Source organism: Kitasatospora sp. NBC_01300 (genome assembly GCF_041435235.1).
Classification (GTDB): Bacteria; Actinomycetota; Actinomycetes; order Streptomycetales; family Streptomycetaceae; genus Kitasatospora.
Genome location: NZ_CP108408.1, coordinates 2,210,158 through 2,323,148, shown reverse-complemented (window position 1 = coordinate 2,323,148; position 112,991 = coordinate 2,210,158). Strand labels below are relative to the sequence as shown.

104 protein-coding genes and 2 tRNA genes (1 of these 106 running past the window's edge) are annotated in these 112,991 nt (G+C 72.7%); 61 read left to right on the top strand and 45 right to left on the bottom strand.

The annotated features are described in order from the left end of the window. Positions 1-26: 26 nt before the first annotated feature. Both OG556_RS10360 and OG556_RS10355 read right to left on the bottom strand, forming a co-directional pair. Positions 27-779, bottom strand: coding sequence for a serine protease (locus OG556_RS10360; RefSeq protein ID WP_371516860.1), 753 nt, complete (start codon positions 777-779; stop codon positions 27-29). Between the two features lie 107 nt (positions 780-886). Further along, entirely contained in the window at positions 887-1,765 is an 879-nt protein-coding gene (locus OG556_RS10355) for a serine protease (RefSeq protein WP_371516859.1), read from the bottom strand. Positions 1,766-1,954: 189 nt separating this feature from the next. On the opposite strand from OG556_RS10355, the gene OG556_RS10350 reads away from it, so the two are divergent. After that, positions 1,955-2,028 (top strand) — tRNA-Ile (locus OG556_RS10350). Positions 2,029-2,821: 793 nt separating this feature from the next. Next, positions 2,822-3,577 carry a BTAD domain-containing putative transcriptional regulator gene (locus OG556_RS10345; RefSeq protein ID WP_371516858.1) on the top strand — a complete coding sequence of 252 codons (756 nt, stop codon included), beginning with the start codon at positions 2,822-2,824 and terminating at the stop codon, positions 3,575-3,577. A 17-nt stretch (positions 3,578-3,594) separates the two neighbouring features. Here OG556_RS10345 and OG556_RS10340 read toward each other — a convergent pair whose 3' ends face one another. After that, positions 3,595-5,481: a phosphatidylglycerol lysyltransferase domain-containing protein gene (locus OG556_RS10340; protein WP_371516857.1), complete on the bottom strand. Its 1,887-nt coding sequence runs from the start codon at positions 5,479-5,481 to the stop codon at positions 3,595-3,597. 319 nt (positions 5,482-5,800) lie between these two features. Between OG556_RS10340 and OG556_RS10335 the strand changes: the two genes are divergently transcribed. The 4 genes from OG556_RS10335 to OG556_RS10320 all read left to right on the top strand — a co-directional run bounded on the left by OG556_RS10335 (position 5,801) and on the right by OG556_RS10320 (position 12,721). After that, complete coding sequence (locus OG556_RS10335) at positions 5,801-9,694, top strand: amino acid adenylation domain-containing protein (protein ID WP_371516856.1); 3,894 nt, start codon at positions 5,801-5,803, stop codon at positions 9,692-9,694. 73 nt (positions 9,695-9,767) lie between these two features. Further along, complete coding sequence (locus tag OG556_RS10330; RefSeq protein WP_371516855.1) at positions 9,768-10,745, top strand: TauD/TfdA dioxygenase family protein; 978 nt, start codon at positions 9,768-9,770, stop codon at positions 10,743-10,745. A gap of 60 nt (positions 10,746-10,805) precedes the next feature. Beyond that, entirely contained in the window at positions 10,806-11,618 is an 813-nt protein-coding gene (locus OG556_RS10325; RefSeq protein ID WP_371516854.1) for a phytanoyl-CoA dioxygenase family protein, read from the top strand. Then, positions 11,618-12,721: a zinc-binding dehydrogenase gene (locus OG556_RS10320; RefSeq protein WP_371516853.1), complete on the top strand. Its 1,104-nt coding sequence runs from the start codon at positions 11,618-11,620 to the stop codon at positions 12,719-12,721. Before OG556_RS10325 ends, OG556_RS10320 begins: the two co-directional genes overlap by 1 nt. A gap of 80 nt (positions 12,722-12,801) precedes the next feature. Here OG556_RS10320 and OG556_RS10315 read toward each other — a convergent pair whose 3' ends face one another. Both OG556_RS10315 and OG556_RS10310 read right to left on the bottom strand, forming a co-directional pair. Continuing rightward, positions 12,802-14,307: an MFS transporter gene (locus OG556_RS10315; RefSeq protein WP_371516852.1), complete on the bottom strand. Its 1,506-nt coding sequence runs from the start codon at positions 14,305-14,307 to the stop codon at positions 12,802-12,804. A gap of 43 nt (positions 14,308-14,350) precedes the next feature. Beyond that, complete coding sequence (locus OG556_RS10310; RefSeq protein ID WP_371516851.1) at positions 14,351-14,977, bottom strand: TetR/AcrR family transcriptional regulator; 627 nt, start codon at positions 14,975-14,977, stop codon at positions 14,351-14,353. 178 nt (positions 14,978-15,155) lie between these two features. On the opposite strand from OG556_RS10310, the gene OG556_RS10305 reads away from it, so the two are divergent. The 8 genes from OG556_RS10305 (at position 15,156) to OG556_RS10270 (ending at position 21,870) form a co-directional block, all read left to right on the top strand. Then, positions 15,156-16,109: an SPFH domain-containing protein gene (locus OG556_RS10305; protein ID WP_363620342.1), complete on the top strand. Its 954-nt coding sequence runs from the start codon at positions 15,156-15,158 to the stop codon at positions 16,107-16,109. 9 nt (positions 16,110-16,118) lie between these two features. Further along, on the top strand, positions 16,119-16,346 hold the full coding sequence (locus tag OG556_RS10300; protein ID WP_063347470.1) for a hypothetical protein: 228 nt from the start codon (positions 16,119-16,121) through the stop codon (positions 16,344-16,346). Positions 16,347-16,383: 37 nt separating this feature from the next. Next, positions 16,384-17,028 carry a GPP34 family phosphoprotein gene (locus tag OG556_RS10295; protein WP_371516850.1) on the top strand — a complete coding sequence of 215 codons (645 nt, stop codon included), beginning with the start codon at positions 16,384-16,386 and terminating at the stop codon, positions 17,026-17,028. Between the two features lie 262 nt (positions 17,029-17,290). Further along, a complete protein-coding gene (locus OG556_RS10290; protein ID WP_371516849.1) occupies positions 17,291-18,193 on the top strand; it encodes an ABC transporter ATP-binding protein in 903 nt (300 codons plus the stop codon). A 50-nt stretch (positions 18,194-18,243) separates the two neighbouring features. After that, a complete protein-coding gene (locus OG556_RS10285) occupies positions 18,244-19,017 on the top strand; it encodes an ABC transporter permease (protein WP_371516848.1) in 774 nt (257 codons plus the stop codon). Beyond that, positions 19,014-20,297, top strand: a complete 1,284-nt coding sequence (locus tag OG556_RS10280) for a sensor histidine kinase (protein WP_371522647.1) — start codon at positions 19,014-19,016, stop codon at positions 20,295-20,297. Before OG556_RS10285 ends, OG556_RS10280 begins: the two co-directional genes overlap by 4 nt. A 4-nt stretch (positions 20,298-20,301) precedes the next feature. Beyond that, positions 20,302-20,952 carry a response regulator gene (locus tag OG556_RS10275; RefSeq protein ID WP_371516847.1) on the top strand — a complete coding sequence of 217 codons (651 nt, stop codon included), beginning with the start codon at positions 20,302-20,304 and terminating at the stop codon, positions 20,950-20,952. A 9-nt stretch (positions 20,953-20,961) separates the two neighbouring features. Further along, positions 20,962-21,870 carry a 1-aminocyclopropane-1-carboxylate deaminase/D-cysteine desulfhydrase gene (locus OG556_RS10270; RefSeq protein ID WP_371516846.1) on the top strand — a complete coding sequence of 303 codons (909 nt, stop codon included), beginning with the start codon at positions 20,962-20,964 and terminating at the stop codon, positions 21,868-21,870. A gap of 50 nt (positions 21,871-21,920) precedes the next feature. Here the strand turns inward: OG556_RS10270 and OG556_RS10265 are convergent, their stop codons facing one another. Both OG556_RS10265 and OG556_RS10260 read right to left on the bottom strand, forming a co-directional pair. Then, entirely contained in the window at positions 21,921-23,462 is a 1,542-nt protein-coding gene (locus OG556_RS10265) for an LCP family protein (protein ID WP_371516845.1), read from the bottom strand. 120 nt (positions 23,463-23,582) lie between these two features. Further along, positions 23,583-24,047 (bottom strand): MarR family winged helix-turn-helix transcriptional regulator, encoded by a 465-nt coding sequence (locus OG556_RS10260; RefSeq protein ID WP_371516844.1) that lies wholly within the window; start codon positions 24,045-24,047, stop codon positions 23,583-23,585. Between the two features lie 105 nt (positions 24,048-24,152). On the opposite strand from OG556_RS10260, the gene OG556_RS10255 reads away from it, so the two are divergent. Both OG556_RS10255 and OG556_RS10250 read left to right on the top strand, forming a co-directional pair. Then, positions 24,153-25,178, top strand: a complete 1,026-nt coding sequence (locus OG556_RS10255) for an NADP-dependent oxidoreductase (protein WP_371516843.1) — start codon at positions 24,153-24,155, stop codon at positions 25,176-25,178. Positions 25,179-25,531: 353 nt separating this feature from the next. After that, positions 25,532-26,026, top strand: a complete 495-nt coding sequence (locus OG556_RS10250; protein WP_063347462.1) for a DUF3145 domain-containing protein — start codon at positions 25,532-25,534, stop codon at positions 26,024-26,026. Positions 26,027-26,132: 106 nt separating this feature from the next. Here the strand turns inward: OG556_RS10250 and fabF are convergent, their stop codons facing one another. From fabF to OG556_RS10225, 5 genes are all read right to left on the bottom strand, one after another. Further along, on the bottom strand, positions 26,133-27,398 hold the full coding sequence (gene fabF, locus OG556_RS10245; protein WP_371516842.1) for a beta-ketoacyl-ACP synthase II: 1,266 nt from the start codon (positions 27,396-27,398) through the stop codon (positions 26,133-26,135). A 180-nt stretch (positions 27,399-27,578) separates the two neighbouring features. Then, positions 27,579-27,827, bottom strand: a complete 249-nt coding sequence (locus OG556_RS10240; RefSeq protein ID WP_063347460.1) for an acyl carrier protein — start codon at positions 27,825-27,827, stop codon at positions 27,579-27,581. 82 nt (positions 27,828-27,909) lie between these two features. Next, positions 27,910-28,941, bottom strand: coding sequence for a beta-ketoacyl-ACP synthase III (locus OG556_RS10235; protein ID WP_350878134.1), 1,032 nt, complete (start codon positions 28,939-28,941; stop codon positions 27,910-27,912). After that, positions 28,938-29,888: an ACP S-malonyltransferase gene (locus OG556_RS10230; protein WP_371516841.1), complete on the bottom strand. Its 951-nt coding sequence runs from the start codon at positions 29,886-29,888 to the stop codon at positions 28,938-28,940. The genes OG556_RS10235 and OG556_RS10230 overlap by 4 nt, the downstream gene beginning before the upstream one ends. A gap of 90 nt (positions 29,889-29,978) precedes the next feature. Beyond that, positions 29,979-31,175: a PucR family transcriptional regulator gene (locus OG556_RS10225; protein WP_371522645.1), complete on the bottom strand. Its 1,197-nt coding sequence runs from the start codon at positions 31,173-31,175 to the stop codon at positions 29,979-29,981. Positions 31,176-31,382: 207 nt separating this feature from the next. On the opposite strand from OG556_RS10225, the gene OG556_RS10220 reads away from it, so the two are divergent. Beyond that, a complete protein-coding gene (locus OG556_RS10220) occupies positions 31,383-32,159 on the top strand; it encodes a pirin family protein (RefSeq protein WP_371516840.1) in 777 nt (258 codons plus the stop codon). 27 nt (positions 32,160-32,186) lie between these two features. Here the strand turns inward: OG556_RS10220 and OG556_RS10215 are convergent, their stop codons facing one another. Further along, complete coding sequence (locus OG556_RS10215) at positions 32,187-33,020, bottom strand: serine hydrolase domain-containing protein (protein ID WP_371516839.1); 834 nt, start codon at positions 33,018-33,020, stop codon at positions 32,187-32,189. A 122-nt stretch (positions 33,021-33,142) separates the two neighbouring features. Between OG556_RS10215 and OG556_RS10210 the strand changes: the two genes are divergently transcribed. Both OG556_RS10210 and OG556_RS10205 read left to right on the top strand, forming a co-directional pair. Beyond that, the gene (locus tag OG556_RS10210; protein ID WP_371516838.1) at positions 33,143-33,619 is read left to right on the top strand and encodes a MerR family transcriptional regulator; all 477 of its coding nucleotides are present in this window, start codon (positions 33,143-33,145) and stop codon (positions 33,617-33,619) included. A 71-nt stretch (positions 33,620-33,690) separates the two neighbouring features. Next, complete coding sequence (locus OG556_RS10205) at positions 33,691-34,704, top strand: aldo/keto reductase (RefSeq protein WP_371516837.1); 1,014 nt, start codon at positions 33,691-33,693, stop codon at positions 34,702-34,704. Positions 34,705-34,755: 51 nt separating this feature from the next. On the opposite strand, the gene OG556_RS10200 is transcribed toward OG556_RS10205, so the two are convergent. Continuing rightward, positions 34,756-35,334, bottom strand: coding sequence for a TIGR03086 family metal-binding protein (locus OG556_RS10200; RefSeq protein WP_371516836.1), 579 nt, complete (start codon positions 35,332-35,334; stop codon positions 34,756-34,758). A gap of 101 nt (positions 35,335-35,435) precedes the next feature. Between OG556_RS10200 and OG556_RS10195 the strand changes: the two genes are divergently transcribed. Together OG556_RS10195 and OG556_RS10190 are read left to right on the top strand one after the other, a co-directional pair. Next, positions 35,436-36,419 (top strand): helix-turn-helix transcriptional regulator, encoded by a 984-nt coding sequence (locus OG556_RS10195; protein ID WP_371516835.1) that lies wholly within the window; start codon positions 35,436-35,438, stop codon positions 36,417-36,419. 148 nt (positions 36,420-36,567) lie between these two features. Next, the gene (locus tag OG556_RS10190; RefSeq protein ID WP_371516834.1) at positions 36,568-38,034 is read left to right on the top strand and encodes an NF041680 family putative transposase; all 1,467 of its coding nucleotides are present in this window, start codon (positions 36,568-36,570) and stop codon (positions 38,032-38,034) included. A 173-nt stretch (positions 38,035-38,207) separates the two neighbouring features. On the opposite strand, the gene OG556_RS10185 is transcribed toward OG556_RS10190, so the two are convergent. The 7 genes from OG556_RS10185 to OG556_RS10155 form a co-directional block, all read right to left on the bottom strand. After that, positions 38,208-39,422 carry an alpha/beta hydrolase gene (locus OG556_RS10185; protein ID WP_371516833.1) on the bottom strand — a complete coding sequence of 405 codons (1,215 nt, stop codon included), beginning with the start codon at positions 39,420-39,422 and terminating at the stop codon, positions 38,208-38,210. Positions 39,423-39,576: 154 nt separating this feature from the next. Then, positions 39,577-39,930 carry an MmcQ/YjbR family DNA-binding protein gene (locus OG556_RS10180; protein WP_371516832.1) on the bottom strand — a complete coding sequence of 118 codons (354 nt, stop codon included), beginning with the start codon at positions 39,928-39,930 and terminating at the stop codon, positions 39,577-39,579. Positions 39,931-40,086: 156 nt separating this feature from the next. Continuing rightward, the gene (locus OG556_RS10175; RefSeq protein ID WP_371516831.1) at positions 40,087-41,316 is read right to left on the bottom strand and encodes an acyltransferase; all 1,230 of its coding nucleotides are present in this window, start codon (positions 41,314-41,316) and stop codon (positions 40,087-40,089) included. Between the two features lie 32 nt (positions 41,317-41,348). Beyond that, a complete protein-coding gene (locus tag OG556_RS10170; RefSeq protein ID WP_371516830.1) occupies positions 41,349-42,476 on the bottom strand; it encodes an alpha/beta hydrolase in 1,128 nt (375 codons plus the stop codon). Between the two features lie 173 nt (positions 42,477-42,649). Continuing rightward, a complete protein-coding gene (locus OG556_RS10165) occupies positions 42,650-43,324 on the bottom strand; it encodes a response regulator transcription factor (protein ID WP_063347446.1) in 675 nt (224 codons plus the stop codon). Beyond that, positions 43,321-44,625 carry a sensor histidine kinase gene (locus tag OG556_RS10160; protein ID WP_371516829.1) on the bottom strand — a complete coding sequence of 435 codons (1,305 nt, stop codon included), beginning with the start codon at positions 44,623-44,625 and terminating at the stop codon, positions 43,321-43,323. Before OG556_RS10160 ends, OG556_RS10165 begins: the two co-directional genes overlap by 4 nt. 139 nt (positions 44,626-44,764) lie before the next feature. Then, positions 44,765-45,454, bottom strand: a complete 690-nt coding sequence (locus OG556_RS10155) for a TetR family transcriptional regulator (RefSeq protein WP_371516828.1) — start codon at positions 45,452-45,454, stop codon at positions 44,765-44,767. Positions 45,455-45,669: 215 nt separating this feature from the next. On the opposite strand from OG556_RS10155, the gene OG556_RS10150 reads away from it, so the two are divergent. Further along, positions 45,670-47,274 (top strand): MFS transporter, encoded by a 1,605-nt coding sequence (locus tag OG556_RS10150; RefSeq protein WP_371516827.1) that lies wholly within the window; start codon positions 45,670-45,672, stop codon positions 47,272-47,274. 188 nt (positions 47,275-47,462) lie between these two features. On the opposite strand, the gene aceE is transcribed toward OG556_RS10150, so the two are convergent. Next, on the bottom strand, positions 47,463-50,213 hold the full coding sequence (gene aceE, locus OG556_RS10145) for a pyruvate dehydrogenase (acetyl-transferring), homodimeric type (RefSeq protein WP_371516826.1): 2,751 nt from the start codon (positions 50,211-50,213) through the stop codon (positions 47,463-47,465). Between the two features lie 517 nt (positions 50,214-50,730). On the opposite strand from aceE, the gene OG556_RS10140 reads away from it, so the two are divergent. From OG556_RS10140 to OG556_RS10120, 5 genes are all read left to right on the top strand, one after another. Next, positions 50,731-51,171, top strand: a complete 441-nt coding sequence (locus OG556_RS10140; protein WP_363580692.1) for a DUF3052 domain-containing protein — start codon at positions 50,731-50,733, stop codon at positions 51,169-51,171. Between the two features lie 313 nt (positions 51,172-51,484). Then, complete coding sequence (locus OG556_RS10135) at positions 51,485-51,943, top strand: peroxiredoxin (protein WP_371516825.1); 459 nt, start codon at positions 51,485-51,487, stop codon at positions 51,941-51,943. A 209-nt stretch (positions 51,944-52,152) separates the two neighbouring features. Further along, on the top strand, positions 52,153-52,728 hold the full coding sequence (locus OG556_RS10130; RefSeq protein WP_363620377.1) for a TerD family protein: 576 nt from the start codon (positions 52,153-52,155) through the stop codon (positions 52,726-52,728). A 261-nt stretch (positions 52,729-52,989) separates the two neighbouring features. Then, on the top strand, positions 52,990-53,568 hold the full coding sequence (locus tag OG556_RS10125; protein ID WP_350878116.1) for a TerD family protein: 579 nt from the start codon (positions 52,990-52,992) through the stop codon (positions 53,566-53,568). A 157-nt stretch (positions 53,569-53,725) separates the two neighbouring features. Beyond that, positions 53,726-54,829 carry a DUF475 domain-containing protein gene (locus OG556_RS10120; RefSeq protein WP_371516824.1) on the top strand — a complete coding sequence of 368 codons (1,104 nt, stop codon included), beginning with the start codon at positions 53,726-53,728 and terminating at the stop codon, positions 54,827-54,829. Positions 54,830-54,899: 70 nt separating this feature from the next. On the opposite strand, the gene OG556_RS10115 is transcribed toward OG556_RS10120, so the two are convergent. Next, the gene (locus tag OG556_RS10115; RefSeq protein ID WP_371516823.1) at positions 54,900-56,060 is read right to left on the bottom strand and encodes a DUF2637 domain-containing protein; all 1,161 of its coding nucleotides are present in this window, start codon (positions 56,058-56,060) and stop codon (positions 54,900-54,902) included. 373 nt (positions 56,061-56,433) lie between these two features. Here OG556_RS10115 and OG556_RS10110 point away from each other — a divergent pair, with 373 nt between their 5' ends. Then, positions 56,434-57,180: a Tellurium resistance gene (locus OG556_RS10110; RefSeq protein ID WP_371516822.1), complete on the top strand. Its 747-nt coding sequence runs from the start codon at positions 56,434-56,436 to the stop codon at positions 57,178-57,180. A 51-nt stretch (positions 57,181-57,231) separates the two neighbouring features. Here the strand turns inward: OG556_RS10110 and OG556_RS10105 are convergent, their stop codons facing one another. Further along, positions 57,232-58,419, bottom strand: a complete 1,188-nt coding sequence (locus OG556_RS10105; protein WP_371516821.1) for a TerD family protein — start codon at positions 58,417-58,419, stop codon at positions 57,232-57,234. 373 nt (positions 58,420-58,792) lie between these two features. Between OG556_RS10105 and OG556_RS10100 the strand changes: the two genes are divergently transcribed. The 3 genes from OG556_RS10100 (at position 58,793) to OG556_RS10090 (ending at position 63,505) form a co-directional block, all read left to right on the top strand. After that, positions 58,793-59,989, top strand: coding sequence for an HpcH/HpaI aldolase/citrate lyase family protein (locus OG556_RS10100; protein ID WP_371516820.1), 1,197 nt, complete (start codon positions 58,793-58,795; stop codon positions 59,987-59,989). Between the two features lie 124 nt (positions 59,990-60,113). Beyond that, on the top strand, positions 60,114-62,612 hold the full coding sequence (locus OG556_RS10095) for a phosphoribosyltransferase (RefSeq protein ID WP_371516819.1): 2,499 nt from the start codon (positions 60,114-60,116) through the stop codon (positions 62,610-62,612). Further along, positions 62,612-63,505 (top strand): HAD family hydrolase, encoded by an 894-nt coding sequence (locus OG556_RS10090; protein ID WP_371516818.1) that lies wholly within the window; start codon positions 62,612-62,614, stop codon positions 63,503-63,505. Before OG556_RS10095 ends, OG556_RS10090 begins: the two co-directional genes overlap by 1 nt. A gap of 16 nt (positions 63,506-63,521) precedes the next feature. On the opposite strand, the gene OG556_RS10085 is transcribed toward OG556_RS10090, so the two are convergent. After that, positions 63,522-63,752 (bottom strand): zinc ribbon domain-containing protein, encoded by a 231-nt coding sequence (locus OG556_RS10085; protein ID WP_063347431.1) that lies wholly within the window; start codon positions 63,750-63,752, stop codon positions 63,522-63,524. Positions 63,753-63,832: 80 nt separating this feature from the next. Further along, a complete protein-coding gene (locus OG556_RS10080; RefSeq protein ID WP_371516817.1) occupies positions 63,833-65,200 on the bottom strand; it encodes a hypothetical protein in 1,368 nt (455 codons plus the stop codon). A gap of 162 nt (positions 65,201-65,362) precedes the next feature. Between OG556_RS10080 and OG556_RS10075 the strand changes: the two genes are divergently transcribed. The 5 genes from OG556_RS10075 (at position 65,363) to OG556_RS10055 (ending at position 71,594) form a co-directional block, all read left to right on the top strand. Continuing rightward, positions 65,363-65,434 (top strand) — tRNA-Val (locus tag OG556_RS10075). Positions 65,435-65,775: 341 nt separating this feature from the next. Then, positions 65,776-67,161: a Dyp-type peroxidase gene (locus tag OG556_RS10070; RefSeq protein WP_371516816.1), complete on the top strand. Its 1,386-nt coding sequence runs from the start codon at positions 65,776-65,778 to the stop codon at positions 67,159-67,161. Then, positions 67,158-68,306 carry a catalase family protein gene (locus OG556_RS10065; protein ID WP_371516815.1) on the top strand — a complete coding sequence of 383 codons (1,149 nt, stop codon included), beginning with the start codon at positions 67,158-67,160 and terminating at the stop codon, positions 68,304-68,306. Before OG556_RS10070 ends, OG556_RS10065 begins: the two co-directional genes overlap by 4 nt. A gap of 23 nt (positions 68,307-68,329) precedes the next feature. Further along, entirely contained in the window at positions 68,330-68,887 is a 558-nt protein-coding gene (locus tag OG556_RS10060) for a hypothetical protein (protein ID WP_371516814.1), read from the top strand. A gap of 121 nt (positions 68,888-69,008) precedes the next feature. Next, positions 69,009-71,594 carry an ATP-dependent Clp protease ATP-binding subunit gene (locus OG556_RS10055; RefSeq protein WP_371522643.1) on the top strand — a complete coding sequence of 862 codons (2,586 nt, stop codon included), beginning with the start codon at positions 69,009-69,011 and terminating at the stop codon, positions 71,592-71,594. 54 nt (positions 71,595-71,648) lie between these two features. Here OG556_RS10055 and OG556_RS10050 read toward each other — a convergent pair whose 3' ends face one another. Continuing rightward, entirely contained in the window at positions 71,649-72,524 is an 876-nt protein-coding gene (locus OG556_RS10050) for a metallophosphoesterase (protein ID WP_371516813.1), read from the bottom strand. 225 nt (positions 72,525-72,749) lie between these two features. On the opposite strand from OG556_RS10050, the gene OG556_RS10045 reads away from it, so the two are divergent. The 6 genes from OG556_RS10045 (at position 72,750) to OG556_RS10020 (ending at position 79,394) form a co-directional block, all read left to right on the top strand. Next, a complete protein-coding gene (locus OG556_RS10045) occupies positions 72,750-73,661 on the top strand; it encodes a serine protease (RefSeq protein WP_371516812.1) in 912 nt (303 codons plus the stop codon). A 254-nt stretch (positions 73,662-73,915) separates the two neighbouring features. Continuing rightward, positions 73,916-75,406, top strand: coding sequence for a S28 family serine protease (locus OG556_RS10040; protein WP_371516811.1), 1,491 nt, complete (start codon positions 73,916-73,918; stop codon positions 75,404-75,406). 163 nt (positions 75,407-75,569) lie between these two features. Then, positions 75,570-76,235, top strand: a complete 666-nt coding sequence (locus OG556_RS10035) for a TetR/AcrR family transcriptional regulator (RefSeq protein ID WP_371516810.1) — start codon at positions 75,570-75,572, stop codon at positions 76,233-76,235. Further along, positions 76,219-77,853 (top strand): acyl-CoA dehydrogenase family protein, encoded by a 1,635-nt coding sequence (locus OG556_RS10030; RefSeq protein WP_371516809.1) that lies wholly within the window; start codon positions 76,219-76,221, stop codon positions 77,851-77,853. Before OG556_RS10035 ends, OG556_RS10030 begins: the two co-directional genes overlap by 17 nt. After that, entirely contained in the window at positions 77,850-78,728 is an 879-nt protein-coding gene (locus tag OG556_RS10025) for an amidohydrolase family protein (RefSeq protein ID WP_371516808.1), read from the top strand. The genes OG556_RS10030 and OG556_RS10025 overlap by 4 nt, the downstream gene beginning before the upstream one ends. Before the next feature lie 177 nt (positions 78,729-78,905). Further along, entirely contained in the window at positions 78,906-79,394 is a 489-nt protein-coding gene (locus OG556_RS10020) for a hypothetical protein (protein WP_371516807.1), read from the top strand. Between the two features lie 7 nt (positions 79,395-79,401). On the opposite strand, the gene OG556_RS10015 is transcribed toward OG556_RS10020, so the two are convergent. The 3 genes from OG556_RS10015 to OG556_RS10005 all read right to left on the bottom strand — a co-directional run bounded on the left by OG556_RS10015 (position 79,402) and on the right by OG556_RS10005 (position 81,773). Then, positions 79,402-80,238, bottom strand: coding sequence for a helix-turn-helix domain-containing protein (locus OG556_RS10015; RefSeq protein ID WP_371516806.1), 837 nt, complete (start codon positions 80,236-80,238; stop codon positions 79,402-79,404). A 154-nt stretch (positions 80,239-80,392) separates the two neighbouring features. Further along, positions 80,393-80,875, bottom strand: a complete 483-nt coding sequence (locus tag OG556_RS10010; protein ID WP_371516805.1) for a DUF2269 family protein — start codon at positions 80,873-80,875, stop codon at positions 80,393-80,395. 190 nt (positions 80,876-81,065) lie between these two features. Continuing rightward, positions 81,066-81,773 carry a 4'-phosphopantetheinyl transferase superfamily protein gene (locus OG556_RS10005; RefSeq protein WP_371516804.1) on the bottom strand — a complete coding sequence of 236 codons (708 nt, stop codon included), beginning with the start codon at positions 81,771-81,773 and terminating at the stop codon, positions 81,066-81,068. A 284-nt stretch (positions 81,774-82,057) separates the two neighbouring features. Between OG556_RS10005 and OG556_RS10000 the strand changes: the two genes are divergently transcribed. Further along, positions 82,058-83,506: a choice-of-anchor A family protein gene (locus OG556_RS10000; protein ID WP_371516803.1), complete on the top strand. Its 1,449-nt coding sequence runs from the start codon at positions 82,058-82,060 to the stop codon at positions 83,504-83,506. 161 nt (positions 83,507-83,667) lie between these two features. Here the strand turns inward: OG556_RS10000 and OG556_RS09995 are convergent, their stop codons facing one another. From OG556_RS09995 to OG556_RS09985, 3 genes are all read right to left on the bottom strand, one after another. Further along, positions 83,668-84,165: a hypothetical protein gene (locus OG556_RS09995; protein WP_371516802.1), complete on the bottom strand. Its 498-nt coding sequence runs from the start codon at positions 84,163-84,165 to the stop codon at positions 83,668-83,670. A 126-nt stretch (positions 84,166-84,291) separates the two neighbouring features. After that, positions 84,292-85,518: a kynureninase gene (gene kynU, locus OG556_RS09990; protein WP_371516801.1), complete on the bottom strand. Its 1,227-nt coding sequence runs from the start codon at positions 85,516-85,518 to the stop codon at positions 84,292-84,294. A gap of 14 nt (positions 85,519-85,532) precedes the next feature. Beyond that, the gene (locus OG556_RS09985; protein WP_371516800.1) at positions 85,533-86,363 is read right to left on the bottom strand and encodes a tryptophan 2,3-dioxygenase; all 831 of its coding nucleotides are present in this window, start codon (positions 86,361-86,363) and stop codon (positions 85,533-85,535) included. Between the two features lie 215 nt (positions 86,364-86,578). Between OG556_RS09985 and OG556_RS09980 the strand changes: the two genes are divergently transcribed. Further along, positions 86,579-87,022 carry an Lrp/AsnC family transcriptional regulator gene (locus tag OG556_RS09980; protein ID WP_063347413.1) on the top strand — a complete coding sequence of 148 codons (444 nt, stop codon included), beginning with the start codon at positions 86,579-86,581 and terminating at the stop codon, positions 87,020-87,022. Positions 87,023-87,089: 67 nt separating this feature from the next. Then, the gene (locus OG556_RS09975; RefSeq protein ID WP_371516799.1) at positions 87,090-87,635 is read left to right on the top strand and encodes an NADPH-dependent FMN reductase; all 546 of its coding nucleotides are present in this window, start codon (positions 87,090-87,092) and stop codon (positions 87,633-87,635) included. 61 nt (positions 87,636-87,696) lie between these two features. On the opposite strand, the gene OG556_RS09970 is transcribed toward OG556_RS09975, so the two are convergent. Further along, a complete protein-coding gene (locus tag OG556_RS09970) occupies positions 87,697-88,329 on the bottom strand; it encodes a MarC family protein (protein WP_371516798.1) in 633 nt (210 codons plus the stop codon). Positions 88,330-88,529: 200 nt separating this feature from the next. On the opposite strand from OG556_RS09970, the gene OG556_RS09965 reads away from it, so the two are divergent. From OG556_RS09965 to OG556_RS09955, 3 genes are all read left to right on the top strand, one after another. After that, entirely contained in the window at positions 88,530-89,090 is a 561-nt protein-coding gene (locus OG556_RS09965; RefSeq protein ID WP_363580756.1) for a DoxX family membrane protein, read from the top strand. 152 nt (positions 89,091-89,242) lie between these two features. Then, the gene (locus OG556_RS09960) at positions 89,243-89,869 is read left to right on the top strand and encodes a hypothetical protein (RefSeq protein ID WP_371516797.1); all 627 of its coding nucleotides are present in this window, start codon (positions 89,243-89,245) and stop codon (positions 89,867-89,869) included. A gap of 364 nt (positions 89,870-90,233) precedes the next feature. Beyond that, positions 90,234-92,063 (top strand): glycosyl hydrolase family 18 protein, encoded by a 1,830-nt coding sequence (locus OG556_RS09955; RefSeq protein WP_363580760.1) that lies wholly within the window; start codon positions 90,234-90,236, stop codon positions 92,061-92,063. Between the two features lie 146 nt (positions 92,064-92,209). Here OG556_RS09955 and OG556_RS09950 read toward each other — a convergent pair whose 3' ends face one another. Next, on the bottom strand, positions 92,210-92,770 hold the full coding sequence (locus tag OG556_RS09950) for a MarR family winged helix-turn-helix transcriptional regulator (RefSeq protein ID WP_371516796.1): 561 nt from the start codon (positions 92,768-92,770) through the stop codon (positions 92,210-92,212). Positions 92,771-92,917: 147 nt separating this feature from the next. Between OG556_RS09950 and OG556_RS09945 the strand changes: the two genes are divergently transcribed. From OG556_RS09945 to OG556_RS09930, 4 genes are all read left to right on the top strand, one after another. Then, entirely contained in the window at positions 92,918-94,222 is a 1,305-nt protein-coding gene (locus OG556_RS09945) for an MFS transporter (RefSeq protein WP_371516795.1), read from the top strand. 232 nt (positions 94,223-94,454) lie between these two features. After that, positions 94,455-96,077 carry a dolichyl-phosphate-mannose--protein mannosyltransferase gene (locus OG556_RS09940; protein ID WP_371516794.1) on the top strand — a complete coding sequence of 541 codons (1,623 nt, stop codon included), beginning with the start codon at positions 94,455-94,457 and terminating at the stop codon, positions 96,075-96,077. A 50-nt stretch (positions 96,078-96,127) separates the two neighbouring features. Next, a complete protein-coding gene (locus tag OG556_RS09935; protein ID WP_371522641.1) occupies positions 96,128-96,844 on the top strand; it encodes an ABC transporter permease in 717 nt (238 codons plus the stop codon). Between the two features lie 274 nt (positions 96,845-97,118). After that, positions 97,119-97,709 (top strand): TMEM165/GDT1 family protein, encoded by a 591-nt coding sequence (locus tag OG556_RS09930; RefSeq protein ID WP_350878273.1) that lies wholly within the window; start codon positions 97,119-97,121, stop codon positions 97,707-97,709. Between the two features lie 10 nt (positions 97,710-97,719). On the opposite strand, the gene OG556_RS09925 is transcribed toward OG556_RS09930, so the two are convergent. Beyond that, entirely contained in the window at positions 97,720-98,841 is a 1,122-nt protein-coding gene (locus tag OG556_RS09925) for a peptidoglycan-binding domain-containing protein (protein ID WP_371516793.1), read from the bottom strand. 380 nt (positions 98,842-99,221) lie between these two features. On the opposite strand from OG556_RS09925, the gene OG556_RS09920 reads away from it, so the two are divergent. Continuing rightward, on the top strand, positions 99,222-101,294 hold the full coding sequence (locus OG556_RS09920; RefSeq protein ID WP_371516792.1) for an MFS transporter: 2,073 nt from the start codon (positions 99,222-99,224) through the stop codon (positions 101,292-101,294). Here the strand turns inward: OG556_RS09920 and OG556_RS09915 are convergent. Continuing rightward, positions 101,291-102,373, bottom strand: a complete 1,083-nt coding sequence (locus OG556_RS09915; RefSeq protein WP_371516791.1) for a S41 family peptidase — start codon at positions 102,371-102,373, stop codon at positions 101,291-101,293. The genes OG556_RS09920 and OG556_RS09915 overlap by 4 nt on opposite strands. A gap of 42 nt (positions 102,374-102,415) precedes the next feature. Continuing rightward, positions 102,416-102,976, bottom strand: a complete 561-nt coding sequence (locus OG556_RS09910) for a MarR family winged helix-turn-helix transcriptional regulator (RefSeq protein WP_371516790.1) — start codon at positions 102,974-102,976, stop codon at positions 102,416-102,418. Positions 102,977-103,039: 63 nt separating this feature from the next. Between OG556_RS09910 and OG556_RS09905 the strand changes: the two genes are divergently transcribed. Continuing rightward, positions 103,040-103,450 carry a cupin domain-containing protein gene (locus tag OG556_RS09905; protein ID WP_371516789.1) on the top strand — a complete coding sequence of 137 codons (411 nt, stop codon included), beginning with the start codon at positions 103,040-103,042 and terminating at the stop codon, positions 103,448-103,450. A gap of 76 nt (positions 103,451-103,526) precedes the next feature. Here the strand turns inward: OG556_RS09905 and OG556_RS09900 are convergent, their stop codons facing one another. Continuing rightward, the gene (locus OG556_RS09900; protein ID WP_371516788.1) at positions 103,527-103,703 is read right to left on the bottom strand and encodes a hypothetical protein; all 177 of its coding nucleotides are present in this window, start codon (positions 103,701-103,703) and stop codon (positions 103,527-103,529) included. A 659-nt stretch (positions 103,704-104,362) separates the two neighbouring features. Between OG556_RS09900 and OG556_RS09895 the strand changes: the two genes are divergently transcribed. After that, positions 104,363-104,656 (top strand): hypothetical protein, encoded by a 294-nt coding sequence (locus OG556_RS09895; protein ID WP_371516787.1) that lies wholly within the window; start codon positions 104,363-104,365, stop codon positions 104,654-104,656. Positions 104,657-104,790: 134 nt separating this feature from the next. Here OG556_RS09895 and OG556_RS09890 read toward each other — a convergent pair whose 3' ends face one another. Beyond that, positions 104,791-105,333: a helix-turn-helix domain-containing protein gene (locus OG556_RS09890; protein ID WP_371516786.1), complete on the bottom strand. Its 543-nt coding sequence runs from the start codon at positions 105,331-105,333 to the stop codon at positions 104,791-104,793. A gap of 292 nt (positions 105,334-105,625) precedes the next feature. On the opposite strand from OG556_RS09890, the gene OG556_RS09885 reads away from it, so the two are divergent. After that, the gene (locus OG556_RS09885) at positions 105,626-105,955 is read left to right on the top strand and encodes an antibiotic biosynthesis monooxygenase (RefSeq protein WP_363372301.1); all 330 of its coding nucleotides are present in this window, start codon (positions 105,626-105,628) and stop codon (positions 105,953-105,955) included. Between the two features lie 68 nt (positions 105,956-106,023). On the opposite strand, the gene OG556_RS09880 is transcribed toward OG556_RS09885, so the two are convergent. Both OG556_RS09880 and OG556_RS09875 read right to left on the bottom strand, forming a co-directional pair. Next, positions 106,024-106,737: a creatininase family protein gene (locus tag OG556_RS09880; protein ID WP_371516785.1), complete on the bottom strand. Its 714-nt coding sequence runs from the start codon at positions 106,735-106,737 to the stop codon at positions 106,024-106,026. 17 nt (positions 106,738-106,754) lie between these two features. Next, positions 106,755-107,717, bottom strand: a complete 963-nt coding sequence (locus OG556_RS09875) for a hypothetical protein (protein WP_371516784.1) — start codon at positions 107,715-107,717, stop codon at positions 106,755-106,757. Between the two features lie 63 nt (positions 107,718-107,780). Here OG556_RS09875 and OG556_RS09870 point away from each other — a divergent pair, with 63 nt between their 5' ends. The 3 genes from OG556_RS09870 to OG556_RS09860 all read left to right on the top strand — a co-directional run bounded on the left by OG556_RS09870 (position 107,781) and on the right by OG556_RS09860 (position 109,155). Continuing rightward, the gene (locus tag OG556_RS09870) at positions 107,781-108,002 is read left to right on the top strand and encodes a hypothetical protein (RefSeq protein ID WP_371516783.1); all 222 of its coding nucleotides are present in this window, start codon (positions 107,781-107,783) and stop codon (positions 108,000-108,002) included. 195 nt (positions 108,003-108,197) lie between these two features. After that, positions 108,198-108,671, top strand: coding sequence for an ATP-binding protein (locus tag OG556_RS09865; protein ID WP_371516782.1), 474 nt, complete (start codon positions 108,198-108,200; stop codon positions 108,669-108,671). A gap of 151 nt (positions 108,672-108,822) precedes the next feature. Continuing rightward, the gene (locus tag OG556_RS09860) at positions 108,823-109,155 is read left to right on the top strand and encodes a hypothetical protein (protein WP_371516781.1); all 333 of its coding nucleotides are present in this window, start codon (positions 108,823-108,825) and stop codon (positions 109,153-109,155) included. Between the two features lie 159 nt (positions 109,156-109,314). On the opposite strand, the gene OG556_RS09855 is transcribed toward OG556_RS09860, so the two are convergent. Further along, positions 109,315-109,962 (bottom strand): M15 family metallopeptidase, encoded by a 648-nt coding sequence (locus OG556_RS09855; RefSeq protein ID WP_371516780.1) that lies wholly within the window; start codon positions 109,960-109,962, stop codon positions 109,315-109,317. A 98-nt stretch (positions 109,963-110,060) separates the two neighbouring features. Beyond that, positions 110,061-111,236 carry a macrolide family glycosyltransferase gene (locus tag OG556_RS09850; protein WP_371516779.1) on the bottom strand — a complete coding sequence of 392 codons (1,176 nt, stop codon included), beginning with the start codon at positions 111,234-111,236 and terminating at the stop codon, positions 110,061-110,063. Positions 111,237-111,797: 561 nt separating this feature from the next. On the opposite strand from OG556_RS09850, the gene OG556_RS09845 reads away from it, so the two are divergent. Next, a complete protein-coding gene (locus OG556_RS09845) occupies positions 111,798-111,953 on the top strand; it encodes a hypothetical protein (protein WP_371516778.1) in 156 nt (51 codons plus the stop codon). 28 nt (positions 111,954-111,981) lie between these two features. Here OG556_RS09845 and OG556_RS09840 read toward each other — a convergent pair whose 3' ends face one another. Beyond that, a complete protein-coding gene (locus tag OG556_RS09840; RefSeq protein WP_371516777.1) occupies positions 111,982-112,452 on the bottom strand; it encodes an NUDIX domain-containing protein in 471 nt (156 codons plus the stop codon). Positions 112,453-112,561: 109 nt separating this feature from the next. On the opposite strand from OG556_RS09840, the gene OG556_RS09835 reads away from it, so the two are divergent. Then, positions 112,562-112,991: the 5' portion of a helix-turn-helix domain-containing protein gene (locus OG556_RS09835; protein WP_371516776.1), read on the top strand. The gene runs 785 nt beyond the window's last position; 430 of the gene's 1,215 nt are visible here — the first part of the coding sequence; the start codon lies at positions 112,562-112,564; the stop codon falls past the right edge of the window.

Genomic DNA, 112,991 nt, shown 5'->3' with positions numbered 1-112,991 from the left:
CGGGTTCGGGCGATTGCCTCGCGGGTTCAGGCGGTCGCTTCCCGGTAGAGCGCGGAGACCCGCTGGTCGAAGGTGACGCTGTAGGAGGTGCCGGCCGTCTCGCCGCCCTCCTGGTAGCCGCCGATCACGCCGACGACCGCGCCGCTGTCCGTCACCCACGGGCTGCCGCTGGTGCCGTCGGTGTAGCCGTCGCAGTCGAAGCGCTCCTGGGTCGGGCTCTGCGAGCGGGTCCTGGCCGCGCAGGTGATCGGCTCGTCGCGCTCGTTCGGGTAGCCGGTCACCGAGACGGCGAGCCCGAAGCCCTGGCCGGTGGCGATCGGGTTGCCGCCGACGGCGTCCTCGACCTGCTTGCCGCCGACCGTGCCGACGGTGACGAAGGCCACGTCGTACTCGGGGTCGTCGTCGTCCGCCCAGCGCGGGTCGACGGTGATCGACTTCACCGGCCAACTGCCGTACGGGATGAAGCCGTTGCGGTAGCCGGGGGTGAACACCAGGCCGTCCAGCAGGCCGATCCGGCGGTTCTGCACGCAGTGCGCGGCGGTGACCAGCAGGTTGTGCCTGGGGCTGCGGACGACGCTCGCCGTGCAGGCCCGGGGGCCCTGCGCGGTGCGGACCGAGAGGGTGCCGATCCGGTCGCGGGTGTTGCTCTGCTGCGCGACCTCGGCGGCGGGCGCCTGGTCCTGCTCGCCCCCGTCGCACGCGGTTCCGGCGGCGAGCAGCAGGGCCGCCAGCGCGACCGTCCGTGCGGCGCGCGGGGGCCGTGCCGGGCGGGGGGCCATCGGGGCTCCGTCTCGTTCCTCGGGGCGGGCACCGGGTCCGTGCGTTCCGCCGTTCGAGAGGAAGATCTATCAGGCCGTGCCCGGCGGCGCCACTGCCGCCCCTCCGGTCAGCCGGTGGCCCGGTCGTAGAGCGCCTGGACGCGGTCGCCGAAGTAGCTGCTGTACGAGGTGTCCGGGCTGTCGCCGCCCTGCTGGTAGCCGCCGATCACGCCGACCACGGTGCCGGTCCTGGTGCTCGGGTCGAAGTCGGTCACCCAGGGGCTGCCGCTGGTGCCGCCGGTGTAGTCGGGGCAGTCGATCCGCAGCTGGGTGGAGCTCTGCTCGGTGGTGTTGTTGGCGCAGGTGATCGGGACGTCGCTGGTGCCGGGGTAGCCGGTGATCCGCACGGGCAACTGGTAGCCGAGGCCGATGCCCAGCTTGTTGGCGCCGAGCACCTGCTGCACCTGCTGCCCGTTCTGGGCCTGGACGACCGCGAAGGCGACGTCCACGTCCGGGTCGGCGTGGTCCTTCCAGCCGTCGTCGACGGTGACGGCGATCAGCGGCCAGACGCCGCTTGGGGTGTCGCCGTTGCGGTAGCCGGGGACGAAGACGAGGTCGCTGCGCTGGCCGAGTTGGGGGTCCCAGACGCAGTGCGCGGCGGTGACGATGAGGTTGAGCCCGGCGCTGTCGACGACGCTGGCGGTGCAGAAGTGGTCGCCGTCCGCGTTGCGGGTGAAGACGGCGCCGACCAGGCCGTTGAGCACGGTGGCCCTGGCGGTGCGGGTGACCCCGGTGTGCCTGGCGACGGCGCCCCTGAGCCGCTGCCGGCTCCAGCCGTGGCCGCCGCCGGAGGCCGGGGCGGATCCGGAGGGGCGGGCGGAGCGGGTGGCCGGAGCCGAGCTGACCGTCGGAGCGCCCCCGCCGGGCCCGGCCGAGGTGGTGCAGCCCGCCGCGGCCAGCAGTACCGCGAGCGCCCCGGCCGCGGCTCCCGTCCCACGTGTCGTCATCCGTCCAGGCTGCCCGTGCGGCCGTCCGGGCGCCACCCGAACTGCGCAATCAGGACAGGCGCACGCCTGTGCGCACCCGTGCGCGCCCCCGGCGCGCACCACGGGTGATCGACCGGCTATGCTGCGCGGGACGTCCTTTCGGGGCCGTCTGCTGCTGCCGTGGTCGACGACCGGCGCACGCGGCGAACCGGGGCGGTAGCTCAGCCGGTTAGAGCAGGGGACTCATAATCCCTTGGTCGTGGGTTCGAGTCCCACCCGCCCCACCTCGAACAGCCGTCAGGGCATGAGTAAAAACGATGCCCTGACCTGGCAAAACGTGCAGGACTTCGATCGGAACTGTAGAGCATGAGGCGCCCCGCCGGTCTGGCGCCGCGCCGAGATTCACCCGCCAGTGGACATGACGAGGGGTTCGCCCCCGGGCTGTCGGCAGCGTCCCGGCCGAGTGGTGCCGTCCGCCCACCGAGCGCAGCCAGGTCGCGCCGTTGCCCTCCTGCGGAGGGGGCCGTGATGGGCGGGCGGGTCAGGAACGTCTTGAGTTTCCGTCAGGGAAGTCGACCGGTTCCAGGCCCGGGTGTGGACTCCCAAGTGAACCTCGAATCCGTGGAATTCCTTTATCAATGAGCGCCATCCGGAAATCTGGCAGTATGTCTGGTTCTTCGACTATTGCTCGAAATTCGCCCGTCAGCCATGGATTCAAGCGGAATCTTTGCGTCCGAACCGGCGGTCCGGAGTTCCTCCCGCCGGGGCCGGGGTTGCCCATCCGGCGCGTGATAGGGTCCTGAATTCATGACCCGGCGCATACCAGGCCGGGTCGGCTTGGGGGAATCCAGGTGGCCCGGTGTCCTCGGGTCGCCATCGGAAATTCGGGCGCGCCGGCGGGGGACGCATGCGTGAAGGTGTGCAGTCGTCCACCTGTGCCGGGGGCTGTCGGCGCGACTTCTGCTTTCTTCACACACCATGCCCGGACTCACCGGACCATCGGTTCTGAGGATTCCGGGTCTTCTGACCGGGGGGATGAGAAGAATCGTGTACTTTCGCGTTCTCGGAGCACTTGCAGTGGAGACGGACGGCGGGACGCCGCGCACTCCGCAGGCGTTGAAGCTCCGGGCCTTGCTGGCGCTGTTGTGCCTGAACGACGGCCGCCCACTGTCCGCGTCGCAGCTCATCGACTCCCTCTGGTCGGGGGCGCCGCCGCGCACCGCGTCCACCGCCCTGCAGGTGTACGTCTCCCGGCTCCGCAAGCATCTGGCGGGTGCGGGCTTCGATGTGTCCGGGCTGCTGACCAGGCCGCCCGGCTACATGATGGAACTCGCCCCGTTCACCCTGGACCTGCACAGCTTCGAATCGCTGTGCCTGCGCGCCGGGGAGCTGCGGGCGGTGGGCCGGCTGGAGGAGGCCTCGGAGCTGCTCTCCCGGGCACTCGGGCTGTGGACCGGCCCGGCGCTGGCGGACCTGTCCACGGTTCCGGCATTGCAGAGCCTGGGCCACCAGCTGGACGAGAAGCGGTCGGCAGCGCTGGAGGAGCGGGCCGAGACGGAACTGCTCCTGGGACGGCACAAGCCGCTGGTCGGCGAGCTCTACGGGTTGATCGACGAACAGCCGATGCGGGAGACCTTCCACGGTCTTCTCATGCTCGCGCTGTACCGCAGCGGCCGGCCGGCCGAAGCCCTCATGATCTACAACCGCATCCGGCGCTTCCTCATCGACGAGATCGGCATCGAACCGGGGCCCAGGCTGCGGCAGTTGCAGCAGTCGGTCCTGGCCCGGGACGCCGGCCTCGAAGAGCACACGCTCGCCCATCTCGCCTGCTGAACGGGCTGACCGCATCCCTACGGCTCGTCCGGCCCCGCGACGCGCTCCGCTCGCGGGGCCGGACGAGCCGTACCGGCTCCCGCCCCCGCGAGCCCCTGCCGCAGCGGCTTGCGGCCCCACCGGGGCCGGCCGAGGGTGATGAAGGCCTCCGCCTGCATCGCCGCGAGCCCGATCCGCGGCAGATCGCGGGTGTGCGGGAAGACCAGGAAGCGCGGCACCCACTCCGGCTGGAACTTGGCGTTGAACTTGTACAGCGACTCGATCTGGAACCAGCGCGAGAGCAGGACGAGCAGCCCTCGCCAGGCCCGCAGCACCGGTCCCGCGCCGAGCCGTTCTCCCCGGGCCAGGGCTGAGCGGAACATCGCGAAGTTGAGCGAGACCCGGCGTATCCCGAGGGCGGGCGCCGCCTGGAGAACGGCGACGATCAGCAGCTCGTTGAGGCCGGGGTCGGCGGCGCGGTCCCGGCGCATCAGTTCCAGCGAGATTCCCTCGGGGCCCCAGGGGGCGAAGTGCAGCACGGCGGCGAGGTCGTCGGCATCCGGCTTCCCGCCCGCCTCGTCCGATCCGACGTCCGGGGAGTGGTGTGCGGTGACCACCACGCAGCCGGTGTCCTCCGCGTCACCGAAGCGGCCGAGGGCGGTGGAGAAGCCCCGCTCGATGTCGGTGCCGCGCCAGCGGGCCGCCGCGGCCGCGATCCGCGCCCGCTCCGCGTCGTCGAGGTCGCGGACCCGGCGGACCTTGCAGGAGTAGCCGTTGCGCTCGACGCGTTTGACCATCTGGCGCACATTGCGCATGACCCGCCCGCTCAGCGAGAAGTCGGCCGTGTGCACGACCGCTTCGTCACCCAGCTCCAGGGCGTCCAGTCCCGCTTCGCGCGTCCACACCTCGCCGCCGGTTTCGCCGCACCCGATCACGGCGGGCACCCAGGCGTGCCGCCTGGCCTCGTCCATGAACGCCTTGATCGCTCCGGGCCAGGCCTCGACGTCGCCGATGGGGTCGCCGGAGGCGAGCATCACACCGGACTCGACGCGGTAGGCGATGGCGGCCTTGCCGGTCGGCGAGAACAGCACGCTCTTGTCACGCCGCAGCGCGAAGTACCCCAGCGAGTCGCGTTCCCCGTGCCGTTCGAGCAGCTCACGCACCCGGGCCTCGTCGTCCGCGGAGAGCTCCGCCAGCGGTTTCTCGGGCCGCAGGAACAGGTAGGAGGTGGTCAGCAGGGTGATCAGACCGAGCGCGCCGAGTGAGTAGCCGACCAGGTCCGCGACCCGATCCGAGGTGTAGCGCACCGGCCCCTCGACTCCGACGAGCCCGTACGCGGTGTGCCGCAGCCGCTCCTCCGGCGAGGGCGAGCCGGCCTCGTAGTCCGGGTGCACATTGGTGATCAGCAGCCCCAGCACGAGGGAGACGCCGCCCACCGCGACGAAGCTCAGCAGCGCCCGCCAACGGGTGCGCGGGTCGGACAGCGCGTAGAACTCCCGCCGGTACAGCAGCACCACCAGGAGCAGCGCGAACGACATCACACCGGTGGCGGTGGTGTGCCACCGCAGGAGGTGCAGCAGCCCGCCCACCGGGAGCAGCACGACCACCGCCCGCCAGGCCCGCCGCTTGCGGCGGCGCAGCGCGTGCGCCAGCAGCACGAGCAGCACGCCGACCATCAGCGAGCCGACCGCGGTCACCGTGGTGGTGCCACCGGGCAGTTGACCGGCCAGCAGGCGCACCCGACTGTGGCGGAAGCCGGGGAAGACGGCGGCCGCGAGGTCGATCAGCCCGATCAGCAGGCAGGCGTACGCGGCGAGGGCGGGGACGCGCGGCCGGGGCGCCGGGGTGGTCAGGCCGCGAAGGATGTGCGCTGCCGGGCGACGACTCGTTGCCGGATCCGGGCGGGGAGGCGCTGGATTGTTCATAGAGCGCGAATCTAAAGCCGGATCAGGGGATTTCAGTCATCCTGGAGAATGATATCCGACGGGATTAAGGGGCGCTTTAGCGGGGTGAAATGCAAGTGGCGTGCATGTGGAGGTTTAGCGCCCGCGTCTAGCATTCTTCTCGTAGTGGAGTCAGGCGGGGCCGGGTTGTCCGGTCGGGACCGCGATGTGCTTTTCTTCCCGTTGCTTCCCGAATTTCCCGTGTGTCCTCCGCATTCTGTCCTTTTATTCGGTGGGAACCCGCCGGCCGGTGCGCACCATGAGGAGTGTGAGAGAAGTGTCAGGGTCAGGATCCGGCGACATGCGCCTTCCCGTGTCAACGGCCCAGCGTGAGATGTGGCTGGCCGAACAGGTCGATCCGACCGCTCCGCAGCAGCGCGTCGGTGAATACCTGGAACTCCACGGGGCCATCGACCGACGGGTCTTCGAAACGGCGATGCGGCAGGCCGTCGCGGAGGCCGTCCCGATGCACGCCGTGTTCGTCGAGGAGGACGGTGAGCCCCGGCAGTGCGTGACCCCCTTCTCCGACTGGGAGTTCCCGGTCCTCGACGTCTGCGGCGAACCGGACCCCGCGGCCGCCGCGCTGGCCTGGATGCGGGCCGACCTGTCCCGCCGGATGGACCTTTCCCGAGGGCCGCTCTTCTCCTACGCGCTGTTCGGCCTGGGGCCGGATCGCAGCTTCTGGTACCTCAGCGCCCACCACGCGGTCGCGGACGGGCACACGGGCGCGCTGATCGCCCAGCGGGTGTCCGAGCTCTACGCCGCCATGACCGCGGGACTCCCCCTGCCGGCCGGCCGGTACGGGGCCATCCGGAAGATGCTCGCGGACGACGCGGACTACCAGGCCTCCGACCGGGGCGCGGCGGACCGGGCGTACTGGACGACCCGGTTCGCGGACGGACCGGAAGTCGCCACCCTCGCCTCCCAACCGCCGGGCGGGCCCGCCGCCCAGGGACAGGCCAGTCACACCGGCAGCCTCTCCGTAGCCGAGACCGAGCAGCTCAAGGCCGCCGCCCGCTCGGCCCGCACCCACTGGTCCGTGCTGGTGATCGCCGCCGCGGCCGCCCAGGTCCACCGGCTCACCGGCGCACAGGACGTCATCCTGAGCCTGCCGATGGCCGCCCGCACCGACGCCGCGGCGCGTACCACGCCGGGGATGTACTCCAACGCCCTGCCCCTGCGCGTCACGGTCCGCCCGGACCTCACGCTGCACGAGCTCGTCCGTGAAGTCGCGGTTGGATTCCGGGAGATGATCCGGCATCAGCGTCACCGCGGTGAGCGCCTGGGGCGCGACCTCGGCCTGCCGGACACGGGGCGCTACCGGACCGGTCCCATGGTCAACATCATGGCCTTCGACTACGACCTGCAGTTCGCCGGTCGGCCCGCCACCGCCCACCACCTGACCCAGGGGATCGTCGAGGACCTGTCGTTCACGGCCTTCGACCGCGCGGACGGCCTGGGGCTGCGCATCGATCTGGTCGCCAACTCGGCCCGCTACGAGGCCGACGAGCTGGCCGCGCACCACGCGCGCTTCCTGCGCCTCCTGCGCGCCTTCAGCACGGACCGGGACATGCGGGTCGGCTCCGTCGACCTGCTCACCGAGGGCGAGCGGACCCGGTTGCTCACCGAACTCGGCGGCCCCGAGCGCGAGTACCCGGAAGCCGGCCTCCCGGAGCTGTTCGCCCGGCAGGCCGAGGACACCCCGCACCTGCCGGCCGTGGTCTCGGCGGAGACCACGCTGACCTACCGGGAGCTGGATACCGCCTCGAACCGGCTCGCCCGGCTCCTCATCTCGCGGGGCGTCGGGCCCGAGCGGATCGTCGCCGTCGCGTTGCCCCGCTCGGCCCTGCTCGCCGTTGCCGTCCTCGCCGTCCTCAAAGCGGGCGGCTGCTACCTCCCCGTCGATCCCGAATATCCCGCCGAGAGGCTGTCGTTCATGCTGAGCGACACCGTGCCCGCCGTCGTGCTGACGACTGTGGACACGGCCCAGCGGCTGCCGCACACGGACGCCCCCCGGCTGGTCCTCGACGAGTCCGGCACCCTGGGCGAGCTGGACCGGTTGGCCGGCACGGGGATCGACGACGAGCAGCGGCCGGGCCGGCTCGACCCGGCGCATCCCGCGTACGTCATCTACACCTCGGGCACCACCGGCCGGCCCAAGGGCGTGGTGATGCCGGGGCGGGCGATGGTCAACCTCCTGTCGTGGCACGACGAGGCCTTCCCCTCGGCCGCCGGGGCCAGGATCGCCCAGTTCACCGCGCTCAGTTTCGACGTGTCCGTGCAGGAGATCCTGTCCGCGGTGCTGTTCGGCAAGACCCTGGTGGTGCCGGCCGAGGAGGTCCGGCGCGACCCCAAGCTGCTCGCCGCCTGGCTTGATGCGGAGCGCGTGAACGAGCTCTTCGCCCCCAACCTCGTCCTGGAGGCCCTGTGCGAGGCGGCCCTCGACCAGGGGTGGACCATCCCGTCGCTGCGGGTCCTGGCGCAGGGCGGTGAGGCGCTCACCCCGAGCCGCCAGGTACGCGCGTTCGTGCGGGGCAGCGTCGGGCGCCGGCTGCACAATCACTACGGCCCGAGCGAGACCCACCTGGTGACGGCCCACACCCTGGCGGCGGACGTCGACGCGTGGCCGCCCGCCGCCCCGATCGGCCGGCCGATCCCCAACATCAGGGCGTACGTCCTGGACGCCGGCCTGCGCCTGGCCCCGGAGGGGGTGCGCGGAGAGCTGTACCTCGCCGGGGCCGGGGTCGCCCGGGGCTACCTGAACCGCCCCGGACTCACCGCCGTGCGGTTCGTCGCCGACCCGTACGGGCCGCCGGGCAGCCGGATGTACCGGACCGGGGACGTGGTCCGCTGGCTGCCCGACGGGCAGTTGGAGTACCACGGCCGGTCCGACGACCAGATCAAGATCCGTGGATTCCGGATCGAGCCCGGCGAGATCAGGGCGGCCCTCGCCGCCTGCCCCGGTATCGTCCACGCCGAGGTGGTGGCCCGCGAGGTCAGGCCCGGGGACCGGCGGCTCGTCGGATACGTCGTGCCGCAGACGCGGGGGTGCGACACGGCCGCGGTGCGCGAGTTCGTCCGGGCGAGGCTGCCGGCCCACCTGGTGCCCTCGGCCGTCGTCGAGCTGGCGGAGCTTCCGCTCACGCCGAACGGAAAGCTGGACCGCCGGGCGCTGCCCGAGCCCCGGCTCACCGGCGGCGCACCGGCCCGCGAACCGGCCACCGAGCAGGAGCGGGTCCTGTGCGGCCTCTTCGCCCAGGTACTGGAGGTGCCCGCGGTCGGTGTCGACGAGAACTTCTTCGACCTCGGCGGGCACTCCCTCCTCGCCGCCCGCCTCGTCGCGCGGATCAGGGCCGCGCTCGGCACGCCGCTGGAAGTGCACGCCCTGTTCGAGTCCCCGAGCCCGGCCGGGCTCGCACGGCGGATCGCGGACCCGTCGTCCGGCGCCGCGCCGCAGTCCCTGTTGCCGTTGCGCGCGGAGGGCTCCCGGCCCCCGCTGTTCTGCGTCCACCCGGCTGCCGGAATGGGCTGGCCGTACGCGGGGCTCCTGCCGCACCTAGGCCCCGACCAGCCCGTGTACGCGCTCCAGGCGCGGCGCGGCCCCGGGGAGGCGCCGGGCTTCCCGGCCACCGTCGAGGACATGGCCGCCGACTACGTGGCACAGATCCGTGCGGTGCGCCCCGGGGGCCCCTATCGGATCCTCGGCTGGTCCTTCGGCGGGCTGGTGGCCCACGCCATGGCCACCCTCCTGGAGCGCGAGGGCGAGGTGGTCGACCTGCTCGTGATGGTGGACTCCTATCCCGTGGACGACCGGCTCCGGGCCGACCTGCCAGGGTTCAGCGAGGACGAGTTCGACCGCACCCTGCTCCAGTCGGTCGGCGACGACGATTCCCTCCTCGGGGACGACCGGGCCCGGGCCGCGCTCCGCGACGTCTACCGCAACGACCTCGACCTGATGGCCGGGTTCAGGCCCGGCAGGTTCCACGGCGGACTGCTGTTCTTCCGGGCCGCGGAGTCCGACCCCGGCGACCCGTACGAACCGGGCCGCAGCACCGCGGCGGCCTGGGCGGGCCACATCGGCGGCGCGGTCGAATCCCACGACGTGCCGGCCACCCACCACCGCATGATGCGGCCGTCGGCCCTGGCGGAGATCGGGCCGCTCCTCGCCGCGCGGCTGCGGTCCGCGGACGCGTAACGGCCCCGCCCCGAGGCGACGGCCCCACCAACCCCGGCGCACCCGCGCCCCGAGGACCAGGAGGTCCACCGGAATGACAACCACCCCGACCCACCCCGAGCACACGGGCGTCGACGCCGAGCTGGCGGAGGTGCGGTCACTGGCCCGCCGTGGCATCGAGGGCCGGACGGACCATCACGGCCCCCGGCTCCTGCGCAGGCTCGCGGAGGGCCGGCATGGCGGCCCGTACGAGCACTTCGAGGTGCGTCCGTCGGGACCGCTGATCGGCGCCGAGATCCACGGCATCGACCTGCGCACCCCGCTGAGCGACGAGGTGTTCGGCGAGCTGGACCGGGCCCTGCTCGAATGGAAGGTGCTGTTCTTCCGCGACCAGGACCTCACCGCCGAGCAGCAGCGGGCCTTCGCGTGCCGGTGGGGCGCGATCGAGGGGCACCCGTTCCTGCCGGCGGGTACCGGCGAGGACGTCGTGCGGCTGGAGAAGGGCAAGCAGAACCCCGGCTTCGAGAACGTCTGGCACTACGACTTCCCGTGGATCGAGCGCCCCCCGCTCGGCGCCGTCCTGCGCATGGTGGAACTGCCCGAAGGGGGCGGCGGCGACACCCTGTTCACGGATGCGGCCGCCGCGTACGACAACCTCCCGGACGAGGTGAAGGCGCGCATCGACGGGCTGAAGACGGTCAACGACTTCACCCCGTCGGCCAACTACCGTGAGCTGATGACGGACGAGCAGCGGGCGCACTTCCAGGGGGTCTACCCGCCGGTGGAGCACCCGCTGGTGCGCACCCACCCGAAGACCGGGCGCAAGACGCTGTTCCTGACGTCGATCTTCACCACCCACATCGCGGGCCTGCCGGCGGACGAGAGCGAGGAGCTGCTGGCCTACCTCTTCCGCCAGCTGGAGTACCCCGAATACCAGGTGCGCTTCCGCTGGGAGGCGAAGTCGATCGCCTTCTGGGACAACCGGGCCGTGCAGCACTACGCCACCTCGGACTACCACCCGAACCGCCGGGTCGTGGACCGGACCGCGATCGCCGGCGACCGGCCGTTCTGACCTGAGCACCCGGTCCGGCACGCCCCGCACCCGCCACTCACGTCATACGGAGGAACACCCATGCATCTCAGCGAAGAACAGATCGCCCGATACCACGAGGACGGGTTCCTCCTCGTGGAGTCCGTGCTGGACGACCGGGAGGTGGAACGGCTCCGGGCCGCGTTCCAGCGCGACTGCCGCGTTCACGGTCCGCAGGTGATCAGGGAGGAGTCCCGGGACGAGGTGCGCGCGGTGTACGCCTCGCACCACCGGCAGCCCGAGTACGCCGGGCTGATCCGGGACCCCCGGATGCTCGCGCCGGTGCGGCAACTGCTCACGGACGACGTGTACGTGTACCAGCTCAAGATCAACGCCAAGCCGGCGTTCGGCGGCGAGAAGTGGTCCTGGCACCAGGACTACGTCGCCTGGCGCCTCGCCGATCGGCTGCCCGCCCCGCTCCAGGTCAACGTCGGCGTCTTCCTCGACGCCGTCGACGAGTTCAACGGCCCCATGATCTTCGTGTCCGGATCGCACCGCCACGGCCCGGTGCGCGGCAGCCGCTCGGCCGAGGCCAAGTCCGCCCAGCACCTGGACCCGGAGGACATCGCGCTGACTCCCGACCAGCTCTCCACCCTGGTCGCCGAGCGCGGCATGGTCAGCCCCAAGGGCCCGGCCGGCTCCCTCGTCTTCTTCTCGCCCGAGATCGTGCACGGCTCCGCACCCAACATGTCACCCTTCCCACGCCGACTGCTCATCGCCACCTACAACGACACCGCCAACCTGCCGAGCTGGACCGGTGAGCCGCGGCCCGACTACGTCGTGTGCCGCGACACCGAGCCCCTGCGCATCCTCGACGCCCCCTTCCTCGACGCCCTCGAAGGGGTGTCGGCGTGATGCGCGGGAAGGCCGTCGTCCTGGAGGAGTTCGGCCGGCCGCTCGCGCTGCGGGAGTACGAGGTCCCGCCCGCCCCGGTCGGGGGGATGCTCGTCGCCTGCCGCCACGGCGGGATCTGCGGCACCGACCTCCACCTCCAGCAGGGCCACCTGCCGATCCCCACCCCGCTGGTCCTCGGCCACGAAGGCCTCGGCACCGTCCACGAGCTCGGTCCGGACGCCCCCGGGCACGACGCCACGGGAACCGCACTGAAAACCGGCGACACCGTGATGTGGGCGTCCTCGATCGCCTGCGGCTCCTGCGTCCCGTGCCGGCTGCACCGTGAGCCGACCCTGTGCGAGAACCGCCGTACCTACGGGGTCAACCGCTCCACCACCGACGGCCCCGAGCTCTCGGGCGCCTGGGCCGAGTTCATCGTGCTGCAGGCCGGTACGACCGTCGTGAAGCTGGACGACGGCATCGACCCGCTCGCCGCCATGTCCCTGGCCTGCGCGGGGCCGACCGTGGTGCACGCCCTCCTCGAACGCAGGCCGGTGCGCCTCGGCGAGACGGTCGTGGTCCAGGGCAGCGGTCCGGTGGGCCTCGCGGCCGCCGCGTTCGCCCGGCTCGCCGGGGCTGCCAAGGTCATCCTCGTGGGCGGCCCCGACAGCCGACTGGCCCTCGCGGCCGCCGCCGGCATCGGTGACGTGCACCTCGACATCACCGCGCCCGGCGACGCCGAGGCCGTCCTGGACCGGGTCCGCGCGGAGACCGGAGGAGCCGGGGCCGACCTCGTGATCGAGTGCGCGGGCGTGCCCGGGGCGGTCGCGCAGGGCCTCACCCTCGCCCGCCGGGGCGGCTCCTACCTGGTCATCGGCCAGTACACGGACGCGGGCGACACCCTGTTCAACCCGCACCAGATCGTCTACCGGCAGCTCGATGTCGTCGGATCCTGGGCGTTCACCGGCGCGCACCTCGTCGAGTACGTACGCCTGCTGCCCGCCCTCACGGCCCGCTTCGACCTGGCCAGCCTGGTGTCGTCCTACCCGCTGCACGACCACGGGACCGCGCTCGCGGCCGTGGCGGACGGTTCGGTGATGAAGGCGGTCCTCACGAACCCGTAGGTGTGTGCGAGGTGGTACGCGTGCGGAGCCGCCGGACCCCGTCCGGCGGCTCCGCACGCATGTCGGCGGCCGGACACGATCTAGTGGGGGGTCGCCGTCGGGACGGCGTCGGCCTTCTCGGCCTCGGTGTCACCGGACCCGGTACTGCCGTTCTGCTGCCTGGCGTTGATGAGGAGGAAGGCGACGGTCGCGGCCACGGCGAGGATGCCGACGGCCCACCAGATCGCGGTGGCGTAGCCGTGCACGGCCGCCGCGTTGGCCAGCTTGGCCGGGTCGGCGCCGGAACGGGCCTTCTCGGCGAGCCAGTTGGTGGTGGCACCGGCCGCGATGGTGTTCAGCAGGGCGGTGCCGATGGAGCCGCCGACCTGCTGGGAGGTGCTGACCATGGCGGAGGCCACGCCGGCGTCCTGCGGCTGCACGCTGCGGGTGGCCAGGCTCATGGCGGGCATGAACGCCGTGCCCATTCCGAGGCCGAGGAGCACCTGTGCGGGCAGGATCAGGCCGACGTACGAACTGTCGACCTTGATCTGGGTGAGCAGCGCGATGCCGAGGGCCGAGGTCAGGAAGCCCGGACCCATCAGGAGCCGGGGCGGCAGCCGGGTCATCAGCCGGGTGCCGATCTGCGTCGACCCGGTCACCATGCCGACGATCATGGGCAGGAAGGCGAATCCGGTGCGGACCGGCGTGTAGCCCTTCACGACCTGCAGGTAGTAGGTCAGGAACAGGAAGAGCCCGAACATGCCGATGACGGCCAGCCCCAGGGAGAGGTAGATGCCGCCCCGGTTGCGTTCGGTCACCACCCGCAGCGGCAGCAGGGGGGCCGGGGCCTTGCTCTCGACCAGGACGAACACGCCGAGCAGGACCACCGAGGTGATGAAGAGCGCGACGGTGACGGGGGCGGTCCAGCCGTCGGACTCGGCACGGGTGAACCCGTACACCAGCGACAGCAGGCCGGCGGTGGCGAGGACGACGCCGGGGAGGTCCAGCCGGGCGCCGTTGCGGGCGCCCGTCGGCTCGCGCACCACGGTGACGGCGCCGAACACGGCCGCGACGGCGAACGGGATGTTGACGAACAGCGCCCAGCGCCAGTTCAGGTACTCGGTCAGCGCGCCGCCCATGATCAGGCCGACGGCCCCGCCGGCACCGGAGATCGCGCCGTAGATCCCGAACGCCTTCGCCCGCTCCTTGGGTTCGGTGAAGGTGACCGCGAGCAGCGAGAGCGCGGCCGGGGCGAGCAGTGCGCCGAACACGCCCTGCAGGGCGCGGGCGGCGAGCAGCATCCCGGGGCTGACCGCGAGGCCGCCCAGCGCGGATGCGCCCGCGAAGCCGAGCAGGCCGATGATGAACGCGCGTCTGCGGCCGGTGAGGTCGGCGATGCGGCCACCGAAGAGCAGCAGGCTGCCGAACGCCAGCGAGTAGGCGGTGATCACCCACTGCCGGCTGCCGTCGGAGATGCCGAGGTCGTGCTGGGCCGAGGGCAGGGCGATGTTCACGATGGTCGTGTCGAGCACGACCATCAACTGGGCGATGCCGATGAATAACAGCGCTTTCCAGCGCTGTGGGTCCGACTGGGCGGTTGCGGGCATGACGCCTCTCAGTTGGCCGGGCGGCAGGGGTGGGCGGAGCTGCTCAGGGCGCCTGTTCCAGCGAGGGCAGCAGGGTGGGCAGCAGTTCGGCGACCACGTCGACTGCGGCGCGCCACGCTTCGTCGCTGCCGGGTCCGCCCGGGGCGGTCCGGGCGAGGATGCCTTCGCGGGAGGCGAGCAGGAACATGGCGAGGCTCTGCGCGTCGACGCTCGTGCCGTGCCGCTCCAGCAGGCGGGCGAGGGCCTCGGTGACGGCCTTGTCGTGTTCGTGGAGCCGTGCGCTGAGCTCCGGGCTGCGGGCCGCATCGAGCCGGAACTCCAGGAAGAGCAGGATCCAGCCCCGTTCGTCGGGGTCGACCGCCAGGAGCAGTTCCCCGATCCGTCGGGCCGCCCCCGGAGCCGGATGCTGCAGCAGGCCCTCCAACTGGTCGAGCCGGTGCGCGGAGTGATGGTCGAACAGCGCGAGGACGAGGTCCTGCTTGCTCTCGAAGCTGGAGTAGAAGGCCCCCCGGGTGTACCCGGCCGCCGCGCACACGTCCTCGATGGTGGTCTTCGCGTACCCCTGCGCGACCAGCACCTGCCCGGCGGCGTCGAGCAGCCGGGCACGGGTGTGAGCACGCCGGCGGGGCGGGCGGCCGGAATCGGTGGAAGCAGTCTTCGATGGAGCCACGCGGGAACGATACATCATGTATTTAATACGCCGCGTATCAAACTGTCGTATCGCCGACCGGAGTTGACGGTGGGGTCGCCTTCCCGGCGGATGCGGCCGAGCCCCTGGCACGGTGCGCAGAAAAAGTGATATCACTTTGACAGCTGGATCGGAAACACTCGCTGGAGGAGCTGGTCTCATGGCCACACCGCGTTCTGCCGTCGACGTCGAAGGCGGCCCCGTCCTCGACCTCCCGGCCCCCAAGATCACCGAGCGGGTCATCACCGGTGCCGCGGGGCTGCCGGTGCTCGGAGGGACGCTGCTCGGCCTGCTCGCGGGGATCGGGGCGACCATCGCCGGCGGTCTCCAACTGGCCGGCGGGTCCAAGGCGCTGGGGATCACCCTGCTGACCGTCGGGCCGCTGGCCGTCCTGGGCGCGCTGCTGCTGCTGTGCGGGCTGACCGTGGTCTCGCCCGGCCAGGCGCGGGTGGTCCAGCTGCTCGGCCGCTACCGCGGCACCATCCGCGCCGAGGGCCTGACCTGGCTGAACCCGTTCACCAGCCGCCGCCGGATCTCCACCCGGATCCGCAACCACGAGACCGAGACCAACAAGGTCAACGACGCGGACGGCAACCCGATCGAGATGGCCGCCGTGGTGGTCTGGCAGGTCGAGGACACCGCCAAGGCCGTGTTCGAGGTGGACGACTACAGCGACTTCGTCGCCATCCAGACCGAGACCGCCGTCCGGCACATCGCCAGCAGCTACCCGTACGACGCCCACCGCGAGGGCCAGTTGTCGCTGCGCGACGGCGCGGAGGAGATCAGCCGGATGCTCTCCGCCGAGATCGCGGCCCGGGTCGTCTCGGCCGGGGTGCGGGTCGTCGAGTCCCGGATCACCCGGCTCGCCTACGCGCCCGAGGTCGCCCAGGTGATGCTCCAGCGCCAGCAGGCCGGGGCCGTGGTCGCGGCACGGCGGCTGATCGTCGAGGGCGCCGTCGGTATGGTCGAGGAGGCGCTGGACCGGCTCGCCGAGCGCGACGTCGTCGAACTGGACGAGGAGCGCAAGGCCGCCATGGTGAGCAACCTCCTGGTGGTGCTCTGCGGCGACCGGGGCACCCAGCCCGTCGTGAACACGGGCTCCCTCTACCAGTAAGGCGCGGCGTTGGCGACGGAGCGGAAGAAGATCCTGCTGCGACTGGACCCGGCGGTCCATGACGCACTGGCCCGGTGGGCCGCGGACGAGCTGCGCAGTGCCAACGCGCAGATCGAGTTCCTCCTTCGCCGTGCCCTCAGCGACGCGGGCCGGATGCCCGGCGACGCGGCCCGTCTTCCCCGGCGCGGCCGACCGCCCAAGGAGAACCCGGAGACCGGCGGTTCCGACGCCGGGTGAACGGGCCCATCCACCGTCCATCTGCTTGGAGTCCATCGTGGACCTGCCCATCACCCTGCCGGAGAAGCTCTACCTGCTCGCCTACAACCCCGAGCGCGAGCGGCTCACCGCCACCGCCAGGCTCGACCTGGTGCTGCGGGCCGCCGCGCTCGCCGAACTCCTGCGGCGCGCGCTGATCCGCGACGACGGCCGGCACCCGGCCGCCGTCGACGGAGCATCGGCCGACGGCCTCGACCCGCTCTCCGCCGCGATGCTGGAGCAGATCCGGCAGGGCCGGCGGCGCACCTGGCAGAGCTGGGTCGGCCGCCGCCAGGGCCCGGCGGCCCGCGCCGCGCGGGTGGTCCGGGACGGGCTGGCGGCGTCCGGGCGGATCCGGCTCGAACAGCGCCGCGCGCTCGGACTGTTCCCGTGCACCCGGGTCGTCCTGCCGGAGCAGCGGGTGCGCAAGTCGCTGGTGGCGTCGGTGGGTTCGGCACTGAAGGCGCCGCTCAGCCGGGTCGACCCGGCGGACGCCGCGCTGGTCGCGCTGGTCGACGCGGCCCGGCTCGGAGCCGTCCTGACGTGGCGCCAGAGCCGCGAGTTCCGCACCCGGATCGACAAGCTGGCCCCCGCCGCGGGCCCCGTCCCGCGCGCCCTGCGCCGGGCCATCAACACCCGCAACGCCGACGCCGCGGTGGTCTGACCCAGCCGGTGTGCTCCGAACGAGAGGCCCGGTCGCCGACACGGCGGCCGGGCTTCCCGCGTTCCGGGCCCGCGTCCGCGCTCGCGTCTGCGCCTGTGCCGCGCCCGCGCCTCATCCACCGATCGGTTGATCCGCCCTCCACCGCGCCCGCCCGCAGCTCTGACCGGCCGGTCGATCCGCGGCCGGGGCCCCGCGCGGGAAGCTCGTCGCAGGCCGGAAGAACCGGCCGGACCGGCGGGGACGAGCGGGAGGGAGCGGCGCGATGGCCGTGATCGAGGTGGCGGGGCTGTGCAAGGCCTACGGGCGGCGCCAGGTGCTGGAGGGGGTCTCCTTCGGCGTGGAGCGCGGCGAGGTGTTCGGCCTGCTGGGGCCGAACGGCGCGGGCAAGACGACCGCCGTGGAGTGCTGCGAGGGCCTGCGCCGGCCCGATGCGGGGACGGTCCGCGTCCTCGGCCTGGACCCGGTGAAGGACGCCCACCGGCTGCGGCCGAGGATCGGCATCCAGCTCCAGCAGGCCCAGTTGCAGGGCGCGCTGCGGGTCGGCGAGGCGCTGGAGCTGTACGCCGCGCTCTACCCGGACCCCCGGGACTGGCGCGAGCTGCTCGACGAGTGGGGGCTCGCCGACCAGCGCCGGACCCCGTTCGACAAGCTCTCCGGCGGCCAGCGCCAGCGGCTGCTCATCGCCCTCGCCCTGATCGGCAACCCCGAGGTGGCCTTCCTGGACGAGCTGACCACCGCGCTCGACCCGCAGGGCCGCCGGGACACCTGGGAGCTGATCCGGCGGATCCGCGACGAGGGCGTGACGGTGGTCCTGGTCTCGCACTTCATGGACGAGGTCGAGGCGCTCTGCGACCGGGCCGCCGTCCTCGACGGCGGACGGATCGTCGCCACCGGCACCCCCGCGGAGCTGATCGCCCGCTCCGGCACCGGCGGCACGCTCGGCTTCCGCCCCGCCGGGCCGCTGGACACCGCCCGGCTGGCGGCCCTGCCGGGGGTCACCGGGGTCGAGGAGCGGGACGGCCGGGTCGAGGTCTCCGGCGTCGGGGACTTCGCCGACGAGGTCACCGGCCTGCTCGCCCGCGAGGGGATCGTCGTCACCGGGCTGCGGATCCGCGAGCACAGCCTGGACGACGCCTACCTCGCCCTGACCCGCCACGACGCCTGAGCCGCCACGACGCCTGACCCGCCGTCACCACGTCCGAGGGGACCACCACCGTGAACCGCACCGCCCACCGCACCTCCCACCACGCCGCCCACGCCGTCCGCCGCCTGGCCGTCGCCGAGGCCCGCCTGTTCCTCCGCGACCCGCTGACCGCCTTGTTCGGCCTCGCCTTCCCCGTCGTGCTGTTCCTCGTCCTCGGCTCCGTCCCGGCCCTGCGCAAGACCTCGCCCGACATGCACGGCATGAGCACCATCCAGCTGTACGCGCCGATCCTGGCCGTCTTCACCCTGCTGCTGCTCGGTCTCAACGGCCTGCCCTCGCTGCTCTCCTCCTACCGCGAACGCGGCGTGCTGCGCCGGATGTCCGCCAGCCCCGTCCGCCCGGCGCTGCTGTTCGGCGCGCTGCTGCCGCTGTACCTGGGCGTCGCCGTCGTCTCGGTGCTGCTGGTGGTGGCGGCCGGGCCGCTGCTCGGGGTGTCGCTGCCGCGTCAGCCGCTGGGGTTCCTGCTGGCCTTCCTGCTGGCCGCCGCCGCGCTGCTGTCGGTCGGCCTGCTGCTCGCCGCGGTCGTCCCGTCCGCCAAGGCCGGCAACGCGGTCGGCGCGCTGGCCTTCTTCCCGATGATGTTCTTCTCCGGGATCTGGCTGCCGCGCGAGTTCTCGCCGGCCCTGCTCAACCGGATCGGCGACTTCACCCCCAGCGGCGCCGCCGTCCAGACCCTGCAGGACGCCTGGTCCGGGCACTTCCCGCACGCCGTGGGCCTGCTCACACTCGCGGCGTACGCGGTGCTCGCGGGGGCCGCGGCTGCCAGGCTGTTCCGGTGGGAATGATCATGCGGCCACCGGCCGACGAGAGCGCGCTCGGCGACTGGTTGGACCGGTTGGACCGGCTGATCGGCCCGCTCTGCTTCGTCGCCCTGCTGCTCGCCACCGCTCTGGCCCTGCTGGTCCCCGTCCCGACCGCGCGCTCCGCGGCCGCCACCCTCCCGGTGGCGGCCGCCGCTTTCCTGTGGCTGGTCCTGCGCTCGGTGCTCGACCGCACGCCGGGGCCGGAGGGCCGCGCCCGGTACGCCGGCGCCCACTTCGTCGTCCTGCTGGCGCTGACCACCGTGCTGGTGCTGGACAACCCGATCTTCGGCTTCTTCGCCTTCACCGGCTACCTGCACGCCGCCCAGTACCTGTGGGGCCGGGCCCGGATGGCGGGCGCGGCCGCGGCCACCGTCCCCACCTCGCTCTCCCAGGTCGGCGGGGCCCTGCCCGACAGCCCGGCGGAGTTCGGCGGACTGCTGACGGTCGTCGCCTTCAACCTGATGGTGGTCGGGTTGCTGTTCGCGCTCCGCGAGGTCGCCGACCGGCTGAGCGCCCGCCGCAAGGCCGCCAACGCCGAACTCGCCGAGGCCAACCGGCTGCTCACCGAGACGCTCGCCGAGAACGCCGGACTGCACGCCCAACTCCTCGTCCAGGCCCGGGAGGCCGGGGCCGCGGACGAGCGCCGCCGGCTCGCCCGGGAGATCCACGACACCGTCGCCCAGGGCCTGGCCGGGATCGTCACCCAGCTCCAGGCCGCCGACCAGACCCGCGCCCAGGACGCCGCGGCCGCCGAGCGGCACCAGGCGAACGCGGCGGCCCTCGCCCGGGAGAGCCTGACCCAGGCCCGCCGGGCCGTCCACGCGCTGCGCCCGATCGAGCTGGAGCGGGCCGCGCTGCCGGAGGCGCTGGCGGAGCTGGTCGAGCAGTGGCGGGAGCGCAACGGCGCCGCCGCCGGGCTGACCGTCACCGGCGAGGCCCGCCCGCTGCACCCCGAGGTCGAGGTGACCCTGCTGCGGATCGCCCAGGAGTCGCTGGCCAACGCCGCCAAGTACGCGCGGGCCTCCCGGGTCGGCGTCACCCTCTCGTACATGCCCGACCTGGTCACCCTGGACGTCCGGGACGACGGCGTCGGTTTCGACCCGGCCGCCGAGCCCGTCTCCCGGGCCACCGGCGGCGGCTACGGCCTGGACGTGATGCGCCGCCGCGTGCAGCGCCTGGCCGGGCGGCTCGACCTGGAGACCGAACCGGGCGCCGGCACGACCGTGTCCGCGACCCTGCCGGCGATCAGCATGGAGGAGTAGCACCGTGAGCGACGCGACGACGATCAGACTGCTGTTGGTGGACGACCACCCGGTGGTGCGGGACGGGCTGCGCGGGATGTTCACCGCCGCCCCCGGCTTCGAGGTGGTCGGCGAGGCGGGGGACGGCGCCGAGGCACTGGTCCTGGTCGCCGCGCTGCGCCCGGACGTGGTGCTGATGGACCTGCGGATGCCGCGGATGGACGGCGTCACCGCGATCCGCGAGATGGCCGAACGCGGCCTGCCCGGGCGGGTCCTGGTGCTCACCACCTACGACACCGACGCCGACGTGCTGCCCGCCGTCCGGGCCGGCGCGACCGGCTACCTGCTCAAGGACGCGGCCCGGGAGGAGCTGTTCCACGCCGTCCGGGAGGCCGCCCGCGGCGCCTCGGTGATCGCGCCGACCGTCGCCGCCAAGCTGCTCGGCCAGGTCCGCGCGCCCGTGCGGGAGCCGCTCAGCCCGCGCGAGCTGGAGGTGCTGGAACTGGTCGCCTCCGGGGCCACCAACCGGGAGGCCGCGGCCCGGCTGTTCATCAGCGAGGCCACGGTGAAGACCCACCTGATCCACGTCTACGCCAAGCTCGACGTCAAGGACCGCGCCTCCGCTGTCGCCACCGCCTACAACCTGGGGCTGCTCACCCCGACCGGCCGGCCGTAAGCTGGCCGGGTGCTCGAACCCGCCCTGCTGCCGACCCCGCTGGTGGACTGCACCGACGAGGTGTTCGCGCGGGCCGGGGTGGAACTGCGGCTCAAACGGGACGACCTGCTGCACCCGAGCGTCCCGGGCAACAAGTGGCGCAAGCTCGCGCCCAACCTGGCGGCCGCCGTCGCCCAGGGCCACACCCGGCTGCTGACCTTCGGCGGGGCGTACTCCACCCACCTGCGGGCGGTCGCGGCGGCCGCCGGGGCGCTCGGCCTGGAGAGCGTCGGGCTGGTCCGCGGCGAGGAACTGGCCGACCGGCCGCGCAACTGGTCGCTGCGGGCGGCCGAACGGGACGGGATGCGGCTGGAGTTCCTGACCCGCGCCGAGTACCGGGAGGCCACCGGCCGCGCCGACGCCGGCCCCACGGCCGGTCCGCAGGGGCGCTGGGGCCCCTGCCTGGTGCTCCCGGAGGGCGGCTCCAACGCGCTGGCCGTGACGGGCGCGGAGGCGATCCCGGCCGAACTGCCCGACCTGGGCGGGCACGACGTGGTCTGCTGCCCGGTCGGCACCGGCGGCACCCTGGCGGGCATCGCGGCCGGCCTGCCGCCGGGCGCGCGGGCGCTCGGCGTGGCCGTGCTGCGCGGCGGCGAGGGCTACCTGGAGGGCGAGGTCACCCGGCTCCACCGGGCTGCCCACGGCCGGGAGTTCGACAACTGGCGGATCGACCACGCGCACCACGGCGGCGGCTACGGCAAGGTCCCGGCCGAACTGGCGGCCTTCGCCGAGCGGTTCGAAGCCCGGCACGGCATCCCGCTGGAACGCCGCTACGTGGCCAAGCTGCTGGTCGCGCTGACCGGCCTGGCCGCGGCCGGAGCCTTCCCCCGCGGCACCCGGCTCACCGCCGTCGTCACCGGCCTGCCCGACCCGGAGTAGACCCGGACCCTAGTGGATCCGGAGCCGGAGCGGGCAGGCCCCGGAACGGCTCATCCGAAGGTCAGGTCGGCGCACGGGTCGGTGTCGGCGCCGCGGGTGTTCTCCGCTATGCCGGTGGGCACGCCGCTGGGCACGCCGCTCGGGTCGGCGGTGGCGGGGGCGGAGGGCTTCGCGCCGGGGCCGCTGCCGACCGCGTCCAGCTTGGTGGCGGGGTTGGGCCGGTAGTCGCGGCCCAGGGTGACGGTGATGCCCTCGGAGCCCGGCTCCTCGACCGCGCGCGCCCCCGGGAAGAGCGCGGCCACCTGGTCGGCGGCGCCCTTCAGGGCCGGGTCGTAGCTGATCTCGGTCTGCAGCCGTCCGCCGGCGGGCTTGCCGAGCGTGACGTTCTGGAAGCCCCGGGCCCGCAGCGCCTCCCCGCCGGAGGTGGACAGGCCGGGGGTGCCGACGCCGTTGACCACCAGCACGGGGGCCGCGGCCTGCTCGGGCGTGAGCGGCGCGGAGGGGCCGGCCGTGGCTCCCGGGGTCGCGCCGTCGGGGCCGGGGGCGGTGGGGGAGGGCGCCGGGGTGTCGGTGCCGGAGGTCTTCTGGCCGTCCAGGGTGCGGTCCTCGCGCAGCAGCCGCCACAGCGTGTTGGCGTCCGGCTGGACGAGCTGGACGCGCTCGCCGGCGAAGCGCCAGGGCGCGGTCACGAAGGTGATGTCGGACAGCTTGATGTCCTGGAGCGAGCGGGCGAAGTCCACCAGCTTCATCGCGGTGCCGAGCCCCTCGTCCACGGTGAGCGAGCGGGTGGCCGCGTCGGCGAGCGGGAGCAGCGTGGGCAGGGAGAAGCCCTGGTCCTGCACCTTCTTGATCATCGAGGAGACGAAGGCCTGCTGGCGCTTCATCCGCCCGATGTCGGAGTTGTCGCCGAAGCCGTAGCGGGCCCGCAGGTAGTCCACGGCGGGCTGGCCGGAGAGCTTCTGCATGCCCTTCTGGAGGTGTATGCCGTGGGAGTCGACGTTGTTGGGGACGCAGACGTCCACGCCGTTGATGGCGTCGGCCATCGCGGCGGCGCCCTTGAAGTCGACCACGATGGTGTGGTCGATCCGCAGCCCGGTGAGCGTCTCGACGGTGTTCTGGGTGCAGGCGGGGTTGCCCTTGGGGAACTCGCCGATGGTGAAGGCCGAGTTGAACATCTGGTTGTTCCGGGGCGTGGTCCAGGTCCCGCTCGGCAGCTTGCAGGACGGGATGGTGACCAGGGTGTCCCGGGGTATGGAGACGCCGACGGCGTGCTTGTGGTCGGCGTAGACGTGCACCAGCATCGCGGTGTCGGAGTGGCCGACGCCCTCGTCGCCGCCGCCGATCGCGCTGTTGCCGTCGTCGCGGGTGTCCGAGCCCAGCACCAGGATGTTCACCGGCAGTTGGGCGCCGGGCGTGACCGGGGCGGGCGCGGGCGGGCGCTCGGTGGCGACGCCGCCCGGGTCGAAGGTGGTGATGTTGTTGTCCAGCCGGTGGTAGAACCAGGCCCCGGCGCCCACGACGGACAGCACCAGCACGGCGGCCAGGCCGATGGCTGTCCGCAGGTAGCGGCGCCTGCGCGTGCTGCTGCCCATCCTCCGTGTCCCCCCGTCTTTCCGTCTCTCGTGTTCGATGTTCGAACATTAGACGTTTCGACGGGCGGTTCGGTTACCTCCGGCGGTGGCCCGGATTTCGCTCCGGGGCTGTGATGCTGGTCACGCTCCGGGGCCGGAGGCGCCGGTGAGCATCCGGCGGAGCAGGTCGCGCAGGACGGCCCGCTCGTCGTGGCCGAGGGCGGCCAGCGGCTCGCGGGCGAAGTTCAGCGATTCGCGCAGTTCCTCGGAGGCGGTGGCGCCGGTGCCGGTGGCGGCGACCAGCTTGACCCGGCGGTCCTGCCGGTCGGCCTCCCGGGTGACGAAGCCGCGGGCTTCGAGCCGGTCGACGATGCCGGTGATGTTGGACGGCTCGCAGCTGAGTGTCTGGGCGATCTGGCGCATCGGCATGGGGCCGCGGCGCAGCAGGGCGAGCACCTTGGCCTGGGCGCCGGTGAGCGAGCGGGCGGCGGCCGCCTCCTCGTACTCGCGATGGAACAGCGCGACCAGGTTGGCCATCAGATCGACGACCTCGCGGGTGATCTCGTCGGACTGCGGCGTGGCGGCCTGGGTCGACTGGGTGTCCATGTCCGAGAGTCTACCTGAAAAGTTGACAACATGAACCTTTCATGCCCATCGTTACTTCAGTAGCTCAACCTTTCATGCATCGGAACCACCTAAGGAGCGCCTCCCATGGCAGAGCAGGCCGCACCCGCGACCGCCCGTGAATGGCACCTCGCCGCCCGCCCCCAGGGCTGGCCGGTGCCGACCGACTTCGCCCTGGTCGAGGCCCCGGTCCGGACCCCGGGCCCGGGCGAGATCCTGGTCCGCAACGCCTTCCTCTCGGTGGACCCGTACATGCGGGGCCGGATGAACGACGTGAAGTCCTACGCCCCGCCGTTCCGGCTCGGCGAGGCCATGGAGGGCGGCGCGGTCGGCTACGTGGTCGCCTCCGGGGCCGAGGGCTTCGCCCCGGGCGACGTCGTCCTGCACGGCCTCGGCTGGCGCGAGTACGCCACCCTGGACGCCCGCCAGGCGGTCAAGGTCGACCCGGCCGCCGCCCCGCTCTCCGCCTACCTCGGCGTGCTCGGCATGCCCGGCCTGACCGCCTACGCCGGGCTGCTCGCCGTCGGCGCCCTCAAGAAGGGCGACAAGGTCTTCGTCTCCGGCGCGGCCGGCGCGGTCGGCAGCATGGTCGGCCAGATCGCCAAGCTCAAGGGCGCCTCGCTGGTGGTCGGTTCGGCCGGCTCGGCGGAGAAGGTCGCCAAGCTGGTGGACGTCTACGGCTACGACGCGGCCTTCAACTACAAGGACGCCCCGGTCCACGAGCAGCTGGCGCAGGTCGCCCCCGACGGCATCGACCTCTACTTCGACAACGTCGGCGGGGAGCACCTGGAGGCCGCGATCGGCGCGCTCACCGTGCACGGCCGCGTCGTGCTCTGCGGCGCGATCGCCCAGTACAACGACACCACCGCCCCGGCCGCCCCGCGCAACCTCGCGCTCGCGATCGGCAAGCGGTTGCGCCTGGAGGGCATGCTGGTCAGCGACCACGCGGCGCTGCAGTCCCAGTTCGTCGCCGACGTGGCCGGCTGGCTGGCGTCCGGCGAACTGCGCCACGATGAGACCGTGGTGGACGGTTTCGAGCACACCGCGGACGCCTTCCTCGACCTGCTGCGCGGCGTCAACACCGGCAAGATGGTGGTCCGCCTGGGTGGCTGACCCTCCGTCAGTTCGCCGACCGCCCCGCCGCCCCCCACTAGGGCGTGCGGGGCGGTTTGCGTACGGGCGCGGGGTGATCGGCCGCACTACCGCATTCCGGCCGGATCCGAAAGTGCGTCATCCACGGTGCGGGGCGGCGCGGTACGGTGGGTCCCGCCCGGCAATGGGGCCGTTCGGGGGAGAGATCCGGCCGAGGGGTAGACCTCGTTGAGGATTCGACTAGCATTGAGCGAAAGCCTGTCCGTTTTGCTCAATTTAGTAGCTTAATGTCGGCTAACGTGGGTAACTGTGGATCAACTGCAGGCACGAGGCAGCTGGGGAAGGCGACCCTCGTCCACAGCCTGGAGGTCCCGGTGACGACACGTGGAGTTCTCTACATCCACTCCGCGCCCCGCGCGCTGTGCCCGCACGTCGAGTGGGCCGTCGCGGGGGTGCTGGGTGTGCGGGTGAGCCTGGACTGGATCCGCCAGCCGGCCTCGCCCGGACACTGGCGTGCCGAGCTTTCCTGGCAAGGGGAGCCCGGTACGGCCTCGAAGGTGGCCTCCGCACTGCGCGGCTGGCAGCTGATGCGGTACGAGGTCACCAGTGAGCCCTGCGCCACGGCGGAGGGTGAGCGGTACAGCAGCACGCCCTCGCTCGGCATCTTCCACGCCGTCACGGGCATCCACGGCGACATCCTGATCCCCGAGGACCGGCTGCGCGCCGTCCTGCTGCGGGCCCGCAGCGAGGGGGCCGACCTGGAGGCCGAGATCTCCCGGCTGCTGGGCAAGCCCTGGGACGACGAGCTGGAGCCGTTCCGCTACGCGGGCGAGGGCGCACCGGTGCGCTGGCTGCACCAGGTGGTCTGAGCCGGCGGGCGCACGACGCGGCGTATGAAGAGGGGCCGGCGCTCACTGCGAGCGCCGGCCCCTCTCGGTGCGTTCGGACCCGGTGCGTACCGGGTCGGTGTGCGGACTACCGGGAGCGGAAGGCCAGCACCACGTTGTGGCCGCCGAAGCCGAACGAGTTGTTCAGCGCCGCGATCCGGCCCTCGGGCAGCGGGCGGGCCTCGCCGCGCACGATGTCCGCGTCCACGTCGTCGTCCAGCTCGTCGACGTTGATGGTCGGCGGGGCGATCCGGTGGTACAGGGCCAGCACGGTGGCGACGGTCTCGATGCCGCCGGCGCCGCCCAGCAGGTGGCCGGTCATCGACTTGGTGGCCGAGATGGCGATGTGGTCGAGGTCGTCGCCGAGCTCCTTGCGCAGCGCCTTCAGCTCGGCGGTGTCACCCTGCGGGGTCGAGGTGGCGTGCGCGTTGACGTGCACGATCTCGGCCTTGTCCAGGCTGTTGCGGTCGAACAGGTCGGCCAGCGCGCGGGCCACGCCGGCGCCGGTCGGTTCGGGCTGGGCGATGTGGTGGGCGTCCGAGGACAGGCCCTGGCCCACGGCCTCGCAGTAGATCCGGGCGCCGCGCGCCTCGGCGTGCTCGACCGACTCCAGCACGACCACGCCGGCGCCCTCGCCCAGCACGAAGCCGTCCCGGCCCTTGTCGTACGGGCGGGAGGCGCCCTCGGGGTCGTCGTTGTTCTTGGACATCGCCATCATGTTGGCGAACGCGGCGATCGGCAGCGGGTGGATCGCCGCCTCGGTGCCGCCGGCCACCACGACGTCGGCGCGGCCGGTGCGGATCATCTCGATCGCGTAGCCGATCGCCTCGGCGCCGGAGGCGCAGGCGGAGACGGGGGTGTGCACACCCGCGCGGGCGCCGACCTCCAGACCGACGTTGGCCGCCGGGGAGTTGGGCATCAGCATCGGGACGGTGTGCGGGGAGACCTTGCGGGCGCCCTTCTCCTTCAGCACGTCGTACTGGTCGAGCAGGGTGGTCACGCCGCCGATGCCGGAGGCGATGACGGTGCCGAGGCGCTCGGGGGCGAGCTTGGAGGAGTCGTCGGTGGCCGGCGTCTCGTAGCCGGCGTCGGCCCAGGCCTCACGGGCGGCGATCAGCGCGAACTGGGCCGAGCGGTCCAGCTTGCGGGCCAGCGGCCGGGGGAGGATCTCGCCCGGCTCGACGGCCGTGCGGGCGGCGATCTTGACGGGCAGCTCGGCGGCCCACTCCTCGGTCAGGGCCGCCACTCCGGAGCGCCCTGCGACCAGGTTCTCCCAGGTGGTGGCGGCGTCGCCGCCCAGCGGCGTGAAGGCGCCGATACCCGTGACGACCACGGTACGGTTTTCAGCGGTCACTGGTTCTTCTTCTCTCACGATCGTGGGGTCGGCGGCGAGCCGAGGAAGGGCCCGGCCGGGCGCCCGGTGGGGCGTCCCGGCCGGCGGGTCGGCCAGGCTCGGGGGAGCCGGGCCGACGAGTCAGCCGTCCGAGGCGTCGAGAACGCCGGACGTGCTGGAGGGATCGAACGGGTCGATCGCTCAGGCGGCGGCGTTGGTGAGGATGTAGTTCACCGCGTCGCCGACGGTCTTCAGGTTCTTGACCTCGTCGTCCGGGATCTTGACGTCGAAGCGCTCCTCGGCGGCCACGACGACCTCGACCATGGACAGCGAGTCGACGTCCAGGTCGTCCGTGAAGGACTTCTCGAGCTCGACGTCCTCGGTCGGGATACCGGCGATCTCGTTGACGATCTCGGCGAGACCTTCCAGAACCTCGTCCTTGGTAGCCATACTGGCTGCTCCTCTTCGGTGTTGAACGCGTCCGACCGGCGGCCGGACACAGGCTTTGCGGAATGAGTGGGGCGAAACGCGCCTAGGGGAGCGTAACGACTGCCGCGGCGTACACGAGACCCGCCCCGAACCCGATGATCAGTGCGAGGTCGCCGCTGCGGGCCTCGCCGCTCTCCAGCATGCGCTCCATCGCCAGCGGGATGGAGGCGGCGGAGGTGTTGCCGGTCTCGGCGATGTCGCGGGCGACCGGCACCGAGTCGGGCAGCTTGAGTGCCTTGATCATGGCGTCGGTGATGCGCATGTTGGCCTGGTGCGGGATGAACGCGCCGAGCTGGTCGGCGGTGACCCCGGCGGCGTCCAGCGCCTGCTGGGCCACCTTGGCCATCTCCCACACCGCCCAGCGGAAGACCGGCTGGCCGTCCATCCGCAGGGCCGGCCACTTGGCCTCCTCGCCCACGCCGTTGACGGCGTCGGGCTTGGCGAAGGCGGTGTCCCAGGCCTGGGTCTGCGAGATGACGTCGGACTGCGAGCCGTCCGAGCCCCAGATCAGCTTGCCGATGCCGGGCGTGTCGGACGGGCCGACGATCGCGGCGCCGGCGCCGTCGCCGAAGATGAACGCGGTCGAACGGTCCGACTGGTCGGTCAGGTCGCTCAGCCGCTCGACGCCGATCACCAGCACGTACTCGGCGCTGCCGCCGCGGATCATGCCGTCGGCCAGGCCCAGGCCGTAGCCGAAGCCCGCGCAGGCGGCCGAGATGTCGAAGGCCGGGGCGGTGCCGCAGCCGAGCCGCTCGGCGATCTCGGTGGCGATCGCCGGGGTCTGCTTGAGGTGCGAGACGGTCGCGACGATCACGCCGCCGATCTGGTCCGGGGTGATCCCGGCCTGGGCGATGGCCTTGCCGGAGGCCTGCACCGACATCTCGGCGACGCTCTCCTCCGGCCCGGCCCAGCGGCGCTCGGCGATCCCGCTGCGGGTGCGGATCCACTCGTCCGAGGAGTCGATCCACTCCAGCACCTCGGCGTTGGGGATCACCCGGACCGGGCGGTAGCCGCCCACGCCGAGGATGCGCGCGTACTGCGCGCCCTCGGACGGGCGGATCTGCGGCTTCGTCATGCCTGGGTCTCCTGATCCTGACCGCCGTGCTCCGCGACGAGCGCGCGGGCCTTGTCCAGGTCGGCGGGGGTCTTGAGGGCAAGCGTCGCCACACCCTTGAGGTTGCGCTTGACCAGTCCGGTGAGGGTGCCCGCGGGGGACAGCTCGATGACGGCGGTCGCACCCAGCTGCCCGAGGGTCTCCATGCAGAGGTCCCAGCGGACCGGGTTGGAGACCTGCGACACCAGGCGGGTGAGCACCTCGGCGCCGGAGGCCACGACCTCGCCGTCCTTGTTGGAGACGTAGCGGACCAGCGGGTCGGCCACGGTCAGCGTCGGGGCCAGCGCGGCCAGCCGCTCGACACCCGGGGCCATGTGCTCGGTGTGGAAGGCGCCGGCCACCTTCAGGGCGACCAGCTTGGCACCGGCCGGCGGGTCCGCCTTCAGCGTCTCCAGCTGGGCCAGCGTGCCGGCGGCCACGATCTGGCCGCCGCCGTTGTTGTTGGCCGCGGTCAGGCCGTGCTCGGCCAGCTTCGCCGCGACGACCTCCGGGTCGCCGCCGAGCACGGCGATCATGCCGGTCTCGGTGACGGCGGCGGCCTCGGCCATCGCCCGGCCGCGCTCGCGGACGAAGGTCAGCGCGTCGTGCGCGCTCAGCACCCCGGCACCGGCGGCGGCGGTGATCTCGCCGACGCTGTGGCCGGCCACGGCGCCGACCAGCTTGCGGGCGACGTCCTCGTCCGGGAACAGCTCACGGGCGGTCATCAGACCGGCCGCGACCAGCAGCGGCTGGGCGACGGCGGTGTCCTTGATCTCCTCTGCGGAGGCCTCGGTCCCGGCGTGCACCAGGTCGAGCCCGGCGACCTCCGACCAGCCGCGGAGGCGGTCGGCGACACCGTCCAGCTCCAGCCAGGGGCTGAGGAAACCGGGGGACTGGGCACCCTGTCCAGGGGCGACGATTACGAGCACGGTTCAACCCTCTCTCGCCAGGCGCCCAGGGGCGGGTAGGCGACGGTAACGAAGAAAACCATCCGGGATTGTAAGGTCCCTACAGGCGGTTCAGCTCGGCTCCCCGGCCGCGGTGAGTCGGCCGAGGGCGAGTGCGATCCGCAGCGTGAACGCCGAACGCACGTCGGACGGGGCGTACCCCGTGACGTCGGTCACACGTCGTAGCCGGTAGCGCACCGTATTGGGGTGGACGAAGAGCATCCGGGCGGCGCCCTCCAGCGAGGAGGCCTGCTCCAGGTAGACGCTCAGCGTTTCCAGCAGGGCCGAGCCGGCTTCGTCCAGCGGTGTGTAGATCTCCTCCACCAGCTGGCGGCGGGCGGCCTGGTCGCCGGCCAGCGCTCGCTCGGGCAGCAGGTCGTCGGCCAGCACCGGGCGGGGCGCGTCCGGCCAGGCGGCGCAGGCCCGCAGGCCGGCCGCGGCGGCGTGCGCCGAGCGGGTCGCCGAGAGCAGGTCCGGCACGGTCGGGCCGACCACCACCGGGCCCGGCGCGAACTGGCCGATCAGCGCCCGGGCCGCGTGCACCGGCTCCTTGTCGCCGCCGACCACGACCACCAGGCGCTTGCCCAGCACCCCGGTCAGCACGTGCAGCTTGGCGTACCGGGCGGCCCGGCGGATCGCCTCGACGACCAGCTCGCTGTCGCCGTCCGGGGCGCTGCCCATCACCACCCGGACCTGGCTGGGCTGGCCCCAGCCGAGCGCCGCGGCCCGCGACAGCACGCCCTCGTCCGCGTCGCCGGACAGCAGCGAGTTGACCACCAGCGCCTCCAGCCGGGCGTCCCAGGCGCCGCGCGCCTCGGCCGCCTGGGCGTACACCTGGGCGGTCGCGAAGGCGATCTCCCGGGCGTAGACCAGCACCGACTCGCGCATGTCCGCCTCGTCGCCGGGGGCGGCCACCTCCTCGATGGCCTCCTCCATCACCTCGATCGTGGTGCGGATCAGCTCGACGGTCTGGCGCAGGGTGATCGCCCTGGTCAGCTCGCGGGGGGCGGTGCCGAAGACGTCCGTGGAGATCGCCTGGGCGGCGTCCGGGTGGCGGTACCACTCGGTGAAGGCGGCGATGCCGGCCTGGGCGACCAGGCCGATCCAGGAGCGGTGCTCCGGCGGCATCCGCCGGTACCAGCCGAGCTGGTCGTCCATCCGGGAGATCGCGGCGGTGGCCAGCTTGCCCGAGGACTTCTCCAGCCGCTTGAGCGTCGCGGCCCGGCGCTCGGCCCGCTCGGCGGCGATTCTGCGCTCCTGCGCGGTCAGGCGGGGCGCCGCCCGGCCGGGGCGGTCGCGGCCGGCCCTGGGGGCCGGGCTCTTCCCGGTCGGCTCGGCTGTGGGACTGGGTTCGCTCTTGGAGTTCGCGGAAGCGGCTGGCACAAGGACAAGACTGCCTCACGTGAGTGACTGCTCGTGCACACCCCCCGGTGCAGCGGCACGGTGGTGCCGGTCACACCCACTACCGTGGGGCCCGTGACAGACGACGCCGCCCGCCCCCGCGCCGACCTGCGCCGCACCGCCGAGCGCTACCTCTCCACCCCGGCCGAGGGCGTCGAGACCCGACACGCGTTCTCCTTCTCCGGCCACTACGACCCGAAGAACACGCACTTCGGCGCGCTGCTCGCGTGCAACGAGGAACTCCTCGCCCCCGGCGCCGGGTACGAGGAGCACAAGCACCGGGACACCGAGATCCTCACCTGGGTGCTGGAGGGCGCGCTGGCGCACCGGGACTCCCAGGGGCACGGCGGGGTGGTCCGCCCGGGGATGGTCCAGCACCTCGGCGCCGGCTCCGGCGTCACCCACACCGAGCGCAACGTCGGCGGGGCCGCCGGTCCGGTCCGCTTCGTCCAGATGTGGCTCCAGCCGGACGTGTTCGACGCGCCCCCGGTGTACGGGCTGCGCAAGGTGGAACCGGCCGACGGCGGGTTGACGCTGCTCGCCTCCGGGCTGGAGCGCGACGCCGGGACGGACGCCCTGCGGCTGCGCCGCGGCGACGCCGCGCTCTGGCTGGCGACGGCGGGGCCGTGGCAGCCGCTGCCCGCACTGCCCGAGGCCGCCTGGCGGTACGCGCACCTGACCGCCGGCTCGCTCGGCTACCGGACGATCCCGGGGCCCAAGGGCGGCGGCCGCTCGATGGCCCCGGGCGACAGCGTGCGGATCACCGGCGACGCCTTCGCCGACCCGACGGCCGGCGAGACCGGCGCCGAACTCCTGCTCTGGGAGATGCACTCGCCGGTCTCGTACGGCTAGGGGCCGTCCTTTCAGCCTTCGAGTCGTTCAGCTGTCCAGTTCGGCCAGGACCGCGTCCGAGCAGGCCGGCCAGACCTCGGCGGCCCACGGGCCGAAGTCCCGGTCGGTGAGCGCGACGCAGGCCACGCCGGCCTCCGGGTCGACCCACAGGAAGGTGCCGGACTGGCCGAAGTGGCCGAAGGTGGCGGGCGAGTTGGCGGTGCCCGTCCAGTGCGGGGCCTTGCCGTCGCGGATCTCGAAGCCGAGGCCCCAGTCGTTCGGCCGGCGGTGGCCGTAGCCGGGCAGCACGCCGCTGGTGCCGGGGAAGGCGACCTCGCGGGTGGCCTGCCGGACGGTGGACGGGTCCAGCAGCTTCGGGGACTGGAGCTCGGCGGCGAACCTGACCAGGTCCGCGACGGTGGACAGGCCGCCGGCGCCGGCCGGGGACCTGTGCGCGGTGTTCAGCAGGGTGTCGTGCATGCCCAGCGGCTCGAACACCGCCTCGGCGGCGTACCGGGAGAACTCGATCCCGGCGGCGTCGGACAGCGTCCGCGCCAGCGCGTCGAAGCCCGCGTTGGAGTACAGCCGGCGGTTGCCGGGCTCGGCGAACACCCGGTCCTCGTCGAAGCCCAGGCCGGAGGTGTGCGCGAGCAGGTGGCGGACGGTCGAGCCGGCCGGCCCGGCGGGGTCGTCCAGCTCGAAGACGCCCTCCTCGACCGCGACCAGCACCGCGTACGAGGTGAGCAGCTTGGTCACCGACGCCAGCGGGAAGAGGTGCTGCTGCGGCCCGTACGTGCCCAGCACCGCGCCGTCCGCCCCCCGGACCACCGCCGCCGCGGCGTGGGGCACCGGCCAGTTCTCGATCATCCGCAAGCTCTCCATGCGCCCGACTCTAACGAAGGCCCGAAAACGGGTGGCGGGAGCACCCGGGTGCGAGGCTTGCTTGGAGTGCACTCCAACTCGATAGCGTCGTCGTCACCGCTCACCACAGGGGGTAACCGATCATGGCCACGCTCGCACCCGTCCAGCTCGACCTGCGGACCTGCGCCGACGTGTACCAGCGCCCGGTCGGCGATCCGGACCGGACCCCGCGGCACACCATCAGCGAGGTCGCCGTGGCCAGCGGGCTCACCGCCCACACCCTGCGCTGGTACGAGCGGATCGGCCTGCTCGACCCGGTCGACCGCTCCGCCAGCGGCCAGCGCCGCTACTGCGACGCCGACCTCCACCGGCTGGCCTTCCTGGGCCGGCTGCGGCTGACCGGCATGCCGATCGCCGACATGCTCCGCTACGTGGAGCTGGCCCGCGAGGGTGAGCGGACCTACGAGGCGCGGCGCCAACTGCTGGTCGACCAGCGCGAGGAGGTCCGCCAGCGGGTCGCCGACCTCCAGGCCACCCTCGCCGTCCTCGACTACAAGATCGACCTGTACTCCGGCCGGATCGCCGCGTCCGACGAACCGGCCGTCCGCTGCCACGAGTAGCCACCACCAGCACGCCGCACGCGGAGTACGCCGCAGCGGAGTGCGCCGCACGCAGAGGAAGAAGCAGAACGATGACCGTCTCCGTCCTCCCCACCGTCCAACTCGGCACCGACGGCCCGCTCGTGGGCGTGCAGGGCCTCGGCTGCATGGGCATGAGCGACTTCTACGGCCCGACCGACCGGCCCGAGGCGCTCGCCACCCTGGACGCCGCCCTGGAAGCCGGCGTCACCCTGTTCGACACCGCCGACGCCTACGGCTTCGGCCGCAACGAGGAGCTGATCGGCCCCTTCGTCCGCGCCAACCGCGACCGGGTGGTGCTCGCCACCAAGTTCGCCCTCGAGCGCACGGAGGACGACCCGGGCCGCCGCAGCATCCGCAACGACCCGGCGTACATCCGGGCCGCCGTGGATGCCTCGCTGCGCCGCCTCGGCGTGGACGAGATCGACCTCTACTACATGCACCGCCGCGACCCGGCCGTGCCGCTGGCCGACTCGGTCGGCACCATGGCCGAGCTGGTCCGGGCCGGCAAGGTGCGCCGGCTGGGACTGTCCGAGGTGACGGGCGCCGAACTGCGCGAGGCGTACGCGATCCACCCGATCGCCGCGCTGCAGTCCGAGTGGTCGGTGTTCGCCCGGGACGTCGAGCGCACGGCGGTGCCGGCCGCGGCCGAACTGGGCGTCGCCTTCGTGCCGTACTCGCCGCTCGGCCGGGGCTTCCTCACCGGGGCGTTCCAGGCCGCCGAGCAGCTCGCGGCGGACGACGTCCGGCGCACCCAGCCGCGCTTCACCGGCGCCAACGCGGCGGCCAACACCGAACTCCTGGCGCCGCTGCGGGAGATCGCGACGGCCCGCGGGGTGACCCTCGCGCAGGTCGCGCTGGCCTGGGTGCACCAGCGGGCCGAGGTGCACGGGCTCACCGTCGTGCCGATCCCCGGCACCCGCAGGCGCAGCCGGCTCGCCGAGAATACCGCGGCCGCCACGCTCCGGCTCACCGCCGAGGAACTGGCTCTGCTGGAGCCGGTGGCGGGCGAGGTCGCCGGGGACCGCTACCCGGACATGCGCCTCACCCAGGTCGGCCGGGAGTAACGGCGGCCGGGGGAGCGGTCGGCCGCTCCCCCGCCCGTCCCGGGTGCCTTCTCAGACCTCCCGGCCCAGCCAGGCGGCCAGCCGGGTGTGCACGTCGGCGTCCGGGGCGACCGGCCGCACCTCGCCGAACGGGACCGGCCCGCCGCGGTGCTCGGCCGACAGGACGGCCTGGGCGACGGCCAGCGCGGCGTGCGCCAGGGCGTCGTCCAGCGGCTGCCGGGAGTCGAGCGCCCGGGCGATGTCCCAGGTGTGCGCGACCGTCTCCATCAGGTAGCCGCCGACCGCGGCCCGGCCGGGCACCACGCCCCAGGGCGCGTGGGCCGGGCGGTCCAGCGCGGCGTCGTCCGCCCAGGCCGCGGCGGCCCGGGCGCGGGCCCGGTCCAGCGCGCCCGGCCAGGCGTCGTCCGCCAGGTCCCCGGTGGCAGCGGCGACGTCCTCGGCCCGGCCGCCCTCGCCCAGGTAGGCGAACCGGTGGATGCCGCCGACCACGTGGCTCAGCAGCTCCCGCAGGGTGAACGCGCTGCACGGGGTGGGCCGGTCGAGGGCGTCCGGGGTGATCTCGGCGAACAGCTTCTCCAACTGGCCGAGGGCGAGCAGGTACTGCGGGCGGGCGTCCTGGACGGAGTTCACGAGGAATCAGCTCCCTGGGGTGGTACGGGATTTCGGTCTCGAACGGCAATCTCCCAGTAAAACCTGACAACCGCCGTCAGGATTGCTGGGATTCTGCTGCCATGAAGGCCGACCGCCTGCTCTCCATCCTGCTCCTGCTCCAGACCCGCGGCCGGGTGCCCGCCACCGAACTGGCCGGGCGCCTGGAGGTGTCCGTCCGCACCATCTACCGCGACGTGGAGTCGCTCTCCGCCGCTGGCGTGCCGGTGTTCACCGAACGCGGCCGGCACGGCGGCATCAGCCTGCTGCCCGGCTACCGCACCGACGTCACCGGACTGACCGCGGACGAGGCCCGGGCGCTGTTCGTGCTCTCCGCCCAGGGTGCGCACAGCGACCTCGGGCTGGACGGCGCGCTCGGCTCGGCGCTGCGCAAGGTGATGGCCGCGCTGCCGGCCCCGCACCGCCCGGCCGCCGAGCGGATCACCGAGCGGATCCTGGTCGACCCGGCCCGCTGGCTGCAGAGCGGCCCGGCCGCCGGCGCCGCGACCGGCCCCGAACTGGGCGAGCTGCAGTACGCGGTGTTCGCCGACCGGCGGCTGCGGCTGCGCTACCGGCACAGCGGCACGCCCGCGCCGGTGGAGTACACCGTGGACCCGTACGGGCTGGTGAGCAAGGCCGCGGTCTGGTACCTGGTGGCCGATCTGCACGGCGAGCCCCGGCTGTTCCGGGCCGACCGGGTGCTGGCCGCCGAGACCACCGAGGAGGCGGTGCGCCGCCGCGCCGGAGTGGGGCTCGGGGATGCCTGGGCGGTGCTGCGCGAGCAGGTGGAGCGGCTGCCGAAGGAACTACCGGTCCGGGTGCGGGTGCGGCGCGGGCGGCTGGACATGTTCGTCCGCATCCACGGCGGCCGGGTCACCGCGCCGCCGCCGGAGGCGGGCGCCGGGCCGGCCGAGGAGTGGGTCGAGGTGGCGATGGTCTTCCCGGCGCCGGCGGCCGTCCGCGCGCTGCTCGCCTTCGGCGCGGACGCCGAGGTGATGGCCCCGCCCGCGGCCCGCCGCGAGCTGGCCCGGGCGGCGGCGGACGCGCTGCGCCTCTACCAGGAGTAGGGAGGGCTTAGCTTGATCTTTAACCAGGTGGCTCGAACGGCCTGTCGAACTTGATCACTCGTTTCGGTAACTGCCTTACACGGGAGCGGCCTTCGTCTGATCCTGTGCTCCGACCAAGGATGCACGCAATCAAGACGAAGGCCGTGGGATGAGTATGTTGCACGATGGCGTCGGCAAGGGCGCGTTCGGTGAACTGTCACGCTTCCGAGGGGAGTTCTACGACTGCTTGATCCGGCGTGGGGACGCGTTGTTCGAACTGACCGACGCGGTGCTGTGCGCCGACGGGCCGGTCAGATCACTGGTGGAGCTCTCCCTGGTGGGCGAGCACCGCCGCGGCCACGGCGGGCTCTACGCCGCCCTGGCCCGAGGCCGGATCGATGTCGATCACATGCGGCGGGCGCTCACGGCGGTCCCGCTGCCGCGAGCGGCCGACGGCCGGCTCGTGCTCGCGGTCGACATCACCTGCTGGCTGCGGCCGGACGCCCACACCTCGCCCGAGCGGATCCTGTGCCACACCTACGGCCGGGGCAAGGACCAGCACATCCCCGTACCGGGCTGGCCCTACTCGGTCATCACCGCCCTGGAGACCGGCCGCAGCTCGTGGAGCGCACCGTTGGACGCGCGCCGCCTGGCGCCGGGCGAGGACGCCGCGACCGTCACCGCACAGCAACTGCGCGAGCTGGTGCAACGTCTCATCGACGCCGGTCAGTGGCGCGCCGGAGACCCGGACGTGCTCGTCGTCACGGACGCGGGCTACGACGTTCCCCGCCTCGCCTTCCTCCTCAGGGACCTGCCCGTGCAGGTACTGGGGCGGATGCGTTCGGACCGCGTCCTGCGCAGGGCCTGCCCGCCCCGGCCGCCCGGCACCAGGGGCCGACCGCCGAGGCACGGCGGCGAGTTCGCCTTCGGCGACCCGACCACCTGGGGCAACCCGGACACCCGGACCGTCACCGAGACCCGCCTCTACGGCACCGCGACCGCCAGGTCCTGGGACCGCCTGCACCCGCGGCTCACCCACCGATCCGCCTGGGTGGTGGATACGGGGACCCTGCCGGTGATCGAAGGCACCGTGATCCGCCTGGACGTCGACCACCTGCCGAGCGGTGCGACCCCGAGGCCGGTATGGCTGTGGTGGTCCGGCACCGACGCCACCGCGGCCGACGCCGACCGGCTGTGGCAGGCGTTCTTGCGTCGCTTCGACATCGAGCACATGTTCCGGCTGTTCAAACAGACCCTGGGCTGGACCCGTCCGAAGATCCGCACACCCGAGGCCGCCGATCGTTGGACCTGGCTGATCCTGGCCGCCTACACCCAGCTCCGCCTCGCCCGGCCCCTCGCCGCCGACCTCCGGCACCCCTGGGAACGGCCCGCACCACCCGAACGCATGACCCCCTCCCGCGTCCGGCGAGGATTCAGGCACATCCGCCGCAAGACCGCCTGCCCAGCCGCCGCACCGAAATCCAGCCGACCAGGACCAGGCCGGCCCCCCGGGCGCAAGAACACGACAGCGACCCCACGCCATGACGTCCACATCGTCGGCAAAACGGACACCAAGACGCCACCGGCGAAGAAGAACCCACAGGTCATCCACCCTCGACCTCGCCGCACAGGTTAAAGATCAAGTTAGGGCGTGTCTGACAATTCCCGCCGGGCGCGCGACGCCGGGCATCCCGGCTGAACGCACCGGCGAAACGTCCAAGTACGACCCAGTACGAGGACGCTTCGCCGGCACGCCCAGCCGGGCGCCCAACGCCGCGCGCTGATCCGACGCGAATTGTCAGACACGCCCTAGGAGTTCGGGGCGGGGCGGACGACGTCCTGGTAGTGGCCGAGCGAGATCGCCGCGAAGTTGTGCAGGCTGTCGGTGCCCTCGGTGAAGTAGCCGTTGTGGCCGGCCGCGCGGGCCGAGGAGATCTGCTCGGCGCCGAAGCCGCCGGCGGTCGGGTCGGCGCCGTGGCCGAGGCCGCCGACCTCCAGGTACGGGACGTTGCCGATCCAGTCGGTGGGGTTGCGGGTGGCCCAGACGTGCACGCCGGTGCCCAGCTCGCTGGTGCTCTGCACACCCATGCCGGGGCTGCCGAACACCATCAGGTCGGTGATCCCGGAGGTGTCGGAGGGGGAGGCGGCCGCGCGCGGGATCTCGGGGGCGGCGTTGCCGCAGACCACGGAGCCGTACGAGTGACAGAGCAGCGCCGGGGGTGCGTCCGGCCGGGTGGTCTCCTTGAGCCCGGCGAGCAGCCGCTGCAGCCGGGGCGCGCCGACGTCGGCGAGCCGGGAGGTGACGGCGTCCGGGCCGAGGCCGGACGGGGTGACGTAGCCGGTCCAGGCGATCACCGCGGTGCGGGTGTTCGGCGCCTGCCGCTGCTCCTCGGTGTACAGGGCGCGGGCCATGCCGGCCGGGGAGCGCAGCGGTTCGGCGGCCTGGTCGAAGTGGCCGAGGTCGGCGTCCGAGCCGGGGACGACGACGGAGATCCGCTCGGCGTCGGCGAGGTCGCCCCACACCTCGGTGATCAGGCCGCGGCCGCGCGGGTCGAAGGCGAGGATCTGCCGGTCGGGGCCGAGCAGGTGCTCGACGTCGTTGGCGCGGGAGACGGCCAGCTCGCGGGTGTCGGCGTCGAGCTTGTGGTCGGCGGCGCGGGCCCGGGCGCTGTCGCGTTCGGCGGCCAGCGCGATCTTGTTGGCGCGGTAGCGCAGGTCCAGCGGGGCGCCGTCGAAGTTGCCGACGACCAGCGGGTAGTCCCGGATCAGCCGGTCCAGCTCGGTGGGGGCGAGCGAGGCGAAGAACGCGGCGGCGGCGGCCGGGGTGGTGGTGGCCGGGTCGGGCAGGGTGCGGTCGAAGCTGTGGTCCTGGACCCAGGCGGCGCTGCCGGCCGGGGGTGTGGAGATCGCCAGCTGTTCGGTGGAGGCGGCCGCCTGGGCCGCCGCGGCGCCGGCGTCGGCGAGCACGGCACAGCCCGCGAACGCCCCGATCAGTACCCGCTTCCAGCGCCGACGGTTGCGCACCGCACCAACTCCCTTAGGGCCCGTCACCGTTTCTCGGGCGGTGCCCGGAGGGTGCAACAAGACTGCCTGCTTCCCTGCGCAAGCGTAGGGCGCCCGGAGAGGCGACGCGCCCGCCCAAACTGTGGGATGGCTCACATGAACCGACGGTGTCGTTTCAGCGTCCCGGAGTGGCCCGCACATCGAATTCGCGCACCATCCGCTTGGGCGCCGTGCGCCGCCAGGCCTCGACGACGAGGTCGCGCAGCTCCGCCGGATCGACCAGGTCCAGCCGGACGCTCACCCAGCCGTGCCGCCCGACGTACGGCGCGCTGGAGAACACCTCGGGCTCGGCGGCGAGCAGCTCGGCCTGGTCCTCGGGGGAGGCCTTGACGGTGACGGACCGGCCCCCGGGCGCGCCCATCGCGAAGATCCGGCCGCGGATCCGCAGGGTCTCGATGTCCCAGGTCGGCTCCTGTGCGGCCTCCGGCAGGGCGAGCGCGATCGCGCGGAACTCCTCGAACGTCACCATGCCCGCAGCGTAGGGCAGGGGGCCGACAGCGCGCGGGCCCGGGCCGGGGGCTCGGAGGGATGCGGACCGGAGGGCTCCGGAACCGGTTCCGGAACGGCCGGAGGGGCGCGGACCGATCGGTCCGCGCCCCTCCGGTGCCTCACTCTCCGGCGCAGGTCACACCATGCCCAGCGCGTACGCGGCGAACAGCGCCGCGCCCGCCGCGGCCAGCGCCTTCCCGGCCCGGGAGAAGGCCGTCCACGGACCGTCGAACCGCCGGGTGAACCACCCGATCGCCACCAGCACAGCCGCGAACAGCGGAATCAGCGCCACCCGGGCGGCCACCCAGCCGATCGAGTCCGGCGCGGTGGTCAGCCCCGGCACGGCGCCCAGGCCGGCCGCGCCGGGCACCGCCACCGCGAGCATCGCGCTCTGGTGCCAGCAGAAGATCGTCATCGCCGAGAGGTTGACCACCACCACCGGCAGCCACAGCAGCGGACGGCAGGTCAGCAGCCGGCCCAGGCGATCCCGCAGCAGCACCGCGGCGCCGCACTGCGTCGCGGCCAGGGCCAGCACCAGCAGGGACGGCGGGTGCGAGTTGGTCCGCTCCATCCCGGGCACCCCGACCATGCTGGCCGGGTAGTGGAACGCCAGCAGCAGCGTGGCGAACAGCGCGCCGCCGCCGACCAGCAGCACCCGGGCCACCGGGCGGCCGAGCCGACCCTGCGCCCACAGCACGCCCAGCTGGTAGCCGAACAGCCAGCCCGGCAGGATGTTCAACAGCCCGACCCAGGACGGCACCGCCTCCGCCCACGGCCCGTACCGCAGCAGGTCGACGGCGGCGACGGCGGCCACCAGGACGCCCGCCGACCAGCCGCCCAGCCGGCGCCCGGCCGCCACGCACAGCGGGGTGAGCGCGGTCAGCCCCAGGTAGACCGCGATGTACCAGAGCGGCTGCACCACCAGCGTCGCGCCGGTCCGCACGGTGTCCCCGGGGACGCCGAGCGCGGGCAGCAGTGCGATCAGCAGCGCCCAGACGGCCGTCACCCCCAGCACCGGGCGCAGCAGCCGCACCGACCGGCCGCGCAGCCAGCCCAGGTACGTCACGCCCTTGGCCCGGGCCCGCTCCAGCGACTGGACCGAGGAGTGGCCGCCGACCAGGAAGAACACCCCGAGCATCTGGAGCACCCAGCTGATCGGGGCGAGGCCGCCGAGCGAGGAGAGCGGGCTCGCGTTGTGCAGGGCGCCGTCGGCGGAGAGCGTGAAGCCGCCGAGCAGCCAGTGCCCGACCGGCACGGCGAGCAGGGCGAGGGCGCGCAGCCCGTCCAGGGCGCGGTCGCGGGTCTCGGGGGTGCGGGCGTCGACCTGGTGGGCGGCGCGGCGCAGGGCGGTCAGCGGGTGGGCCATGGCGGTGCTCCTTTCGGTGAGGCGGTCGGTGGTCAGCGGTCGAGGCCGAGCGCGATGGCGGCGAAGGCGGTGAGCGAGGCGGTGCCGGGGGCGAAGTAGCCGGCGTGGCCCTCGGCTCCGGTGGCGGGCAGCGGGTGGGCGCCGAAGCCGGGGGCGGTCGGGTCGGCGCCGTGGCCGAGGCCGAGCACCGAGACGTAGGGGACCCGGCCGATCCAGTCGGAGTCGTTGCGGGCGGTGGCCCAGAGCGGGACGCGCGGGTCGAGGGCGGCGGCCGAGCCGACGCCCATCCCGGGCGAGCCGAGGACGACCACGCCGGAGGCCTGGTCGGGCCCGGGGCGGGCCAGCCCGCAGACCACCGAGCCGTAGCTGTGGCAGAACACCGTGGCCGGGGCCTGCGGGCGGGTGCTGACGGCGAGTCCGTCGAGCAGCCGGGTGAGTCGCGCGGCCCCGGCCCGGGCCAGGTCCTCGGTGGCGGCGCCCAGGCCGATCCCGACCGGGGTGGTGTAGCCGGTCCAGGCGATGACGGCGGTCTGCCGGTCGGTGGCCCGGTAGAGCGAGCGGGCCATGCCGGCGGGGGTGCCGTACGAGCCGGGGGAGCGGTCGAAGTTCTCCAGGTCGTTGTCCGAGCCGGGGACGACGACGGCGGTGCGGGGGGCGGCGGCGAGGTCGCCGAAGACCTCGGCGACCTCGCCGCGGCCGCGCGGGTCGAAGACGAGGATCCGGCGGTCGCCGTCCAGCAGGGCGCGGTAGCGCTCGGCGCGGGTGCGGGCCTGCTCGTGGTCCTGCGGGGTGAGTGCCGGGTCGGTGGCCCGGGCGAGTTCGCGGCCGAGCTCCGCGGTGAGGGCCAACGTGTTGGCCCGGTAGCGGAGTTGGACCGGTGCGCCGTCCAGGTTGCCGACCACCAGCGGGTGCCGGACGGCCAGCGCGTCCTGCTGGGCGGGCGTCAACCCGGCGAAGAAAGCGGCGACTTCGGCCGGGGTGGCGGTGGCCGGGTCGGGCGGGTGGATGCCGAGCGCGGTGTCGGCCACCCAGGCGGCGCTGCCCGGCGGCGGGCCGGTGACGGCCTGTTGGGCGTCGGTGGAGAAGCCGCCGAGACCGAGCACCGCGGCCAGCATCACCGTACTGGCCGCGATGGCTCTCTTGACCCGAAACTTCCCCATGTCCGGCCCCTCCCTCGTCCGTTCGACTTCGACGGAAAGGAAGGTAGAAATGCGACGGCCCCGCGGACGTCACACCGCGGGGCCAACTCCCGGGTGCTACCGGGGTACTACTCGGGGTACCACGGGGGGTGCCGCCCGGACGGGGGCGGCCGGGACCACCGGCCCGGCGGGCGTCACTGGCCCGGCGTCACCAGGCCGGACTCGTAGGCGAGGACGACGGCCTGGGCGCGGTCGCGCAGGTCGAGCTTGGCGAGGATGCGCCCGATGTGGGTCTTGACGGTCTGCTCGGCCAGGACCAGCCGGCCGGCTATCTCCTGGTTGGACAGGCCGCGGGCGATCAGCTCCAGCACCTCGGTCTCACGCGGGGTGAGGCCGTTGAGCCGCAGTTTGGGGTCGCGCCGCCGGGCCGGCCGGTTGCGGGCGAAGTCCTCGATCAGCCGGCGGGTCACCGAGGGGGCGAGCAGCGCCTCGCCGGCCGAGACCACCCGGACCGCGGAGATCAGGTCGGCCGGCGGGGCGTCCTTGAGCAGGAAGCCGCTGGCCCCGGCGCGCAGCGCCTCGTACACGTAGTCGTCCACGTCGAAGGTGGTCAGCATCATCACCTTGGGCCGGTGCGCGCCGGGGACGGCCGGGTCGAGCAGTCGGCGGGCGGCCTCCAGGCCGTCCATGACGGGCATGCGGACGTCCATCAGCACCAGGTCCGGGTGGGTGCGGCCGCTCACCTCCAGGGCCTGTGCGCCGTCCGCCGCGTCCCCCACCACGTCGATGTCGCTCTGGGCGTTGAGCAGGGCGGCGAAGCCGGCCCGCACCATGGCCTGGTCGTCGACGATGATCACGCGGATGGTCATGCGGGCTTCTCCCGGGGGGTTTCGAGGGGCAGGACGGCGGCGACCTTGTAGCCGCCGTCCGGCATCGGGCCGGTCTCCAGCCTGCCACCGACCAGCCGGGCGCGTTCCCGCATTCCGATCAGTCCCTGTCCGGTGCCCTCCATCGAGGCCTCCAGCGACTCGGTGTGCCGGGGCGGGGCCGTGTTCACCACGGTCAGCAGCAGGGTGGCGCCCTCGTCGACCAGGGATATCCGGGCCCGCGAACCGGGCGCGTGGCGCACCACGTTGGCCAGCGCCTCCTGCACGATCCGGTACGCGGACAGGCCGACCGCCTTCGGCACCGCCTCGGCCAGCCCAGGATCCACCACCAGCTCGGCCGGGACCCCGGCCCGCCCCACCGTCTCGATCAGCTGCGGCAGCTGCTCGATCCCGGGCTGCGGCACCTTCTCGGCGGCGGACTCCTCGCTGCGCAGCACGCCCAGCAGCCGGCGCATCTCGGTCAGCGACTCGCGGGCGGTGCCGGCGATGGCGGTGAACTCCTCGGTGGCCGCGGCCGGTACGCCGGTGATCCGGTACGGCGCGCTGGCCGCCTGCACGGCGATCACCGACATGTGGTGGGCGACCACGTCGTGCAGCTCCCTCGCGATCCGGGCGCGCTCCTCCAGCAGGGTGCGCCGCTCGCGTTCGGCCTCGCTGATGTGCTCCTGTTCGGCGAGCAGCCGGCGGGCCTCGGTGCGGTCCTGGACGGCCCAGCCGAGCAGCAGGGCGGCGCCGCCGAGGGCGACCAGCAGCATGGTGGTGCCGTCGTCGGCGTGCGGGAAGCCGAGCGTGGTGGTGAGCAGGGTGAGCAGGATCGTGGCGATCCAGACCGCGATCAGGGTGGCCCGGCTCTCCCGCAGCGCGAGCGCGATCAGCAGGAAGACGTACGCCAGGACCATCGGCGCCGTCCACGGCCAGGTGCCGCCGAACTGGTGGTGCCGGGCGGTGATGGAGGCCGTGGTGACGAGGGTGGCCGCGCTGATCCACCAAGCGGCCAGCGGCCGGGTGATGGCGAGCAGCAGCGGCGCGGTCTGGGCGACGGTGAGCGCGCCGGCGATGGGCACGGCGACGCCGTAGAAGTCGACCAGGGCGGCGATCCCGGTGGGGATCAGCGAGGCCTGCATGATCAGCGCGACGACGTACGGAAGCCGGCGCAGCCAGGCGCGGGGCGAGTCCCCGAGCAGCGGGGTGGACCCGCCGGTCGGGGTGGTGAGGTGGTGCCGGAGCGAGCGGAGCAGCCGGAGGGCCTGCGCGCGGACTTCGGTCGTGGTGATCGTCTTCATCGCGGGCCAGCCTAGGAGGGTGCTTGTCCGCCCGTCGTCGCACTGGGGTCGAACATCGGAGTGCTACCGGAGTAGGGGGTGCTACCCGGGTACTACTGCGGGCGGGACCGTTCCGGGGGCCGGAGCGGTGCCCGCGGTACTACTGCGGGCCGGTGCGCCAGTGGCCGGCCAGGGCCGGGCCGAGCTGGTCGAAGTGGCGCTCGATGACGGCGACCATGCCCTCGGGCCCGGCGGGTTCCTGGTCGGGGGTCCAGGACAGGTGGGCGGCGCGCAGTACGCTGCCGAAGACGGCGGCGAGCACGGTGGGGCGCAGGTCCTCGACCGGGTCGAGGCCCTCGCGCTCGGCGAGCACCCGGACGACCACCCGTTCCTGCTCGGTGACCCGGCGCAGGTGGGTGGCGAGCAGGGTGGGGGTCTCCTCGATCATCCGCATCAGTTCGAGGGCGGTGGTGATCGAGCGGGGGCCGGTGCGGTGTTCGGCACCGAGTTCGCGCCAGGACTGGACGATCGCGGCGCGCAGGGCCTGGAGCGGGGACTCGTGGGCCGGGCGGCGGCAGAGGCACTCGATGAAGTAGTCCTCGGCGTCGGCCATCACGGCGAGCGCGACCTCGTCCTTGTTGGCGAAGTAGCGGAAGAAGGTGCGCTGGGAGACCTCGACGGCGGAGGCGATCTCGTCGACGGTGGTGCGGGCGAAGCCCTGGCCGAGGAAGAGCACGTGGGCGGCCTGGACCAGGGCGTCCCTGGTCTGCTGCTTCTTGCGCTCGCGCAGCCCTGGCAGCCGTTCGGGGGTGCCCGGGGCGGCGGTGGGGGTGGGGGTGCGAGCGGCCATGGCGGGGCCTTCCGAGCGCGTGCGGGCGGGGTGAGGAGCACAACCTTAGCGCTCTGACAAATGTCAGCCAGAGTCAGAAGTCAGTGTTTGCCGAATGTCAGTGGCTGACATAATCTGCCGGAAGTGGCGCTCGCCGACCGGGCACTCGTGGGGACGGGTGGGTCGCGGCGCCACGCCCACGTTCCGTTCTCTGCCACGCCCCCGGAGGGCCCCAGATGAGCCAGTCCGTCGTCAAGAACGCCAAGGCGGACGTCCCGCCGCAGCGCACGCCACCGGGCGGGGGAGGGCTCAAGGGACACCCCTGGCTGACCCTGCTGACCGTCGCGGTCGGCGTGATGATGGTCGCCCTGGACGGCACGATCGTCGCCATCGCCAACCCCGTCATCCAGGCGGACCTGAAGGCCGCGCCCTCCGAGATCCAGTGGGTGACCAGCGGCTACCTGCTGGCCCTGGCGGTCTTCCTGATCACGGCCGGCAAGATCGGCGACCGGTTCGGCCACAAGAACACCTTCCTGGTCGGCGCCGTCGGCTTCGCCGCCACCTCGGCCGCGATCGGCTTCGCCGGCAACATCCAGACCGTGATCGCCTTCCGGGTGCTCCAGGGCCTGTTCGGCGCGCTGCTCCAGCCGGCCGCGCTCGGCCTGCTGCGCGGCGCCTTCCCGGCCGAGAAGCTCAACATGGCGATCGGCATCTGGGGCGGCGTGATCGGCGCCTCGACCGCGGCCGGCCCGATCGTCGGCGGCCTGCTGGTCGAGCACGTCAACTGGGAGTCGGTCTTCTTCATCAACATCCCGGTCGGCCTGATCGCGCTCGGCCTCGGCCTGTGGATTCTCAAGGACGTGCGGGCCGAGAAGGCCGCCAAGTCCTTCGACCTGCCCGGGATCGCGCTGCTCTCGGTGGCGATGTTCGCGCTGGTCTTCGGCATCATCAAGGCCCCCGAGTGGGGCTGGGGCGACGCCCGCACGCTGCTGTTCCTGGGCGGCGCGGTGGTCCTGATGGTGCTCTTCGCGTTCTGGCAGGCCCGGGCGAAGGAGCCGCTGATCCCGCTCAGCCTGTTCCGTTCGGTGCCGCTGTCGGCGGGCACCCTGCTGATGGTGCTGATGGCCTTCGCGTTCTTCGGCGCGATCTTCTTCGTGACCTTCTACCTGCAGAACGTGCACGGGATGTCGCCGGTGTCGGCCGGCGTCCACCTGCTGCCGATGACCGGCATGATGATCATCGGTTCGCCGGTGGCGGGCATCGCGATCGGCAAGCTCGGCCCGCGGATCCCGATCGTGGCCGGCATGCTGATCACCACCGCCGCGATGTTCGGCATGTCCACCCTGGACGCGGGCTCCGGCACCGGCGTGATGTCGCTCTGGTTCGTCCTGATGGGCCTCGGCATCAGCCCGGTCATGGTCGGCGCCACCGAGGTGATCGTCGGCAACGCCCCGCTGGAGCTGTCCGGTGTGGCCGGCGGCCTCCAGCAGGCCGCGATGCAGGTCGGCGGCAGCCTCGGCACCGCGGTGCTCGGCGCGCTGATGGCCGCCAAGGTCGGGGACGTGCTGCCCGGCAACTGGGCCAAGGCCGGCCTGCCGCCGGTCCAGGGCGCCGAGGGCGAGGGCCTCAAGCAGGCCGCTCAGCTCGGCATCGCCCCGCCGGCCCCGGCCGGCACCCCGCAGCAGGCGGTGGACGCGATGGCGGGCGCCGTGCACGACTCCTTCGTCAGCGGCATGTCGCTCGCCTTCGCGGTCGCGGCCGTGGTGGCCTTCGCCGCCGCCGTGCTCGGCCTGCTCACCCGCCGGGGCACCGTCGACGCGGGCCCGGCCGTGCACATCTGATCCCGCGCCACGTCTGATCCCCGCGCGACCAACGATCGACGACCGACGACCAGCGGCCCCGGACTCGATGGAGTCCGGGGCCGCTGCGCGCCGTCGTCCGCCGCCCCGGGCCGGTGACGGTGCCCGGGTACGCCGAAGGGCCGGACCTCCGTGCTCGGAGGTCCGGCCCTTCAGGGTCTAGCGGGTGATCAGGCGTCGCCGCCGGCGGCGCCCGGGTCGGCCGCGGCCACGTCGAGCAGCTGGTAGCGGTCGATCGCGTCCTTCAGCGCGCTGCGGTCGACCTTGCCCTGCTTGGCGAGCTCGGTGAGCACCGCCAGGACGACCGACTGCGCGTCGATGTGGAAGAAGCGACGCGCCGCACCGCGGGTGTCGGCGAAGCCGAACCCGTCGGCACCCAGCGACTGGTACTGACCGGGCACCCAGCGGGAGATCTGGTCCGGCACCGCGCGCATCCAGTCGGACACGGCGACGACCGGGCCCTCGGCACCCTGGAGCTTCTGGGTGACGTACGGCACGCGCTGCTGCTCCTCGGGGTGCAGCAGGTTGAACTCCTCGGCCTCCACCGCGTCGCGGCGCAGCTCGTTCCAGGAGGTCGCGGACCAGACGTCGGCCTTGACGTTCCACTCCTCGGCGAGGATGCGCTGGGCCTCCAGGGCCCACGGCACGGCCACGCCGGAGGCGAGGATCTGGGCCGGGATCTGGCCGGCGGTGCCCGGCGCGTACTTGTGCAGACCCTTGAGGATGCCCTCGACGTCCACGTTCTCGGGCTCGGCCGGCATCTTGATCGGCTCGTTGTAGACGGTCATGTAGTAGAACACGTCCTCGCCGTGCGGGTGCTCGGCACTGGTGCCGTACATCCGCCGCAGACCGTCCTGGACGATGTGCGCGATCTCGAAGCCGTACGCCGGGTCGTACGCGACGACGCCGGGGTTGGTCGAGGCCAGCAGCTGCGAGTGGCCGTCGGCGTGCTGGAGGCCCTCGCCGGTCAGCGTGGTGCGGCCGGCGGTGGCGCCGATCACGAAGCCGCGGGCCAGCTGGTCGGCCATCTGCCAGAACTGGTCGCCGGTGCGCTGGAACCCGAACATCGAGTAGAAGACGTACACCGGGATCAGCGGCTCGCCGTGGGTGGCGTAGGAGGAGCCGGCGGCGATCAGCGAGGCGGTGCAGCCGGCCTCGGAGATGCCGTCGTGCAGCATCTGGCCGGTCGGCGACTCCTTGTAGGCCAGCAGCAGGTCGCGGTCGACCGACTCGTAGGTCTGGCCGAGCGGGTTGTAGATCTTCGCCGACGGGAAGAGCGAGTCCATGCCGAAGGTGCGGTACTCGTCGGGCGCGATCGGCACGAAGCGGTTGCCGATGCCCTTGTCCCGCATGAGGTCCTTGAGCACCCGGACGAACGCCATGGTGGTGGCGATGGTCTGGTTGCCGGAGCCCTTCTTGACCGCCTTGTACGCGTCGTCGCCGGGCAGTTCCAGCTGACGCGGGCGCACCTTGCGGGTCGGCACGTAGCCGCCCAGCTCGCTGCGGCGGTCGTGCATGTACTGGATCTCTTCCGAGTCGCGGCCCGGGTGGTAGTAGGGCGGGTAGCCCTCGTCCAGCTGCTTGTCGGTGATCGGCAGGTGCAGCCGGTCGCGGAAGCGCTTCAGGTCCTCGACCGTCAGCTTCTTCATCTGGTGGGTGGCGTTGCGGCCCTCGAAGTTGGGGCCGAGCGTCCAGCCCTTGACCGTCTGGGCGAGGATGACCGTCGGCTGGCCCTGGTGCTCGCGGGCCGCCTTGAACGCCGCGTAGATCTTCTTGTGGTCGTGGCCGCCGCGACCCAGGTGCTGGACCTGCTGGTCGGTCATGCTCTCGACCATCTTGCGCAGGCGCAGGTCGCTGCCGAAGAAGTGCTCGCGGATGTACTGACCGGTCTCGGTGGCGTAGGTCTGGAACTGGCCGTCCACCGTGGTGTTCAGCTTGTTGACCAGGACGCCGTCGCGGTCCTGCGCGAGCAGCGGGTCCCAGCTGCGGTCCCAGACCAGCTTGATCACGTTCCAGCCGGCGCCCCGGAACTGGGACTCCAGCTCCTGGATGATCTTGCCGTTGCCGCGGACCGGGCCGTCCAGGCGCTGCAGGTTGCAGTTGACCACGAAGGTCAGGTTGTCGAGGCCCTCGCGCGCGGCCAGCGACAGCTGGCCCAGCGACTCCGGCTCGTCCATCTCGCCGTCGCCGAGGAAGGCGTAGACCTGCGAGTCGGAGGTGTCCTTGATCCCGCGGTGCTCCAGGTAGCGGTTCATCCGGGCCTGGTAGATCGCGCCGAGCGGGCCGAGGCCCATGGACACGGTCGGGAACTCCCAGAAGTCCGGCATCAGCCGCGGGTGCGGGTAGCTGGAGAGGCCGTACGGGGCCTTCGACTTCTCCTGGCGGAACGCGTCGAGCTGCTGCTCGGACAGTCGGTCCAGCAGGAACGCGCGGGCGTAGATGCCGGGGGAGGCGTGGCCCTGGAAGAAGATCTGGTCGCCGGACTCGCCCTCGGCGTCCTTGCCGCGGAAGAAGTAGTTGAAGCCGACGTCGTACAGCGACGCGGAGGAGGCGAAGGTGGCGATGTGCCCGCCCACGCCGATGCCCGGGCGCTGCGCCCGGGAGACCATCACGGCCGCGTTCCAGCGGGTCGCGTTGAGGATCTTGCGCTCGATCTCCTCGTTGCCGGGGAAGAACGGCTCGTCCTTGGTCGCGATGGTGTTGACGTAGTCCGTGCTGCGCATCTCGGGCACGGCGACACGCTTCTCGCGGGCGCGCTCGATCAGGCGGAGCATCAGGTAGCGGGCGCGCTCGCGCCCCCGCTCGTCGATGGCCGCGTCAAGCGACTCCAGCCATTCCGCGGTCTCCTCGGGATCGAAGTCCGGGACCTGACTCGGAAGGCCGCCAATGATGATCGGGTTGCGATCGGATCCGGAAGCCACGCTGTTCCTTCACTGTCGGTCGAAACTGAGGTGTGTCGCGCCGCCTCCATCGTGCTACCGCGCTCGGAGATCCGTCATCTCTACCGATCGGTAACCGTTCCGCCTGGTGGGCGGGACGGTCTGGCGGTGCGCGGTCCGGGCGACTTCGCCCGCCCCGCACACCCCCGGGTGCTACGTACAGAGGTGGTCCGACCTGGTGTCCCGTCCGCCCGATGGCGGGCGGCCGGGGTGAGGGCCAACAGGAGACTCTACGCCCGCGCACGCGCGGACCCGAATGCCGTTCGTATCTCGGGCATCCGTACGCCCTGTGGGCCGGGACCACCCGAAGCATCCTTGTCTCATGCAGAGAAGGGCAAATCGGTGTGATTCCCGACACAACGAACGGCGTGTCCCCGCTGTGGCACGTCAACCTTTGGGGGGGATCGGGGGTCGGGTACTTGCGCGAACCGCCGCGCCCGTGTGGACTACGGCCACAGCCTCGGCATGGATGCCGGGCCGAATACTGGAGGTTATTCCCGTGAGCGCGACCGCGGACCCCGCGGACAAGTCCAACCCGGCGACCCGTCTCGGCTTCGAAGAGGGCCAGATCATCCAGGAGCTGGGGTACGACGACGACACTGACCAGGATCTCCGCGAAGGCATCGAGGAGCTCACCGGGACGGATCTCGTCGACGAGGACTACGACGACGTCGCCGACGCCGTCCTGCTGTGGCACCGCGACGACGACGGGGACCTCACCGACTCCCTCGTCGACGCCCTGGAGTACCTGGCCGAAGGCGGTCTGATCTGGCTGCTGACGCCCAAGACCGGGCGCGACGGCCACATCGAGGCGTCCGACATCGCGGACGCGGCCCGCACCGCCGGTCTCTCCCAGACCAGCTCGATCGCGGTCGCCAAGGACTGGGCGGCCACCCGGCTCGCCACCAAGTCCACGGCCAAGCCGGCCGGCAAGCGCTGAGCGGGCTCTGAGGCCCCGCACCGGGCCCCGCCGGAGGATCCCTCCGGCGGGGCCCGACCGTTTTCCGGGTCCGGAACCGGGTTCGGAGCCGGGTCCGGAACCGGCGGCGCCGCCGCCCCCGTCGTCACGGAGCGTGGTCACGCGGGGGCGTTCCCACCCCGGGGCCGACCCGGAAACGCGTTCGCCCAGGGCGAAAGCGGTGGAGCGCGCGGGTGCCGCCCTCATCCATTCGGCGGAACGTGCCCGAACGGATGCGAGGATGGCGCTGGCCGCGCCGCCCGCGCGGCGCGGTCGCGTCAGAAAGGTCACGCTCATGGCCATCGAGGTCGGCACCGAGGCTCCGGACTTCGAGCTCAACAACCAGCACGGCGAAGCGGTCCGCCTCTCCGACTTCCGGGGCGAGCGGAACGTCGTCCTGGTCTTCTACCCGTTCTCCTTCACCGGCGTCTGCACCGGCGAGCTCGGTGCCATCCAGCGGGAGCTGGCGCAGCTGCAGAGCGACCGGGTCCAGGTGCTCGGCGTCTCCTGCGACTCGCAGTTCACCCAGCGCGTCTTCGCCGAGCGGGAGGGCCTGGAGTTCCCGCTGCTGGCCGACTTCTGGCCGCACGGCGAGGTCGCCCGCGCCTACGGCGTCCTCGATGAGCGGAAGGGCTGCCCCGTGCGCGGCACCTTCGTGATCGACACGGCGGGCACGGTGCGCTGGAGCGTCGTCAACGACCTCCCGGACGCCCGGGACGAGCAGGAGTACCTGAAGGCCCTCGCCGCCCTCTGAGGCCCCGCGTGGGGCCCGTGGCGGTGGCCGCGGGGCCCGGGCCCCGCGAACTTCGAACAGCCGCGCCGGGCCCGTTCGCACGTACGGACGGGAACCGCGCACTACGCTCGGTCCGTTGGTCGGGTGGGGCACGTGAGCCGCTCGCCGGCCGGCGCCTCGAACCGCACCACGGGGGCACCAGGGCGTGCCTCCCGATTCTTGGAGGACAAGTGGGTGTCAGCCTGAGCAAGGGCGGCAATGTCTCGCTCACCAAGGAGGCCCCGGGGCTTTCGGCCGTGGTCGTCGGCCTGGGCTGGGACGTCCGGACCACCACCGGGACGGACTTCGACCTGGACGCCAGCGCGCTGCTCTGCAACGAGCAGGGCAAGGTCGCCTCGGACGGGAACTTCGTCTTCTTCAACAACCTGAAGAGCGCGGACGGCTCCGTCGAGCACACCGGTGACAACCGCACCGGCGAGGGCGAGGGCGACGACGAGGCGATCAAGGTCAACCTGGCCGGCGTCCCGGCGGACGTCCAGAAGATCGTCTTCCCGGTCTCGATCTACGACGCCGAGAGCCGCGGGCAGAACTTCGGCCAGGTCCGCAACGCGTTCATCCGCGTGGTGAACCAGGCCGACAACACGGAGCTGGCCCGCTACGACCTCTCCGAGGACGCCTCCACCGAGACCGCGATGGTCTTCGGCGAGCTGTACCGCAACGGCGCCGAGTGGAAGTTCCGGGCCATCGGCCAGGGCTACGCCTCCGGCCTGCGCGGCATCGCCCAGGACTTCGGCGTCAACGTCTGACCGGACGACACCGGTCGACACCGGGCGACACGACGCGACACGGGGCGGCGGCGGACGACGCCGGCCGCCCGGCGCGGGAGCCTTGTACGGGGCGGCCCCGGACCTCCAGAGGTCCGGGGCCGCCCCGGCTTCGTGTCGGCTCCGTGCGCTGCGAGGATGTGAGTTCAGGAAGTTCAGCCGGCCAAACGGGGCCGGCCCGGGCCGTGGGGGACTACACCTTGTAGGCGCGCCCCGGGAGAAGGCAAGGGAGGAAGAACAGTCATGGTGGTCACGCTCGCCAAGGGCGGGAACGTCTCGCTCACCAAGGCCGCGCCGAACCTGACGCAGGTCCAGATCGGCCTCGGCTGGTCCGCCCGTTCGACCACGGGCGCACCGTTCGACCTCGATGCGAGCGCCCTGATCTGTGGTGGCGGCCGGGTGCTCGGTGACGAGTACTTCGTCTTCTACAACAACCTCAAGAGCCCCGAGGGCTCGGTCGAGCACACCGGTGACAACCTCACCGGCGGCGAGGACGACGGCGACGACGAGGTGGTCCTGGTCAACCTGGAGCTGGTGCCGGCGCAGGCGGACAAGGTGGTCTTCGCGGTGTCGATCTACGACGCCGAGGCGCGGCTGCAGAACTTCGGGCAGGTCCGCAACGCCTACATCCGGGTCGCCAACTCCCTCGACGGCCAGGAGATCGCCCGTTACGACCTGTCCGAGGACGCGTCCAGCGAGACCGCGATGATCTTCGGCGAGCTGTACCGCTACGCGGGTGAGTGGAAGTTCCGCGCGGTGGGCCAGGGCTACGCCTCCGGCCTGCGCGGCATCGCCCTCGATTTCGGCGTAAACGTACAGTAAGGGCGAAAAGGCGAAAATCAGAACAATCGCACCCAACCTACGATCATGAGAACAGAAGGCAGTGCGGGGGTGACCTGACCGGGCCCGGCCCGGTCAGGGCGTCTCGGGACGAGGCCGCCCCCGGCACGGCCCGAAACCCGAAAGGTAACCAAGTCCCGTGTTCCTCCGCACTTTCGGCTGGTCGTTCGCGATCACCGTCCTAGGCCTGATCGCGGCCGGACTGCTCTGGGGGGCCCAAGGATTCGGCATCGTGCTGATCCTCTCCATCCTGGAGATCTCCCTGTCGTTCGACAACGCGGTGGTCAACGCCACGGTGTTGAAGCGGATGAACCCGTACTGGCAGAAGATCTTCCTGACCGTCGGCGTGCTCATCGCCGTCTTCGGCATGCGGCTGGTCTTCCCGCTGCTGGTGGTCGGCCTCACCGCGAAGCTCAACCCCGCGACGGTCATCGACCTCGCGCTGCACTCCGACAAGACGCACGCCGGCCTGACCTACGGTCAGTACCTGGAGGCGGCCAACCCCGCCATCGCGGCCTTCGGCGGCGTCTTCCTGCTCATGATCTTCCTCGACTTCGTGTTCGACGACGAGAAGGAGCATAACTGGCTGGGCTGGATCGAGCGCCCGCTACAGAAGGTCGGCAAGCTGGACGCCTTCTCCAGCGTCGTCGCGCTGGTCGTGCTGGTGCTGGCCTCCAACTTCTTCGCCGAGGAGCACGCCGAAACCGTTCTGCTCGCCGGCGTCCTCGGCCTGATCACCTATCTCGTGGTCGGCGGCCTCTCCTCGATCTTCGAATCGGGCCTGGAGGAGGACGCCGAGCGCGAGGAGGAGGCCGAGAAGTCCGGCAAGTCGATCCTCCAGGTCGGCGGCAAGGCCGCGTTCTTCCTCTTCCTCTACCTGGAGGTCCTGGACGCCTCGTTCTCCTTCGACGGCGTGGTCGGCGCGTTCGCCATCTCCAGCGACATCTTCCAGATCACCCTGGGCCTGGGCATCGGCGCGATGTACATCCGCTCGCTGACCGTCTTCCTGGTCCGCAAGGGCACCCTGGACGACTACGTCTACCTGGAGCACGGCGCGCACTACGCGATCGGCGCGCTCTCGGTGATCCTGCTGGTCGGGATCAAGTACCACATCCCGGAGATCGTCACCGGTCTGATCGGCGTCGCCTTCATCGGGCTGGCGCTCGGCTCGTCGATCCTGCGCAACCGGCGCGAGGCCGCGCGGGACGAACCGGAACTGGTGAGTACGAGTACCGGCGAATAGCCCGCCGGGTACGCGAAACGGCCGCCTCCGGGAATCCGGGGGCGGCCGTTCCGCGTCGCGGTGGGCCCGCTCAGCCGAGCTGCTGCTCGATCGCGCGCAGCTTGCGCTCCAGCGAGTCCAGCTTGGGCATCGACAGGGTGTCGTCGTCGGCCGTCAGGTCGATGGCCGAGCTGCGGTAGGACGAGCCCGAGCCCGATCCGGCGGACGAGGAGGAGTAGGACGACGAGTAGGGCGAGGAGGACGCCGAGGAGGACGGCGCGTACGACGAGCCGACGGCGGCACGCGGGCGGCGGCCGGCGTCCAGCGCGGCCGGCTCCAGCGGGCCCGAGCCGGCCTGGTGCGAGGAGGCGGTGTCCGACTCGGCGGCTAGGGCAGGCTCCGTAGCGGTCTGGCCGTCGCCGGCAGCCGTGAGCGCGGGCACCTGGCGGCCGCCGCGGGCCCGGGCGAGCATGCCGCCCTGGCGGGAGATGGCCTTCAGCTCGGCCCGCTCGCGGCGGTCGGCCGTGCGGGCCCGCACCTTGGCGTCCAGCTTGGCCTGGCGCTCCTCGCGCACCTCCTCGACCGCCTCGTCCAGGCTGCGGACGTTCTCCAGCAGCATCAGCGACCAGGCCGCGTAGGTCTCGCGCGGGGCGCGCAGCCAGCGGACGATCCGGATCTGCGGCAGCGGGCGCGGCACGAGCCCCTGCTCGCGCAGCGCGGCCTTGCGGGTCTGCTTCAGCGCGCGGTCGAACAGGATCGCCGCCGAGATCGACATGCCGGAGAAGAACTGCGGGGCGCCGTCGTGCGACACGCCGCGCGGCGCGTGCACCCAGTTGAACCAGGCCGAGGCGATCGCGAACACCCAGACCAGCAGGCGGGAGCCGAGCGCGGCGTCACCGTGGCTGGCCTCGCGGACGGCGAGCACCGAGCAGAACATCGCGGCGCCGTCGAGACCGAACGGGACGAGGTACTCCCAGCCGCCGGACAGGCCCAGGTTCTCCTTGCCGAAGCCCACCAGGCCGTGGAAGGACAGTGCGGCCGCGACACCGGCGCAGCAGAACAGCAGCGTGTAGGAGGAGATGCCGTAGATCATCTCCTTGCGCCGCCGACGCTCCTCGCTGCGCTCCCAGGAGTCGCCGGCCTCTTCCTTCTTCGTGTTCTTGAAACGCAGCGTCGCCAGCAGGACGGCGACGAACAGCAGGGCTGCGCCGCCGACGACGGTCCAGACCAGCTGTATGGAGGTCAGGTTCATTGCGGGTCGGGCCTCGGGTTTCCGCAGGGGACGGGTTCACAGAGCGACACAGGCGGTCAGCTCCCGGTACTCGGGTCGCGCCTGACGGTTCGTTCGTCGCCGCACGGCGTACCCGCCGCACCCGCGCAGGGGCGGACGGGACACCTGTGCGGCTAGACGATATCGCGTCCGAAGGGGCGGCATGTTACGGGAGGGGGGCTTCCTCCCGCCAATCGACCCACCGGCCGCCCCACTCGTCGACCCGGCGGTGAGCGCCGGGGGGCCCGACGGGGTAGGGGAGGGGAAGGTTTGGGTATCCGAGGGCCGGGCTGATGCCCGATCATGGAGCGGCGGACCGTCAGATCGCCTGACGGGAGCAGGGGGAGAGGGCGGGATGGTCTCGATCTGGGAGTACCTGCGCGGGGAGCGGAACTACACCTTCGACAACCCGGGCGGTCAGCACAAGGTCATACTCACCAAGTCGACCCCGCAGCACGCGATCACCGGGTCCGCGGCCACCACCGGCTACCTCTACGTCAACCTGCACTGGACCACCCGCTCCGGGGCCGTCCGGCCGAGTGCCCGCGAACGCGCCAAGCGCCTCTTCAGCCCCCGCATCCTGCGCCCGCTAGAGCCGGACTCGGTGCAGAACGAGCAGGTCAACGTCGACCTCGACCTGGCGTGCATGTACGAACTGTCCGACGGGAGCAGCGGCGTGGTGCAGCCGCTCGGCGGCTACTTCGGCGACCTCCGGGAACCGCCGTACATCAAGCTCAGCGGTGACGACCAGTACGGGGCGCCGTCCGGCGAGACGATGTACGTCAACCTGGAGAAGAAGGACAAGTTCAAACGGCTGCTGATCTTCGTCTACATCTACGACGGCACGCCGGCCTTCGAGCAGTCCCACGCGGTGGTGACGATCGTGCCGCAGACCGGGCCGCGGATCGAGATCAAGCTGGACGAACGGGCCCGGGCGGCGCGCTCGTGCGCGGTGGTGCTGATCGAGAACGCGGGGGACAACCAGCTGACGGTGCGCCGCGAGGTGCGGTACGTCAACGGGTTCCAGGCGGACATCGACCGGCTGTACGGGTTCGGGATGCAGTGGCAGCGCGGGTACAAGAGCCAGGGCGGTTCCGACTAGGGGCTCTCTTCCGGATCGCGCCGGGCGGCGGTGGTGTTCTGAGCGTGCCGGTCAGCGGGGCTGGAACTGCGGGCCCTGCGGCGGCAGGGCGAACTCCTCGCCGGTGGGCGGCTGGGCCGGGGCAGGGGCAGGGGCCTGGGCCGGCGGTTGCGCGGGGGCCTGGGTCGGCGGCTGCTGGCCGGTGCCGGCGTGCGGGTAGCCGTAGCTGCCGGGGTGCTGCTGCGGGGCGGGCTGCTGCTGGTGCGGGTAGCCGTAGCCGGTGCCCTGCTGCTGCGGGTACGGCTGGGGGGTGGGGTGCGGGTACCCGTAGCCGGTACCGGGCTGCTGGTGCGGGTAGCCGTAGCCGGTGCCGGGCGGCTGCTGGGGCTGTGGCTGCTGCGGGTAGCCGTACCCGGTGCCGGGCTGGTGGGCCGGGGGTGCGGTCGGGGCCGGTGGCGCGGCCGGGGGAACGGTGGGCGGCGCGGTCGGCGGGGGCGGCACCGTGCCCGGGGCGGCCGCGGCGGGCTGCTGCTGGGGCCGGCCCTGGGGGGTGGCCGACGGCTGCGGGACGGCCGGGGCCAGGGTGAAGGTGCCGGGCTCGGGCGGGGCGGTCGGGCGCGGGGCGGGCAGCGGGGTGCTGCGCGGGTCGACGGCGGCGGTGGCGGTAGGGGTGGCCGTCGAGGCCGCTGCCGGGGCCGCGTCGGACTCCGCCTCGTCGTCGACGGTGATGCCGAAGTCGGTGGCCAGGCCGATCAGGCCGGAGGTGTAGCCCTGGCCGATCGCCCGGAACTTCCAGGCGCCGGAGCGCCGGTACAGCTCGCCCGCGACCAGGGCGGTGACGTTCTCGCCGTCGGAGATCGCGAACTCGGCGAGTGCGGGCGTGCCGTCCCCGGCCGTGGCGTCGAAGAGCAGCAGGCGGAGCCCGGGCACCGCGCGGAAGGAGCCGCCCTCGGAGGAGCCGGCCAGCACCACCCGGTCGACGTCGGCGGGCAGCTTGGCGAGCTCGACCTCGATCGTGTCGATGATCTCGGCGCCGCCGGAGGTCTGCTGCTTGGGCAGGTGGCGCACCAGGCCGGAGGGGTGCCGCGGCTGGTTGTAGAAGACGAAGTCGGCATCCGAACGGACCTTGCCGGTGGCGCCGAGCAGCAGCGCGGACGCGTCCACGTCCGGCGCACCGGGCGTGGCGCTCCAGCGCAGCACGGCGCGGACCGCCGCGGCCGGCAGTGCGATGTTGGCGCCCTTGGCCATCACGTGCGTCATAGCCGACCATCCTGCCCGTTCGCCACCCCTTCGGACAACGTGACCGGGACCGTCGGAACCGGGTCGAACTTTGCCAAGACTTGCGCTTGCCGGGGGTTTGCCGGTGCTCGACCCGTGATCGGTGATCTGGACGGCGATGTTCCGGGAGTTCAGTGCCGAGGAACCGGGGACGGCCGGAATCCGTCCGTACGATGGGCGGTCCAAGGGCCCGCCGGGGTCGGGCGGAGGGGGGCCCGCCGGCGCCCGTCCGGGAACCACGGAGCCCCGTGGACCGGTTAACCATGGTGTCGCACCGCTGGATCGCGGTGTCGTCCCGCGCCGCCGCACGCCCCGGCAACGGACCGGTGGCCGTCAAACCTCTGAGGAGAGCACCTTGCGCCATTTCGGCCACCTCGCCGACGACGTACGCGGTCGCCTCTTCCTCGAACCGCCCCGGCCGTTCACCGCGCGGAGCGAGGCCGCGGTGCTGGCCACCGCCCTCGGCGGCACCCTCTACAGCCCCGCCACCCGGCCCGCGCTGGCCGCCGACATCCGCAAACAGGCTGCTCGGGGCGTGGTGTCGATGGTGCTCTGCCTGGAGGACGCGATCGCCGACCACGAGGTGGACGCGGGGGAGCGGAACCTGATCGAGCAGTTGAATGACCTGGTCAGGGATTTCACCGACTGCACACAAGGCCACCCCCTGCTCTTCATCAGAGTTCGAGCCGCCTCCCAGATCCTCGACCTGGCCGAGCGACTCGGGCCGGCCGTCGAGCTGCTGAGCGGGTTCGTCCTGCCGAAGTTCACCGCGGAGACCGGCGGCGCGTACCTGGCCGCCCTGGCCGCCGCCGAGGCCGCCACCGGGCGCCGGCTGTTCGCCATGCCCGTCCTGGAGTCACCCGAACTCGCCCACCTGGAGACCAGGCGCCAGCAGCTCTTCGGCATCGCCGACCTGCTCGCCGGGCACCGGGAGCGGGTGCTCGCCGTCCGCCTCGGCGTGACCGACCTCTGCTCCGCGTACGGCCTGCGCCGCTCGCCCGACCTCACCGCGTACGACGTCGCCCTGGTCTCGGCGGTGATCGGCGACGTGGTCAACGTGCTCGGCCGGGCGGACGGCACCGGGTACACCGTCACCGGTCCGGTCTGGGAGTACTTCCCGGTCCAGGAAAGGATGTTCAAGCCGCAGCTGCGCCGCACGCCGTTCGCCGAGGCCCCCGGGACGGCCCGGGCCTCCGGCGAGGAGGTCCGCCGGCGGATCATCGAACACGACCTGGACGGGCTGATCCGGGAGGTCGAGCTCGACCGGGCCAACGGCCTGCTCGGCAAGACCTGCATCCACCCCAGCCACGTCCCCGCCGTGCACGCCCTCTCGGTGGTCACGCACGAGGAGTACTGCGACGCCCGGGACATCCTCCGGCAGGAGCAGGACGGCGGCGGGGTCCTGCGCTCGGCGTACACCAACAAGATGAACGAGGCCCGGCCGCACCGGGCCTGGGCGGAGCGGGTGCTGCTGCGGGCGGAGGTGTTCGGGGTGGCCCGGGAGGACGTGAGCTTCGCGGATCTGCTCTCGGCCTGCCTGTGCGGGGGGTGAGGGGGCTGTCCGCGGTTGGCCTGAACGATCCGACCGATCCGACCGCCGACTGACTCCGACCGATCCGACCGATCCGACCGATCCGAAGACCGCACCACCGCACCATGCGAAGGCAGGACCAGCAGTGACAGCACAGCAGACGTGGACCGGCCGTTGGGTCGCCGACCGGGCCGGCATCGCCCTGACCGGATCGGACCGCCTCCCCGAACTCGTGGGCCTGGCCCTGCGTGCCCAGAACCCGAAGCGCGCCCACCTGCTGGTCTCCACCGTGCTCGGCAAGCACGTCCCGCAGCGGCCCGCGGTCGTCCACGGCGTCGGGCTCGAACTCGGCCGTCAGGTAAGAGAGTTGCTAGGCGGCGAGGCCGCCGGGCGGGCCGTCGTCCTCGGCTACGCGGAGACGGCCACCGGCCTCGGCCACAGCGTCGCCGACGGCCTCGACGCCCCGTACCTGCACTCCACCCGCCGCCCGGTGGCCGGTGTGCCCCCGCTCGGCGGCTTCGAGGAGGAGCACTCGCACGCCACCTCGCACCTGCTGCTCCCCGCCGATCCCGAACTCCTCACCGGCAGCGGCCCGTTGGTGCTGGTCGACGACGAGTTCTCGACCGGCCGCACAGTCCTCAACACCATCCGCGAACTGCACGCCCGCCACCCCCGCGACCACTACGTCGTCGTCGCCCTGGTCGACCTGCGCTCCGCCGCCGACCGCCGCCGGCTCGCCGACACCGCCGCCGAACTCGGCGTCCGGCTCGACCTGGTGGCCACCGCCAGCGGCGCCGTCCAACTGCCCGCCGACGTCCAGGACCGCGCCGAGCGGCTGATAGCCGAGGCCGCCCCCGCCCCCGCCGCGCCCCCCGGAACGCCCGCGCCGCTCGCCCGGGTCGACCTGGACTGGCCCGCCGGGCTCCCCGACGGCGGCCGGCACGGGTTCACCGCCCGCGACCGCGCCCGACTGGACGCCGCCCTGCCCCGCCTGGCCGGACAGCTGGCCGACGCACTGCCCGCCACGGCGCGGCGCGTGCTGGTCCTCGGCTTCGAAGAGCTGATGTACGCCCCGCTGCGGCTGGCCGGCGCACTCGCCGACCGGCTGGGCGGCGACCGCGTCCGCTACTCCACCACCACCCGCTCGCCCGTCCTCGCCGTGGACGACCCCGGCTACGCCATCCGCACCCGCCTCGCCTTCCCCGCCCACGACGACCCGCAGGACGACGCTTCGCGCGAGCGCTACGCCTACAACGTCGCCCCCGGCAGCGACCCGGCCCGCCGCTTCGACGCGGTCGTGCTGGTGGTCGACGACGTCGCCGACACCCCCGCCCTGCGCGAGGGGGAGCGCGCCCTGCTCGGCCAGCTGCGGCAGGTCACCGACCAGGTGGTGCTCGCGGTGCTGCCCTCCCACCGGCCTTCCCCCCGGCCGTCCGGGCTGCCGTCCCAGCCGCCTTCCCACGTGCCTCCCCGCCTGCCGTCCGGGCTGCCGTCCCGCCTGCCGTCCCCGTTGTACGGCCCGGCGTTCTCCTCCTACCGGCCCGACGAGGTGGCCTGGCTGCTCAAGGACCTCTCCGGCGTCCCGCTCGAAGCCCCCACCGAGGAGCGCGAGGAGGCCGTCCAGAACGGCGGCGCGCACTACGCCGAATCGCTGCCGGTCGAGTACCAGCCCAGCCCCGAGTACCAGGAGCTGTTCCACCAGGCGCTGCGCGCCTCCGCCCGCCGCATCGCGCTCGCCGCCGGCACCGTCGCCGAGACCCTGCTGCGCGAGCGCGGCCCCGGCCTGGTGCTCGCCTCGCTGGCCCGGGCCGGCACGCCCGTCGGCATCCTGATCCGCCGCTGGCTCGCCCACGTCCACGGCCTCGACACCCCGCACTACGCCGTCTCCATCGTCCGCGGCCGCGGCATCGACCCGGTCGCCCTGCGCTACCTGGCCGCCCACCACCGCGCCGGCGACGTGGTCTTCGTCGACGGCTGGACCGGCAAGGGCGCGATCACCCGCGAACTCGCCGAGGCCCTGGCCGGCACCGGCTTCGACCCGGACCTCGCCGTCCTCGCCGACCCCGGCCGCTGCGCGCGCACCTACGGCACCCGGGACGACTTCCTGATCCCCTCCGCCTGCCTCAACTCCACCGTCTCCGGCCTGGTCTCGCGCACCGTGCTGCGGCCCGGCCTGATCGGCCCGGACGACTTCCACGGCGCCAAGCACTACGCCGAACTGGCCGGCGCGGACGTCTCCGCCGCCTTCCTCGACACCGTGGCCGACCACTTCGACGCCGTCCGCCCGGAGGCCGTCGCCGCCGCCGACCGGCTGTCCACCGCCCCGGACCGCACGCCCGACTGGGCCGGCTGGGCCGCCGTCGAGCGGATCAGCACCGAGTACGGCATCGACAGCGTCAACCTGGTCAAGCCCGGCGTCGGCGAGACCACCCGGGTGCTGCTGCGCCGCGTCCCCTGGCGGGTCCTCGCCCGGCGCGGCGCCGGCGCCGACCTCGACCACGTCCGGCTGCTCGCCGCCCAGCGCGGCGTCGAGGTCGAGGAGGTGGACGGCCTGCCGTACTCCTGCGTCGGCCTCATCCACCCCCGCTACAGTCGAGGAGCGACCGGGGCCTCCGGTAGGACCGTTGTGGTGAAGGAGTCCTGATGAACGCCGATGTCCTCGTCGCCAGCGACCTCGACCGGACGCTCGTCTACTCCAACCGGGCCCTCGCCCTGGACGTCCCCGACCGGCTCGCGCCCCGGCTGCTCTCCGTCGAGGTGCACGACGGCAAGGCGCTCTCGTTCATGACCGAACAGGCCGCCGCGCTGCTCGTCGAACTCGTCCGGCAGGCCTGGTTCGTCCCCGCCACCACCCGCACCCTCGCCCAGTACGAGCGGATCAACCTGCCCGGCCCGACGCCCGGTTGGGTCCCCGCGTACGCGATCTGCGCCAACGGCGGGCACCTGCTCGTCGACGGCGTGCCCGACCAGGACTGGCGCACCGAGATCACCGCGCGGCTCGCCTCCGGCGCGGCCCCGTTGGAGGAGGTCGTCCGGCAGCTCGCCCTGAGCGCCGAGCCGGAGTGGACGCACAAGCGCCGCGTCGCCGACGGGCTGTTCGCCTACCTCGTCGTCGAGCGCGCCGCACTGCCCGCCGGCTGGCTCGACGAGCTGACCGGCTGGTGCGCCGAACGCGGCTGGACGGTCTCGCTCCAGGGCCGCAAGGTCTACGCCGTCCCCGCGCCGCTCAGCAAGAGCGCCGCCCTCGCCGAAGCCGTCCGGCGCACCGGCGCGAGCACCGTGCTCGCGGCCGGTGACTCGCTGCTCGACGCCGACCTGCTGCTCGCCGCCGACGCCGCCTGGCGGCCCGGGCACGGCGAACTCGCCGACGGCGGCTGGACCGCCCCCGGCGTCACCGCCCTCGACGAGGTGGGGGTGGCGGCGGGGGAGGAGATCGTCCGACGCTTCCTCGCCCGGGTGGCCGTCACGCCCGTCACGCCCGTCGCGACCGTCATGCCCGCCGCGCCCGCCGCGCCCGTCGCGCCCGTCGTTTCCTGAGAGGAAGCGGGAGCGGTCAGCCGCAGCAGCCGCCGCCGCAACAGCCCCCTCCGCCACCACCGTTGCCGGAGGGGGCCTGGCGCGGGGCGCCGCCCGAAGCGGAGCCGGTGACGGCGACGGCGGACAGCAGCTTCACGGTGTCCTCGTGGCCCTGCGGGCAGACGGCGGGGGCGCCGGCCTGCGCCATCGGGCGGCGGAGTTCGAAGGTGGCTCCGCAGGAGCGGCAGCGGAAGTCGTAGCGTGGCATACCGGCAGGGTACCCAGGCGGTGCCCTGCCAGTGCCCTGCCAGTGCCCTGGCTGCGTCCTACCGGGGTCCTGCCGGGGTGCTACCGGTGCCCGCCCAGATCGCCGCGGATCAGCCCGATCACCTGCGCCGCCGTCTCCCGCACGCCCGCCAGCTCGGTCAGGAAGTGCCAGTAGTCGGGGTGCCGGCCGGCCGCCTCCAGGGTGGCCACGGCCCGGTCCAGCCGCGCCACCGCCTCGTCCAGCGGGGCGGCGTGCCGTGGGTCCGGCGCGCTGCGGCCCGTCATCGCCAGCCGCTGCGCGTCGCGCAGGGCGAACCGGGCCCGCTCCACCTCCCGGTGCGGGTCGTGCTGCACCTCGTTCAGCTGCCGCAGCCGCTCGTTCACCGCGACCACCGACCCGTCCGCGGTGTCCAGCAGCGCGCGCACCGTACCGATCGCGCCCGTCGCGTCCGCCCAGCGCTGCTCGTCCCGGGCCCGGGCGGCCTCGGCGAGCTTGCGCTCCGCCGCCCGCCCGGTCTCCGCGACCTGCTCCGACACCCGCTGGAGGTCCTGCCAGCAGGCCGCGCTGAACCGGCGGCGCAGCTCGCTCAGCGCCGGCTCGACCGTCTCCGCCTTGGTCTCCAGCGCCTGGATCCGGGTCCGCAGGCTCGCCACCCGCCGGTCGATCTCCCGTGCCCGCTCCGGCAGTTGACCGGCGTCGGCCGCGATCGCCTCGGCGCGCTGCCGCACGTCGTCCGCGCGCCGCAGCGTCGGCGCCACCCCGTGCCGGGCCGGCCCCTCGTTCAGCAGCCCGAGCTCCGGCGCCAGTTCGGCCAGCCGGGCCGCCAGGTCGTCCGCCCGCAGCCCGGCGCCGCGCACCGCGTCCAGCGCGTTGCTCGCCTGGAGCAGCGCGCGCTTCGCCTGCTCCACCGCCGGGGTGACCCGCATCAGCTGCTGCTCGGCGCGCTGGAGGATCGGCTGCAGCCGCTGGAGGAAGTCGTTCAGCTCCGCCCGGGCCGAGCCGAGCTGCCCCTTCACGTCCTCCAGCTGCCGCCGGGCCCGCGCTGCGGTGCCGGCGTCCAGCGCCTCGTCGTCCAGGTCGTACGCGTCCAGCGCGCCCAGGTAGTTCACGGTGACCTGGTCCACCCGGCCGGTGATCCCCGCCAGGTCCGCCAGCGCCCGGCGGGCCGTCGCCTCGTCCTCGGCCGCCCGGACGGTCTCCACCGCCAACTGCACCTCGCGCTGCGTCGAGTCCAGGTCGTAGAACGCCTCCTGCGCGGCGTCCCGGGCCGCCTTGGCGTCCGCCCGCACACCCTCCCCGCCGCGCCGGCCCCACCAGCCGCCCGTCCCGGCCGAGGCCAGCCCCAGCGCACCCAGCGCACCCGCCAGCACCACCGGCACCACCAGTGCGTCGGCCAGCGCACTCCCCGCCCGACGCCACCCCCGCCCGCTCCCGCCGGCCACCGTCACTGCGCGCTCCCTGCTCCGACCCGCTGATCCACCCCCATTCTTCCCGATCACCCCACCGCACCGGCACCCCCACCCGTCCCACTCCCCGACCACCCGCACCACAGCACCCCCCGGGACCAGGTACCCTAGGCAGTCGTCGTGCCCCCACCGGGCCGCGACAGGGGGCGCGTAGCTCAGTGGTAGAGCGCTGCTCTTACAAAGCAGATGTCGGCGGTTCGAAACCGTCCGCGCCCACAGCAAGAGGGGTGTGGGTCCGCGAGGGCCCGCGCCGAGATCGAAGAACATCGAGAACACATCACGCCGCAGCTCCTGCGGCTGGAGCCTCAGGGCGGCCGACTCGGCAGCGAGTTCGGCCGCTTTTCTGTTCGGCCGACTCCGGGGCCTTCGAGTGGCGGCGGCCGGAATCCTTCCCGTGGCCGCGACCCGCCCGGTGGTTCCGGCGTGAGATCGCCGCCTCGACACGCTGCGTGAACTCCCACCGTGGGCGATGTCCGCATTGCACAGTGTGCGCAGGTTTGTGACTGTGCTGAGGAGGCCGCGATGCCCCTGACCCTCCGACCGTTCGCCCCGTACGGGTGAGCGGGCCCACTGCCGGTGCGGTGCCGACGTTGGAGCTGGAGGACATCCAGGGCACCGTGCTGCGCCGTCGTCCGGACGTCTACCACGGTGTCTACCTGCTCTACCGGATCGACGACCCGGCCGCGGCGAAGCGGTCGCTGCGCGAGGTCCTGCCGGAGGTCACCAGCGCGGCGGACTGGGAGCGGCCCCGCCCGTTCACCCTCAACGTCGCCTTCACGTACCGGGGGCTGGCCCGGCTGGGCGTGCCGCCGGGTTCGCTCGCCTCGTTCTCCCCGGAGTTCCGGGCCGGCATGGCCGCCCGGAAGGAGGTGCTGGGAGACCTCGGTGCCAGCGACCCCGGCAACTGGCCCCCGCCGCTGGGTGGCCCCGACGTGCACATCGGGGTGGTGATCATCGCGTCGGCCCCCGATGGGCTCCGCGAGCCGGTGGCGGCGGCCGGGCGGCTGTCCGGGGTGAGTCTGGTCTACCGGCTCGACGTCGGGTCCCCGGTCACCGGGCGCGAGCACTTCGGGTTCCGGGACGGCATCTCCAGCCCGTACCTGCTCGGCAGCACCGAGCGGCCGCTGCCCGGCCAGGACGCCGTCCAGCCCGGCGAGTTCCTCTTCGGCTACCCGGACGAGTCCGGGGCGGCGCCGGCGGGGCCCGCGCCGGACGTGCTCGGCCGCAACGGCTGCTACCTGGCCTTCCGCCAGATGCACGCGGACGTGGCCGCGTTCCGCAGGTACCTGCGGGACCGGGCCCGCTCGCCCGAGGACGAGGAACTGCTCGCGGCCAAGATCGTCGGCCGCTGGCGCAGCGGTGCGCCGCTGGCGCTGGCGCCGGAGCACGACGATCCGGACCTGGGCGCCGATCCGATGCGCAACAACGACTTCCGCTACCACGACGACCCGCGGGGCCTGCTCGTCCCGCGCGGCGCGCACATCCGGCGGGCCAACCCGAGGGACGGCCTGGCGGACACCGTGGTCGACACCGGCATCCACCGGGTGCTGCGGCGCGGCGCGGCGTACGGCCCGCTGCTGCCGGCCGGGGCCCTGGAGGACGACGGCGCGGAGCGCGGGATCATCTTCATCTTCATGGGCGCCAGCCTGTCCCGGCAGTTCGAGTTCGTGCAGCAGGTGTGGCTCAACGACGGCGACTTCGCGGGCCTCGGCCCCGAGCAGGACCCGCTGGTCGGCAACAGCGGCGGCGCCGGTGTGCACACCATCCCGGCCCGCCCGGTCCGGCGCCGACTGACCGGGCTGCCCCGGTTCGTGACCGTGCGCGGCGGCGAGTACTGCTTCCTGCCCGGCCTCGCCGCGATCGCCTGGCTCACCACACTGCCCGACCCGGCCGGCGGCCCGTCCGCCGCGCCGCACTCATCGACATCGGAGGACGACAGGTGACCCCACCCGAGACGAACTTCACCCCCGTGCGGTACTCACCCGGTCTCGTACCACCGGAGCCGGACTTCGACCGGCACCTCCAGCAGTGCGTCGAGGTCGTCGAGGACTTCGAGCGGGGCTCGGTGGCGGGCGAGGGCGAGAACCGTGCGGTCCGCTTCGCCCACGCGAAGGCGTACGGGCTGGTGCGCGGCACGTTTGAGATCCTCGACGGCGTGCCGCCCGAGTACGCGCAGGGCGTCTACGGCAGGCCCGGGCCGCACGACGCGCTGGTCCGCTACTCCAACGGGCTGTCCCACCTGGGTGCCGACCGGATGCTGGGCAACGTCGTGGGCATGGCCACCAAGGTGTTCGGGGTGGACTCCACCACCACCCTGCCGGACGAGGCCGTGAGCCGCACGATGGACTTCAACATGATCAACGGGCCGATCTTCTTCTGCAACACCGCGGCCCACTACACCTTCCTCTCGAAGCTCTTCGTCGACCTGCCGAAGTACCGGCTCGACGGCCGCCGGGGCAACCACCAGATGTACTACGACTGGGTCACCGGGTACGGCACGCTGTCGCCGGAGGAGTGGGCCTGGGACGAACTCGGCGCGATGCTGCGGCTGGGCGCGCGGGCCCGTTGGCAGAACCTCCTGCTGTCCTCCTTCTTCTCCATGGGCGCGGTGCGCCACGGCGACCACGTCGCCAAACTGCGGATCCGCCCGACGGACGCGTCCTCGGCGGGAGTTCAGGTCCGCGACCTCGACCCGACCGGCCGGGACGAGGTCTTCCGGCCCGCCCTGGTCGGCGAACTCGCCCGGTCGGAGCAAGAGTTCGACTTCCAGGTGCAGCTGTGCGCCTCCCTGGAGACCATGCCGGTCGACGACCTCACCGTCGAATGGGAGGAGCACGAGTCCCCGTTCGTGACGGTCGCCAGGCTGCGCTTCCCCCGTCAGGACATCGGCGGCGAGCACAACCTCGCCGCCGCTGACGCGCTCTCGTTCACGCCGTGGCGCTGCCCGCCGGAGCACGTGCCGCTGGGCTCGATCCAGACCGTCCGCAAGGAGGTGTACCGGCGCTCGTCGGTGCTGCGCCACGAGCTGAACGGCCAGCACCGCGCCGAGCCGGCCTCGGCCGCCGACGTGCTTCCCGACCCGTCCTGACGCTTCGCCCGAAAGGAATCCAGATGTACGACTTCGACCCGTCGACCTACCGGCCGATCTCACCGGACGTGTCGGTCGAGGAGATCGCCAAGGCCTTCCAGAGCCCCCGTCAGCAGACCGAGGGCGTCGGCCTGCGGGCGGTGAACCGGTCGGAATTCACCCTGATCGCGCCGGTCATCCAGCCGACCGGGCCCGCCGTCTTCCTGGAGCGCGCCGAGAAGGCCTGCATCGAGGCGCCCTACTGGGAGAACCGCCTCGGGACGGTCCACGACCTGCGGGTCGCACTCGTCAACGACGGTCATCAGGTGCTGTTCTGCGCGACCTACAGCGACGAGTTCAAGCCCTACGTCATCGACGTCATCCGCTTTGCCACCCCCTGGATCGACCACATGTTCAACGACGTGGCGGCCGGCTATCCGGGCCTGGCCTCCGACCAGGCGATCGACTACATCGCGAAGTACCAGGTGCAGGCCAACGTCTGGTACGGCGGGCCGAACCCGGAGGCCAGCCCCAGGGACATCGGCAAGGCCATCGCGGTGGCCGCCGCGTTCGACGACCTGCTGGACGCCGCCCAGAGCTGACCGCGTGCGTCGACGGGCGGGCCGGCGCCCGTGCGGGAGGGGGCGGGGCTCGGGAGGCGGGGTGGGGCGGGCTGTGTTTGGGTGGCTGCACACCGCTTGGGAGAGGTGATCCTCCGTGACCATGCCCCCGTTCGGATCGAGCGATCCGTTCTCCGATCTGCTCAGCCGCTTCTTCGGGATGAGTCCGATGGCCTCCCCGCCCGCCGTGCAGCGGGTGCCGATCGGGCGGCTGCTGAGCGAGTCCTCGCAGGAGCTGCTGGGGCTGGCCGCGCACCGGGCCGGCGAGGACGGGACCAGCGATCTCGACACCGGGCACCTGGCCTGGGCGGCCACCCGGGTGGAGCCGTCGCGTCGGATGCTGGAGCGGGCGGGGATCGACCCGGACCAGCTGGCCGGTGACCTGGAGCGGGCGCTGCCGTCCGGGGATGGGGCGGCGGTGGGTGACGGGCAGCCCGCGCTGACGCCGTCGGCCAAGCGTGCGCTGCTGGCGGCGCACGCCCGCTCGCAGGCGGCCGGGGCCTCGTACATCGGGCCGGAGCACATCCTCGGCGCGCTGCTGGACCAGGAGCGGTCCGGGGCGGGGACGGCGCTGCGCAACGCGGCGCCCTCGCAGGAGGCGCTGAAGACGGTGCTGGAGGGCCGCGGCGTCGGCGGGGAGCGCAGCAGCACGGGCGCGCACCCGAGCGAGACGCCGACGCTGGACGAGTACGGGCTGGACCTCACCGAGGCGGCGCGCTCGGGTCGGCTGGACCCGGTGGTCGGGCGGGCCGAGGAGATCGAGCAGACCGTCGAGATCCTGTCCCGCCGGACCAAGAACAACCCGGTGCTGATCGGCGAGCCGGGCGTCGGCAAGACCGCGATCGTGGAGGGCCTGGCGCAGCGGATCGTCTCCGGGGACGTGCCGCAGAGCCTGCGGGACAAGCGGGTCGTCACCCTGGACCTGACCGCCCTGGTGGCCGGCTCCAAGTACCGGGGCGAGTTCGAGGAGCGGCTGAAGAAGGTGATCGACGAGGTCACGGCGGCCGAGAAGAGCGTGATCCTGTTCCTGGACGAGCTGCACACCGTGGTCGGCGCGGGTTCCGGCGGCGAGGGTTCGATGGACGCCGGCAACATCCTCAAGCCGGCGCTGGCACGCGGCGAACTGAGCGTGGTCGGCGCGACGACGCTGGACGAGTACCGCAAGCACGTGGAGAAGGACGCCGCGCTGGAGCGCCGCTTCCAGCCGGTGCTGGTGCCCGAGCCGAGCGTCGACGAGACGGTCGAGATCCTGCGGGGGCTGCGGGACGCGTACGAGGCGCACCACCAGGTGCGGTTCACCGACGAGGCGCTGGACGCGGCGGCGACGCTGTCCGACCGGTACGTCAGTGACCGCTTCCTGCCGGACAAGGCGATCGACCTGCTGGACCAGGCCGGCGCCCGGGTGCGGCTGCGCAGCCTGAGCGGTTCGACCGAGGCGACTGGCGTGCAGGACCGGATCACCAAGCTGAAGCGGGAGTTGGACGAGGCCGTCGTGGACGAGGAGTTCGTGCGGGCGGCCAACCTGAAGGCCGAGCTGCGGCAGACCGAGGACGAGCTGGCGGCCGTCGCCGAGTCCCGGGAGGAGGTCGTCGACGTGACCGCCGACGACATCGCGCAGGTGCTGTCCTCCCGGACCGGCATCCCGGTCGCGGAGTTGAACGCGACCGAGCGGGAGCGGCTGCTCAAGCTGGAGGAGCACCTGCACGAGAAGGTGATCGGCCAGGACGAGGCGGTCACCGCGGTCGCCCAGGCGGTGCGCCGCGGGCGGGCCGGGATGGGCGACCCGGACCGGCCGACCGGCTCCTTCCTCTTCCTCGGGCCGACCGGCGTGGGCAAGACCGAGCTGGCGAAGGCGCTGGCCGCGCTGCTGTTCGGCGACCCGGACCGGATGATCCGCTTCGACATGAGCGAGTTCCAGGAGAAGCACACCGTCTCCCGGCTGGTCGGCTCCCCGCCCGGGTACGTCGGCTACGACGAGGCCGGGCAGCTGACCGAGGCCGTCCGCCGCAAGCCGTACAGCGTGCTGCTCTTCGACGAGGTGGAGAAGGCGCACCCGGACGTCTTCAACCTGCTGCTCCAGGTGCTGGACGACGGGCGGCTGACCGACGCCCAGGGGCGGACGGTCGACTTCCGCAACACCGTGGTGATCATGACCAGCAACATCGGCTCGCAGCGCATCCTCGACCACGCCGGGAACGTGGACGAGATCCGCGGCGACCTGATGCGCGACCTGCACCAGCAGTTCCGGCCGGAGTTCCTGAACCGGATCGACGAGGTGATCGTCTTCCACGCGCTCACCCGGAAGGACCTGCTGTCGGTGGTCGGTCTGCTGCTGGAGCGCAGCCGGCGCCGGCTCAAGGCGCAGGACGTGCAGTTGGAGGTCACCGAGGCGGCCAAGGAGTGGCTGGTCAACCGCGGGTACCAGCCGGAGTTCGGGGCCCGGCCGCTGCGCCGGACGATCCAGTCGGAGCTGGACAACCGGGTGTCCAACCTGCTGCTGGACGGCACGGTGCGGGAGGGCGACACGCTGATCGCGGAGGTGAGCGACGGCGACCTGGTGGTCACGCTCGCCCGGCCGGAGGCGTCGGCGACCTTCGAGGAGGCGGAGAAGAAGGCGCAGGAGAAGGCGCAGGAGAAGGCGCAGGAGAAGGCGGGGGAGGGGGCGCAGGAGGAGGCAGGGGAGGCCTGATCCGTCGGAGATCCGCCCCGCCGCCGGACGGTCAGGCGGCGGGGCGGCGCGTACCTACGCCTGCGGGAAGACCTCGCGCAGCAGCGGCTCCGGCAGCCCGCGCTTGCGCCACTCGCGCGGGTAGCCGAGCGAGACCTCCTCGAACGGGACGCCGTCGTAGCTGGTCTTGCGGGGGATGTGCAGATGGCCGTAGATCATCGCCGCGGTGTTGAAGCGGCGGTGCCAGTCCGCGGTCAGTTCGGTGCCGCACCACTGGGCGAACTCGGGGTACCAGAGGATCTCGGTGGGGTGGCGGACCAGCGGGTAGTGGTTGACGAGGACGAGCGGTACGTCCGGGTCGCAGGCCGCCAGCCGCTGCTCGGTCAGCCGGACGCGCTCGCGGCACCAGGAGTCGCGGTCCGGGAACGGGTCCGGGTGGAGCATCCGCTCGTCCGCGCAGACGATGCCGCTCTCGTAGGCGGCCGCCAGGGACTCCTCCTTGGTGGTCGTGCCCGGCGCGCGGAAGGAGTAGTCGTACAGGAGGAAGAGCGGGGCGATGCGGACCGGCCCGCCGGCGCCCTGCCAGAGCGGGTACGGGTCCTCGGGGGTCAGCACGCCTAGGTTCCGGCAGAGGTCGACCAGGTGGTCGTAGCGGGCCACGCCGCGCAGCTGCACCGGGTCCTCGGGGTGGGTCCACAGCTCGTGGTTGCCGGGGGCCCACACCACGCGGGCGAAGCGTTCGGCGAGCAGCCCGAGCGCCCACTCGATGCTGGTGGTGAGCTCGGCGACGTCTCCGGCGACGAGCAGCCAGTCGTCGGGGCTGGTGGGCCGGAGCTTCTCCACCAGGTCGCGGTTCTCCTGGTAGGAGATGTGCAGGTCGCTCACGGCGAGCAACCGCCCACCCGCCCCCGTGGGCTCCGACGGCGCGTCGCTGCGGTACTCGGTAGTCACTCCTGCCCCCTGTGGTCACCCGTCCGATGTCGCCACAGTACGTGGCGGACGGGGGCCGTGGGGCGGGTTGACGCGATCGGCGGTGCGACGGGAGGGGCCGGCGCACCGCCGCCACCGCGCGAACGAGCCATTGCGGCCGAAGTGTTTTCTTGGTGTCGTCTTGACTCTTGACAGTGAGTCATGTCCGCGACAGCTTTGGTGCACCCCCACACCGAGAGGTCTCTCATGAAGAAGCCGCTCATAGGCATGCTCGCCACCGTCCTGGTCGCCGGAGCAACCGCCCTCGCCGGCGCCCTCCCGGCCCAGGCCGCCGCGGAGGCCCCCGCCGCGGTGTCCGCCGCGGCCCAGGACGGCCAGTCCCTGAGCGCCCAGGCCCAGGTCACCGACACCAAGGCGGCCCCCCGCGCCGTCAACTTCGCCGGGACGGTGGCCCTCAACAACTGTTCCGGTTCGCTGGTCCGGATGCCGGGCTCGGCCGCGAGCGACCCGGCCCTCGTCCTGTCCAACGGCCACTGCCTGGAGTCCGGGATGCCCGGCCCCGGCGAGGTGATCCTCAACCAGCCCTCCAGCCGGACCTTCACCCTCCTCAGCTCCACCGGCAGCGGGCTCGGCACCCTGCGCGCGACCAAGGTGGTCTACGGCGCCATGACCGACACCGACGTGTCGATCTACCAGCTGAACACCAGCTACGCCTCGATCCAGTCCCGGTACGGGATCGCCCCGCTGACCATCTCCGCGGCCCACCCCACGCAGGGCACCTCGATCAAGGTCGTCTCGGGCTACTGGAAGAAGATCTACTCCTGCTCGATCGACGGCTTCGCCTACCAGTTGAACGAGGCCGACTGGACCTTCAAGGACTCGGTCCGCTACACCTCCGGCTGCAACGTGATCGGCGGCACCTCCGGCTCGCCGGTGGTGGACGCGAACACCGGGCAGGTGGTCGCGGTCAACAACACGATCAACGAGAACGGCGAGTCCTGCACCCTCGACAACCCGTGTGAGGTCGACGAGAACGGCTCGGTGACGGTGCACCAGGGCATCGGCTACGCCCAGGAGACCTACGGCATCCCGGCCTGCTTCGCCGCCGGCAACCGCTTCGACCTCACCCTGCCCGGCTGCACCCTGGTCCGGCCCTGACCCGACCGTCGCGAAGGCCGATCCGAACTGGCCTGCCTGGCCTGGCCTGACCTGAACCGACCGCCGCCCCGTGCCCGACCGCCACGTCGTGACGGAACCGGGGCGACCCCGCTGACCAGCACCGATCCCCGATGGGCCACCCGCGAACGGCGGGTGGCCCATTCGGCCGTCCACCGGGCGGCCGCCGCACCACCCGCGCCGCGCTGTCGTCCCGACAGGGCGGCAGTCATATCCGCGTGACCAATGGAGAGTTGATGACCACCACGCTGCGAAGGCTGCTGGTTTCCGTCCTGCTGATACCGCTGCTCGCGCTCGGCGGCCTGGCGACCCCGGCGCTGGCCGCCGGTGCCCAGGGCGCCGACGCCGCCGGGGCCGCCCACGGCCGGAGCCCCGCCGACGACCCGAATGCCGACATCAAGGACCGGCTGGCGGCGATCCCCGGGGTGACGATCACCGAGGAGAAGCCGACCACCACCGGCCACCGCTACTTCCTGCTCACCTACACCCAGCCGATCGACCACTTCCGCCCCTGGCTGGGCACCTTCCAGCAGCGCTTCAGCGTGCTGCACCGGGGCTACGACCGCCCGACCGTCTTCTACACCAACGGCTACACGCTGGGCACCAACCCGTCCCGCACCGAGCCGACCCGGCTGGTGGACGGCAACCAGGTGTCCATCGAGTACCGGTACTTCACCCCGTCGCGCCCCGAGCCGGCGGACTGGTCCAAGGCCGGCATCCGCCAGCAGGCAGCCGACTCGCACCGGCTGGTGACCGCGCTCAAGCGGATCTACCAGCAGGAGTGGCTCTCCACCGGCGCCAGCAAGGGCGGCATGTCCTCCACCTACTTCCGCCGCTTCTACCCGGACGACGTCGCGGGCACGATCGCGTACGTGGCGCCGAACAACACCGACGTCAACGACTACGCGGCCTACACCAACTTCTTCCGCACCGTCGGCACCCCCGAGTGCCGGGCCGCGCTGAACGCCGCCCAGCGCGAGCTGCTGGTGCGCCGCGACCGCCTGGAGACCCGCTACGTGGCCGACAACAAGGCCGCCGGCTCGACCTTCAACACCCTCGGCACGCCGGACCGGGCGTACGAGGCGGGCGTGCTCGACGTGGTCTGGGCGTTCTGGCAGTACAGCACCGAGGCGGACTGCGCCAAGGTCCCGGCCGCGGCCACCGCGACCGACGACGCGCTGTACGCGTGGTTCGACTCGCAGTCCGGCATCACCGGCAACAGCGACCAGTCGCTGGCGAAGTACACCGCGTACTACTACCAGGCCGCGACCGAGCTGGGCGCGCCGTTCTTCGACGTCTCGCACCTCAAGGGCGTGCTGCACTACGACTACAAGGAGCTGTACGCGGCCCGGTCGTACGTGCCGAAGGACATCCCGATCTCCTTCAACCCGAACACGATGCGGGACATCGACCGCTGGGTGAAGCACGACGCCGAGCGCATCATCTACGTCTACGGCGGCAACGACCCGTGGGGCGCCAAGCCGTTCAAGCTCGGCCGGGGCAGCGACGACAGCTACGTCTACACCGTGCCGGGCGGCAACCACGGCTCCAACATCGGCCAGCTGCCGGCCGCGCAGTCGGCGGAGGCGACCGCCAAGGTGCTGGAGTGGGCCGGCCTGGGCGACCAGGACGCCGCCCGCTCGCTCGGCAAGAAGCAGCAGATCCCGCCGTTCGGCCCGCTCGACGAGGAGGGCCTGAAGCTGGAGTCGCAGCGCCACCCGCTGTAGAGCCACCCGCTGTGACCGGCAGGTCGTAGCACCGTGTGACGCCTTGGAGGAGGCCGCCCCCGGCCGGGGGCGGCCTCCTCGCGCGTCCGGCGGGGCCGACCCGCCCGGGACGGGCTCCGTCCGACCCCTACCTGAAGCAATGAATCGGTGCTTCAATACTTTCATGGCCTACCGACGCACGCCCGCCGTCCAAGCCCGGCTGGACGCCCAGCGCGAGGCCGTGCTGCAGGCGGCCGCCCTGCTGCTCGCCGAACGCGGCTACGGCGGCTGCACGATGGCCGCCGTGGCGGACCGCGCCGGGATCGCCACCGGCAGCCTCTACCAGCACTTCGCCAACAAGGCCGAGCTGTCCGTGCAGCTGTTCCGCCGGGTGGTCACCCGCGAGATGGCGGCCGTCGACGCGGCCGTCGCCCTCCGGGAGGGCCCGCGGCAGCGGATCGCCGCGGTCGTCGAGACCTTCGCCGCCCGCGCCCTGCGCGCGCCCCGGCTGGCGTACGCGCTGCTGGTCGAGCCGGCCGACGCGGTCGTGGACAGCGAGCGCCTGGTGTTCCGCCGGGCGTTCCGAGACGTGATCGCCACCGAGATCGCCGCCGCCGTGGCGAGCGGCGAACTCCCCGAGCAGGACCCGGTGCTGACCGCCGCCGCGCTGGTCGGCGCGGTCGGCGAGGCGCTGGCCGGCCCGCTCGCGGCCGCGCCCGTGCCTGCGGCGACGGCCGCACCCACGGAAGCGGCCGCGCCCACGAAGCCGGCGGGCACCACCGACGTGGTCCCCGCCCTGGTCTCCTTCACTCTGCGTGCCCTGGGAGGACGCGATGACAGCGACGCATGAGGTCACCAACCAGGTGCCCCTGCCGTACGGACACGACACCGCCGCCGATCCGACCCTGCTCGCCGCCCTGCACCGGGCCGGCGCCGGCTGGGCCGAGGCCGAGCTGCACGAGCTCGGCCGCCTGGCCGGCTCCGAGCAGGCCGCCGAGTGGGGCCGGCTGGCCAACGAGAACCCGCCCGTGCTGCGCACCCACGACCGCTTCGGCCACCGCGTCGACGAGGTCGAGTTCCACCCGGCCTGGCACGAGCTGATGCGCACCGCCGTCTCCCACGGCCTGCACGCCGCGCCCTGGCGGGACGAGCGGCCCGGCGCGCACTCCGCCCGGGCCGCCAAGTTCTTCGTCTGGGGGCAGGTCGAGGCCGGCCACACCTGCCCGATCTCGATGACCTACGCCGCCGTCCCGGCCCTGCGCGCGAACCCCTCCCTGGCGGGCGAGTTGGAGCCGCTGCTGGCCGCCACCACGTACGACTTCGGGCTGCGCGAGCCGCGCACCAAGCGCGGGCTGATCGCCGGCATGTCGATGACCGAGAAGCAGGGCGGCTCGGACGTCCGCACCAACACCACCACCGCGACCCCGCACCCGGACGGCACCTACCGGCTGACCGGCCACAAGTGGTTCACCTCGGCGCCGATGTCCGACCTGTTCCTGACGCTCGCCCAGGCGCCGGGCGGGCTCAGCTGCTTCATGCTGCCGCGCGTCCTCCCGGACGGCACCCGCAACCGCCTCCAGCTGATGCGGCTCAAGGACAAGCTCGGCAACAAGTCCAACGCCTCCGCCGAGCTGGAGTACGACGGCGCGGTCGGCTGGCTGGTCGGCGAGGAGGGGCGCGGGGTGGCGACCATCATCGAGATGGTCAACATGACCCGCCTGGACTGCACCGTCGGCGCCGCCTCCGGCATGCGCTACGGCGCCACCCGGGCCGTCCACCACGCCCTGCACCGGCGCGCGTTCGGCCGGCCGCTGGTGGACCAGCCGCTGATGCGCAACGTGCTCGCCGACCTGGTGGTGGAGTCCGAGGCGGCCACCGTCGTCGCGATGCGGCTCGCCCGGAGCACCGACCTGGCCCTGGCCGGGGACGAACCCGAGGCGCTGGTAAGGCGGTTGGGCCTGGCGGTGGCCAAGTACTGGGTCTGCAAGCGCGGCCCGGCACACGCCGCCGAGGCGCTGGAGTGCCTGGGCGGCAACGGCTACGTCGAGGAGTCCGGGATGCCCCGGCTCTACCGGGAGGCGCCGCTGGTGTCGATCTGGGAGGGCGCCGGCAACGTCGCCGCCCTGGACGCGCTGCGCGCCATGGCGAAGCGCCCGGAGACGGTCGAGGCCTTCCTCGGCGAGCTCGACGCCGCCGCCGGGGCGGACCGCCGGCTGGACGCGGCCGTCGCCGACCTGCGCAAGCAGCTCACCGACCAGGCCGACCTGGAGTACCGGACGCGCCGGCTGGTCGAGTCGATGGCGCTGGCCTTCCAGGGCGCGCTGCTCGTCCGCCACGGCAGCCCGGCGGTGGCGGACGCGTTCTGCGCCACCCGCCTCGCCGGCGACCGCGGCTCCGCCTTCGGCACCCTGCCGTCCGGCGTCGACACCGCCGGGATCATCGACCGGGCCCGCCCGGTGCCGGCGTGAGCGAATCCCAGGAGGTCCGCGCGTTCTGGCAGGCCCTGGGCCTGCCGGGCCTCATCGACGTGCACACCCACTTCATGCCGAAGAACGTCCTCGACAAGGTGTGGGCGTACTTCGACGCGGCCGGCCCGCTGGTGAACCGGCCCTGGCCGATCACCTACCGCGAGGCCGAGGAGCAACGCGTCCAGCGGCTGCGGGACTTCGGCGTCCGGGCGTTCACCTCGATGCTCTACCCGCACAAGCCCGGCATGGCCGGCTGGCTGAACGCATGGTCGGCCGACTTCGCCGCCCGCACCCCGGAGTGCCTGCACACCGCGACGTTCTTCCCCGAGCCCGAGGCGCCCGGCTACGTGGCCCGCGCGATCGAGGACGGCGCCCGGGTGTTCAAGGCGCACGTGCAGGTCGGCGGTTACGACCCGGCGGACCGGCAGCTGGACGAGGTGTGGGGGCTGCTTGCCGAGACCGGCACCCCGGTGGTCACCCACTGCGGGTCCGGACCGGTGCCGGGCAACTTCACCGGCCCCGGTCCGATCGGCGAGGTGCTGAAGCGCCACCCCGGACTGGTCCTGGTGGTCGCCCACCTCGGCATGCCCGAGTACCGCGACTTCCTCGACCTCGCCGAGCGCCACCCGGCCGTCCGGCTGGACACCACGATCGCCTTCACCGACTTCGCCGAGGCCGACGTGCCGTTCCCGCGCGCCGAACTGCCCCGCCTGCGCGGCCTCCGGGACCGCGTCCTGCTCGGCAGCGACTTCCCCAACATCCCGTACCGGTACGTGCACCAGCTGGAGGCGCTGGCCGGGCTGGGCCTGGGGGAGGAGTGGCTGCGGGCCGTCTGCCACGACAACGCCGCCGGGCTCTTCGGGCTGCCGGGCTGAGGCGGCCGGTCGCCGGGGGCGCGGCTCTGAGCGCCCCCGGCTGCCGGCCTGGCCCCGACCTCGGCTGGGGGCCCTTACCTGCGGGGTAATCGACGCCCGGCGGCCGGGCGGGCAGGGTGGGGGGCCCGGCGGGCGTCACCGCCGCCGGGCCCATCCCCGTCAGGAGGCTGATCCGCCATGTCCGCGAACACCCTCACGCCCGCCCGCCCCGGCTCCACCTCCCCCCTGTGGACGGTGCGCGGCGTGCTCGCCCTGGACGCCCTGGTCACCGGCGGCAACGGCCTCGTCTACCTGGCCTTCGCCGGCCCGGTCGGCGAACTGCTCGGGGTCGGCCGCAGCGTCCTGCTCGCCCTCGGGCTCTTCCTCACCGGCTACGCCCTCGGGGTCGGCGCCCTGGCCGCCCGCCGGCGGCCGCCGCGGCTCGCGGTGCAGGCGGTGATCGACCTCAACGCCGTCTGGGTGGTGCTCAGCCTGGTGGCGATGGCGGCCTGGCTGGAGCCGACCACGGCCGGCGCCGTCTGGATCCCGGTGCAGGCCGTGGTGGTGGCCCTGTTCGCCGTCCTCCAGTTCACCGCGCTGCGCCGACGCGACGGGGGTGGCGGCCGCGACGGGGGTGTCGGCCGCGTCGGGGGCGTCGGGGGCGGCACCGAGGGGCGCCGCACCTGAACCGGGGTCAGCGCTCCGGGCCGACCGCGTCCTGGAGGAACCGCACCGTCTCCGCGTCGGCTGGCAGGAGGGTCTCCATGGCCAGCTCGGAGACCGTCACGTCCAGCGGCGTGTTGAAGGTCGTGATGGTGGACAGGAACGACAGCACCCGCCCCTCGTGCCGGATCCGCATCGGCAGCGCGAACGGGAACGGCCCGGCGCCGTCCGCCTGCTCCCCGCCCGGGCCCGGGTCGTCCGCCGCCGTCGGGTAGCCGGCGACCTCCTCGTACAGCCGTCGCAGCGCCTCGCCGCGCAGCAGCTCGATCCGGTGCTCCACCCGCTCCAGCAGGTGCCGCCGCCACTGCGGCAGGTTCACGATGCGCGGCGCCAGCCCCTCGGGGTGCAGGGCGATCCGCATCGCGTTGAGCGGCGGTTCCAGCAGGTGCGGGGCGACGCCGTCGAGGAGCAGCCCGAGCGAGCGGTTGGCCGCCAGTACCCGGAAGGTTCCGTCGACGACCAGTGCCGGGTACGGGTCGTGGGCGGCGAGCAGCCGCTCCAGTCCGCCGCGCAGCGCGTCCATCGACGGGTCGTCCAGCGGCGTCTCGGGGAAGTGCGGGGCGTAGCCGGCCGCGAGCAGCAGGGTGTTGCGTTCGCGGACCGGGACGTCCAGGTGCTCGGCGAGCCGCAGCACCAGCTCCCGGCTCGGGCGGGACCGGCCGTTCTCGACGAAGCTGAGGTGCCGGGTCGAGGAGTCCGCCCGCAGGGCTAGTTGCAGCTGGCTGAGCTGCCGCCGTTCGCGCCAGCCGCGCAGCAGCGGACCGACTCCGGTACCCGTCGGGCTGCCCATGCCCGCCATGATCGTCATGGCCAGGACGGTACTGGACCGGGCCCGCCCCGGGGGAGAGGGCCTTCCGGCCAGGGAAGCGTGGCGCCGGGCGGCGTGGTTCCGGACGGCGTGGCGTCGGGCGGCACGGCTGGGCGGTGGAGTCCCTCGTTCGGTACGGCTTCGGGGGCCCGGCTCAGACGCCGGTGCTCGACCCCGGCCGGATGACCATCAGTACCACGACCACCGCCCACAGCAGGTTGAACACCCCGGCCGTCATCGGCAGCAGCCGCAGGCCCTGGACGGCCTTGGCGTGCTGCTCCGGCGCGGTGTCGGCGCCGAGCGCGTCCACCGCGGCCTGCTGCCCGGGCAGGACGAAGAGCAGCAGCGAGAGCGCGGCGATCGCGGTGAGCACCATCGAGACGATGATCCAGGACTGCCCGAGCACGTCCATCACCTGGGCGAGGCCGATGCCCATCACCGGCACCGCGACCCCCAGCAGGGCGTAGACCTGGGTGATCCGGTGCAGGATGCGCAGCACGCCCGCGTCCGCGGCCTGGTCCGGCCCGCCGGCCAGCGCGGCCTTGGCCCGGCGTGGGAACATGCTGACGGCCACCGCGACCGGGCCTATGAACAGGACCGACGCGAGGACGTGCAGGCTCAGCAGGAACTTGGCCATGGCGGGGACACCCTTACATCCGGCGGTGGGCAGCTGGTGCGGCGGGCGTCCGGTGGCGGCGCGCCCGCGATCAGGCACGCTAACACCGCTTATCCGGGGGCCCGCCGCGCGGGTGGGCGTGCTCGTTCCGCAGGGCGGCGGAGTTCCGCCCTGGTCAGCCCACCCTGTCTGGCCAGCTCGCCCTGCCTGGTCAGCCCGCCGTCGTCAGCTGGACGATCCTCGGCGCGGCGGTGCTGACCGCCGCGACGGCGGCGCCGTGCTCCGGGTCGGCCCAGTCGAGCAGGTGCAGATCCTGGTGGCGGCTGCGCAGCGGGGCGCCGGGCGGGACGTCCAGGGGCAGGTCGGACAGGTCGACGGAGGCCAGGGTGTCCAGGGTGGCCCGCCCGATCTTGATCAGCGACTCCTTGCGCACCCACAGCCGCAGGAACGCCTGGTCCGGCTCCGGTGCCGCCTCGACCAGGCGCAGTTCGGCGGGGGAGAGCACCCGGCGGGCGACGGCGCCCAGCGATCCGCCGCGCGCGGCCAGCTCGACGTCCACCCCGACCGGCTGGTGGCCGGCTCCGGCGGCGACCACGCCCCGGGTGTGCGACAGGCTCACGTGCACCTCGGGGTGGTCCGGCAGGTACGGCTTGCCGTGGTCGGCCAGGCCGCAGTCCGGGCACTGCTGGGCGAGTGTGAGCGAGGCCGCCGGGACGTCGAGCAGCCGGGCGGCGCAGAGCCGGACCAGCACGTGGCCGGCGGTGAAGTCGATCCGCCCGGACTCGTGCCGGAAGCGGGCGGCGCGTTCGAGTTCGAGGGGGGTGAGCAGGTGCTCGCCCGCTTCGGGGTGCCGCAGTACGGCGTCGGCGGACGCGACGGCGACGAGCGGCGTGCTCTGGTCCTGGGCCTCGGAGGTCATTGCTCCAACCTAACGGGCGCGGACGTCGGGCGGGGGCGGCGCGGAGGTCGTCCGGGCAGGGCCGGTGGGAGACGACTGCTGCGCCGCGCGGTGGATTTTCGGATCGGATCTGAGGATCTGTAGGGTAGGAATCGCCCGATTTGAGGTTGGATGTCCCGGATCTGCGGGATCGCCAGCAGATAGTACGAACGGGGCAGGTTGTGCGCACCTGCTCCTTTTCCTATGCGCGGAGGAATGTGTCGATGGGTCAGGGCACCGGTACGCCGGATCACAGAACGACCGCCGTGAGAAGAGAACCCGCCACCCGCAGGCGCCGGACCGTCCGGGTCGCCGTGGCGACCTTCGTCGCGGCGCTGCCGCTGGCGGCCGTGCTGACGGTCGGTTCGGCCGCGCCGCTCGCCCCGCCGCTGGGCGCCTGCACGGGCCCCGACTGCCCCGCCACCTGGCCGCCGCCGAACAACGGCGACTTCCCCGGCCGGGACGCCAGCATCAACGTCTTCACCGGCGGCAACTACACCGTGACCGGCCGCGCCGCGGAGGCAGAGGGCAAGATCGTCGCGCTGGGGAACCTGACCGTCGAGAAGAACGGCGGCGGCATCTACAACATGGGCGTCGTCGGCGTCGGCTCGCGCGTCGTCCCGCCCAACGGCAGCGACTTCGTCACCACCGGCGGCAACGTCGACGTCGTGACCGGCAACTCGATCCTGATCGGCGGGAGCGACTCCAACGGCCCGGCCTTCGGCAACCTGCGCCACGCGGGCAGCGTCACCGGCACCGTCAGCATCGACCCCACCGGCGAGTCGATCCAGGACCCGAACGCCGCCGCCCCGTACCAGACGGTGCTCACCCAGATCGAGGAGATCTCCGACTGCGTGGGGAAGGCCGCCGCGACCGGCACCGTCGACATCTCCTCCAGCCAGGCGACCTTCACCGGTGACGGGACCAGCCTGAAGCAGGTCTTCAACGTCACGCAGAACCTCGCCTCACCGAGCGGCGGGCAGATCGGACTGGTCTTCGACAACATCCCGGCCGGGGCCACCGTCGTGGTGAACATGCTCGGGGACAGCCCGATCATCAACACCTACACGGGCACCGGCCTGGCCGGGGACCAGACCACCGACATGCGGTCGAAGCTGATGTACAACTTCCCGACCGCGACCTCGGCGCAGATCCGCGGCAGCGCCCAGTTCCAGGGCTCGGTCCTGGCCGGCAACCCGGGCGGCACCACGACCATCGCCCAGCCCGGGATGAACGGCCGGGTGTACCTCGCGGGCAACCTGATCCACACCGGCACCGGCGGCTACGAGATCCACAGCTACCCGTTCGACGGGGACCTGCCGGACTGCCAGACGACGCCGAGCCCGTCGCCGTCGACCTCGCCGTCCTCCTCGCCGTCGTCGTCGCCCTCCTCTTCGCCGTCGTCGTCCCCGTCCTCCTCGCCGTCCTCCTCGCCGTCGTCGTCCCCGTCCTCCTCGCCGTCGGCTTCGCCCTCTTCCTCACCGTCGTCGTCCCCGTCCTCGTCGCCCTCGGCCAGTCCGTCCAGCTCGGGCCCGGCTCCGACCAGCCACCACCCGTCCGAGCACCCGACCAGCCACCACCCTGGCGGCGGTGGTGAGCTGCCCTCCACCGGCGCGGGCAACGCCCCGGTGGTCTTCGGCCTGGCCGGCGTCGGCCTGCTCGGCCTCGGCGGTCTCGCCGTCCTGGCCGCCCGCCGTCGCGGCCGCCACAGCTAGCACCGGCAGGGAACGCCTGAACGGTTGAACAGCGGCAACAACGGCAACAACGGCCCAGGCCGCCCGGGTCGACCCCGACCGGGCGGCCTGGGCCGTGTCGGCGGCCCGCCGCGGGCATGCGTCGGCCCCTCGCCCCGCACGGGCGAGGGGCCGACGGCGGTTCAGCGGGAGCGGAAGAAGCGGTCCACCGTGCGGCGGCTGGCGGCGACGGCGTGCACCGGTTCACCGACCACCCGGCCGGCCAACGTTACGGCCAACTCTCCTACGTCCTGGCGGAGTTGTTCGGCAGCCGCGGCCCGGTCGGCGGCGATCCGCGCGTGGGTGGCGGTGACCAGCCGGTGCCGGTCGCGGACACCCTCCGCGCGGGCCGCGGCGACGGCCGCCGCACCCTGCTCGGCGTACTCCTGCCGGATCCGGGCCGCCTCGTGCCGGGCCTGGGCCAGTTCCTGCCGACCGGCGTCGTGGGCGGCCTCCGCTTCGGCGCGGATGGCTTCGGCGCGTTCGGCGCGGCCCTCGGTCGCGTCCCACCGCTCGGTCTGGATCCGCTCGACGCGGGGGAGGATGCGGTGGCCCAGCGTCCACGTGATCAGGAAGAACAGGGTCAACCCCAGGGCCAGCATGAAGGGTTCGGGCGAAAGCGGTCCGAGTTCGATGTTCACGCAAACCTCCCCTTGCGGCTGACGGTCAGTCAATCGAGAGGTTTCCCAAGGGTGATGGGAGTCGAACTTTACCGGGGCATGACGTGCGTCACTGTCCCGTGGCGGACCGCGCCGCGCCGCCGGTCCTCAGGTCACCTCGCCCCGGCGGGAGAACCGCTCCTCCCGCCACTCCCCGCCGGCCAGCACCTCGGCCAACTCCCGGGCCGCGTCCCAGACGTCGGTGTACGAGACGTACAGCGGGGTGAAGCCGAACCGCATGAGGTCGGGTGCGCGGAAGTCCCCGATCACGCCGCGCGCGATCAGCGCCTGCACCACCGGGTAGCCGTCGGCGTGCCGCAGCGCGACCTGGCTGCCCCGCCGGGCGTGCTCGCGCGGGGTCACCACCTCGATCCCGTCCAGGCCCTCGACCAGTCCGATGAACAGGTCGGTCAGGGCCAGGCTCTTCGCCCGGACGGCGGCCGGGTCGACGCGCTCCCAGACGTCCAGGCTCGCGCCCAGCGCGGCCTGCCCGAGCAGCGACGGCGAACTGGTCAGGAAGCGCCCGATGCCCGGCTTGGGGTCGTACCCGGGCTCGAAGGCGAACGGGCGGGCGTGCCCGAACCAGCCGCTCAGCGGCTGCCGCGGGCCGGTCGCGAGGTGCCGCTCGGCGACGTACAGGAAGGCCGGCGAGCCGGGGCCGCCGTTCAGGTACTTGTAGGTGCAGCCGACCGCGAAGTCCGCTCCCGCGGCGCCGAGTTCGACCGGCAGCGCGCCCACCGAGTGGCAAACGTCCCAGATCATCAGCGCGCCCGCGGCCTGCACCCGGGCGGTGATCCCGGGCAGGTCCAGCAGCTCGCCGGTGCGGTAGTCCACGTGCGAGAGGACGACCGCGGCGACGTCGCCGTCCAGGTGCCGGTCCAGCTCCTCGGGCCGGACCAGCACGCTGCGCGCGCCCTCGACCAGGCCGGTGGCGCCCTCGGCGATGTACAGGTCGGTCGGGAACGCCTCGCCGTCGCCCAGCACCGTGCGCCGCCCGGGGCGCAGCCGCAGCGCGGCGACGAGCACCTTGAACAGGTTCACCGAGGTGGTGTCGCAGACCACCACCTCCTCCGGCCCGGCCCCGACCAGCGGGGCGATCCGCCGCCCCAGCCGGTACGGCTGCTCGAACCAGCCGGCGTCGTTCCAGCTGCGGATCAGCTCCCGGCCCCACTCCTCCTCGACCACCTGCCGCACCCGCTCCGCGGTGCGCACCGGCAGCGCGCCGAGCGAGTTCCCGTCCAGGTAGACCACCCCGTCCGGCAGGGCGAACTCCTTGCGGAACGCCGCCAGCGGGTCGACGGCGTCCAGCGCCGCGCACTCCTCGCGCGTGACCATGCCCATCCCCTCGTTCACAGCTCGTCCCGGATCGTCCACAGCTCCGGGAACACGTCCTGTTCGGCGGACCGGCGCAGCCAGCTCAGCCCGCTGGAGCCGCCCGAGCCGGGCTTGCCGCCCATGGTCCGCTTGACCGCGGACAGGTGGCGCTGGCGCCAGCGGGTGACCCGCTCGGCGACGTCCAGCAGTGCCTCGGCGAGCGGCTGCAGGCCGGCGTGCTCCGGGTCGGTGTAGACCAGGCGCCAGGCCGCGGCGACGTCGTCGCCGGCGCGGTAGCGCTGCTCGGAGGGCTCCGGGTGCAGCGGCAGGCCGCGCCGGGCCAGCAGGGCCAGCGCGTCGTCGTACAGGCCGGGGGAGCGCAGCGCCTCGGTCAGCTCGGCCTGTGTCCGCGGCATCCCGTCGTACATCGTGAGCAGGGCGGCGTTCTTGTTGCCGAGCAGGAACTCCAGGTGCAGGAAGGCCGCGGACTGGAAGCCGGAGGCCTGGCCGAACGCCGCGCGGAAGCCGTTGAACTCCTGCGGCGTCATGGTGGCCAGCAGGTCCCAGGACTCCACCAGCACGTCCTGCACGTGGGTGCCGCGCCGCAGCGCGGCCAGTGCGGCGGGCAGGTCGTCCTCGCGCAGCGCGCGCTGGGCGAGCGTCCACTCGTGCCGCAGCAGGTCGAACAGCAGCTCCATCACCTGCGTGGTGACGATGAACGACAGCTCGGCCGGCACCTTGCTGCGCGGGTGCTGGAGGCTGTGCAGCTCGTCCAGGCACACGTAGCGGGCGTACGGGGTGCCCCGATCCGGCTCCCCGCGCCGATCGAACGACAGGCTGGGCGTCTCCACCGTGTCGTGCCCCATCCCGATTCCTCCTGATCCACCCGGGCCCGTCGCCCGGACCGGCGACCAGACGGACGGCCTGGTTCCACCGGGGTGCCCATTGTGCGGCGGTGCGACCCCCCGGTTGAATGGTCGACGGACACCGCAACCGCGATCCGGGCTGTTATTCGCGAGGCGTTCGGCCGATTCGCTTTACGATCGCGAAACCACCCATTCCAGTCACTCCGGGAGCCGCCATGGACGCCGTCGACCGCCGCCTGCTGGCCGAGTTGCAGACCGACGCCAGGCTCTCCTACAACGAACTCTCCCGCCGGGTGAGCCTGTCCGCACCCGCGGTGGCCGAACGGGTCCGCCGACTGGAGTCCGACGGCGTGATCACCGGGTACCACGCCCACGTGGACCTCAGCCGGGCCGGACTGCCGATCACCGCGCTGGTCCAGATCCAGTGCTACGGCCCGCGCTGCGTGCTGCGCGACCCCCAGGTGGCCGCCTGGCCGGAGGTGCTCCAGTTGCACCGGGTCACCGGCGGGGCCTGCTGCGCGCTGCTGGTCGCGGTGCCCACGATGGCCGATTTCGAGGCCCTGTGCGACCGGCTCGGCGGCTACGGCCAGCCGTCCAGCTCGATGATCCTCTCCAGCCCGGTGCCCTGGCGGCCGGTGGTCGCGCCCGCCGGGGCGTAGCGCCACGGCATCATGGCGCCGGCGCGACCGACGAGCGGCCCGGGGCCGGAACGGTAGGTTCCTCGGCATGCCGAACGAGCGTCACATCCTGCTGCTGCCCGGGAGCCTGCGGGCCGGTTCCGCCAACGAGACCGTGCTGCGCACCGCCGCCGCCGTGGCCGCCGCCACCCCGGGCCTGCGGGCCACCTACTACGCGGGGCTGGCCGGCCTGCCGCACTTCAACCCGGACCACGACACCGACCCGCTGCCCGGGCCGGTGGCCGCCCTGCGCGCCGCCGTCGAGGCCGCCGACGCGCTGCTGGTCTGCACCCCCGAGTACGCCGGGACGCTGCCCGGCTCCTTCAAGAACCTGCTGGACTGGACGGTCGGCGGGACGGAGATCGCGGACAAGCCCGCCGGCTGGATCAACGCGGCCGGCCCGGGCCGGGGCCAGGGCGCCGAGGCCACCCTGCGCACCGTCCTCGGCTACACCGGCGCGGCCGTGGTGGACGGGGCCTGCGTCCGCATCCCGCTGGACCGCGGGGCGGTCGGCCCGGACGGACTGGTCGCCGATCCGCTGGTGCGGGAGCGGATCGGCGAGGTGCTGGCCCGGCTGGCGGCGGCCGCGGCCTGAGGGGTGGCGGCCTGGCGGGCGAGGGTCTGACGGGTGACGGCCTGACGGGCGGCGGCCGGGCTCAGTGCCCTTCGGGCAGGTGGACCCCGAGCCCGGCCAGGCCGGTCAGGAACAGCTCCACGCCGACCGCCGCCAGCAGCAGCCCGAGCAGCCGGGAGAGCACCTCCAGCGAGGTGCGGTGGGTGCGCTGCATCAGCGGCGCCAGCAGGGCCACGCAGACGTAGTTGATCACCACGACCGCGAGGTAGGCCCCGCCGATGGTGGCCTTCCAGCTCCAGTCGTTGCGGGCGAGCGAGGCGACCAGCACGGCGGTGACCGCGAGCGGGCTGGCGATGTACGGCAGCAGCAGTTCGCGGATGCCGTCCACCATCGGGTTCGGCAGGTGGTCGTCGTCCTCGTTCTCGCCGCCGAGGTGGAAGCCGAAGACCAGCGCGACCGCGTAGATGAAGAAGATCGTCCCGCCGGCGAGCTGCAGCGACTGGTCGCTGATGTGGAAGAGCGTGGTGACCTCGTCCGCGGTGAAGCCGAGCACCAGGCCGATCACCGCCGAGATGATCGTGCTCCACGCCGCCAGCCGTCGCAGTTCCCGGGTGCTCCGGGTGGAGGCCAGCCGGGCGAAGGCCAGCAGGACCTTGGGCGGGCCGACCACGGCGAAGAAGGTGATGAAGGCGCTGCTCAGGTTGAAGACGAACATGCGCCAAGCATGACCGCGGCGGCCGGTGCGGCCGCTCCGCCACGCCACGCCCCGCGGTCGGGCGTGGCGTGAATCTCGTCGGGGAGCGGTTCATTCCCGGTCGCCGACGAATTCGCCCGGATGGCCGTCCCGGCTCGAACGGGTGCGCGCTCTCGGCTCCCATGGAAGTCGGATCACCTCCCCGGGAACGAGGGTGCGACATGTGTCTGAACCGTAAGGACCTGGGCCTGCTGGCCCTGCGCGGCGCGGTCGGCGGGGTGCTGATCGCGCACGGCACCCAGAAGCTGTTCGGCTGGTTCGGCGGCGGAGGCCTGGAGGGCACCGCCCAGGCGATGGAGCACATGGGCTTCCACCCCGGTCGGCAGAGCGCCATCGCGGCGGGCGCCGGTGAGGCGGGCGGCGGCGTGCTGCTGGTCGCCGGGCTGGCCACCGGGGCGGCCGGCGCGGTGGTGGCCGGGACGATGGCCGGCGCGGTGGCGGTGCACGCGCCCGGGGGCTTCTTCGCGACCTCCGGCGGCTACGAGTACCCGGCCTTCCTCGGCGCGGCCGGGCTGGCGCTCGGCCTGGCCGGTCCGGGGCGGTACTCGCTGGACCACCTGACCTGCCACGTCCTCGACCAGCCCTGGATGGGCCTGGTGGCCTTCGCGGGGTCCGTCGCCGGGGCGTACGGCGTGGTGGCGCGGCGCCGGCACGTGGTGCGGCTGCGCGAGGAGCGGGCCGCGATGGAGGCGGACGAGCAGGAGGGCTCGGGGCTGTCCTGACGCACCGGCGGCCCCCGGGCGGCCCGCACCGGCCTTGCCCCGCCCCGGTCACCCGGAGGCACCAGTCCTGCTGGCGGCCCCCGGGCGGCCCTCGGAGGGTGGTCGGGAGGCGTGCCGGGCAGCCCGGCGCCGGGGCAGAAACGAGGGACCGCATGGACCGCATGGACCGCCAGCCGCTCACCCGGATAGGTTCGAGGCCGCGGGTCACCGCGCGGCGGCCGGACGCGCCGCCGGTGCGCCGCCGACGCCGGGCGGTGGCGGGGGCGTTGGCCACCGCCATGGTCGCCGCGGCGGGGCTGGCGGGCTGCTCCTCCGGAAAGAGCGCGAGCAGCGTGGCCACCTCGGCCTCCGCCGCGATCGAGCGGGGCGCCTCGGCCGCGGCCTCCGCCGCCTCGGCGCTGGCCTCGGTGGCGGGCGGGGCGGGGGCGGTGATCGCCTCGGCGGAGGCGCGGGCCTCGGCGGCGGTGTCGGCGGCCTCCTCGGCGGTCGCCGGGATCAAGGGCGGGTTGGACGCCAAGGGGGACGTGGCCGTCGGGGCGGTGAGCACCGGCTCGGACGGCAGGGCGCAGGTGGAGCTGACGATCACCAACCACGGGCAGCAGTCGTACCGGTACGTGATCCAGGTCGACTTCACCGACGACTCCGGCGCGGTGCAGGACGCGACCGCGGTGACGGTCGAGGACGTGGCGGCCGGCCGGAGCGCCCAGGCGACCGCGCGCAGCAACCGGGACCTCTCGGGCAGCCTGAAGGCCGTGGTGGCGAACGCGCTGCGCTACTGACCTCCTGCCACCGACTTCCCGATACGGGCTCCCCGCTGCTGGCGCGCAGGTCAGCGCCGGTGTCGGGCGGGGGGCGAACCTTAAGCGCGGCTCAAGGCCCAACGGGACCCCTTGACGGGGGAGTTGGTCTAGTCCATTTTTATTGCCCAGGTGCAGGGAGCCCCTGAACCGGCGTCAACGGCCTCGTGTCGCGGGCGCCGGTTCGGCACATCCCGGTGTCCGTCCAGGCCCGATCCCGCTGATCCCGCTCGACTTCCCCGCACGATTCCCCGCACTGAGCTGTCATGTCCCGGTCGTCCGACCCCACCTCGGGCGCGCCCCCACGGGACGACGGAAATCCCCCACAACCAGGAGTCACGCACCCATGCTGCGTTCACGCATTGAAAGGGCCGGGACCCCGGCTCCGACGGGCGGCCGTCGACGCCGCCCGAAGAGCCTGGCCGCCGTCGCGGCCGGCACCGCCGCCTCCGTGCTGCTCGGCGCGGGCCTCGCGCTGACCGGCGGCGCCGCGGCCAACGCCGCGACCACCAACACCACCGGCGCGGCCGCCACCAGCGGCGGCATCAAGGTCGCCTACTACGACCAGTGGTCGGTCTACGCCAACGCGTACTACCCGAAGACGATCCAGGACACCGGCGTGGCCGGGAAGCTCGACTACCTGATCTACGACTTCGCGAACATCCACCCGACCGACCTGGGCTGTTTCGAGGCGACCAAGGCCGCCGACACGAACGACAACAACCCCAACGCGGGTGACGGCGCGGCCGACGCGTTCGCCGACTACCAGAAGAGCTTCGGCGCGGACATCTCGGTCGACGGCGTCGGCGACGTCTGGAACCAGCCGATCGCGGGCAACTTCAACCAGCTGAAGAAGCTGAAGGCGAAGAACCCCAACCTCAAGATCCTGCTCTCGATCGGTGGTTGGACCTACTCCAAGTACTTCTCGCCGGCCTCCGCCACGGACGCCTCGCGCAAGCACCTGGTCTCGTCCTGCCTCGACATGTTCATCAAGGGCAACCTCCCGAGCGACGCCGGCTACGGCGGCCCGGGCTCCGGCGCCGGCATCTTCGACGGCATCGACATCGACTGGGAGTACCCGGGCGGCGGCGGCCACACCGGCAACATCTCCAGCCCGGCCGACAAGCAGAACTTCACGGCGCTGCTGAAGGAGTTCCGCACCCAGCTGGACGCCCAGGGCAAGGCCGACAACAAGACCTACGCCCTGTCGGCGGCGGTCGGCGCCGGCCAGGACAAGATCATGAACGTCGAGACCGACAAGATCGGTCAGTACCTCACCTTCCTCGACGTCATGACCTACGACATGCACGGCGGCTGGGACGCCCAGGGGCCGACCAACCACCAGGCCGCGCTCTACGCGGGCCCGAACGACCCGTCGACCCCGGTCAAGCCGGGCCACGGCAAGTACTCGATCGACAACGCCATCAAGGCGTGGACGGTCGGCGACGCGGACTACGGGATCCCCGGCGGCTTCCCCGCGAACAAGATCAACATGGGTGTGCCGTTCTACTACCGCGGCTGGACCGGCGTCCAGAACAACGGCAAGAACGGCCTGTTCCAGCCCGCCGCCAGCCCGGCGACCGGCGCGGCGATGTCCGGCAACGTCCCCGGCATCCAGATGTACAAGGAGCTCGCGGGCTTCGTCGACAACCCGTCCAGGACCTTCTGGGACGACGACGCCAAGGCCACGTACTTCTACGACGGCAACACCTTCTGGAGCGGTGAGGACACCCGGTCGATCCAGGCCAAGCTCGACTACGCGCACTGCAACGGCCTCGGCGGCTCCTTCGCCTTCTCGCTGTACGACCTGGGCACCAAGACCGGCCTGTTCGACACGATGGTGAACGCCACCAACGGCTCCGCCGCCGGTTGCCCGGCCCCGCCGACCGGCACCCCGAGCAGCACCGCGACCCCGACCCAGACCCCGACCGGCACGCCCACGGGCACGCCGACCGGCACCCCCACGGGTACCCCGACCGGTACCCCCACCGGCACCCCGACCTCGCCGGCCGGCTGCCCGGCCGCCCCGAGCTGGGACGCCAACACCACCTACGCGGCCGGCGGCACCAAGGTCTCGTGGAAGGGCCACTACTACACCAACAAGTGGTGGACCAAGGGCGATGACCCGAGCCAGAGCGGCCAGTGGGGCGTCTGGACCGACAACGGCGCCTGCTGACCCCTCGGGCGGCACGCACTGAGGGCCTGACGGACCCTCGCAGCACCTGAACCAAGCAGTCCGGCCCGCCGGGGGGAGCGCCCCCGGCGGGCCGGACTCGTTGCGTTTCGGGGACGCGACCCGGGCGTGCGGCCCGGGCGCGCGGCTCAGGCCGGGTCGGCGGTGCGCCCGGGCGCGTCCGGCCGGCTCTCCTCGATCCGCCGCAGCATCCGCGCCAGCATCGCGGACAGCACGGCCCGCTCCTCGCCCGTGACGTCCTGGAGCAGTTCCTCCTCGAACACCGCCGCCATCCGCATCGACTCCAGCCACTTGTCGCGGCCGTTCTCGGTGAGCTCGATGATCACCCGGACCCGGTTGGTCTCGTCGCGCTCCCGGGTGACGAGGTCCTCGGCCACCATCCGGTCGATCCGGTGCGTCATCGCGGCCGGGGTGAGCCCGAGCCGCTTGGCCAGCTCGCCCGGTCCGAGCTGGTACGGGCTGCCGGAGACCACCAGCGCCTTGAGCACCTCCCACTCGGCGCCCGTGATTCCGAGCACAGTCAGCTGCCGGTCGTAGGCCACGCCCATCCGCCGGGCGACCCGGGACAGGGTCTGCACGATGGTCTCCACCTGGGGGTCCACGGTGGGGAATTCCCGCTGGTAGACGGCCACCTGCTCGGCGATGCCGAGCTCCCTGGCGGTGGCCGGAGCGGGCTTGTCCGTAGTCATGCGGACCAGTGTCGCACGGAGACGTGCATCCCTTAAGCCTTTGACTCGACACTCTTCCGGTGCTAAGACTTTATCTCGTCAAACTTTAGCTCTGAAATCTTCTGGACCTTAAGAGTATCCAGTTGAATCCAGGAAGGGATGTGCACGGTGACCGGCACGGTGAAGCAGCAGAGGCAGCAGCGACGCGGGGCGGGCGGCCCGCTGCGCCGCGTCCAGATCGGCAACGCGCTCAGCGCGTTCGGCAGCGGCTTCACGATGCCGTACATGTTCGTGTACGTGGACCAGGTGCGCGGGCTGGGTTCGCTGGCGGCCGGGATGGTGTTCACCGTCTTCGCGCTGGCGGCGCTCGTCGTCCTGCCGTTCACCGGTCGCGGCATCGACAGGTACGGCCCCCGCCCGGTCCTGCTGGCCGGTACGGCGCTCGCCGCCACCGGCGCGTTCGCCTTCGGCCACGCCGCCGGCACCCCGGCCCTGCTGGTCTCCTCCTTCCTGTTCGGCGCGGGTGTCACCACCTGCCAGCCGGCGCTCGCCACGATGATCGTCCGCTGCTCGACGGCCGCGACCCGCTCGCACGCCTTCGCGCTCCAGTTCACCCTGGTCAACCTGGGCATGGGCATCGGCGCCCTGGTCGGCGGCCAGATCGTGAACGTCGCCGACCCGGCCAGCCTCACCCGGTTGTTCACCATCGAGGCGGCGACCTTCCTCGGCCTGGCCCTGGTCACCGGCACCGCCCGGATGCCGGCCAACCCGCTGATCCCCCTCCAGGAGAAGAGCGACGGCCCGACCGGCCTGCGCGCGCTGGTCGCCGACAAGGCGATGCTGCGGCTCTGCGCGCTCGCCGGGCTGATCTTCTTCACCTGCTACGGCCAGTTCGAGTCCGGCGTCGCGGCCTTCGCCACCGACACCGTCGGCACGCCGCCCTCCACCCTGGGCTTCGCGATCGGCGCCAACGCGCTGACCATCGTCGTCCTGCAGATGTTCATGGTGCGGATCACCGCGCGCCGCCGCCGCACCACCGCGATGGCCGCGGCCGGCGTGGTCTGGCTCGGCGCCTGGGCGATGGCCCTGGTGGCCGGCCTGATCCGGACCGAGACCATGGCCGCCACGGTCGCGATCGTCTCGATCTACGCCCTGTTCGGCGTCGGCGAGTCGCTGCTCGCGCCCACCATGGGCCCGATCGTCGCCGACCTCGCCCCGGCCCGGCTGCTCGGCACCTACAACTCCGGGTACGCCCTGGTGAAGCAGATCGCCATCGCGGTCGGCCCGGCCGTCGGCGTGCTGCTGGTCGGCTCCGGCACCTGGCCGCTCTACCTCGCGGCCATGGCGGGCTCCACGCTGCTGGTCGTCGTCCTGGCGCTGCGGCTGCGCCCGTACCTCACGCCGGAGCAGGACAACGCGGCCCCGGCCGTGGTCCGCACCACGGTCGTCCGGGAGTTGCAGACGGCGGCGTGACCGCCGACGTGGGGCTGTGGGCGGCTGCGTGACCGCCGACGGGGAGTTGCGGACGGCGGCGTGACCGCCGATCGAACAGGCGTGTCGACGGGCGCCGGCCAGGTCACCTGGTCGGCGCCCGTCGCGCTTGGCTTCGCGACCACCGCCACATAGTGTCAGTGGCTGTTGGCCGCCCGGCCCGGTCGGTACAGGAGACCCGGCCGGCACAGGAGACAGGCGAATCGGCGAGGCAATGACGCAAGCGGCGCTCACGCACCCCCCGGCGGCCCAGGCCCCGGCCCCCGCCGCCCCGGCACCGGCCCGGGGCCGGCTGCTCCGCCTGTCGGCCGACTGGTCCGGCTGGCTCGGGCCGATCGGCGTCGCGCTCTTCGCGGGCCTGCTGCGGTTCTGGAACCTCGGCTACCCCAACGCCTTCGTCTTCGACGAGACGTACTACCCCAAGGACGCCTGGTCGCTGCTGCGGCAGGGCTACGAGGGCAGCTGGCCGGACCACGCCAACGCCGACGTCCTGGCCGTCCCGCAGCACATCCCGCTCACCTCCGCGCCCGAGTTCATCGCCCACCCGCCGCTCGGCAAATGGGTGATGGCGATCGGCGAACAGCTGTTCGGCCTGCACCCCTTCGGCTGGCGGTTCATGACCGCCCTGCTCGGCACCGTCACCGTGCTGATGCTCGCCCGGATCGGCCGCCGGCTCTTCGGCTCCACCCTGATCGGCTGCACCGCGGCCCTGCTGATGGCCGTCGACGGCCTCCAGCTGGTGATGAGCCGGGTCGGGCTGCTCGACGGCATCCAGATGTTCTTCGTGCTCGCCGCCTTCGGCAGCCTCCTGATCGACCGCGACCACGTCCGCGCCCGGCTGGCCGGCATCACCGACGGCGACGGCGACCGCGTCCGGCTCGGCCTGCGGCCCTGGCGGATCGCCGCCGGGGTGCTCCTCGGCGCCGCCTGCGCCGTCAAGTGGAACGGCGCGATGATCCTCGCCGCCTTCGGCCTGCTGACCGTCCTGTGGGACCAGTCCGGCCGACGCGGGGCCGGCGCCCGCCGCCCCTGGCGCTCGATGCTGCGCCGCGACGCCGTCCCCGCCTTCCTCGCCATGGTCGGCTCCGCCCTGGTGGTGTACGTCGGCGCCTGGGCCGGCTGGCTCGCCAGCGGCGGCAACGGCGAGGGCGGGTATGACCGGCACTGGGCCGACGGCCGTCCCGGCCTGTCCCCGGACACCTTCCTCGGCGTCCCGCTGCCGCAGGTGTCGATGAGCTGGGTGCCCGCGCCGCTGCGCAGCCTGTGGCACTACCACTCGCAGATGTACGACTTCAACACCGGGCTGAGCACCCCGCACACCTACCAGTCCAACCCCTTCAGCTGGCTGGTCGTCGGCCGCCCCGTCTCCATGTACTGGGAGCAGGTCCCGAACGGGCAGCACGGCTGCACCGCCACCGGCGGCTGCGCGTCCCAGATCCTCGGCCTCGGCACCCCGCTGCTCTGGTGGACGGCCTGCTTCGCCCTGGTCTACCTGCTGTGGCGCTGGTTCTTCCGCCGGGACTGGCGCTCGGGCGCCGTGCTGTGCGCCGTCGCCGGGATCTACCTGCCCTGGTTCCAGTACCAGGAGCGGACCGTCTTCTCCTTCTACATGGTCGTCCTGGTGCCGTTCCTGTGCCTGGCCGTCGCGCAGATGCTCGGGGCGATCCTCGGCCCGGCCGGATGCAGCCCCGAACGCCGCCGGATCGGCGCGGCCGGCGCCGGGCTGATCGTGCTCGCCATCGTCGCCTGCTTCGCCTTCTTCTACCCGCTGTACACGGCGGAGGTGATCCCGATGACGTCCTGGCAGGACCGGATGTGGTTCACCAGTTGGATCTGACACCGGTGACCCTGTCCGCCGCGGGCGGCCAGCTGCTACCCGTCACCCCGATGCTCGGGGTGGTCACCGCCGCCCTGCTGCTGGCCGCCGTCGCGGTCGCCGGCCGGGGCCTGCTCGGCCACGGGCACGCGGTGCTGCGGGCCGGACTGCGCGCGGTGGTGCAGCTGGCCGCCGTCGCCGCGGTGATCAGCTGGGTGGTCGGCTCGCTCTGGTGGTCGGCGCTGTTCGTGCTGCTGATGTTCACCGTCGCGGTGCGCACCGCCGGGCGGCGGATGACCCCCGGCCCCGGCTGGGTCTGGGCGGCCGCGCCGATCGGCGCCGGCGTGCTGCCGGTGCTCGCCCTGCTGCTGGCCGTCGGGCTGCTGCCGGCCAAGGGCCTGTCCGTCATCCCCGTCGCCGGCATCCTGATCGGCGGCGCGCTCACCGCCACCTCGCTGGCCGGGCGGCGAGCCCTCGACGAGCTGCGGCAGCGCCGCGGCGAGGTGGAGGCGGCCCTGGCGCTCGGCTTCGAGGACCGCGACGCCCGGCTGGAGATCTGCCGCACCGCCGCCGCGACCTCGCTGGTGCCCGCCCTCGACCAGACCCGGACGGTCGGCCTGGTCACCCTCCCCGGCGCCTTCGTCGGCATGCTGCTCGGCGGGGCCTCGCCCGTCCAGGCGGGGGCGGTGCAGCTGTTCGTCCTGGTCGGGCTGCTGGCGGTGGAGTCGGTGGCGATCGTGGTGGTGCTGGAGCTGGTCGGCCGGGGGCTGGTGAGCGCGGGCTGGTGAGCGTGGGTTGGTGAGGGGGGGAGTGCTGGGGGACCGGGCCGCCTTGGGTACCGGACGTGGTCGGGTACCCTTGAGCACGTTGAAGGGGAGTAGCCCTCCACCGGACCGTCGACATACTGGCCCTCACGGGCCCGGCGCCCGGGGCACCCGATCCTCCGGGGTCGGTGCCGGCGAGACCTTCGGCCGCAGTGCTGTGACCATGACCAGTGCTGTCGGGCCGAAGCGTCCCCTGACGGACCTGCGGAGGCCGGGCAGCCCGACCGAGGGACCCTTTCTGATGAGTTTGACCGTGGCCGCGCTGACGTTCGGCATCATCTTCCTGGCCGAACTGCCGGACAAGACCGCGCTGGCCAGCCTCGTACTCGGCACCAAGTACCGTGCCAGCTACGTCTTCGCGGGTGTCGCCGCCGCGATGGGCGTTCAGGTCGTCCTCGCGCTCGCCGCCGGGCACCTGCTCTCGCTGCTGCCGCACCGCTGGGTGGAGGGCGTCACCGGCGTGCTGTTCCTGGCCGGCGCGGCCATGCTGCTGTTCCACGGCGGGGGCGACGACGAGGAGGGGCACGCCGCCAAGGAGCCGTCCTCGAACAGCTTCTGGAAGGTGGCCGGGGCCAGCTTCGTGGTCGTCGCGGTCGCCGAGTTCGGTGACCTGACCCAGATCATGACCGCCAACCTGGCCGCCAAGTACGCCGATCCGCTGGCCGTCGGCCTCGGCGCCTGGCTGGCGCTGTGCGCGGTCGGCGGGCTCGCCATCGTGGGCGGGCAGAAGCTGCTCAAGTACGTGCCGATGAAGCTGATCATCCGGGTCGCGGCCGCGATCATGGTGGTGCTGGCGGGCATCAGCATCTTCGGGGCGATCACCGGCTGACCCCGGTCGGTCAGCAGGTGGTGCGCTTGTCCAGGGCGGCGCGGGTGTAGGGGCCGTAGACGCCCTTCTTGTCGCCCTGGACTCCCTGCATGCGCTGGAAGTAGCTGACGTAGCTCGCGGTTTCGCCGTCGTAGGTGCCAGTCACCGGGACGTCCATCCAGCACAGGGCGACGCTCAGCTTCGACTGCATGGTGGAGACCTCGGGGCCGGACATCCCGATCTGCAGGACTTGGGAGGTCGGCGTCGCCGTCGCGGACGGAGTGGGCGTCGGGGTCGGCGTCGGCGTCGCGGTGGTGGGGGTGGGCGTGGGGGTCGGGGGCGCGGTCGGGACGGAGGCCGGGGCCGGGGGAGCGGCGGCGACCGGGGCCTGGGTGGTCGGCGTCGGCGCCGGGGTGGCCGTCTTCGTCGGGCTCGGCTTGCGGGTGGGGGCCGACGTCGGGCTCGGCGCCTCGCTGGTCGGCGGCGGCGTGGCCGGGTCCGTCGGTGCCGGGGCGGTCGGCTCCACCGGCGCGGGCGCCAGCGTGGTGGGCAGCGGCTGCGCCTGCCGGGTCGTCGGGGCGGGCGAGGGCGTCACCGCGTACGCGATGCCGATGGTGAGCGCGACCAGGCCGGCGCCCACCCCGGCCAGCAGCAGCTTGTGCCGGGCCAGCGGGTTCTGCGCGGCCTGCTCGGCGGCTCTGCGCGCGGCCCGGCCGCCGACGGGCTCCGGTTCGGGCCCGGGCGCCGCGTGGTCGAAGGGGAAGACCCCGAGGTCGCCGCCGGACGCGGCCTGCGGGGCCGTCGCCGCCGCGTAGGCGCCCGGCCCGGAGGCGGGCACCGGCGGCAGCACGGTGGTGGCGTAGGCGTCGGCGTCCGGCCCCAGCGGGGGAACCACGGGCGGGGCGGGGTGCACGGGGGCCGGTTGTCCCGGGGCGACCGGCGGCAGGACGGTGGTCGCGAACGGGTCGGCGGCGGGGACGTCCGCCACGGGCTCCTCGGCGACCTGGCCGACCGCCTGCGGCACGTACGGGCGGACCAGCGGCGGGCCTTCGAGGTGCGGGAGGACGGCCGTCTCGGTGAGGCTCGGGTCCGGGACGCAGCCGCACCCGGTGGAGCGTGCGGTGCCGCACGTCGGGCAGTGCTGGTCCGGCATCGGCCGGTCCTCCTCGGTTCTCGGGCGGTCTCCGTGCCCCGGGGCGGTTCCCGGGCTCACGATCGCGCCTGATTATGCAGGACGTCCCGGAGGGGGGACAGGGGCGTCCGGACCCGGGCGGGGGTGTTGTGCCGGTTGGTGGCGGTTGTTTCCCGAGGAACGGTCGGGGAGCGGCGGATGTCCCCGGCGCCGGCGGTCGGGTCGGTGCGTCGGGTGCGGTCGGGTCGGTGCGGTGTGTCCTGGGTCGGTGGGCCGGGCGGCTACGTTCGGCTCAACCAGAGGGAGCAAACCGGGGCATTTCTGACAGCATGGTGAGCTGGGAGTGATCATCCGCACGGGCCCGCCGCCTCGGCCGGGGCCCGCGAGCCTACGGAGCCGCCATGACGGACTCGCGCGCCGCGTCCGACCGCAGCCCGGCGTACGAGCCCGGCCCGCCGGAGGTCACCGTCCCCAACCTCTGGGTGCCGATCGGCGCCCTGCTGCTGGCGATGCTGCTCGCCGCCCTCGACCAGACCATCGTCTCCACCGCGCTGCCCACCATCGTCAGCGACCTCGGCGGCCTGAACCACATCTCCTGGGTGGTCACCGCCTACCTGCTGGCCTCCACCGCCGCCACCCCGCTCTGGGGCAAGCTCGGCGACATGTACGGCCGGAAGCGCTTCTTCCAGGCCTCCATCGTGATCTTCCTGCTCGGCTCGGTACTCTGCGGCATCGCCCAGAACATGGGCGAACTCATCGCCTTCCGCGCGCTGCAGGGCCTGGGCGGCGGCGGGCTGATCGTGCTCACCCAGGCCATCGTCGGCGACCTCGTCTCCCCCCGGGACCGCGGCAAGTACCAGGGCCTCTTCGGCGCCGTCTTCGGCGTGACCAGCGTCCTCGGACCGCTGCTCGGCGGCCTGTTCGTCGACAACCTCAGCTGGCGCTGGGTCTTCTACATCAACCTGCCGATCGGCATCGTCGCCCTGGTGGTGATCGCCGCCGTCCTGCACGGGCAGGAGGTCAGGCGCCGGCACCGGATCGACTACCTCGGCACCGTGCTGATCGCCGCCGTCGCCACCTGCCTGGTGCTGATGACCTCCCTCGGCGGCACCACCTGGGGCTGGACCTCCTGGCAGATCGTCGGGCTCGGCGTGCTCGGCCTGGTGCTGCTGCTCGCCTTCGTCCTGGTCGAGCGGACGGCCAGCGAACCGGTGCTGCCGCTGCGGCTGTTCCGCTCCCGGACGTTCAGCCTGGTCGCGGTGATCTCCTTCGTGGTCGGCTTCGCGATGTTCGGCGCCCTCACCTACCTGCCGACCTTCCTCCAGGTCGTCATGCAGGTCTCGCCCACCCTGTCCGGCATCCACATGCTGCCGATGGTGCTCGGCATGCTGTTCACCTCGATCGGCTCCGGCCAGATCGTCGCCCGCACCGGCCACTACCGGATCTTCCCGATCGCCGGGACGGCCGTCACCACCGTCGGCCTGCTGCTGCTCTCCCGGCTCGACGAGCACAGCAGCACCACCGAGATGAGCCTCTACTTCCTGGTCTTCGGCCTCGGGCTGGGCCTGGTCATGCAGGTCCTGGTGCTGATCGTGCAGAACTCCGTCGGCTACCAGGACCTCGGCGTCGCCACCGCCGGCGTCACCTTCTTCCGCTCCATCGGCGCGTCCTTCGGCGTCTCCATCTTCGGCACCCTGTTCGCCGGCGGGCTGCGCGAGCGGCTCGCCGACGCCCTCGCCGGGCTGCCGCTGCCGCCCGGCTTCCACCCCGAGGCCATCACCTCCGACCCGCGGGTGGTCACCCGGCTGCCCGTCGCCGCCCAGGAAGCCGTCCACCACGCGTACGCCGAGTCGATCACCAGGGTGTTCCTGTACGCGGTGCCCGTCGCGCTGGTCGCCTTCGTGCTGTCGCTGTTCCTGCGCGAGCAGAAACTGCGCTCCACCGTCACCGCACCCGACCTGAGCGAATCCATCGGCGTCAACCCCGTCCAACGCTCGTCGCTGGACGAGATCGCCCGCGCGCTCTCGGTGCTGAGCTCCCGCGAGGCCCGGCGCGACCTCTTCCGGCGGATCACCGAGGTGGCCGGGCTGGACCTCCAACCCGCCTCCAGCTGGCTGCTGTTGCAGATGCACCACCACGGCTCGGTCGAGCCGGCCGAACTCGCCGAGCGGCGCATCATCCCGATCGCCGTCATCGAGAGCGCCGTCCGGGAAGTCGAGGGCCGGGGCCTCGCCGTCCGCAGCGGTGGGCTGCCGCTACGGCTCACCGAACCGGGGGCGGAGGCGGCCGTCAAGCTGGTCGCCGCCCGGCGCACGCAACTCGCCGACCTGCTCGGCGACTGGGACGAGCAGCAGTACGCCGACCTCGCCGACCTGCTCACCCGCCTCAGCTCCACCCTCTGCGCCGACCGGCGCGACCGCCCGGACCGGCCCGCCCACGAGCCGCCGTACCGGGGCGAGGGGCGGTCGTTCTAGCCCGCCTTGCAGGGGGCCTGGCCGGAGAGCCAGGTGACGGCGGCGGCGAGCGCGGGGTCGTCGTCCTTGCGGGGGTCGGCCGTTTCGACCGGCTCGTCCGGCTCGATCGGGCCCTCGTGGACCCGGCCGGTGCGGTCGGCCTCGGCGGCGCCGGTGAGCAGCAGGACGGCGCCGTCCGACAGCCGGTGGGCGGCGTTGCCGGTGGGCACCCCGTAGGTGGGCTGGCCGAAGCTGCGTGTGGCCGGGCGGCCGATGAAGGCGATGGCGACCGCCTCGCCCGCGCTGCCGGTCGCGCGGCCGGCGAGGACGGCGACGGGCGTTTCGGGCGCCTCGTCGTGGTGGGTGGGTGCCTCGTCCTGGTGGGAGGGTGCCTCGTCCTGGCGGGTGGCGGGGGAAGCCTGCGGGGCGTCGTCCAGGTACGGCACGCCGTCGCGGACCGACCAGGTGCTGCGGGTGCCGTCCGCGGTGACGAAGGCGCCCAGCGGGCCGTCGCCGAGGATCGGCGCCGCGACGGCCAGCGGGGCCCACATCCCGCCCCCGGTCTCGCCGCGCAGGTCCACCACCCAGCCGCAGGAGCTCACTTCGGCGACGGCGGCGACGGCGGCGCGGCCGCGGGTGACGTACTCGGCGTAGGTGTGCTCCGATCCGTTCACCGCCGGGAGGGTCAACTGGGCGATGCGGCCGGGGAGTTGCCGGGTGGTCGGGGCGTTCACGGCCTCCGGGTCGGCGTCGACGTTCGCCGCCTGGTCGGGTGGGTAGAAGCGGCTGTGGTGGTCGTCGAGGGCGGTGACGGCGGCCCTGATCGCGGTGTGGGTGTCGGCCGGGGTGCGAGCCGTGGCCGCCTGGGCGAAGGCCTGGGTGCGGAGCTTCGGCCAGTCCACCTTCGCGGTGTTGAGGGACTTCTGCTGGATGAGGTCCAGGGCCTCCGAGAGGTAGCCGCGGGCCTCGGGGGACATGTGCTCGGGGGGCGGTGACCCGGGGGCCGGCGACTCGGGGGCCGGTGACTCGGGGGCCGGCGAGGAGCAGGCCGCGAGCGCCAGTACGGCCGCCGCTGCGACCGTTCGTCCCAGTCGTCTCATCCGCTTCCCCCCCCTGTGGTTCGTACCGTTCCTGATTCTTCCTCACGGACCGCCGAACCAGCGAGGGGTGTCGAGGCGGAACGGGTCGCCGGGGGCGAGCAGGCGCAGGGCCGTCTCCACCTCGCGCAGGCGCTCCTCGCCGAGGGTGGCGGACCACTCGGCGCGCAGCTCGTCGAAGATCCGGGCGGACCGGACCAGGCAGTCCACCCCGCGGGCGGTCAGCCGGACCACCTTGCGGCGGGCGTCGGCCGGGTCGCCGCCGCGTTCGACGTAGCCGAGCTGCTCCAGGTTCTCGATGGTCTTGCCGGCGGCCTGCTTGGAGACGCCGAGCCGGCGGCCGAGGTCGACGGCGGTGGTGCCGTGCGGTCCGATCGCCTGGAAGACGAAGCCATGCATGGGCCGCAGGTCGGGGTGGCCTTCGCGGGCGATGCGCTCGTGCAGCTCGTCGATGATCGTCCGGAAGGCGAGCAGCAGGCGCAGCGGCAACTCGAAGCCGGGCGGGGCGGGTTCGTTGGTGGGAATGCCGGTGGGAGTGCCGGTGGGAGTGCCGGTGGGAGTGCCGGCGGGAGTGCCGGTGGGCGTGCTCGCGGGCTCGCTTGACATAGGTAGACAACCTCATTGACCATATAGACAACGCCATTGACCATCTTAGGGGGTTCCCTCGCCATGCCCGTGATCCGCCACGCCGACGCCCGTCGCACCGAGACGCCGAACGCCGTCATGACCACCTACGCCTCACCCACCCAGGGCTCAACCGCCCTCGCCCTGTGGCAGGTCGACATGACGGCCGGCAAGAGCGGCCCGCTGCACGCCATGGACGTCGAACAGATCTGGACGCTGCTCACCGGCACCGCCATCGTCACCCTCCCCGACGGCCCGGTGCCCCTCGCCGCCGGCGACACCCTCGTCCTCCCCGCCGACCTCGCCCGCCGGATCGCCACCGCCGACGGCTTCACCGCCGTCGTCGCCGGCCCGTCCCCCGCCCACGCCTACAACCCCGACGCCGTCACCCCCGAAGGCGCCTGCGGCCTCGCCCCCCGCGACGCCGAGCGCCTCCTCCCGCCGTGGATCGCCTGACCCGCGAGGCGGTCCGGGCACGGGTGCGGGGACGGTCGAGGGCCCACCCCTGACCGTCCCCGCCTGGTCCTGGCCGCTACTTCCGGTCGTCGATGTCGTCCTGCAGGTCGTCCAGGTTCTGCTGGCCCTGCTGCTCGGTCTGGGCGGCCTTCTGCTGGGCGTCGTCCCCCTTCGGGGGCTTGTTGCCGAGGCGGGACTTCGCTTCCTCCTCCAACTGCTCGGCCTTGTCCCGGAACTTGTCGCCGATACCCATGGCTGTGCCCCATTCGGTTGGATTTCGGGTTCTCCAACCAGGCTTGCACGCCCCCTCTCCGCCTGCACTTCGGGCAAGTTGCCGCAGAGCGTCACGATCGACAGCCCCCGGATCGCCCGACCCGCCCACTGGTCGCACCGGAAGCAGCAGCCTTGGCCTGTCTCCGGGTCGAACGCGATGGGTTGATCACACAGCGGACAGTCCACAGGTCTCCTGCGGGCTCAGGTCGGACTCCCCGCACTTGATGGCGCCGGTGAAGTCCGCCCACGCCTCGCGGGTCACGGTGACCACCTCGCATCTGACCTCACCTGATAAGGGTGGGACGGTGCGGCGGCTCTTGTTCAGTGGCGCTGGGGGCAGCCGTAGCGCCCGCCAACGAGGGCTTAGGGTCGCCTTATCGGGTGCCTTTGTTTCGTGTGTCCGGACTGAACCCGCCTGTTCAACATCCCAGTTGGTGGATCTTGGGTCCGGAAACGGCATCACACTCAGGGCGCGTGCTTCGAGCTGTGGCCGGGACCGTTGGCGGCCACGGCCGGGAACTTCCGGAGCGCCCCGCCCAGCCGGCCGGACGAGCGATGAGAACGGCGATGGTTTGGTGACGGACAGTCATGGGAAAGCCCAGGCGCGTCGGCAGCGAGCCGGCCAGTGAGGAGACAGTCATGCCCGAGACCACGCCCAACTCAAAGGGCCCGGCTCCGATCAAGCTCACGCCCGGGACGACCGAACCCGTGCTGGTCCCGGCCGATCAGGTCAAGCCCGAGGATATCGGCACACTGTCGATCGAGTACCGGGACGGTCAGCCCGTCGTTGTCGTCAGCGGCGGGACGGCCATTCCAGCGGGGCTCACGGTCGTGGACGGCGCCGGGAATGCTCTCGCGGCGTACACGGCTGGGCCCACATCCGCCACCACCCGGTTGGCGCCTGTGGTGGACTACCTCTGCTCGCGCTGGTGAACTGGTGCCGCCCCGGTACGGACCTCTCAGAGCCCGTACCGGGGCATCGTGCTGTCAAAATGGCGGACGCCAGAGACAGCGAAAGGGCCGTCCACCCACAGCGGGGCAGACGGCTCCCACGGCAGGCGCGGCGGCTACGACTCGGAGTCCTCCAAGTGCCGGTACAGCGTCGCCCGACTGATCCCGAGCGCCTTCGCGATACTGCTCACGCTCTCCCCCTTGGCGTGGCGGTCGTCAATCAGCGACCAGGCGAACCGGTCCAGCTTCCACACGCACAGGGTGTCTCCGGGGCGGACGTAGTCCTTGGACCACGCTTGCGGCTGTCCGGGGAGCTTCGGGTGCATCCGCTCTGCCCGCTGCTTGATCTCGCTGTTCGGCACGAAGCCGTCCGGCGCTGCTTCGAAGTTGGCCGCCACCCAGTCGGCGAACGGGTCGGACTCCTCCCGGGATTCGCCGGTGGCCCTGGTGACTCGTTCCGGCTCGTTCAGGCCGTGCTTGAACCACTCGGCGGCGCCCCGGACCGCCCATGCCGCTGTGCCTTCCGCTTCGGCCAGTAGGCGGCCCTTGAATCCCTTGTCCTCCCTTCCGATGAACGACTCGTCCCACGGGACGCAGCGGAGCCGCCGCCAGATGCCTTCGTCGGTGCCTCGGATCGTCGGCTTGTCGTTGCCGGACATGATGAGCAGAGCGGTCGGTGTGAAGTCTTACGCGGGCTTGGCCACCAACGACCCGTTACGGTCGTTGCACTGCTTCTCCCAGAGGTCCCGGCCCGACTTGCCGATGTCTTCGAAGTGGCCGTTGTTCTCCCAGCCCTTCGCGAGAATCAGGGCTTCGGTCTTCGTTCGCTGGGCAGCCGGGCGAAGCTTGAGAGTCGTCCTCACGCTTCCTTGACTGTCGCATGTAGGAGACTGCTCGCACGTGGTCAAGGTCAGGTGCCCAGGTAGGGGGCCTAATGATGAGAGGTGTCATGTGAGTAGCGTCGTCAAGATCAACGTACTGACGGTTCCCGCCGAGCAGCGGGAGGTCCTGGAGCAGCGCTTCGCCTCCCGCGCCGGCGCGGTGGAGAACTCGGACGGCTTCGAGTGGTTCGAGCTCCTCCGCCCCGTCGAGGGCACCGACCAGTACCTCGTCTACACCCGCTGGCGCAGCGAGGAGGACTTCAAGGCGTGGATGGAGGGCCCCATGCAGGCCGCCCACCGCCCCGCCGCCCCGGAGGGCGAGGCCCCCAAGCGCCCTGCCGCCTCCGGCTCCACCCTCTGGTCCTTCGAGGTCGTCCAGTCCGCCGGCCCCAAGGCCTGACGCCTCAGGTCACTCTGCGGTTTCTCTTCGGGCCCTTCCCCAGTCTGGGGGAGGGCCCGAAGTGCCTCTCAGCCGCCCGCGAGGATCGAGAGATGCGCGGCGGCGGACTGGGACAGGCTGTCGAGGAGGGCGCGACCCTTCGCCGCCGTTCCGAGGGAGGGCTGCCCGATGATGCCGTTCTTCGTGTACCCGGCCATGCCGAGCGTGAGCAGGTGCGGGCGCTCGGGGGCGGAGTGGTCGTCCCGCTCGATGCCGTCGCGGATGAGCTCCGGGGCACCGTGAAGGAGGAGCGACACCTCCGACTCGCCGCCGTGCATGTCCTCGGCGCCGCTGCTCACCAGGCCCGCTGCCTTGCGGGCCTGGTGCCAGTCCTCGCGGACCGGGAAGAGGGCGATGTGCGGGCCGGAGGTGTTGGCCTCCTGGACGACGTTGGAGAGGACGTAGTTGCCCCCATGGCCGTTCACGATGAGCAGGCCGGGAACGCCGGACGCCTGGAGCGACTTCCAGATGTCGTTGACGACGGCGTAGAGCGTGGCGGCGCTGATGCTGACGGTTCCGGGCATGTGGGCGTGCTCTTGCGAGCAGGACACCGTGATGGGCGGCAGGAGGAACAGGCCGTGGTCGGCGGCGATGCGTTGGGCGATCAGGCCGGCGACGACGGTGTCGGTGGTGAGCGGCAGATGGTCGCCGTGCTGCTCGAAGCTGCCGACCGGCAGTACGGCGATCTTGGCGCCGCGCCGGCGTTCGTCTGCGGAGGTGGCGGCCGTGATCAGTGCGTCCATGGCCCCACCCTCTCTCATCAGCCTGTCGCAGGTCGAGAGGGCGCCGTACCGCTCATCAGCTTCAACCGGCCGGTGAAGACGGCGACTTCGGACACGGTGTGCCACCGCCGGAGGGCCTTGTCCGCGGCGGACAGCTCCGCCATCGCTCGCGCGGACTCGGTGTCGATGGCGATCGACAGCGCGCGGTCCGCCGCTGCGGCGGCCTGCTCCGGCTCGCCGGACACCGCGTAGGCGCGGGCCAGCCGGGAGAGGTACACGCCTTGGTCGTTGCGGTACACCGGAGGGAGCGCCCGGAGCTCGGCCTCGAACATGGCCACCGCCGTGAGCGGGTCGCCCAGTTCGAGCAGGCAGTTCGCGCGCTGCATCTCGATGTACGTCGGCGTGCAGTAGGCCATGTCGAGGGCATCGTCGCGGTGCTCGTCGTCCGGTGACGCGGCCAGCTCGTGGGCCTCGTCGAACTTGGCCTGGGCGAAGCGCTGGTTGCCCATGAGCGCGTGCTCCTGGGCCTCCTGCTGCGCGGCCAGGGCTCGGATGCGCGGGGTCGCCTCGGGTGAACGCTGGGCGGCGCGTGCCAGCCCGACGGCCTGCTGCGCGTTGCGGCGGGCCGTCGCCTGGTTGCTCTTCCTGAACAGGAGGTAGGCGGCCATGACGTCGTCGCCGGACTCCTGCGCCCACTCCATGGCGCGGTCCGACCAGTACATGGCCTGGTCGAAGTCGCCCAGGTCCTGGTTCAGCCAGCCCAGGAACTCGGCGGTCCGGGCACCGATGGCGAGGATCTCGGCCCGGGCGCTCCCGTCGGCGGATTGCTGGAGACGGTCGATTACTTCGACGTGCCGGGCGACCGGATCGAGCGCGTGGCGGGATCCCAGAAGGTTGGCGGTCCTGTAGTGGCCGGGCATCACCTCGCGGAGGTGGCCGACGAAGAACTCGGGGTCGACGGGCGGGCTGGGCCTTGCGACGGCGAGTTGGGGATCGATCACACCGCGCCTCGCCTGGGGTGGCGCAGCTGCTCGCTCCCAATCCCGGGTGGCCAGGCCCACCATGTGACCCGGGATGTGGAGGCCGTCCGCGATGCGTTCGACGAGATCGATCTTCTCGATCCGCCGCTTCCCAGCCATCACCTCGCCGACACGGCTCGGGGTCAGGTCGCAGGCTCGCGCGATGAGCGACGGGTAGACACTGGCCAACTTGAGCAGCCGGAATACGGCAGCGAAGTCTCGCTGTCGGCACGCGGCGATCATCTCGGGATCGGCGAGCAGACCTGATGGAAGCCGGTCCGGAAGGCGAGCTTCGGTCACCATTGCCCCCGCTGTCGATCAGTGCTCCCTGAGCGGAAGTTGATTGACAGTGAGTTTATCCACCTTGGGTATTCAGCCTGGGTACGTCGACCGCATCGCCTCCCGGCAGCCTGGAGCCACGGGCCGGAAGACCCGTTCCGGCCGCTGTCGAGCATCGGGAGGGTGGTGCACGTGATCAGCTCGGGAGAATCCCGGGACGACGCTGAGTCCAATGAGTCGCGCGTCGGGATAACCACGTTCGGGGCGATGCTCACCCGGCACCGTAAGTCCGCCGGCATGGCCAGGGACCACCTCCGGAAGTTCCTTGCAGAGGTTCCCGACGGCGCGGCCCTCGCGATGGATGGGCAGCTCGTGCTCACCGAGTTGGTGTCCAACGCCGTGGTCCACGGGCGGGTTTCGCCGGATAGGGAGATTGCCGTCCGGTTCGAGCTGATCTGCGGCCACCTTCGCATCGAGGTGCACGACGCGAGCAGCGAGAAGCCGACGATCCGGCGGTCGACGGTGTCCGACGAGCTGTCGGGTCGGGGACTGTTCCTGGTGGAGGCCCTGTCCGTGGAGTGGGGCTGCGCGCCCCGCCCCGAAGGTTTCGGAAAGATCGTCTGGGCCTTGGTCGGCCCGGGAAGCGGTGCCAGATGAGGACCGGTCGGGCGTTCGGATCGGCGGCGACGCGATGCCTCTACTGCGGTGCGGGCCTGCGGAAGGCCGTGACGCGGAACATCGTGGTCAACGGACAGACGGTGGGCGTCCACATGTGGCACCCGCGTCGTGAGGGGGAGGTGTCGGCGCGATGACGGCGTTTCGGGATCACGACGGGACGGGTTCGGCTTCCGCCGGCGGGGAGGCGGGAGCGGCGTCGTGCCCGTTTCCGGTGGTGGTGGAAGTCCGCGGCGTGACGGACCCCGCACGTTTCTCCCGGCTTCCGGACGCGCTGGCCGCGCTCCTGGGATCGCTCCGTGCCCTCCCGCTCAGCACGGATCAACAGGACTACTTCACCGAGTTGTTCGGCCCGTCCGCCGTGCAGAAGATCGGGCATCGGCTGGCCACTTTCGGCGAGGTGCGGACGCTGGCGTTCGTCGGCCTGACCCCACACCTGGTCCGTCTCTACTTGGCCGAGTACTGACCGCCGGCGAACGGCCCCGGGCCTTACGAATCACCGGGTAAATCGGGTAAATCGGGTGACCAATGCGCCCCGGGGCTTCTGCGCCCCGGGGCGCTCTGGGCGGCCCGTTCTGTCGTCGGAGGGGCGGGCGGAGCTTGCGGGTGGGCGGTTGTGTGGGGGTTATCGGTGTTGGGGGCCGTAGAAGGCGGTGGGTGCGCCGGTTGTGAGGGCCCAGTAGCGGTCGCCGTAGGACCAGTGCCACCACTCGGTGGGGTAGTTGACGAGGCCGGCGCGGGTGAGGGTGTGGCTGAGGAGTTGCCGGTTGGTGCGGGCTTCGGGGGAGAGACCGGCGGCGTCGGTGTAGCAGGCGCCGGCGCTTTCTTCCGGGTTGGCGTTGACCCGGGTGCCGAGGTCGAGTTCGTGGCCGTCGGCGTCGGCCAGGGTGAGGTCGACGGCGGCGCCGTCGCTGTGTGGTGCGATCTCGGGCGGGGAGACGTAGCGGCTCGCGGCCGAGCGGAGCCGTGCGGCCGGCCAGTCCGGGTGTGCGGCGCGCAACTCGGCGGCGTACTCGTCGAAGTAGCGGCTCTGGAGGGCCGGCGGGCGGTAGCCCTCGACGAAGAGCAGCCGCAGGCCGTCCGGGAGGTGCGATTGGGCGTCGAGGAGCCGGTCGAGCACGCCGGACCGCAGGTGGGCGAACGCCCCGGTGTCGTCGCGCTTGCGGTCGTCCAGCAGGAGTTCGTGCTCGCGTACGTCCAGGAGGCGGTCGCCGCAGTCCTGGACGGGGACGGCGGCCACCTGCGGGTCGGACATGAGGATGATCTCGGTCAACAGGGTCTCCTGGGGAGGAGGGAACGGCGGTGCGGACCCGGCGGTCGGTGGGGTGTCCGCCACCGCCCCGGGTGTTGGGGCGGTGGCGGACGGGTGGTTCAGATGAGGGCGGCCTCGACCAGGTCGGCGGCCCTGGCCGCGCTGCCGCCCGCGCGGACCTCGCGGCTGAGCTCGGCCAGCCGGGCGGTCACCGCCGGGTCGCCGGTCAGTTCCAGGACGGCGGAGCGCAGCGCCTCCGGGGTGGCCTCGGGGGTGTCCAGCCGTCGGGCGACGCCGAGTTCGACCAGCCGGTCCGCGTTGTCGAACTGGTCGGCGGCCTGCGGCACCGCGACCATCGGCAGCCCGCAGTACAGGCCCTCGCTGCACCCGCCCATTCCGGCGTGGGTCACGAACGCGTCGGCCTGCTGGAGCACGGCGAACTGCGGCACCCACTGGTGCACTTCGATGTTGGCCGGGATCGTACCCAGTTCGGCCGGGTCGGTTGCCTGGCCGACCTGGAGCACGACGTGCCAGCCGGGCAGGTCGCCGAAGGCCTCCAGGCACGCGCGGTAGAAGTCGGGCTGGCGGGTGAAGGTGGAGCCGAGCGAGACCAGCAGCACCTTCTGCGCGCCCTCCGGACGGGTCCAGCCGCCCTGGTGCTCGCGGGCGCCGAGGCAGGGCCCGGCGAAGGAGAAGATCTGGGGATCGACCAGCTCGATCTCGGGCTGGAGCACCCGCGGGATGAGCGCCAGCCCGCGATCCGGGCGCAGCATGTACCCGAACGGCTCGTCCGTCGACACGCCGTTGTCGGCGAGCCACTGCGCGAACCGCTCCGGGATCTTCTCCGCCTCCAAGGCCTCCCGCGCCATCTCGAAGCGCGCCAGGTGAGAGTCCTCCCGGATGATCATGGAGGGCGAGATCAGCATGGACGGCACGCCCCAGCCGTCGGCCAGCGCCCGGCCCGCGTACGCCATGAAGTCGTACAGGACGAGGTCGGGCCGGTCGTCGTGGAAGGCCTCGCGCAGTCGCGGCAGCATCGCCTGCGCCTCCTCGAAGATCATGGTGTGCACGCCGGCCCCGATGTTGGGGTCGACCCCGCCCTTGACGATCGACAGGGTCGTGTCGTGGGGCACGAGTTGGGCGCCGGTGGATTCGATCTGCTCGGCGAACGACGGGTCGTTGACATAGCTGACCCGGTGGCCGCGGGCGACCAGCTCCCGCATCACCTCCAGGCTGGGGTTGACGTGGCCGTGCGCCGGGATGTTCACCATGGCGATGTGTGCTGGTCGGGACATGTCTGGCCCTCTCCTCGTATCTCGTTAGGTGTCCTGCGTTCGGCTGGCTGACTCGACGTCAACTTGCCTTTCAGCACAGTACGTAACGTTGGCAATCGTTGCGGTGACGAGGGGTGGGGTTCGGCCGAAGATCGGGTGGTGTGGAGGATCACATGGAGGGGCGTGAGGGGGGCGGTCGGAGTGAGGCGGGGGCGGTCGGGGTGAGGCGGGCGGCCGGGGGCGAGGCCGTCCACATGGCGCACGTCCACGGCCGAGCAGTCGCTGTGCGATCGCGGGGGCGGTGCGTGACGGCGCGGCGCGGAGCCGGCGCCTCGTGGGCCGGTTGGATCTCGGGATCCGGGCCCTGAGGCGAAAGTGTGGGCCGACGCTGGTTGTTAGGGTCCGGGCATGGTGCGTTTGAAGATCGAGATACCTGTCCCGGAGAGTCATGTCGAGAAGGTGATCGATGCTCTCCAGGCAGCCGGCGCGGGGCGGGTCGGCGACTACGCCCGGTGAGCCAGCACCTGGCGGGTCACGGGGACGTGGAGGCCCTTGCCCGGTTCTCGGCCCTACGACGGTGAAGTGGGCGAAGTGCAGCAGGGCGAGGAGAGCAGGGTCGAGTCCGTGTGCGATGCCGAGCAGGCCGCGGCTGTGCTGCGAGCAGTGCGCGCGGCTCATCCGTACGAGGAACCGGTCATCCACTTCCTGCCTTTGTACGAGCCGGGCGTCGAACGATGACCGAGCTGTAGCCGCAGAGGCCCCTGGTTTACGCGTGCGGCGCTCCGTGCTCAAGGTAGGCGGTCTCGCCCTGTGTCCGGGCGGCGTATGCGGCGTGGACTCGGCGGGCGAGTCGGGGGATGAGGAGCGCGTCGAGTCGGTCGACGTGGTGAAAGCAGTACTCACCGATCTCGACCTGGTCGACGTTGATGCGGTCGAGTTCGGCGGTCGGGAGAACCCCTCCGTCGAAGACGAAGAGGAGCTTGTCGCCCTCGGCGGGGTGGGGTGCCCAGTCGGCGACGAGCAGGCGGCCGATCGGCGGGGTGATGCCGAGTTCTTCCTTGACCTCCCGGGCCGCTCCCTCGCTCGGGGTCTCGCCCTCATGCAGGTAGCCGCCGGGGATCTCCCAACCGGGCTTGTATGTCGGCTTCACGAGGAGGATGCGGTCCTCCTCGTCGAAGAACAGCACGCCGGCGGCGGTGCGCGGTCGGGCCAGGGCTTCGTGCGGGGAGTCGGTCACGGCGAGACTGTAGTCGCCGTGACCGACTCCCCTGGGCAGCTGGATGCGAGGCGTGCCCAATTCCGTTCTCCGGCTGCCTTGGTCGACCCGGCGGCCCTACGCTGATGGCATGGCTGTGGATCCCGCTCTGCCCGTAGGCCGGCGCATCCAGTACTACCGGGAGCGCGCCGGGAAGTCTCGTCCGGTGTTGGCCGCGCTGCTGGGGCGGTCGCCGAGTTGGCTGAAGCAGGTGGAGAACGGGGCGTTGCTGCCGCCGCGCCTGCCGATGCTCGTACGCATCGCTCAGCACTTGGGGGTTGATGATCTCTCGTTGCTGACGGGCGACGTCAGCATGCCCAGGGCGCTGTACTCAGGCGTGGAACACGCGGCGCTGGACTCCGTCCGGCGGGCGGTTGACGGTACGCAGCTCGGGTCGGCCGGTGGGCCGGTACCCAACCTCGACCACATCGAGGCTCAGTTGGCGAACGCCTGGCGGACCAGGACGACCAGAGGCGACCACCGGACCGCCTTGGCGGAGCTGCTGCCGGCGCTCGTGTCGG

Bases quoted from the DNA above. Each gene is read 5' to 3' on its own strand.
- OG556_RS09895 (WP_371516787.1), top strand. From the start codon at position 104,363: ATGCCCGAGACCACGCCCAACTCAAAGGGCCCGGCTCCGATCAAGCTC.
- OG556_RS10235 (WP_350878134.1), bottom strand. From the start codon at position 28,941: ATGACGAAGCCGCAGATCCGCCCGTCCGAGGGCGCGCAGTACGCGCGC.
- OG556_RS10180 (WP_371516832.1), bottom strand. From the start codon at position 39,930: ATGGTGACGTTCGAGGAGTTCCGCGCGATCGCGCTCGCCCTGCCGGAG.
- OG556_RS09980 (WP_063347413.1), top strand. From the start codon at position 86,579: ATGGACGCCGTCGACCGCCGCCTGCTGGCCGAGTTGCAGACCGACGCC.
- OG556_RS10325 (WP_371516854.1), top strand. From the start codon at position 10,806: ATGCATCTCAGCGAAGAACAGATCGCCCGATACCACGAGGACGGGTTC.
- OG556_RS10290 (WP_371516849.1), top strand. From the start codon at position 17,291: ATGGCCGTGATCGAGGTGGCGGGGCTGTGCAAGGCCTACGGGCGGCGC.
- OG556_RS10260 (WP_371516844.1), bottom strand. From the start codon at position 24,047: ATGGACACCCAGTCGACCCAGGCCGCCACGCCGCAGTCCGACGAGATC.
- OG556_RS09850 (WP_371516779.1), bottom strand. From the start codon at position 111,236: ATGTCCCGACCAGCACACATCGCCATGGTGAACATCCCGGCGCACGGC.
- OG556_RS10035 (WP_371516810.1), top strand. From the start codon at position 75,570: ATGGCCTACCGACGCACGCCCGCCGTCCAAGCCCGGCTGGACGCCCAG.
- OG556_RS10265 (WP_371516845.1), bottom strand. From the start codon at position 23,462: ATGGGCAGCAGCACGCGCAGGCGCCGCTACCTGCGGACAGCCATCGGC.
- OG556_RS09920 (WP_371516792.1), top strand. From the start codon at position 99,222: ATGACGGACTCGCGCGCCGCGTCCGACCGCAGCCCGGCGTACGAGCCC.
- OG556_RS09915 (WP_371516791.1), bottom strand. From the start codon at position 102,373: ATGAGACGACTGGGACGAACGGTCGCAGCGGCGGCCGTACTGGCGCTC.
- OG556_RS10115 (WP_371516823.1), bottom strand. From the start codon at position 56,060: ATGAACCTGACCTCCATACAGCTGGTCTGGACCGTCGTCGGCGGCGCA.
- OG556_RS10060 (WP_371516814.1), top strand. From the start codon at position 68,330: ATGTACGACTTCGACCCGTCGACCTACCGGCCGATCTCACCGGACGTG.
- OG556_RS10010 (WP_371516805.1), bottom strand. From the start codon at position 80,875: ATGGCCAAGTTCCTGCTGAGCCTGCACGTCCTCGCGTCGGTCCTGTTC.
- OG556_RS09910 (WP_371516790.1), bottom strand. From the start codon at position 102,976: ATGTCAAGCGAGCCCGCGAGCACGCCCACCGGCACTCCCGCCGGCACT.
- OG556_RS10195 (WP_371516835.1), top strand. From the start codon at position 35,436: ATGAAGGCCGACCGCCTGCTCTCCATCCTGCTCCTGCTCCAGACCCGC.
- OG556_RS10045 (WP_371516812.1), top strand. From the start codon at position 72,750: ATGAAGAAGCCGCTCATAGGCATGCTCGCCACCGTCCTGGTCGCCGGA.
- OG556_RS09985 (WP_371516800.1), bottom strand. From the start codon at position 86,363: ATGGGGCACGACACGGTGGAGACGCCCAGCCTGTCGTTCGATCGGCGC.
- OG556_RS10210 (WP_371516838.1), top strand. From the start codon at position 33,143: ATGGCCACGCTCGCACCCGTCCAGCTCGACCTGCGGACCTGCGCCGAC.
- OG556_RS09900 (WP_371516788.1), bottom strand. From the start codon at position 103,703: ATGGGTATCGGCGACAAGTTCCGGGACAAGGCCGAGCAGTTGGAGGAG.
- OG556_RS10190 (WP_371516834.1), top strand. From the start codon at position 36,568: ATGAGTATGTTGCACGATGGCGTCGGCAAGGGCGCGTTCGGTGAACTG.
- OG556_RS10150 (WP_371516827.1), top strand. From the start codon at position 45,670: ATGAGCCAGTCCGTCGTCAAGAACGCCAAGGCGGACGTCCCGCCGCAG.
- OG556_RS09975 (WP_371516799.1), top strand. From the start codon at position 87,090: ATGCCGAACGAGCGTCACATCCTGCTGCTGCCCGGGAGCCTGCGGGCC.
- OG556_RS10320 (WP_371516853.1), top strand. From the start codon at position 11,618: ATGCGCGGGAAGGCCGTCGTCCTGGAGGAGTTCGGCCGGCCGCTCGCG.
- OG556_RS10240 (WP_063347460.1), bottom strand. From the start codon at position 27,827: ATGGCTACCAAGGACGAGGTTCTGGAAGGTCTCGCCGAGATCGTCAAC.
- OG556_RS10205 (WP_371516837.1), top strand. From the start codon at position 33,691: ATGACCGTCTCCGTCCTCCCCACCGTCCAACTCGGCACCGACGGCCCG.
- OG556_RS09965 (WP_363580756.1), top strand. From the start codon at position 88,530: ATGTGTCTGAACCGTAAGGACCTGGGCCTGCTGGCCCTGCGCGGCGCG.
- OG556_RS10005 (WP_371516804.1), bottom strand. From the start codon at position 81,773: ATGACCTCCGAGGCCCAGGACCAGAGCACGCCGCTCGTCGCCGTCGCG.
- OG556_RS09955 (WP_363580760.1), top strand. From the start codon at position 90,234: ATGCTGCGTTCACGCATTGAAAGGGCCGGGACCCCGGCTCCGACGGGC.
- OG556_RS10055 (WP_371522643.1), top strand. From the start codon at position 69,009: ATGCCCCCGTTCGGATCGAGCGATCCGTTCTCCGATCTGCTCAGCCGC.
- OG556_RS10280 (WP_371522647.1), top strand. From the start codon at position 19,014: ATGATCATGCGGCCACCGGCCGACGAGAGCGCGCTCGGCGACTGGTTG.
- OG556_RS10340 (WP_371516857.1), bottom strand. From the start codon at position 5,481: ATGAACAATCCAGCGCCTCCCCGCCCGGATCCGGCAACGAGTCGTCGC.
- OG556_RS10090 (WP_371516818.1), top strand. From the start codon at position 62,612: ATGAACGCCGATGTCCTCGTCGCCAGCGACCTCGACCGGACGCTCGTC.
- OG556_RS10355 (WP_371516859.1), bottom strand. From the start codon at position 1,765: ATGACGACACGTGGGACGGGAGCCGCGGCCGGGGCGCTCGCGGTACTG.
- OG556_RS10015 (WP_371516806.1), bottom strand. From the start codon at position 80,238: ATGACGATCATGGCGGGCATGGGCAGCCCGACGGGTACCGGAGTCGGT.
- OG556_RS10155 (WP_371516828.1), bottom strand. From the start codon at position 45,454: ATGGCCGCTCGCACCCCCACCCCCACCGCCGCCCCGGGCACCCCCGAA.
- OG556_RS10360 (WP_371516860.1), bottom strand. From the start codon at position 779: ATGGCCCCCCGCCCGGCACGGCCCCCGCGCGCCGCACGGACGGTCGCG.
- OG556_RS09935 (WP_371522641.1), top strand. From the start codon at position 96,128: ATGCTCGGGGTGGTCACCGCCGCCCTGCTGCTGGCCGCCGTCGCGGTC.
- OG556_RS10160 (WP_371516829.1), bottom strand. From the start codon at position 44,625: ATGAAGACGATCACCACGACCGAAGTCCGCGCGCAGGCCCTCCGGCTG.
- OG556_RS10110 (WP_371516822.1), top strand. From the start codon at position 56,434: ATGGTCTCGATCTGGGAGTACCTGCGCGGGGAGCGGAACTACACCTTC.
- OG556_RS09950 (WP_371516796.1), bottom strand. From the start codon at position 92,770: ATGACTACGGACAAGCCCGCTCCGGCCACCGCCAGGGAGCTCGGCATC.
- OG556_RS09970 (WP_371516798.1), bottom strand. From the start codon at position 88,329: ATGTTCGTCTTCAACCTGAGCAGCGCCTTCATCACCTTCTTCGCCGTG.
- OG556_RS10135 (WP_371516825.1), top strand. From the start codon at position 51,485: ATGGCCATCGAGGTCGGCACCGAGGCTCCGGACTTCGAGCTCAACAAC.
- OG556_RS10020 (WP_371516807.1), top strand. From the start codon at position 78,906: ATGTCCGCGAACACCCTCACGCCCGCCCGCCCCGGCTCCACCTCCCCC.
- OG556_RS10165 (WP_063347446.1), bottom strand. From the start codon at position 43,324: ATGACCATCCGCGTGATCATCGTCGACGACCAGGCCATGGTGCGGGCC.
- OG556_RS10030 (WP_371516809.1), top strand. From the start codon at position 76,219: ATGACAGCGACGCATGAGGTCACCAACCAGGTGCCCCTGCCGTACGGA.
- OG556_RS10330 (WP_371516855.1), top strand. From the start codon at position 9,768: ATGACAACCACCCCGACCCACCCCGAGCACACGGGCGTCGACGCCGAG.
- OG556_RS10105 (WP_371516821.1), bottom strand. From the start codon at position 58,419: ATGACGCACGTGATGGCCAAGGGCGCCAACATCGCACTGCCGGCCGCG.
- OG556_RS09860 (WP_371516781.1), top strand. From the start codon at position 108,823: ATGACGGCGTTTCGGGATCACGACGGGACGGGTTCGGCTTCCGCCGGC.
- OG556_RS09890 (WP_371516786.1), bottom strand. From the start codon at position 105,333: ATGTCCGGCAACGACAAGCCGACGATCCGAGGCACCGACGAAGGCATC.
- OG556_RS09905 (WP_371516789.1), top strand. From the start codon at position 103,040: ATGCCCGTGATCCGCCACGCCGACGCCCGTCGCACCGAGACGCCGAAC.
- kynU (WP_371516801.1), bottom strand. From the start codon at position 85,518: ATGGTCACGCGCGAGGAGTGCGCGGCGCTGGACGCCGTCGACCCGCTG.
- OG556_RS10170 (WP_371516830.1), bottom strand. From the start codon at position 42,476: ATGGGGAAGTTTCGGGTCAAGAGAGCCATCGCGGCCAGTACGGTGATG.
- OG556_RS10215 (WP_371516839.1), bottom strand. From the start codon at position 33,020: ATGGAGAGCTTGCGGATGATCGAGAACTGGCCGGTGCCCCACGCCGCG.
- OG556_RS10125 (WP_350878116.1), top strand. From the start codon at position 52,990: ATGGTGGTCACGCTCGCCAAGGGCGGGAACGTCTCGCTCACCAAGGCC.
- OG556_RS09925 (WP_371516793.1), bottom strand. From the start codon at position 98,841: ATGCCGGACCAGCACTGCCCGACGTGCGGCACCGCACGCTCCACCGGG.
- OG556_RS10040 (WP_371516811.1), top strand. From the start codon at position 73,916: ATGACCACCACGCTGCGAAGGCTGCTGGTTTCCGTCCTGCTGATACCG.
- OG556_RS09940 (WP_371516794.1), top strand. From the start codon at position 94,455: ATGACGCAAGCGGCGCTCACGCACCCCCCGGCGGCCCAGGCCCCGGCC.
- OG556_RS10175 (WP_371516831.1), bottom strand. From the start codon at position 41,316: ATGGCCCACCCGCTGACCGCCCTGCGCCGCGCCGCCCACCAGGTCGAC.
- OG556_RS09880 (WP_371516785.1), bottom strand. From the start codon at position 106,737: ATGGACGCACTGATCACGGCCGCCACCTCCGCAGACGAACGCCGGCGC.
- OG556_RS09960 (WP_371516797.1), top strand. From the start codon at position 89,243: ATGGACCGCATGGACCGCCAGCCGCTCACCCGGATAGGTTCGAGGCCG.
- OG556_RS10335 (WP_371516856.1), top strand. From the start codon at position 5,801: ATGCGCCTTCCCGTGTCAACGGCCCAGCGTGAGATGTGGCTGGCCGAA.
- OG556_RS10255 (WP_371516843.1), top strand. From the start codon at position 24,153: ATGGCAGAGCAGGCCGCACCCGCGACCGCCCGTGAATGGCACCTCGCC.
- OG556_RS10085 (WP_063347431.1), bottom strand. From the start codon at position 63,752: ATGCCACGCTACGACTTCCGCTGCCGCTCCTGCGGAGCCACCTTCGAA.
- OG556_RS10315 (WP_371516852.1), bottom strand. From the start codon at position 14,307: ATGCCCGCAACCGCCCAGTCGGACCCACAGCGCTGGAAAGCGCTGTTA.
- OG556_RS10305 (WP_363620342.1), top strand. From the start codon at position 15,156: ATGGCCACACCGCGTTCTGCCGTCGACGTCGAAGGCGGCCCCGTCCTC.